The sequence below is a fragment of the Streptomyces sp. TRM68416 genome (genome assembly GCF_014596915.1).
In the GTDB taxonomy this organism is placed as follows: domain Bacteria; phylum Actinomycetota; class Actinomycetes; order Streptomycetales; family Streptomycetaceae; genus Streptomyces.
On record NZ_JACVWU010000014.1, the window covers coordinates 171,701 to 252,873 of the forward strand.

Annotated in this window: 77 protein-coding genes and 7 pseudogenes (1 of these 84 cut by a window edge); 44 read left to right on the forward strand and 40 right to left on the reverse strand. The window is 71.1% G+C overall.

Going from position 1 to position 81,173, the window contains the following annotated elements:
- The 4 genes in view from ICC28_RS22910 to ICC28_RS22925 are tightly spaced (each overlapping or abutting the next) and all read right to left on the reverse strand, a layout consistent with a single transcriptional unit that may run on beyond the window.
- Positions 1 to 533, reverse strand: partial view of a LacI family DNA-binding transcriptional regulator gene (locus tag ICC28_RS22910; protein WP_188290548.1) — the 5' portion only. It extends 499 nt beyond the left edge of the window; only the first 533 of its 1,032 coding nucleotides appear in the window; its start codon is at positions 531 to 533; the stop codon falls past the left edge of the window.
- Entirely contained in the window at positions 530 to 1,435 is a 906-nt protein-coding gene (locus tag ICC28_RS22915) for a carbohydrate ABC transporter permease (protein WP_188290549.1), read from the reverse strand. Before ICC28_RS22915 ends, ICC28_RS22910 begins: the two co-directional genes overlap by 4 nt.
- A complete protein-coding gene (locus ICC28_RS22920) occupies positions 1,432 to 2,358 on the reverse strand; it encodes a carbohydrate ABC transporter permease (RefSeq protein WP_188290550.1) in 927 nt (308 codons plus the stop codon). The genes ICC28_RS22915 and ICC28_RS22920 overlap by 4 nt, the downstream gene beginning before the upstream one ends.
- Positions 2,355 to 3,683 carry an ABC transporter substrate-binding protein gene (locus ICC28_RS22925; RefSeq protein WP_188290551.1) on the reverse strand — a complete coding sequence of 443 codons (1,329 nt, stop codon included), beginning with the start codon at positions 3,681 to 3,683 and terminating at the stop codon, positions 2,355 to 2,357. Before ICC28_RS22925 ends, ICC28_RS22920 begins: the two co-directional genes overlap by 4 nt.
- Positions 3,684 to 3,866: 183 nt before the next feature.
- Between ICC28_RS22925 and ICC28_RS22930 the strand changes: the two genes are divergently transcribed.
- The 7 genes from ICC28_RS22930 to crcB all read left to right on the forward strand — a co-directional run bounded on the left by ICC28_RS22930 (position 3,867) and on the right by crcB (position 10,404).
- A complete protein-coding gene (locus ICC28_RS22930; RefSeq protein WP_188290552.1) occupies positions 3,867 to 5,888 on the forward strand; it encodes a beta-galactosidase in 2,022 nt (673 codons plus the stop codon).
- A gap of 110 nt (positions 5,889 to 5,998) precedes the next feature.
- The gene (locus ICC28_RS22935; RefSeq protein WP_188290553.1) at positions 5,999 to 7,567 is read left to right on the forward strand and encodes an arabinogalactan endo-beta-1,4-galactanase; all 1,569 of its coding nucleotides are present in this window, start codon (positions 5,999 to 6,001) and stop codon (positions 7,565 to 7,567) included.
- Positions 7,568 to 7,739: 172 nt separating this feature from the next.
- Positions 7,740 to 8,027 carry an ArsR family transcriptional regulator gene (locus tag ICC28_RS22940; RefSeq protein WP_188290554.1) on the forward strand — a complete coding sequence of 96 codons (288 nt, stop codon included), beginning with the start codon at positions 7,740 to 7,742 and terminating at the stop codon, positions 8,025 to 8,027.
- A 6-nt stretch (positions 8,028 to 8,033) separates the two neighbouring features.
- On the forward strand, positions 8,034 to 8,993 hold the full coding sequence (locus tag ICC28_RS22945; RefSeq protein WP_188290622.1) for an SMP-30/gluconolactonase/LRE family protein: 960 nt from the start codon (positions 8,034 to 8,036) through the stop codon (positions 8,991 to 8,993).
- 222 nt (positions 8,994 to 9,215) lie between these two features.
- Positions 9,216 to 9,674, forward strand: coding sequence for a fluoride efflux transporter FluC (locus ICC28_RS22950; protein WP_188290555.1), 459 nt, complete (start codon positions 9,216 to 9,218; stop codon positions 9,672 to 9,674).
- Positions 9,671 to 10,033, forward strand: a complete 363-nt coding sequence (locus ICC28_RS22955) for a DUF190 domain-containing protein (protein ID WP_188290556.1) — start codon at positions 9,671 to 9,673, stop codon at positions 10,031 to 10,033. Before ICC28_RS22950 ends, ICC28_RS22955 begins: the two co-directional genes overlap by 4 nt.
- Positions 10,030 to 10,404 (forward strand): fluoride efflux transporter CrcB, encoded by a 375-nt coding sequence (gene crcB / locus ICC28_RS22960; protein WP_188290557.1) that lies wholly within the window; start codon positions 10,030 to 10,032, stop codon positions 10,402 to 10,404. Before ICC28_RS22955 ends, crcB begins: the two co-directional genes overlap by 4 nt.
- On the opposite strand, the gene ICC28_RS22965 is transcribed toward crcB, so the two are convergent.
- Complete coding sequence (locus tag ICC28_RS22965; protein ID WP_188290558.1) at positions 10,401 to 11,258, reverse strand: GNAT family N-acetyltransferase; 858 nt, start codon at positions 11,256 to 11,258, stop codon at positions 10,401 to 10,403. The two genes, crcB and ICC28_RS22965, sit on opposite strands and share 4 nt — an antisense overlap.
- A 195-nt stretch (positions 11,259 to 11,453) precedes the next feature.
- Between ICC28_RS22965 and ICC28_RS22970 the strand changes: the two genes are divergently transcribed.
- The 5 genes from ICC28_RS22970 (at position 11,454) to ICC28_RS22990 (ending at position 17,151) form a co-directional block, all read left to right on the forward strand.
- Complete coding sequence (locus tag ICC28_RS22970) at positions 11,454 to 12,143, forward strand: FadR/GntR family transcriptional regulator (RefSeq protein WP_188290623.1); 690 nt, start codon at positions 11,454 to 11,456, stop codon at positions 12,141 to 12,143.
- A complete protein-coding gene (locus ICC28_RS22975) occupies positions 12,140 to 13,603 on the forward strand; it encodes an amino acid permease (protein ID WP_188290559.1) in 1,464 nt (487 codons plus the stop codon). The genes ICC28_RS22970 and ICC28_RS22975 overlap by 4 nt, the downstream gene beginning before the upstream one ends.
- 44 nt (positions 13,604 to 13,647) lie before the next feature.
- On the forward strand, positions 13,648 to 14,658 hold the full coding sequence (locus ICC28_RS22980; RefSeq protein ID WP_188290624.1) for an asparaginase: 1,011 nt from the start codon (positions 13,648 to 13,650) through the stop codon (positions 14,656 to 14,658).
- Between the two features lie 111 nt (positions 14,659 to 14,769).
- The gene (aspA, locus tag ICC28_RS22985; protein ID WP_188290560.1) at positions 14,770 to 16,182 is read left to right on the forward strand and encodes an aspartate ammonia-lyase; all 1,413 of its coding nucleotides are present in this window, start codon (positions 14,770 to 14,772) and stop codon (positions 16,180 to 16,182) included.
- 36 nt (positions 16,183 to 16,218) lie between these two features.
- A complete protein-coding gene (locus tag ICC28_RS22990; RefSeq protein WP_188290561.1) occupies positions 16,219 to 17,151 on the forward strand; it encodes a glutaminase in 933 nt (310 codons plus the stop codon).
- A 6-nt stretch (positions 17,152 to 17,157) separates the two neighbouring features.
- Here the strand turns inward: ICC28_RS22990 and ICC28_RS22995 are convergent, their stop codons facing one another.
- The gene (locus ICC28_RS22995) at positions 17,158 to 17,526 is read right to left on the reverse strand and encodes a winged helix-turn-helix transcriptional regulator (RefSeq protein ID WP_188290562.1); all 369 of its coding nucleotides are present in this window, start codon (positions 17,524 to 17,526) and stop codon (positions 17,158 to 17,160) included.
- Between the two features lie 74 nt (positions 17,527 to 17,600).
- Between ICC28_RS22995 and ICC28_RS23000 the strand changes: the two genes are divergently transcribed.
- Complete coding sequence (locus tag ICC28_RS23000) at positions 17,601 to 18,257, forward strand: NADPH-dependent F420 reductase (protein ID WP_188290563.1); 657 nt, start codon at positions 17,601 to 17,603, stop codon at positions 18,255 to 18,257.
- Positions 18,258 to 18,401: 144 nt separating this feature from the next.
- On the opposite strand, the gene ICC28_RS41130 is transcribed toward ICC28_RS23000, so the two are convergent.
- Entirely contained in the window at positions 18,402 to 18,524 is a 123-nt protein-coding gene (locus ICC28_RS41130; RefSeq protein ID WP_262928488.1) for a hypothetical protein, read from the reverse strand.
- A 126-nt stretch (positions 18,525 to 18,650) separates the two neighbouring features.
- A complete protein-coding gene (locus ICC28_RS23010; protein ID WP_188290564.1) occupies positions 18,651 to 18,872 on the reverse strand; it encodes a hypothetical protein in 222 nt (73 codons plus the stop codon).
- A 128-nt stretch (positions 18,873 to 19,000) separates the two neighbouring features.
- On the opposite strand from ICC28_RS23010, the gene ICC28_RS23015 reads away from it, so the two are divergent.
- Positions 19,001 to 20,320, forward strand: a complete 1,320-nt coding sequence (locus ICC28_RS23015) for a tetratricopeptide repeat protein (RefSeq protein ID WP_188290565.1) — start codon at positions 19,001 to 19,003, stop codon at positions 20,318 to 20,320.
- A 68-nt stretch (positions 20,321 to 20,388) separates the two neighbouring features.
- Here ICC28_RS23015 and ICC28_RS23020 read toward each other — a convergent pair whose 3' ends face one another.
- From ICC28_RS23020 to ICC28_RS23030, 3 genes are all read right to left on the reverse strand, one after another.
- Entirely contained in the window at positions 20,389 to 21,558 is a 1,170-nt protein-coding gene (locus ICC28_RS23020) for a D-alanyl-D-alanine carboxypeptidase family protein (RefSeq protein ID WP_188290566.1), read from the reverse strand.
- Between the two features lie 147 nt (positions 21,559 to 21,705).
- On the reverse strand, positions 21,706 to 22,851 hold the full coding sequence (rho, locus tag ICC28_RS23025) for a transcription termination factor Rho (RefSeq protein WP_188290567.1): 1,146 nt from the start codon (positions 22,849 to 22,851) through the stop codon (positions 21,706 to 21,708).
- Positions 22,852 to 23,269: 418 nt separating this feature from the next.
- Positions 23,270 to 24,469, reverse strand: coding sequence for a cysteine desulfurase-like protein (locus ICC28_RS23030; RefSeq protein ID WP_188290626.1), 1,200 nt, complete (start codon positions 24,467 to 24,469; stop codon positions 23,270 to 23,272).
- A 161-nt stretch (positions 24,470 to 24,630) separates the two neighbouring features.
- Here ICC28_RS23030 and ICC28_RS23035 point away from each other — a divergent pair, with 161 nt between their 5' ends.
- Positions 24,631 to 25,554: a LysR family transcriptional regulator gene (locus tag ICC28_RS23035; RefSeq protein ID WP_188290568.1), complete on the forward strand. Its 924-nt coding sequence runs from the start codon at positions 24,631 to 24,633 to the stop codon at positions 25,552 to 25,554.
- 121 nt (positions 25,555 to 25,675) lie between these two features.
- Here ICC28_RS23035 and ICC28_RS23040 read toward each other — a convergent pair whose 3' ends face one another.
- On the reverse strand, positions 25,676 to 26,074 hold the full coding sequence (locus tag ICC28_RS23040) for a nuclear transport factor 2 family protein (RefSeq protein WP_188290569.1): 399 nt from the start codon (positions 26,072 to 26,074) through the stop codon (positions 25,676 to 25,678).
- A gap of 69 nt (positions 26,075 to 26,143) precedes the next feature.
- On the opposite strand from ICC28_RS23040, the gene ICC28_RS23045 reads away from it, so the two are divergent.
- The 4 genes from ICC28_RS23045 (at position 26,144) to ICC28_RS41275 (ending at position 28,743) form a co-directional block, all read left to right on the forward strand.
- Positions 26,144 to 26,707 carry a PadR family transcriptional regulator gene (locus tag ICC28_RS23045; protein WP_188290570.1) on the forward strand — a complete coding sequence of 188 codons (564 nt, stop codon included), beginning with the start codon at positions 26,144 to 26,146 and terminating at the stop codon, positions 26,705 to 26,707.
- A gap of 18 nt (positions 26,708 to 26,725) precedes the next feature.
- Positions 26,726 to 27,451, forward strand: coding sequence for a class I SAM-dependent methyltransferase (locus tag ICC28_RS23050; protein WP_188290571.1), 726 nt, complete (start codon positions 26,726 to 26,728; stop codon positions 27,449 to 27,451).
- A gap of 153 nt (positions 27,452 to 27,604) precedes the next feature.
- Positions 27,605 to 28,435: a transglutaminase-like domain-containing protein gene (locus ICC28_RS23055; RefSeq protein ID WP_317454068.1), complete on the forward strand. Its 831-nt coding sequence runs from the start codon at positions 27,605 to 27,607 to the stop codon at positions 28,433 to 28,435.
- 86 nt (positions 28,436 to 28,521) lie between these two features.
- Entirely contained in the window at positions 28,522 to 28,743 is a 222-nt protein-coding gene (locus ICC28_RS41275; protein WP_317454069.1) for a hypothetical protein, read from the forward strand.
- 92 nt (positions 28,744 to 28,835) lie between these two features.
- On the opposite strand, the gene ICC28_RS23065 is transcribed toward ICC28_RS41275, so the two are convergent.
- The gene (locus ICC28_RS23065) at positions 28,836 to 29,576 is read right to left on the reverse strand and encodes a GntR family transcriptional regulator (RefSeq protein ID WP_188290573.1); all 741 of its coding nucleotides are present in this window, start codon (positions 29,574 to 29,576) and stop codon (positions 28,836 to 28,838) included.
- 187 nt (positions 29,577 to 29,763) lie between these two features.
- Here ICC28_RS23065 and ICC28_RS23070 point away from each other — a divergent pair, with 187 nt between their 5' ends.
- Entirely contained in the window at positions 29,764 to 30,381 is a 618-nt protein-coding gene (locus ICC28_RS23070; protein ID WP_188290574.1) for a GNAT family N-acetyltransferase, read from the forward strand.
- A 64-nt stretch (positions 30,382 to 30,445) separates the two neighbouring features.
- Here the strand turns inward: ICC28_RS23070 and ICC28_RS23075 are convergent, their stop codons facing one another.
- The 4 genes from ICC28_RS23075 to ICC28_RS23090 all read right to left on the reverse strand — a co-directional run bounded on the left by ICC28_RS23075 (position 30,446) and on the right by ICC28_RS23090 (position 33,586).
- Positions 30,446 to 31,414, reverse strand: coding sequence for an acetylxylan esterase (locus tag ICC28_RS23075; protein ID WP_188290575.1), 969 nt, complete (start codon positions 31,412 to 31,414; stop codon positions 30,446 to 30,448).
- A gap of 372 nt (positions 31,415 to 31,786) precedes the next feature.
- A complete protein-coding gene (locus tag ICC28_RS23080; RefSeq protein WP_188290576.1) occupies positions 31,787 to 31,948 on the reverse strand; it encodes a hypothetical protein in 162 nt (53 codons plus the stop codon).
- 221 nt (positions 31,949 to 32,169) lie between these two features.
- Positions 32,170 to 32,925 (reverse strand): ferredoxin reductase, encoded by a 756-nt coding sequence (locus tag ICC28_RS23085; RefSeq protein ID WP_188290577.1) that lies wholly within the window; start codon positions 32,923 to 32,925, stop codon positions 32,170 to 32,172.
- A gap of 55 nt (positions 32,926 to 32,980) precedes the next feature.
- On the reverse strand, positions 32,981 to 33,586 hold the full coding sequence (locus tag ICC28_RS23090; protein ID WP_188290578.1) for a sulfite oxidase-like oxidoreductase: 606 nt from the start codon (positions 33,584 to 33,586) through the stop codon (positions 32,981 to 32,983).
- A 171-nt stretch (positions 33,587 to 33,757) separates the two neighbouring features.
- Between ICC28_RS23090 and ICC28_RS23095 the strand changes: the two genes are divergently transcribed.
- Positions 33,758 to 34,480, forward strand: a complete 723-nt coding sequence (locus tag ICC28_RS23095; protein ID WP_188290579.1) for a GNAT family N-acetyltransferase — start codon at positions 33,758 to 33,760, stop codon at positions 34,478 to 34,480.
- Between the two features lie 125 nt (positions 34,481 to 34,605).
- Positions 34,606 to 35,010, forward strand: a pseudogene (locus tag ICC28_RS40685) (haloacid dehalogenase); the annotation flags it as partial.
- 61 nt (positions 35,011 to 35,071) lie between these two features.
- On the opposite strand, the gene ICC28_RS23100 reads toward ICC28_RS40685, so the two are convergent.
- On the reverse strand, positions 35,072 to 35,410 hold the full coding sequence (locus ICC28_RS23100) for a hypothetical protein (RefSeq protein ID WP_223189277.1): 339 nt from the start codon (positions 35,408 to 35,410) through the stop codon (positions 35,072 to 35,074).
- Positions 35,411 to 35,627: 217 nt separating this feature from the next.
- Here ICC28_RS23100 and ICC28_RS41280 point away from each other — a divergent pair.
- Positions 35,628 to 35,723: pseudogene (locus ICC28_RS41280) on the forward strand (transposase); the annotation flags it as partial.
- Between the two features lie 8 nt (positions 35,724 to 35,731).
- Here the strand turns inward: ICC28_RS41280 and ICC28_RS23105 are convergent.
- The 3 pseudogenes from ICC28_RS23105 to ICC28_RS23115 all read right to left on the reverse strand — a co-directional run.
- Positions 35,732 to 35,851 (reverse strand): annotated as a pseudogene (locus ICC28_RS23105) (IS5/IS1182 family transposase); the annotation flags it as partial.
- Positions 35,818 to 36,166: pseudogene (locus ICC28_RS41285) on the reverse strand (MerR family transcriptional regulator); the annotation flags it as partial. The pseudogenes ICC28_RS41285 and ICC28_RS23105, both read right to left, overlap by 34 nt.
- Positions 36,167 to 36,285: 119 nt before the next feature.
- Positions 36,286 to 36,402: pseudogene (locus ICC28_RS23115) on the reverse strand (IS481 family transposase); the annotation flags it as partial.
- Between the two features lie 58 nt (positions 36,403 to 36,460).
- On the opposite strand from ICC28_RS23115, the pseudogene ICC28_RS23120 reads away from it, so the two are divergent.
- Positions 36,461 to 36,850 (forward strand): annotated as a pseudogene (locus ICC28_RS23120) (GNAT family N-acetyltransferase); the annotation flags it as partial.
- A 420-nt stretch (positions 36,851 to 37,270) separates the two neighbouring features.
- Here ICC28_RS23120 and ICC28_RS40695 read toward each other — a convergent pair.
- The 3 genes from ICC28_RS40695 to ICC28_RS23135 form a co-directional block, all read right to left on the reverse strand.
- Positions 37,271 to 37,552, reverse strand: a complete 282-nt coding sequence (locus ICC28_RS40695) for a hypothetical protein (RefSeq protein WP_411158618.1) — start codon at positions 37,550 to 37,552, stop codon at positions 37,271 to 37,273.
- A gap of 4 nt (positions 37,553 to 37,556) precedes the next feature.
- Positions 37,557 to 37,790, reverse strand: coding sequence for a helix-turn-helix domain-containing protein (locus tag ICC28_RS40700; RefSeq protein WP_223189278.1), 234 nt, complete (start codon positions 37,788 to 37,790; stop codon positions 37,557 to 37,559).
- Positions 37,791 to 37,916: 126 nt separating this feature from the next.
- Positions 37,917 to 38,606: a haloacid dehalogenase type II gene (locus tag ICC28_RS23135; RefSeq protein ID WP_188290581.1), complete on the reverse strand. Its 690-nt coding sequence runs from the start codon at positions 38,604 to 38,606 to the stop codon at positions 37,917 to 37,919.
- Positions 38,607 to 38,643: 37 nt separating this feature from the next.
- Here ICC28_RS23135 and ICC28_RS41135 point away from each other — a divergent pair, with 37 nt between their 5' ends.
- On the forward strand, positions 38,644 to 38,769 hold the full coding sequence (locus ICC28_RS41135; protein WP_262928489.1) for a hypothetical protein: 126 nt from the start codon (positions 38,644 to 38,646) through the stop codon (positions 38,767 to 38,769).
- Between the two features lie 136 nt (positions 38,770 to 38,905).
- Here the strand turns inward: ICC28_RS41135 and ICC28_RS23140 are convergent, their stop codons facing one another.
- A complete protein-coding gene (locus ICC28_RS23140; protein WP_188290582.1) occupies positions 38,906 to 40,306 on the reverse strand; it encodes an FAD-dependent oxidoreductase in 1,401 nt (466 codons plus the stop codon).
- 72 nt (positions 40,307 to 40,378) lie between these two features.
- On the opposite strand from ICC28_RS23140, the gene ICC28_RS23145 reads away from it, so the two are divergent.
- A complete protein-coding gene (locus tag ICC28_RS23145; protein ID WP_188290583.1) occupies positions 40,379 to 41,032 on the forward strand; it encodes a TetR/AcrR family transcriptional regulator in 654 nt (217 codons plus the stop codon).
- Positions 41,033 to 41,197: 165 nt separating this feature from the next.
- Here the strand turns inward: ICC28_RS23145 and ICC28_RS23150 are convergent, their stop codons facing one another.
- Positions 41,198 to 44,917 (reverse strand): helix-turn-helix domain-containing protein, encoded by a 3,720-nt coding sequence (locus tag ICC28_RS23150; RefSeq protein ID WP_188290584.1) that lies wholly within the window; start codon positions 44,915 to 44,917, stop codon positions 41,198 to 41,200.
- A 237-nt stretch (positions 44,918 to 45,154) separates the two neighbouring features.
- On the opposite strand from ICC28_RS23150, the gene ICC28_RS23155 reads away from it, so the two are divergent.
- Positions 45,155 to 46,072: a ribosome-inactivating family protein gene (locus tag ICC28_RS23155; RefSeq protein ID WP_188290585.1), complete on the forward strand. Its 918-nt coding sequence runs from the start codon at positions 45,155 to 45,157 to the stop codon at positions 46,070 to 46,072.
- Positions 46,073 to 46,439: 367 nt separating this feature from the next.
- Positions 46,440 to 47,267 carry a putative protein N(5)-glutamine methyltransferase gene (locus ICC28_RS23160; protein ID WP_188290586.1) on the forward strand — a complete coding sequence of 276 codons (828 nt, stop codon included), beginning with the start codon at positions 46,440 to 46,442 and terminating at the stop codon, positions 47,265 to 47,267.
- A 314-nt stretch (positions 47,268 to 47,581) separates the two neighbouring features.
- Here the strand turns inward: ICC28_RS23160 and ICC28_RS23165 are convergent, their stop codons facing one another.
- Positions 47,582 to 49,720 carry a SpoIIE family protein phosphatase gene (locus ICC28_RS23165; protein ID WP_188290587.1) on the reverse strand — a complete coding sequence of 713 codons (2,139 nt, stop codon included), beginning with the start codon at positions 49,718 to 49,720 and terminating at the stop codon, positions 47,582 to 47,584.
- A gap of 247 nt (positions 49,721 to 49,967) precedes the next feature.
- Here ICC28_RS23165 and ICC28_RS23170 point away from each other — a divergent pair, with 247 nt between their 5' ends.
- Complete coding sequence (locus ICC28_RS23170) at positions 49,968 to 50,843, forward strand: hypothetical protein (RefSeq protein ID WP_188290588.1); 876 nt, start codon at positions 49,968 to 49,970, stop codon at positions 50,841 to 50,843.
- A 119-nt stretch (positions 50,844 to 50,962) separates the two neighbouring features.
- Positions 50,963 to 51,331 carry a hypothetical protein gene (locus ICC28_RS23175; protein WP_188290589.1) on the forward strand — a complete coding sequence of 123 codons (369 nt, stop codon included), beginning with the start codon at positions 50,963 to 50,965 and terminating at the stop codon, positions 51,329 to 51,331.
- A gap of 846 nt (positions 51,332 to 52,177) precedes the next feature.
- On the opposite strand, the gene ICC28_RS23180 is transcribed toward ICC28_RS23175, so the two are convergent.
- Entirely contained in the window at positions 52,178 to 52,321 is a 144-nt protein-coding gene (locus ICC28_RS23180; protein ID WP_188290590.1) for a hypothetical protein, read from the reverse strand.
- A gap of 214 nt (positions 52,322 to 52,535) precedes the next feature.
- Here ICC28_RS23180 and ICC28_RS23185 point away from each other — a divergent pair, with 214 nt between their 5' ends.
- The 3 genes from ICC28_RS23185 (at position 52,536) to ICC28_RS23195 (ending at position 56,721) form a co-directional block, all read left to right on the forward strand.
- Entirely contained in the window at positions 52,536 to 54,551 is a 2,016-nt protein-coding gene (locus tag ICC28_RS23185) for an NADPH-dependent 2,4-dienoyl-CoA reductase (RefSeq protein WP_188290591.1), read from the forward strand.
- Between the two features lie 462 nt (positions 54,552 to 55,013).
- Positions 55,014 to 55,916 carry a TIGR03619 family F420-dependent LLM class oxidoreductase gene (locus ICC28_RS23190; RefSeq protein WP_188290592.1) on the forward strand — a complete coding sequence of 301 codons (903 nt, stop codon included), beginning with the start codon at positions 55,014 to 55,016 and terminating at the stop codon, positions 55,914 to 55,916.
- A 247-nt stretch (positions 55,917 to 56,163) separates the two neighbouring features.
- Positions 56,164 to 56,721: a PadR family transcriptional regulator gene (locus ICC28_RS23195; protein ID WP_188290593.1), complete on the forward strand. Its 558-nt coding sequence runs from the start codon at positions 56,164 to 56,166 to the stop codon at positions 56,719 to 56,721.
- Here ICC28_RS23195 and ICC28_RS23200 read toward each other — a convergent pair.
- Complete coding sequence (locus ICC28_RS23200; protein ID WP_188290594.1) at positions 56,709 to 57,254, reverse strand: hypothetical protein; 546 nt, start codon at positions 57,252 to 57,254, stop codon at positions 56,709 to 56,711. The two genes, ICC28_RS23195 and ICC28_RS23200, sit on opposite strands and share 13 nt — an antisense overlap.
- Positions 57,255 to 57,421: 167 nt before the next feature.
- Entirely contained in the window at positions 57,422 to 58,417 is a 996-nt protein-coding gene (locus ICC28_RS23205) for a fibronectin type III domain-containing protein (RefSeq protein WP_188290595.1), read from the reverse strand.
- A gap of 402 nt (positions 58,418 to 58,819) precedes the next feature.
- Here ICC28_RS23205 and ICC28_RS23210 point away from each other — a divergent pair, with 402 nt between their 5' ends.
- A complete protein-coding gene (locus ICC28_RS23210) occupies positions 58,820 to 59,509 on the forward strand; it encodes a glycoside hydrolase family 75 protein (protein ID WP_188290596.1) in 690 nt (229 codons plus the stop codon).
- 425 nt (positions 59,510 to 59,934) lie between these two features.
- On the opposite strand, the gene ICC28_RS23215 is transcribed toward ICC28_RS23210, so the two are convergent.
- From ICC28_RS23215 to dhaK, 4 genes are all read right to left on the reverse strand, one after another.
- On the reverse strand, positions 59,935 to 60,558 hold the full coding sequence (locus tag ICC28_RS23215; RefSeq protein WP_188290628.1) for a histidine phosphatase family protein: 624 nt from the start codon (positions 60,556 to 60,558) through the stop codon (positions 59,935 to 59,937).
- Between the two features lie 237 nt (positions 60,559 to 60,795).
- Positions 60,796 to 61,206, reverse strand: a complete 411-nt coding sequence (dhaM, locus tag ICC28_RS23220; RefSeq protein ID WP_188290597.1) for a dihydroxyacetone kinase phosphoryl donor subunit DhaM — start codon at positions 61,204 to 61,206, stop codon at positions 60,796 to 60,798.
- Positions 61,199 to 61,798 carry a dihydroxyacetone kinase subunit DhaL gene (gene dhaL / locus ICC28_RS23225; RefSeq protein WP_188290598.1) on the reverse strand — a complete coding sequence of 200 codons (600 nt, stop codon included), beginning with the start codon at positions 61,796 to 61,798 and terminating at the stop codon, positions 61,199 to 61,201. Before dhaL ends, dhaM begins: the two co-directional genes overlap by 8 nt.
- A gap of 47 nt (positions 61,799 to 61,845) precedes the next feature.
- A complete protein-coding gene (gene dhaK, locus ICC28_RS23230; RefSeq protein ID WP_188290599.1) occupies positions 61,846 to 62,838 on the reverse strand; it encodes a dihydroxyacetone kinase subunit DhaK in 993 nt (330 codons plus the stop codon).
- A 689-nt stretch (positions 62,839 to 63,527) separates the two neighbouring features.
- On the opposite strand from dhaK, the gene ICC28_RS41565 reads away from it, so the two are divergent.
- The 4 genes and pseudogenes from ICC28_RS41565 (at position 63,528) to ICC28_RS23240 (ending at position 67,863) form a co-directional block, all read left to right on the forward strand.
- Positions 63,528 to 64,052 (forward strand): IS110 family transposase, encoded by a 525-nt coding sequence (locus ICC28_RS41565; protein WP_411158620.1) that lies wholly within the window; start codon positions 63,528 to 63,530, stop codon positions 64,050 to 64,052.
- Positions 64,027 to 64,320 (forward strand): transposase, encoded by a 294-nt coding sequence (locus ICC28_RS41570; protein WP_411158619.1) that lies wholly within the window; start codon positions 64,027 to 64,029, stop codon positions 64,318 to 64,320. The genes ICC28_RS41565 and ICC28_RS41570 overlap by 26 nt, the downstream gene beginning before the upstream one ends.
- Positions 64,321 to 64,999: 679 nt before the next feature.
- A pseudogene (locus ICC28_RS40710) lies at positions 65,000 to 65,164 on the forward strand (pirin family protein); the annotation flags it as partial.
- 374 nt (positions 65,165 to 65,538) lie between these two features.
- Entirely contained in the window at positions 65,539 to 67,863 is a 2,325-nt protein-coding gene (locus ICC28_RS23240; protein WP_188290600.1) for a family 43 glycosylhydrolase, read from the forward strand.
- Between the two features lie 251 nt (positions 67,864 to 68,114).
- Here ICC28_RS23240 and ICC28_RS40720 read toward each other — a convergent pair whose 3' ends face one another.
- On the reverse strand, positions 68,115 to 68,459 hold the full coding sequence (locus tag ICC28_RS40720; protein ID WP_223189280.1) for a hypothetical protein: 345 nt from the start codon (positions 68,457 to 68,459) through the stop codon (positions 68,115 to 68,117).
- A gap of 140 nt (positions 68,460 to 68,599) precedes the next feature.
- Between ICC28_RS40720 and ICC28_RS23250 the strand changes: the two genes are divergently transcribed.
- Positions 68,600 to 68,848, forward strand: coding sequence for a hypothetical protein (locus tag ICC28_RS23250; RefSeq protein ID WP_223189281.1), 249 nt, complete (start codon positions 68,600 to 68,602; stop codon positions 68,846 to 68,848).
- A 59-nt stretch (positions 68,849 to 68,907) separates the two neighbouring features.
- Positions 68,908 to 69,606 carry a response regulator transcription factor gene (locus ICC28_RS23255; RefSeq protein ID WP_188290601.1) on the forward strand — a complete coding sequence of 233 codons (699 nt, stop codon included), beginning with the start codon at positions 68,908 to 68,910 and terminating at the stop codon, positions 69,604 to 69,606.
- A 241-nt stretch (positions 69,607 to 69,847) separates the two neighbouring features.
- Here the strand turns inward: ICC28_RS23255 and ICC28_RS23260 are convergent, their stop codons facing one another.
- The gene (locus ICC28_RS23260; protein WP_317454070.1) at positions 69,848 to 70,486 is read right to left on the reverse strand and encodes a ribosome-inactivating family protein; all 639 of its coding nucleotides are present in this window, start codon (positions 70,484 to 70,486) and stop codon (positions 69,848 to 69,850) included.
- A 117-nt stretch (positions 70,487 to 70,603) separates the two neighbouring features.
- Between ICC28_RS23260 and ICC28_RS41290 the strand changes: the two genes are divergently transcribed.
- Together ICC28_RS41290 and ICC28_RS41295 are read left to right on the forward strand one after the other, a co-directional pair.
- Entirely contained in the window at positions 70,604 to 71,491 is an 888-nt protein-coding gene (locus tag ICC28_RS41290) for a hypothetical protein (protein WP_317454071.1), read from the forward strand.
- 62 nt (positions 71,492 to 71,553) lie between these two features.
- Positions 71,554 to 72,255: a glycosyl hydrolase family 28 protein gene (locus ICC28_RS41295; RefSeq protein WP_317454072.1), complete on the forward strand. Its 702-nt coding sequence runs from the start codon at positions 71,554 to 71,556 to the stop codon at positions 72,253 to 72,255.
- A 779-nt stretch (positions 72,256 to 73,034) separates the two neighbouring features.
- Here ICC28_RS41295 and ICC28_RS23270 read toward each other — a convergent pair.
- From ICC28_RS23270 to ICC28_RS23285, 4 genes are all read right to left on the reverse strand, one after another.
- Complete coding sequence (locus ICC28_RS23270) at positions 73,035 to 73,823, reverse strand: ABC transporter permease (RefSeq protein ID WP_188290603.1); 789 nt, start codon at positions 73,821 to 73,823, stop codon at positions 73,035 to 73,037.
- A complete protein-coding gene (locus ICC28_RS23275; RefSeq protein WP_188290604.1) occupies positions 73,820 to 74,788 on the reverse strand; it encodes an ATP-binding cassette domain-containing protein in 969 nt (322 codons plus the stop codon). The genes ICC28_RS23270 and ICC28_RS23275 overlap by 4 nt, the downstream gene beginning before the upstream one ends.
- A 69-nt stretch (positions 74,789 to 74,857) precedes the next feature.
- Positions 74,858 to 75,235, reverse strand: coding sequence for a hypothetical protein (locus ICC28_RS23280; RefSeq protein ID WP_188290605.1), 378 nt, complete (start codon positions 75,233 to 75,235; stop codon positions 74,858 to 74,860).
- 285 nt (positions 75,236 to 75,520) lie between these two features.
- Positions 75,521 to 77,521, reverse strand: coding sequence for an RICIN domain-containing protein (locus ICC28_RS23285; RefSeq protein WP_188290606.1), 2,001 nt, complete (start codon positions 77,519 to 77,521; stop codon positions 75,521 to 75,523).
- 586 nt (positions 77,522 to 78,107) lie between these two features.
- Here ICC28_RS23285 and ICC28_RS23290 point away from each other — a divergent pair.
- A complete protein-coding gene (locus ICC28_RS23290; RefSeq protein ID WP_188290607.1) occupies positions 78,108 to 79,877 on the forward strand; it encodes a tannase/feruloyl esterase family alpha/beta hydrolase in 1,770 nt (589 codons plus the stop codon).
- 223 nt (positions 79,878 to 80,100) lie between these two features.
- The gene (locus ICC28_RS23295) at positions 80,101 to 81,117 is read left to right on the forward strand and encodes an alpha/beta hydrolase-fold protein (RefSeq protein WP_188290608.1); all 1,017 of its coding nucleotides are present in this window, start codon (positions 80,101 to 80,103) and stop codon (positions 81,115 to 81,117) included.
- Positions 81,118 to 81,173: the final 56 nt, after the last annotated feature.

The window sequence follows — 81,173 nt, forward strand, 5'->3', positions numbered from 1 at the left end:
TCCCGGTCGTCCGCCGCCACGTAACTCACCTTGGAACCCAGGCCGATCGGCTTGCCGCACGCGACCAGCGGCACGCCCGCCTCGCGCAGCTCCTCGGCCACCGGGTCTCCGGAGTGACTGGAGACCAGCAGCACCCCGTCGACATGGCCGGCGGTGATGTACCGCGTGATGCGCCGGCGTTCGGCCTCGGTGCCGGCCAGCATCAGCAGCAGGGGGATGTCGTGCGCGGCCAGCGCCTGCGTGCAACCGCGCAGCAGGACGTTGAAGTTGGGGTCCTCGAAGAACCTCTCCTGCGGCTCGGTCAGCAGAAAGCCGACCGAGTCCGACTTGCCGGTGATCAGCGAGCGGGCGTGCCGGTTCACCACGTAACCGGTCTTGCGGATGGCGGCGTTGACCGCCTCCTGGGCCGCCGGGCTGACGTAGTGCCCGCCGTTGAGCACCCGCGAGACGGTGCCCCGCGAGACACCGGCCTCCCGGGCCACGTCGTGGATCGTCGGCGGTCTGCGCCGGCCCCCCGTATTGCTCATGGTCATGACTTTACGGCCCCGGACAGCAGATCGAGGCTCCAGAACCGCTGGACGACCAGGAAGAGCGCGATGAGCGGGAAGATCGCCAGGAACGCGCCGGTGATCACCAGCGTGTACAACGCCGGAGCGTTGGCGCCCTGTTCGAGGAGTGTGTACAGACCGAGCGTGATCGGGAACTTCTCGTCGTCGCTGAGCATGATGTACGGCAGCAGGAAGTTGTTCCACACGGCCACGAACTGGAACAGGAACACCGTCACCAGACCGGGCACCATCATCGGCAGCGCGACCCGGGTGAAGATCCGCCACTCGCTCGCGCCGTCCATGCGTCCGGCCTCCACCACGTCGGCGGGCACGGCCGCGCTCGCGTAGATGCGCGCGAGGTAGACGCCGTAGGGCGACAGGATCTGTGGCAGCAGCACCGACAGGTAGGAGTCCGTCAGGTCCACCTCGGCCAGCAGCAGGTACTGCGGGACGGCGAGGATGACCGGCGGCATCAGGACACCCGCCAGCAGGACGTTGAAGAACGTCTCCCGGCCGCGGAAGCGGTAGACCGCCAGCGCGTAGCCGCTGCACGCCGAGACGATGGTGGACAGCAGGGCGCCGAGACCGGCGTACAGGGCGGAGTTGCCCATCCACTGCCAGTACACGCCGTCGCGGTAGGCGTTGAGGTCCGCGAGGTTCTCGGTGAGGCCCGTGCCCGGCAGGAAGGTGAAGGTGGAGAACAGCTCGCTGCCCGACTTGGTGGACGCGATCACCACCCAGGCCACGGGCAGCAGCGTGTACAGCGCGCCGATCAGCAGCGCGATCGTCGGCACCAGGGCGATCCGGCCGCGCAGCGGCGGGCCCTGGGCGGTGCCGGGCGTGGTGCCGGTTGCCGGGTCGGCCGTGCGGACGGCAAGAGAACTCATCGTGCTGCCTCCTGCTTCTGACGACGGTTCGCGGCCCGCAGGAAGCCGAAGGACAGCACCAGCGTGGCGACGGCGATGATCACGGCCTGGGCGGCGGCCGCGTGGATGTCACCGTTGCCGAAGGCGTCCTGGTACACCTTCATCAGCGGACTCCAGGTCGTGGAGACGGAGTTGGTGAGCGGCTTCAGCGTGGTCGGCTCGTTGAACACCTGGAGCGTGGCGATGATCGAGAAGAAGAAGGTCAGCACCAGCGAGGGCGCCACCATCGGGATCTTGATCTTCCATGCGATCTGGAGCGGGGTGGCGCCGTCCAGCTTCGCCGCCTCGTACACCTCGGCCGGGATGGCCTGGAGCGAGGTGTAGATGACGATCATGTTGAAGCCGGTGCCGCCCCAGACCGCGATGTTCGACAGGGCGAGATAGAGCGGGCCGCCGTCCAGCAGGTCCGGCTGCGGCAGGCCCAGCCTGTCGAGCACGAAGTAGAACGGGCTGACGTCCGGCAGGTACAGAAAGCCCCACAGCAGCGCCGCCACCACGCCGGGAATGGCGTAGGGGAGGAAGATCGCGAGCCGGGTGAAGGGGGCGAGGCGCACCTTGTCGGAGTCGAGCATCAGCGCGAACAGCAGGGCCAGGCCCAGCATCACCGGCACCACGATGCAGCCGTAGCCGAGCACCCGCAGCGCGCCGTCGACCAGCTCGCTGTCGGAGAGCGCGTCGGCATAGTTCTCGAAGCCGGCCCACACCTCCGAGCGGGCGCCGGAGCCCAGGCCGAGACCGGAGACCTTCACCTTGCGGAAGCTGAGCCAGACCGCGTACCCGATGGGCAGCGCGAAAAACAGGACGAACAGGATCGTCGCGGGGAGGAGGAAGGCGTACGGGGCCCCCTTGACCCCGTACGACCTCCGGCGTGCGGCGGTTTTCACTCCGCGACCTCGAAGCCCTGCTTCTTCATGTCGGCGACGGTGTCGTCCTGCATCTTCTTCAGGGCGGCGACGAAGTCCGACTTGTTCTTGGCGGCGGCGCCGAACGCGTCCTTGAAGGTCGTGTAGGCGACGTTCACGTTCGGGCCCCAGGCGGACGGGGCGGTGGTCTTCGCGATCTCGGCGGCCTGTGTGTAGAAGTCGGCCTGGTTCGAGAAGTACTCCGGCGGGGCGGCGAACGCGCCGGAGGTCTGGGCGTTGGTGGCGGCCGGGTAGATGCCGCTCTCCTTGGCCAGCGCCTGCAGGGCGGCGTCGTCGGTGTTCAGCCAGGCGGCGAACCTGGCGGCGGCGGCCTGGTGCCTGGAGTCCGTGGTGACGGCGGTGGAGGAGCCGCCCCAGCTGCCGGTGGCGTTCTCGCCCTCGGACCACTGGGGGAGCGGGGCCATGGCCCACTTGCCCTTGGTGTCGGGCGCGGCCGTGGTCAGGGTGCCCGGCGCCCACACGGCGGAGACCCAGGCGATCTGCTTGCCGGTGTTGAGCGCCTTGTTCCAGGCCGGGGTGTACATCGGCTGGTTGTCGATGGCGCCCTCCTTGACGAGGTCGCCCCAGAACGTGGCGACCTTCCGGGTGGCCGCGTCGTCGATGGCGACCTTCCAGCTGTCGCCCTCGGTGGTCCACCACCGGGCGCCGGCCTGCTGGGCCAGGCCCGCGAAGAGCCCGGAGTCGTTGGCGGAGAACGTCGTCAGGTCGGTGCCGGGGGCCGCCTTCTTCAGCTTCCGGGCGGTCTCGGCGAACTCGTCCCAGGTCTTGGGGACGTCCAGCTCGTACTTCTTGAACAGGTCCTCGCGGTAGTAGAACATCATCGGGCCGATGTCCTGGGGGATCGCGTAGACCGCGTCCGTGCCCAGCGTCGTCTGCTGCCACACACCGTCGGCGAACTTGCTCTTGGCGTCCACTGCGTCCCGGGAGATGTCCGCGAGCGCGTCATTGCTGACCAGGGTCGGCAGCGCCTGGTACTCGGCCTGGACCAGGTCGGGGGCCTTGCCGGCCTTGTGCGCGGTGAGGATCTTGGTGACCAGCGTGTCGCCGGACGCCTGCTTCTTCACCGTGACGGTGATCCGGTCCTTCTTGCCCGGACCCTCGTTCCACAGCTCGACGACCTTGTCCATGCCGGGCGTCCAGGTCCAGTACGTCAGCGAGACCGGACCGGATTCCGCCTCGGCGTCGTCGTCCGACGAACCGCAAGCGGCGAGGGCGGTGGCGCCGAGGGCCACGGCGACGGACGCGGCTGCCGCCTTGAAGAGCCGCCGACGCATCGTGTTGGGCATGGATTTCTCCCCTGACCTGGGGTTCCCGCCTGCTGCGAGAACCTGCCATGCTTCTGTGAGCGTTCACAGTAGAGAAACATCCCGGACACTTGTCAATGGTTGATGCTGTGCGGTTATGTTGGGCTCACACCGCCGCTGCTGTGTGTGCACGTTCCCAAATGATCGACTTCCCGGGAGAGATCCATGCCGGAGACCAGCCCCAAGGGCCTCACCAGGCTCGCCTTCGGTGGGGACTACAACCCCGAACAATGGCCGGAAAGCGTCTGGCAGGAGGACGTCCGGCTCATGCGGGAGGCCGGCGTCACCATGGTGAGCGTCGGGATCTTCTCCTGGGCGCTGCTGGAGCCCTCACGCGGGGCGTACGACTTCGGCTGGCTCGACCGCCTGCTCGACCTGCTGCACGACCACGGCATCCGTGTCGACCTCGGCACCCCCACCGTGGTCCCCCCGGTCTGGTTCTACCGGGAGCACCCCGAGGCCCTGCCGGTGACCGCGGACGGCGTGCGCCACGAGTTCGGCTCCCGCGGCGCCATCTGCCACAGCAACACCCACTACCGCGCCGCCGCCGCGAACATCACCACCCGGCTCGCCGAGCGCTACGGCGACCACCCCGCGCTGGCCCTGTGGCACGTGCACAACGAGTACGGCGTCCCCGTCTCCGCCTGCTACTGCGACTCCTGCGCCGCGCACTTCCGGCACTGGCTCGGCGCCACCTACGGCACCGTCGACGCCGTGAACGAGGCCTGGGGCACCGCCTTCTGGGGCCAGCGCTACACCGACTTCGAGCAGATCAACCCGCCGCGCACCACCCCGACCGTGGGCAACCCCGGCCAGGCGCTGGACTACAAGCGGTTCGCCGACGCCACCCTCCGCGAGAACTTCGTGACGGAACGGGACGTCCTGCACCGCCTCTCGCCCGGCGTCCCGGTGACGACCAACTTCATGACCGCCCTCAGCCAGTGCGACTCGATCGACTACTGGGCCTGGGGCCGCGAGGTCGACATCGTCACCAACGACCACTACCTGATCACCGACGGCCGCCGCACCCACGTCAACCTGGCGATGGCCGCCGACCTCACCCGCTCCGTCGCGGGCGGCGCCCCCTGGATCCTCCTGGAGCACTCCACCTCGGGCGTCAACTGGCAGGCCCGCAACCCCGCCAAGGCCCCCGGCCAGATGGCCCGCAACTCCCTGGCCCACGTGGCGCGCGGCTCCGAGGGCGCCATGTTCTTCCAGTGGCGCCAGTCCCGGCGCGGCGCCGAGAAGTTCCACTCGGCGATGCTGCCGCACGGCGGCACCGACACCCGGGTGTGGCGCGAGGTCGTCGAACTGGGCGCGGCCCTCGACTCGCTCGCCCCGATCCGCACCACCCGCACCCGGGCCGACGTCGCCGTCCTGTGGGACTGGCACTCCTGGTGGGCGCAGAACCTCGCCTGGCGCCCCAGCGAGGACCACGACGCGCGCGAGCGCGCCGACTCCTTCTACGAGGCCCTCTACGACCGTCACCTCACGGTCGACTTCGCCCACCCCGAAGCCGACCTGGCGGCCTACCCCCTCGTCGTGGTCCCCGCCCTGTACCTGATGACGGAGGCGGCCGGCCGCAACCTCAAGGCCTACGTCGACAACGGCGGCACCCTGGTGGTGTCCTACTTCTCCGGCATCGTCGACGAGCACGACGCCGTGCACGAGGGCGCCTACCCCGGCCCGCTGCGCGACGTCCTGGGCCTGACGATCGAGGAGTTCTCCCCGCTCCTCCAGGGCGACACCGTCCGCATCACCGGCCCCGACGGCTCCGAGCTCACCGGCGACGTGTGGACCGAGTTCGTGGTGCCGCGGGGCGCCGAGACGGTGTGGACGTACGCCGACGGCCTCACCGCCGGCCGCCCGGCCGTCACCCGGCACCGGCTCGGCGAGGGCACCGCCTGGTACGTGTCCACCCGGCTGGACGCGCACGGCCTGGACACCGTGCTCGGCTGGGCCGCCGAGGACGCGGCCGTCGCACCGCGCGCCGACCTGCCGCACGACGTCGAGGTGGTGCGCCGCACCGGCGAGACCGGCACCTACCTGTTCGCGATCAACCACAGCCCCTCGGACGCCAAGGTGCCGCTGGAGGCACACGGCACCGAACTGCTGACGGGCGAACGCGCCGCGGGCCGCATCGAGGTGCCCGCGGGAGCCGTCCGGGTCGTACGACTCGACGGCTGAACCGACTCCCCTCCGCCCGCGCGAGCCGTTCGAGCCGCGGGCGGAGGGGTGCTCCCGGCCGCCCCGGCCAGGAGCCCCACCCCCATACGTCGAAGGGACGACGGACGAAGATGTTCCATCCCAGACGCACCCTCAGAGCCCTGCTGCCGCCGCTCGCGGCCGGGCTCGCCCTCACCGCCCTCACCGCCCTGCCCGCGCAGCCCGCAACCGCCGCCAGTACCCTCACCAACGGCGGTTTCGAGTCCGACGGCACGGGCGCGGCCACCCCGGCCGGCTGGTCCGAGTACGGCACCACCGCCGCCTCGTTCAGCGAGGCCGGCGGTCGCAGCGGCGGACACCGCCTGAGCCACTGGTCGTCCTCCGCCTACAAGGTGGAGACCTACCAGTACCTCTCCGGGCTGACCAACGGCGCCTACAAGCTCACCGCGTGGGTCCGTTCCGGCGGCGGCCAGAAGGCGGCCTACATAGCGCTGAAGAACTGCGGCGGCGCCGAGCAGCGCACCGACCTCCCGGTCTCCGCGAGCGGCTGGATCCGCATCGTCGTGCCCGTCAACGTCACCAACAACCAGTGCACCGTCAGCATCAACAGTGACGCCAACGCGGGCAACTGGATCAACGTTGACGACCTGACCTTCGCACCGGGCACCGGCGGCACCGCCATCAAGGGCTCCGACGTCTCCTCGCTCCCCAAGAGCGAGGCCCTCGGCGGCACCTACCGGAACAGCTCCGGCACCACCGGCGACCCCCTCGCCATCCTGAAGTCCGCCGGACAGAACTACGCGCGCGTCAAGGTCTGGGTCAACGCCGCCGACGGCTACCACGGCAAGACGCAGCTCCTGGCGCTGGCCAAGCGCATCAAGGCGCAGGGCATGAAGCTGCTGGTCGACTTCCACTACTCGGACACCTGGGCCGACCCCGGCGCCCAGAGCAAGCCCGCCGCATGGGCCGGCCACAGCTACACCCAGCTGAAGACGGACGTGTACACCCACACGTACGACGTCCTCAACGCGCTCAAGGCGCAGGGCACCACCGCCGACATGGTCCAGGTCGGCAACGAGATCAACGGCGGCATGCTGTGGAACGAGGGCTCCACCAACAACTGGCCGCAGCTGGCCGGACTGCTCAACTCCGGCTACGACGCGGTCAAGGCGGTCAACCCCGCCACCCAGGTGGCGCTGCACCTCGCCAAGGGCGGTGACCTGTCCGGCACGCGCTGGTGGTTCGACAGCGCGGTCGCGAACGGCGTCAGGTTCGACACCATCGGCCTGTCGTACTACGGCTACTGGCACGGAACGCTCCACGACTTCCAGACGACCCTGGACGACGCGGCCACCCGCTACGGCAAGCCGGTCTTCGTCGCCGAGACGGCCTACCCCTTCCGTCTCGACAGCAAGGACGCGCACGAGAACATCATCGACCTGCCCGGCGAACTCGTCCCCGGCTACCCGGCCACCACGGCGGGCCAGACGCGCTGGATGAACGACATCGCCAGCATCGTCGAGGCCGTACCGGGCGGCCGCGGCCTCGGCGTCTTCTACTGGGAGTCCACCTGGACCGCGGTCACCGGCAACGGCTGGGACCCGACGGACCCATCCTCCGGCAACGGGTGGGAGAACCAGGCCCTGTTCGGCTACGACTCCAGGGCGCTGCCCGCGATGGCGTGGTTCGGCCACCGCTGACCGTCACGAGGTGACGGGGCCCGGCCCCGACACCTCGCAGTCGGGGCCGAACGGCCTTGTGAGGCAAGGCCGTTCGGTCCCGGCCAAGAGCCCGGGAGTCCCGGACACGGCGGCATCGGCTGCGGGACAGTGGGAACACGCGCCTTGAGGAGGACCGGACGGAGGGGACGCGATGCTGAGGACTCCCGCGAGCGAGCGGCGCCTGGACATCCTGGAGTGGCTGAAGGATCCGGCCGCGCACTTCCCGCAGTGGCGGTACGGCGACCTCGTCTCCACCGGCGTCACCAGCGAGGCCGTCGCCGAGAAGCTCGGCGTGCCCCGCGCGGTCGCCGAGACCCATCTGAGCCTGCTCGCCGCGATCGGCGTGCTGCGCGCCACCACGGTCCGCCGGCGCACCTACTACCGGCGGGACGAGATGCGGATCGCCGAGGTCGCGCGCATGTTCGACAAGGGCTGGTAGAGGAGTATCAGGGTGGCCGACCTCGTTGTGCGCCGTTACCTCGCGATCGGCGGCCGTGGGCCCGAGGACGTCGTCGCCGACGCCCGCGGCCGGGTGCTCACCGGCGTCGAGGACGGCCGTATCCTGCGGCTCGACGGCCTGGCCGACCCCGACACCGCTCGCGTCGAACGGCTGGCCGACACCGGCGGCCGGCCTCTCGGCCTCGAACTCCTCCCGGACGATGCGCTGTTGGTGTGCGACGCCGAACGGGGACTGCTGCGCGTCGACCTCACGGACGGCCGGGTCGACGTCCTCGCCGACTCGGTGGCGGGGGAGCCGCTGCGGTTCTGCAGCAACGTCGTCGCCCTGCCCGACGGCAGCGTCTGCTTCACCGTCTCCAGCCGCCGCTACCCGCTCCACCAGTGGATCGGCGACCTGGTCGAGCACACCGGCACCGGCCGGCTGCTGCGCCTGGCCCCCGGCAGCCGTACCCCCGAAGTCCTCCTGGAAGGCCTTGAGTTCGCCAACGGCCTGGCCCCCAGCGCCGACGCGTCCTTCCTGGTCGTCGCCGAGACCGGCGCCTGCCGGCTCACCCGCTACTGGCTCACCGGCCCCAGGGCCGGGCAGGCCGACCCCTTCGCCGAGCACCTCCCGGGCATGCCCGACAACCTCTGGCGCGCCGCCCCCGACGGCCCCCTCTGGGTCGCCCTCGCCGGCCCCCGCGTCCCGCCCCTGGAGCTGCTCCACCGCAGCGCCCCCGCCGTCCGCCGCACCGCCGCCCGCCTGGCCGTGCGCACCCCCTTCCGCCCCACCGGCACCATCGGCGCCCTCGCCCTCGACGACACCGGCGCCGTCCTTCACCACCACACCCGCCGCCACTCGCGCTTCCGCATGGTCACCAGCGTCTGCGAGGCCTCCGGCCACCTGGTCCTGGGCAGCCTGTGGGAGCGGGGCGTGGCCCTGTGCGAGCCGCCCGCCCCGAAGTGACCGGGCCGCGCCCCCGACGCTGAGGTGATCGGGCCGCACCCGTGGCGCTGAAGTGACCGGGCCGCGTCCCCGGCGTTACCCTGGTTCCCGGCCGCGATCACCCACGCGGCGCGGCGGTGGGGCCCGCCGTACCCGAACCGCGGCACCGGTGCCGCCAACGGTCCCTACTTGCACTGGCGCGTGCCCGCAGGCCGGGCCCCGGCGAGTAGGAGACGCACGACCATGACCACCCCCGACGCCGAGAGCCTCGCCCGTCCGCGCCCCGCGCGGCCACCGGTGCTGCGCGGCCAGGCACCCGTCGTCGCGGCCGTCGCGCTCGGCGGGGGAGTGGGCGGCGCCGCCCGGTACGCGGCCGCCGTGCAGTGGCCCGCCGCGGCGGGCGGATTCCCCTGGGCGACCTTCTGGACCAACGTCGTCGGCTGCGCCGTGATCGGCGTGTTCATGGTGATCATCAGTGATGTGTGGGCCGCCCACCGCCTGGTGCGGCCCTTCTTCGGCACCGGTGTCCTCGGCGGCTTCACCACTTTCTCCACGTACGCCGTCGACATCCAGCGACTCGTCGACACCGGCCGCCCGGGAACCGGGGCGGCCTACCTCGCCGCCACCGTGCTCGCGGCGCTCACCGCGGTGTGGCTCGCGGCCATCGCGACCCGCCGCGTCCTGAAGGGGAGGCAGCCATGACGAGGCTGACCGGCAGGGCCCTGCGTGTGACCGTCTTCGTGGGGGAGTCCGACACCTGGCGGCACAAGCCGCTCTACAGCGAGATCGTGCACCGCGCCCACGCGGCCGGCCTCGCCGGCGCCAGCGTCTTCCGCGGCATCGAGGGCTTCGGCGCCTCCTCCCTGATCCACACCACACGGCTGCTGTCCCTGAGCGAGGACCTGCCGGTAGCCGTCGTGATCGTCGACACCGAGGCGCGCGTACGGGCCTTCCTGCCGCAGCTCGACGAACTCGTCACCGAAGGCCTGGTGATCCTCGACGACTGCGAAGTCATCCGGTACGCGGGCCGCACCGAACCGGAAGGCGGGACCCCGTCGTGAACTGGCTGCTGGTCGTCGCGGGCGCCATGGTCGGCGCCCCGCTGCGCTATCTCACCGACCGCGCGGTGCAGTCCCGGCACGACTCCGTGTTCCCCTGGGGCACCTTCACGGTCAACGTCACCGGCTGCCTGGTCCTCGGCCTGCTGGCCGGTGCCGCGACCGCGGGCGCGGCCGGATCCCACCTCCAGCTCCTGCTCGGCACCGGCCTGTGCGGGGCCCTGACGACCTACTCGACCTTCAGCTACGAGACCCTGCGCCTGACCGAGTCGGGCGCCGGCCTGTTCGCCGCCGCCAACGTCCTCGGCAGCGTCGCGGCAGGCCTGGGCGCGGCGTTCGCGGGGGTGTGGCTCGCCGGGGCGCTGTGGGGTTAGGCGGTCCGAGCGAAGTCGTACACGGCCCACTCGGTGACCCGTACGTACCCGAGGCGCTGGTAGAGGGCGTTGCTGGTGGGGTTGGCCGGGTCCGCGTAGAGCACGACGTCCGTCGCGCCCGCCGTCAGCGCCGCCCGGCTCACCGCGGCCGTCACGGCGCCCGCGTAGCCCCGGCCCCGCAGGTGGGCCGGGGTGTAGACGGGGTCGACCCGGACCATGCCGGCGGTCATCGTGGTGACGGCGGCCAGGGAGACGGGGGTGCCGTCCGGGGTCTCCCAGAAGGTGAAGTGCCGGTCGGCGAAGCGCGAGCCGGCCCAGGTGGCGGCGTCGACGGCGGGGACCTCCCCGACGGTGTCGACGAACTCGCCCACCCAGCGCACGAGTTGCTCGTGGTCCTGGGCGCCCGCCGCGCGGCTTCGGCCCTCCGGGTGCGGCTGCGGCGGGGTGAGCGCGCCGAGGCGGTACAGGCGGATCCGGGTGCGCAGGGTGGCCGCCGCGCCGGTGTGCCGCTGCCAGGCCTCGGCGAAGGCGGTGGCGGTGGCCTCGTCCGCGGAGACGTACGGCACACGGTGCCCGCGGGCGGCCAGGTGCGCGGCGAGGGAGTCGGCCCGCTCGGGGGTCAGCGGAGTGACGGCCAGGCCGCGGGCGGGGAGACGGTAGAAGGCGGCGTGGATCCCGCCCGCCCCCACCAGCCGCCCGAAGAGGGCGCCGGCCGCCTCCGGGGCGCCCGCACGCAGCTTCTCGGTGACCGTCAGCTGCATGTTGTGCAGGGTGGGGCGCGAGCGCAGGAAGTCGCCGGTCAGGTGCAGGAAGTCGTCGATGTCGTCGGTGAGGTGCCAGGCGTCCGGGTGCATGGTGGGAGATTCTTCATCCGGCGCGGCCCGGGGCGGCGAGATCACGCCAGGCGCGTCCTCCGCTTTCAGTGCCCGTGCCCGCTGAAGTTTTCCTTTCGGTGCGCTTGACACCACCCACCGCTCACCCGGAACATCTCTCCCGTGAACCTGTCAGACAGCCGGACAGCCGGACAGCCTCCGCGGCGCGTCAGCGCGATGGAAGCGGTGCTCGCTCATCTGCGTTCCGCCATCGAGCGCGGTGAGTACGCCGTCGGCGACAAGCTCCCCTCCGAGGCGGAGCTGTGCCGCACCCTGGAGATCAGCCGACCCGTGCTGCGCGAGGCTCTCCGGGCCCTGCAGACCATGGGTCTGACCGTCTCCAAGACCGGCAAGGGCACCTTCGTCGTCGCCAACACCGTCGAGGACCCCACCTTCGGCGACTACGCGGCCAGCGACCTGCTGGAGGTCCGCCGGCACGTCGAGATCCCGGTCGCCGGGTACGCGGCCGCGCGCCGCACCCCGGAGAACCTCGACCACCTGGCGCACCTGCTGGACCGCATGGAGCGGGAGACGGACACCACCGCGTGGGTCGCGATGGACACCCTCTTCCACCTCGCCGTCGCCGAGGCCGCGCAGAACCCGGTCTTCCGCCGGGTGATCGAGGAGATCCGGGACGCACTGGCGCGTCAGTCGGCCTTCCTCAACGAACTCGGCGGCCGCCGCGAGCAGTCCAACCGCGAGCACCGGGCGATCGTCGAGGCGCTGATCGACGGTTCCGAACACGACGCGGTGGAGGCCATGTCCCACCACCTCGACCGCGTCGAGACCACCCTCACCGACATCGTGCGCCCCCCGCGCACCGAAACCCCCACGGCAACCCCCATGGAAGGCGGACCCGAGGCGTGAGCGAGCAGTCCCTGCACAACGAGGTGCAGACCACGCATGATGGCGTGCAGAAACGTTCCGGCCATGTCGACGCCGGAGACGAGGGATACAGCAAGTCGCTGAAGTCCCGGCACGTCAACATGATCGCCATCGGCGGCGCCATCGGCACCGGACTCTTCCTCGGGGCCGGCGGCCGCCTGGCCGACGCCGGCCCCTCCCTCTTCATCGCCTACGCGGTCTGCGGACTCTTCGCCTTCCTCGTGGTGCGCGCCCTCGGCGAACTCGTCCTGTACCGGCCCTCCTCCGGCGCCTTCGTGTCCTACGCCCGCGAGTTCATGGGCGAGAAGGGCGCGTACGTCGCGGGCTGGATGTACTTCCTGAACTGGGCCACCACCGGCATCGCCGACATCACCGCCGTAGCCCTCTACACCCACTACTGGGGCATGTTCTCCGACATACCGCAGTGGGTGCTCGCGCTCATCGCCCTCGCCGTGGTCCTCACGGTGAACCTCATCTCCGTGAAGATGTTCGGCGAGCTGGAGTTCTGGTTCGCGATCATCAAGGTGGCCGCGCTCGTGGCGTTCATGCTGATCGGCATCTACCTGCTGGCCACCCAGCACCCCATCGACGGCCACGAACCCGGCCCGTCCCTGATCACCGGCAACGGCGGCGTCTTCCCCAACGGCCTGCTGCCCATGCTGCTGATCATCCAGGGCGTCGTCTTCGCCTACGCCTCCGTCGAACTGGTCGGCGTCGCCGCCGGCGAGACCGAGAACCCCGAGAAGATCATGCCGAAGGCGATCAACTCGATCATGTGGCGCGTCGGCCTGTTCTACGTCGGCTCGGTCCTCCTGCTGTCGATGCTGCTGCCCTGGAACAAGTACACGGCCGGGGAGAGCCCCTTCGTCACCGTGCTGTCCAACATCGGCATCCCGGCGGCGGGCGGCGTGATGAACCTCGTCGTCCTCACCGCCGCCATGTCCTCGCTCAACTCCGGCCTGTACTCCACCGGCCGCATCCTGCGCTCCATGGCGATGTCCGGCTCCGCCCCGAAGTTCACCGGCGTGATGAGCCGCAGCCAGGTCCCCTACGGCGGCATCCTGCTCACCAGCGGCGTCTGCGTCCTGGGCGTCGGCCTGAACTTCGTCGTCCCGGCCGATGCCTTCGAGATCGTCCTCAACTTCGCGGCGATCGGCATCCTCGCCACCTGGGGCATGATCATGATCTGTCACCTGCTGTTCTGGCAGAAGACCCAGAACGGCGAACTCACCCGCCCCGGCTACCGACTGCCGGGCTCCCCCTGGACCGAACTCGTGACGCTGGCCTTCCTCGCCTCCGTCCTGGTCCTCATGTACGCCGACGGAGGCGCCGGTCGCACCACCGTGCTGTGCCTGCCGCTGATCGTCGCCGGCCTCGTCGCCGGCTGGTACGGCGTCCGCAGCCGTATCACGCGCACGGAACCCACCGACGCCGACGCGTGAACCGCGCGCCGGCCGCCACCCACGACCCCATGAATCAGGCAGCGATGCACAGCAGCTCCCTCGCAGACGCACCCCTTGTCCGCGAACCCCTCCACGCCCCCGTCGCCCACCTCATCCGCGGCGGAGTCGTCGAAGGGATCCACTACGGTTCCGTCGTCGTCCTCGGCGCCGACGGCGAGGTGCAGTTCCAGCTCGGTGACATCGAGGCCGCGTTCTACCCGCGCTCGGCACTCAAGCCCGTCCAGGCCGTCGCCATGGTCCGGGCCGGGCTGCCGCTCGACGGCGACCTCCTGTCGCTCGCCGCGGCCAGCCACTCCGGCGAGGAACGCCACCTCGACGGAACCCGCCGCATCCTGGAGCTCGCGGACGCCGCCGAGAGCGACCTCGGCAACGTCCCCGACCTGCCGTTCGACCCGGTCGTCCGGGACGCGTGGATCCGCATGGGACGCCTGCCCTCGCAGCTCGCCCAGAACTGCTCCGGCAAGCACGCGGCCATGCTCTACACCTGCCGGCTCAACGACTGGCCCCTGGAGGGCTATCTCGACCCGGGGCACCCGCTGCAGCAGGCGATCGCCGAGCTCGTCGAGGACCTCACGGGCCAGCGCATCGCACAGGTGACGGTGGACGGCTGCGGCGCCCCGCTGTTCTCCGTCTCCCTGCACGGCCTGGCGCGGGCCGCGGCGCGCATCACCACCGCCGCGCCGGGCACGCCCGAGGCACGCGTCGCCGACGCCATGCGCGAGCACGCCGAGATGGCCTCCGGCTCCGGGCGGGACGTCGCCGCCCTGATGCGGGCCGTGCCCGGACTGCTGGCCAAGGACGGCTTCGAAGGGGTGCAGGTCGCCGCGCTGCCGGACGGACGGGCCATCGCCGTCAAGATCGCCGACGGGGCGAACCGGGCACGGGTGCCGGTCGCCGCGGCGGCGCTGGCCCGGGTCGGCGTGGACCCCGCGGTGCTCGGCGAGTTCGCGGGCGAGCCGCTGCTCGGGGGAGGCCGGCCCGTCGGTGCGGTGCGGCCGGTGCGGGCGCTGGACCCGGTGACCGTGGCCGCGTGATCTGATTCCGGTTTCGAATTCGGCCGCGGGCCGTCCCTGGTCGCTCGCGCAGTTCCCCGCGCCCCTGACGGGGCGCTCACCCTCACCTCCTTGGAAAGAGAACGCCATCCCATGACCGCCGCAGCCACCCGTAGCGAGCACGACCTGCTCGGTGACCGTGACGTCCCCGCCGACGCCTACTGGGGCGTGCACACCCTGCGCGCCACGGAGAACTTCCCCATCACCGGCACCCCGATCTCCGCCTACCCGCACCTGATCGACGCCCTCGCCGCCGTCAAGGAGGCCGCCGCCCTCGCCAACGAGGAACTCGGCCTGCTGGAGCCGAGGAAGGCCGCCGCGATCGTCGAGGCCTGCCGCGAGATCCGCGAGGGCAAGCTGCACGACCAGTTCGTGGTCGACGTCGTCCAGGGCGGCGCCGGCACCTCCACCAACATGAACGCCAACGAGGTCGTCGCCAACCGGGCGCTGGAGCTGCTCGGTTTCGCCAAGGGGCAGTACCAGCACCTGCACCCCAACGAGGACGTCAACCTCAGCCAGTCGACCAATGACGTCTACCCGACCGCCGTCAAGATCGCGACGGTGTTCGCGGTCCGTGGACTGCTCAAGGCGATGGCTGTACTGCAGGACTCCTTCGCCCGCAAGGCCGTCGAGTTCCGTGACGTGCTCAAGATGGGCCGTACACAGTTGCAGGACGCGGTCCCCATGACGCTCGGTCAAGAATTTTCCGCCTACGCCGTCATGATTGACGAGGACCGGTCCCGTCTTGACGAGGCCGTCGAGCTGATCCATGAGATCAACCTCGGCGCCACGGCCATCGGCACCGGCCTCAACGCCCCCGCCGGCTACGCCGAGTCCGCCCGCCGCCACCTCGCCGAGATCACCGGCCTGCCCCTGGTGACCGCCGCCAACCTGGTCGAGGCCACCCAGGACTGCGGCGCGTTCGTCCAGATGTCCGGCGTCCTCAAGCGGATCGCGGTCAAGCTCTCCAAGAGCTGCAACGACCTGCGCCTGCTCTCCTCCGGCCCGCGCGCCGGCCTCGGCGAGATCAACCTCCCGCCCGTGCAGGCCGGTTCGTCGATCATGCCCGGCAAGGTCAACCCGGTCATCCCCGAGGTCGTCAACCAGGTCGCCTTCGAGGTGATCGGCAACGACGTCACCATCACCATGGCCGCCGAGGCCGGACAGCTCCAGCTCAACGCCTTCGAACCGGTCATCCTGCACTCCCTGTCGGAGTCGATCACCCACCTGCGGGCCGCCTGCCTCACCCTCGCCGAGCGCTGCGTGGACGGCATCACCGCCAACACCGAGGAGCTGCGCCGGACCGTGGAGAACTCCATCGGCCTGGTCACCGCCCTCAACCCGCACATCGGGTACACGGCTGCCACCGACATCGCCAAGGAGGCCCTCGTCACCGGCCGCGGGGTGGCCGAACTGGTCCTGGAGAAGGGCCTGCTGCCCGCCGAGGCCCTTGCCGACCTGCTCCGCCCGGAAGTCGTCGCGGGCAGCGGCCAGGCCCTGGCCTGACCTGCGGATGCGCACCAGGACCGACCCGGAGGCACAATGGTGATCATGAGTTCGTCGCAGACCTTCGAGCCGGTCCTGGAGCGCATCGCCGAGGAGATCGAGCGCACCCCCGGCCGCGGCCGGGCCGCCGACTACATCCCTGCGCTCGCCGCCTGCGACCCGCGCAGCTTCGGCATGGCCGTCGCCGAGCCGGACGGCACGGTGTACGGCGTGGGGGACTGGCGCGAGCCGTTCTCCACGCAGTCCATCACCAAGGTCTTCACCCTCGCCCTGGACCTGGCCCGCGAGGGCGACGAACTCTGGGAGCACGTGGGCCGCGAACCCTCCGGCAACCCCTTCAACTCCCTGGTCCAGCTGGAGTACGAGAACGGCATCCCGCGCAACCCGTTCATCAACGCCGGCGCCCTCGTCGTCACCGACCGCCTCCAGACCCGTACCGGAGACGCGGCGGGCGAACTGCTGGCCTTCCTGCGGGCCGAGAGTGGCAACCCGGACCTGGACTTCGACAAGGAGGTCGCCGCCTCCGAATCCACCCACGGCGACCGCAATGCCGCCCTGAGCCATTTCATGGCCTCCTACGGCAACATCGACAATCCGGTGCCGGTCCTGCTCGACCAGTACTTCCGGCAGTGCTCGATCAGGGCGTCCTGCGCCGACCTCGCCCTGGCCACCTCCTTCCTGGCCCGCCACGGCGTGCGCGCCGACGGCTCCCGCCTCCTCACCCGCAGCCAGGCCAAGCAGGTCAACGCGGTCATGCTGACCTGCGGCACCTACGACGCGGCGGGCGAGTTCGCCTACCGCGTCGGCCTGCCCGGCAAGAGCGGGGTGGGTGGCGGCATCATCGCCGTCGTACCGGGCCGGTGCACGCTGTGCGTGTGGAGCCCGGGCCTCGACGAACGCGGCAACTCGGTCGCGGGCGTGGCCGCGCTCGACCGCTTCACGACACTGACGGGACTGTCGGTGTTCTGACCGGGCTCACACCGGGTGGCCGCCGCCCGATTCCGCCGCTTCCTGGGCCGCCATCACCTCGTCGCCGTACTCGAAGCCCCAGGCGCCGACGGCGTTGATGGGCCCCAGCAGGGTCCGGCCCAGCGGGGTGAGCCCGTACTCCACCCGTGCGGGTGCGCCGGGCGGCTCGTGCCGGTCGACCAGTCCGTTGAACTGCAGTCGCCGCAGCGTCTCGGTGAGGACCTTCGAGCTGATCCCCCCGATCCGCTCCCGCAGTTCGACCGGGCGTCTGGGGCCGTCGCGCAGCGCCCAGAGCACCACGGAGTTCCAGGTGTGGGAGAGCAGGTCGAAGGCGAGGCGGGCGCGGCAGTCGGCGAGGAAGGTGTCGGTCGTCACGTACCAAATGGTGCCCGAACCGTTCCCTAGCGTCGGTGTGAACGCTCGAAGCAGGCACGGAGAGGAAACGCGTGATGAGAATCGGCGTACTGGGAACGGGCAACATGGCCGACGCGCTCGCCACCCACTGGGCGCGGGCCGGGCACGAGGTGACCGTCGGGGGACGGAACACGGACAAGGCGGAGCGGCTCGCGACGCGCATCGGGGGCGGCGCGAAGGCCGGCAGTCTGCGCGAGGCGGCCGAGGCCGGTCAGCACGTGGTGCTGGCCGCGCTGCCCTTCGGGGCGGGAGCGGACGTGGTACGGGACCTGAGCGCGGCCCTGGACGGCACGGTCCTGCTGGACTGCTCCAACCCCATCGGGCCGGGCTTCCGGCTGCTGACGCAAGGCGGCCCCTCGGCCGCTCAGCACCTGGCCGCGGCGGCACCCGGAGCCCACGTGGTCAAGGCCTTCAACCTCTGCCACGAGGACGTGTGGCGCATGCGGCCGCCCGTCTTCGACGGACGGCCCCTGGCCGTGCCGGTCTGCGGGGACGACGAGACGGCCCTCGCGCGCGTGCGCGAGCTGGTGCGGGACACGGGCTGCGAACCCGTGGCCGGCGGCGGCCTGGAACGGGCGGCACTCCTGGAGGCGACCGCCGCGCTGTTCATCGCCCTGTGGATCGCCGAGGGAGCGGACGCCCAGGCCGTCGTGCCCCCGCTGGCGTATGCGACCGGGCCGACCCGCCCGTAGCCGGACGCCGTCCGCCGCGCGGCGCCCCAAAGGGGCGCGGGGCGGTGTCGACATGCAGCTCCGCTGCGGGGCGCGACCAGCCACGACGAGCCCGCGGGCGAACGACGGCACATCACGGCACTCCGGCGGAGCGCTCAGCGGTTCTCAGGCCGCCTTGGACCGCGCCGCCCGCCCGCGCGGGGCGGGCGGCTGCGGGAGTTCGCTCACCGAGGCCTCGTCGTTCCCGAAGTCCGGGGCCTGGAAGGGGTTCGTCGCCGGTGCCGGCACGGGCGCGACGGAACGGTGGTACTGCTCCTCCGGAGCGGAGAACAGTGAGGTCGAGTCGATGAGAGTACTGCCTTTCGATACAGGTCCCCGACGGATCCTGGTGTGCCCGCGACCGGGCACAGGGGCCTAGAGCTTGGTCATCTTGCTGTACGGGCTCAGGATCCGCCGCTGCTCCGGGCCGAAGTCCACGAGCGCCGCGATGCCGGCCTCGATGCCGACGACCCGGCCGAGCCCGTACATGTCATGGGTGACCTGGTCACCGACGGCGAAGTGCTTGGGGGCCGGTGCGACCGGGGCCTTGAAGGGACTGGTGGGCAAATGGCGCTTCGGTGCAGAAGGCTTTGTCATCCCCCTCAGTATGCTCCCCCGTCGGTCCCGCGCGTACCACCGTGTGGCGTACGTCTCGTTTGAAGCCCCGCGCCTCATGGCCGTTATGCGGTTGAGGGGCGCCTCGGCGATGAGCGAAGATCGCCCCCATGTTCTCTCGCAAGCCCCGCCGTCCGACGTCCCCCGAACTCCTCAAGGCCTGGGAATCCCTGGACCTGGGGGACGTTCCCGGCGCCCTGAGCCTGCTGCGCTCCGGCACGGACAGCCTGCCGTTGGCCGAGGTCGCCCTGGTGGTCGCCCGCGCGGCCGACTCCGCCGGCTTCAAGGACCTCCGGCGGGCCGCCGAGGCCCTGTCCGCCCGCCCCGACCACCCGCAGAAGCTCTACGACTTCGGCTACGCGTGCGTCGAACGCGGCGTCTCCTACCTGGCGGTACCCGCCCTGCGCGAGGCCCTGCGCCAGGTACCGGACTCCACGCCCGCGCTGCGGGAGCTGGTCTCCGCCTACGAGCGCGAGGGACGGCACCGCGAGGCCGTCGAACTGCTCACCGCCCACGAGAGCAGCCTCGCCCCCTGGCCGGACCGCTACCTGCTGGTCTTCAACGCCCTCATGGCCGGCGACCTCGCGCTGGCCCGCAGCGCGCACACCCTGCTGCCGGACCCCGAGGACCCGCAGTGGCAGCCCACGCGCGAGCGCCAGAACCGCATGCTCCGGCGCGCCGAGAGCGCGGCGCCGGTGACCCCGCTGGACCTCACCGACCTGCGCGGCTGGCAGTACGTCCTGGGCGGCACCGTGCTCGGCACGCTGTCCCCGTACGGCTACGGCGCGGGCATGACCGGCCGGTTCGCCTGGCTCCAGGACACCTACGACCAGTGCCTGCGCGGCCTGCTGCGCCTGAAGGTCCTCCTGGAGGCCGCGGAGGCGCACCCGGCCTCCGTCTCCCTGCTGCCCGACCGCAGCAGCCGCATCCTGGGCCTGGCCGCGGCCGAGGTGCTCGGCCTGCCCGCCCTCCCCTTCGACCCCGCACGCTCGGACACCGTCGTCGTCGCCTACGACCTCAACGAACTCGCCGAGACCGAGCAGGGCCCCGAGATCATTGAGCAGCTCTTCGACCGCACCCCCGGCCAGATCCTGCACGAGCACGCCGGCTGCTGGACCGACCCCCCGGCCGTCACCCCCGACAGCGTCACCTTGCTCCACCAGTCGGCCAAGGCCCCGTGGGACGGCGGCCTGACGGTCGGCGAGGACGGCGAAGTGGAACAGACGGGACCCGACGCCCGGCCGGAGGCGGAAATCGCCGCGGAGATCGTGGGAGCCGATCCGACCCCGGACGAGGGCGACGGCGAAACCCCGGCCGACCCCGACGACCGGCTCGCCGCCTTCGGCACGGCGATTCGCTCCACCTGGCTCCGGGGGGACCGCGCCGGCCTGTCCTCCTCGGGGCCGGTACCGAGCTCCCGCTTCGAGTAACGAGGGGCGCGGGCGGGGCCGGTCGGCAGCCGCGCCCCGCACCTGACGGGGCCGTGGCTGCCGTTCGGTCAGCTCCGCGGTCGGCGGCTTCGGGCGCGCAGGGCCAGGGCGACGGAACCGCCGCCCAGCCCCGCGGCAGCCATGATCGCCCACGTCTCCGCCCAGCCGGGCCCCTTCGTGACGGGCGCCGCCGCCGCGGCTGCGGGTACCGCCTCGGGGCCCGGTCTCGGCCTGGTCCGCAGCGCGTCCAGGGAGCCCACGGGCTCCACCCGCCCGGCCGCCGCGAACCCCCAGTCCAGCAGCGCGCGCGTCTCCTCGTAGACGGCGAGCCCGCCGCCCGCCCGGGGGTTCATCACCGTGACGACGAGGGTTCGCCCGCCCTTGCGGGCCGCGGCCACGAGGGTGTGGCCCGCCTTGCTCGTGTAGCCGTTCTTCACCCCGATCAGGCCGGGGTAGCGTGCCACCCCGTCGGCGCCCGTCAGCAGCCGGTTGGTGTTGCGGATGGGGTACGACCAGCGGCCCCCGCCGGGGAACCGGGCCTCGACCGTGGCGCAGTACCGCGCGAAGTCGGGACTGCGCAGCCCCGCCCGTCCGAACACCGCCAGGTCGTACGCCGACGACACCTGCCCCGGTGTGTCGTAGCCGTCCGGCGAGAGCACCTTCGTGTCGAGGGCGCCGAGCGAGCGCGCCTTGGCCTGCATGCGCGCGGCCGTGGTGCGCCAGCCGCCGCTCAGCTCGGCCAGCACGCGCACGGCGTCGTTGCCGGAGTTGAGGAACACCCCGTGCCACAGGTCGGCGACCCGGTACGTACGCCCCTCGGCGACCCCGACCCGGCTGCTGCCCGCCCCCATCCCCGCCAGCTCCCCGGCGTCGACCTTGTGCCGGACGCCACCCGGGAGCAGGGGCAGTACCGTGAGCGCGAACAGCGTCTTGAGCGTGCTGGCGGGCGGCAGTTTGCGGTGCGCGTCGTGGGCGGCGAGCACCGCACCGCTGTCGGCGTCGGCGACCACCCACGCCAGCGCGGAGACGGACGGCACACGGGGCGCCCCGGCCCGCCGCTGGACCTGCGTACCGGCACGGTGCAGCACCGACGGGTCCGCGGCCGCCGCCCGTTGCCGCTCCGGCCCGCCGGCATCCGCCCCGTCGGCGGCGGCCACCGCGGGCGTGAGCCCCAGCAGCCCCGCCACACAGAGCGCACACGTCGAGACGGCCACCCGGGAAGAGAATCCGATCTTCATATGATCAACGTAGGAACAGGTTCCCGGCGCACCGCGCTGCCCTGACGGAGCGTCGCCCGCGAGCACCCGGATGCCGCACGCGGGCCGTCCTCGGCCGCTTCCGTAGGCGACGACGACTGAAGGCCGCGAGCCGGGACGCCCCATGGATCAGGTGCGTCCCGGACCGTCCTCCTGCGGCAGCGTCGGCTGGATCTGCCGCAGGAACGTCGCGTTGTCCGGCGTCCGGCGCATCCGCTCCAGCAGGGTCTCCAGGGCGTCCTTGTGCTGCAGGGCCCGCCGCAGCCCTCGTACGGCGGTCAACTCGGGTCCGGAGAGGAGCAGTTCCTCGCGGCGGGTGCCGGAGGCGTTGATGTCGACGGCCGGGAAGACGCGGCGGGCGGCGAGTTCGCGGCTCAGGCGCAGCTCCATGTTGCCGGTGCTCTTCAGCTCCTCGAAGAAGTAGTCGTCGGCGCGGGATCCGGTCTCCACCAGGGCGGTGGCGAGGACGGTGAGCGAGCCGCCCTCCTCGGCGCGGCGGGCGGCGCCGAAGAAGCGCTTGGGGCCGAGCAGCGCGGCGGCGTCGACACCGCCGCTCAGGGTACGGCCGCCGGAGGCGGCGGCGTTGTTGTGCGCCCGGCACAGCCGGGTCAGCGAGTCGAGCAGGACGACGACGTCCTCACCGGCCTCGACCAGCCGTTTGGCCCGCTCGACGACCAGCTCGGCGAGCGCGATGTGGTGCTTCGCGGACTGGTCGAAGGTCGAGGCGTACACCTCGCCGCGCACCGAGCGGCGCATGTCGGTGACTTCCTCGGGGCGCTCGTCGAGCAGCACCACCATCAGGCGGCACTCGGGGTGGTTGCCGGCGACGGCGGCCGCGATCTGCTGGAGCAGCACGGTCTTGCCGGTCTTGGGCGGGGCCACGAGCAGCCCGCGCTGGCCCTTGCCGACGGGTGCGATCAGGTCGGCGACCCGGCCGGTCAGCGCCGCCGCCGGGTGTTCGAGGCGGAGCCGCTCGCCGGGGTGCAGCGGGGTGAGGTCGGCGAAGCGGCGGCGGCCCCGCAGCTCCTCGGGCGTACGGCCGTTGACGTGGACGATCCCGGTGAGCGTGCGCCGCTCGCCGTACAGGCCGTCGACGAGGTCGCCCTTGCGCAGGCCGTGACGGCGGATCAGCGCGGGGGAGACCTGGGGGTCGGCGGGGGAGGGCAGACAGCTGAGCGCCCGCAGATGCCCCTTTCCGCCCGCGTCGATGTCGAGGACACCGGTGACGGCCTGGGGCGTGGACTTCTGTACGGGGGGTTCGAGTGTGGTGGTCATCGCGGTGGGTCCTTTCACGGACACGAGGCATGAGACATGCGGAGGGAAGGGGGGAGAGGCCGCGAGAGGAAGGCGGGCAAGGCGCCTTAAGGGCGGCGGGAAACAGCACCTCGTACGCAGGAGCCTGCGAGGTGGTGAGAAGAAGCCGATGCGCCGGCCGGAGAACGGCGGGCAGATCGGCGATCCGAAGGTGAACTGGCACCGGCACCCTTAACAGGGCGTACACAAGTGCTTGTTGCACCGTACCACACGGTGCGACCTGGGTGGGCGCAGCGAACGGCCGTAAGCCACGGGTCCCGCTGTTCCGCGGGCAGCTCCTTGAACTGCCCGGCCCTTGAGTCGCGGACGCTCTCGGCCAACAAGACCGCCGGCCTCTCGTCAGAGAGGCCGGCGGGGCATGGAGTCGATGGGACAAGCTTCAGAGGAAGGAGGAAAGACCGTCGAGGAGCCTGTCCACCTCGTCGGCGGTGTTGTACGGCGCCAGACCGACCCGCAGGGCGGGGTCCTCCAGCTTCAGGGCGGCGAAGGGCTCGTACGCGTAGAACGACCCGGCGGGGGCCAGGACGCCGCGTGCGGCCAGATGCACCTGGGCCTCGCGGGCGTCGCGGCCTTCGAGGGTCATCAGGAGGGTCGGGGTGCGGTCGGCCGCCATCGAGTGCACGGTGACGGCGTCGCCCAGAGCGCGCAGGCCCTCTTCCAGCCTCGTGCGCAGCGCCTGCTCGTGTTCGTGGAGCGAGCCCAGCGAATGCGCGAGCCGCTCCCTGCGCGTGGCCCGCGTGCCCGGGTCGAGCGCGGCGAGGAAGTCCACGGCGGCGGTGGCGCCCGCCAGGATCTCGTAGGGCAGTGTGCCGAACTCGAAGCGCTCCGGCACGGTGTCGGGGGAGGGCAGGAGCTTGTCCGGGCGGAGGGTTTCGAGGAGAGCGGGCGCTCCCGCGAGCACACCGCAGTGCGGTCCGAGGAACTTGTACGGGGAACAGACGAACAGGTCCGCGCCCAGGGCGGGCACGTCCACCCGATGGTGGGCGGCGTAGTGCACCCCGTCCACGTACACCAGGGCACCGACCTCGTGCGCCAGGTCGGCGATCCGGCGGACGGGCGGCTTGGTGCCCAGCACGTTCGAGGCCGCCGTGACCGCGACCAGCCGCGTCCGGGGCGACAGCGCCCGCTCGAACGAATCGAGGTCGAGCTCCGCGGTCTCGCTGTCGATCTCTATCCAGCGGACCGTCACGCCGGCGCGCTCGGCCGCCTGGATCCAGGGGCGGACGTTGCAGTCGTGATCCAGGCGGCTGAGGACGATCTCGTCGCCGGCCTTCCAGCTCTTGGCCAGGTGACGGGAGAAGTCGTACGTCAGCTGGGTGGCGCTGCGACCGTGGACGACACCGTCGGCGGGCACATTGAGCAGGTCGGCATAGGCGGCGCGGAACTCCGCGACGGCGCGCTCGGCGTTGAGCTCGGACGGGCTGACCGTCCCCCGGTTGGAGAGGGGGCCCGTCAGCGTCGCGGTGATGGCGTCGGCGACGGGGCGGGGGGTCTGGGTCCCGCCCGGGCCGTCGAAGAAGGCGAGGCCGTGGTCGAGGGAGGGGAAGTGGGCCCGGAGGGCGGTCAGGTCGATGGCCATGGCCTCGGCTTTCGGCAGAAGGGCGGCGGTCATGCGGACGGCCGGGTGGGCGGTGGGCGACAGCGCAGGTGAGGCGCGTGCTTCCGGCAGGTTGCCTAGACTCTGGCACCCGGCGGCAGAACACGTAAAGCGATGGATCGAGAAGAGAAAGTTCACAGCCCATGAAGTCGCAGCCCGACCTGAAGCTCCTGTCCACCTTCATGGCCGTGGTGAACTGTGGCTCCATGGCCGAGGCCGCGGCTGTCCTCGGCTACGTGCCCTCCGCGGTGTCCCAGCACATCGCCGTGCTGGAGCGCGACATGGGCATCGAGCTGCTCGTCCGCCGCCCTGGCAGCCGACTGATCCTGACCGCGGCCGGCCGCTCCCTCGCGCAAGCGACCGAGACGCTCTTCGAGGCGACTGCCCGATTCCAGGACGCTGCCCACGGCATCTCGAACCGTGACATCGCCGAATTGCGCGTCGGTGCCTACCCCAGCGCGATGAGCCACCTGTTTCCCGGGGTTCTGTCTGCTCTCAAGTCCCGTGGCCGCGGTGCCCGCATCCGCCTCGTCATCGTGGAGACACACGAAGGGTTGCCCAAGGTCAAATCGGGGGACCTGGACCTGCTCATCGCCTACCGATACCTGCCCGAGGACCCACCGGCCACTTCTGGTGAGTGGACCGTCACCTCTGTGGGGCACGAGCCGCTGGTCCTCGTCGCGGGCCCACGGTCGGGCCGCCGCCCGTTGGAACTGGCCGAGTGCCTTGAGATGGAATGGACTTCAGGCCACGCGCACAGTCCCGATCGGCGTCTGCTGCATCGGTGGGCCGGAGAACTGGGGATCTCTCTCGACGTCACGCTGGAAACCGAGGACCTGCACAGCATGCTGGCCATGATCAGAGCCGGATTGGCGGTGGGTCTGATCCCGGCCACTCTCATCAGCGCAGAGAGCGACCGGCCCGGAGTCGAACGGGTTGTCCTTCCGCCCGAGGTCGCACCGCTCCACCGTGAGGTCCTGGCCGTGAGCAGACCCGGCATCCGCCCCCCGATCATCAACGAGTTGGTCACACTGCTGGTCGAGGCTTTGGAGAGCGTCCAGTCGTAGTACCGGCGAGGAACACGGAGCCGATACCCCCGGCGACCACACACCGTCACCACCTTCCTGGAACCCGCCGAGAACTGGCGGCCGTTGAACAGGCGTCCCTACGGCCGCGGTACGGGGCCGCTCAGACGGAACGCGCCCGCGCCTCCTCGGCGATCTGCTCGAACTGCGCGCCCATCGCGGCCGCCAGCGCCTGCGCGCCGGACAGCGGGCGGACCATGACCGTGAACTCGTCGATCAGGCCGTCCTCGTCCAGGTGGATGAAGTCGCAGCCCTCGATCTCGCGGTCGCCCACCCGGGCGGCGAAGACCAGCGCGTGGTCGCGGCCGTTCACGTCGTGGATCTCCCGCACGTAGCGGAAGTCCTCGAAGACCCGCGTCACCCCGCGCAGGATCGCCGCCGTGATCGCCTTGCCGGGGTACGGCTTGAACACCACCGGGCTGGTGAAGACGACGTTCTCGGCCAGCAGCGCCTCGGCGGCGTCGAGGTCGTTGGCCTCGACCGCCTCGCGGAACGCCTGCATCGCAGCCTCCATAGTCAATTAGTTGAGTAGGTGCAGAGGAGATTAATCACTTCCTGCTAGCGTGTCCATATGTCTCTCAAGCACGCCGTGCTCGCCGCCCTCCTGGAGGGCGAGGCCTCCGGGTACGAGCTGTCCAAGGTCTTCGACGTGTCGTTCGCGAACTTCTGGGCCTCGACCCCGCAGCAGCTCTACCGGGAGCTGGAGCGACTCACCCAGGAGGGGCTGATCGCGGCCCGGGTGGTGCAGCAGGAGCGCCGGCCCAACAAGCGGATGTTCACGCTGACCGAGGAGGGGCGGCGGGAGCTGCGCTCCTTCGCCGCGGAGCCCGTGCGGCGGCCGGCCGCGATGCGCGACGAGCTGATGATCAAGATCCAGGCCATGGACGACACCGACCCCGCGCCGACCCGCGCACTGGCCGAGGAGCGCCTGTCCTGGGCGCGGGGCAAACTCGCCCGCTACGAGCGGGTGCGCGAGCGGCTGCTGGCCGGACGGTCCGAGGAGCAGTACCTGCGCGAGGCCGAGCGCGTCGGCCCCTACCTCACCCTGCTCGCCGGCATCGCCTACGAGCGCGACAACGTGCGCTGGTGCGAGCGCGTTCTCGCGGTCCTGCGGGAGCGGGCTCCGCTGAGCTGATTCCCCTAAGCTGACGCGATGTTCAGCCCCGAAGGCCCCAGCCTGCGCGAACTCGCCGTCCAGGCCCTGTCGTCCGTCGAGCGCGGCTACGACCTGCTCGCCCCGAAGTTCGACCACACCCCCTTCCGTACGCCCGACTCGGTGCTCGACGCCGTGGGCGCGGCGCTGGAGCGACGCGGCCCCTTCGGCGCCGGACTCGACCTGTGCTGCGGCACGGGCGCCGGCATCGACGTGCTCACGCGCGTGTGCCGACGCGGCGTCACGGGTGTCGACTTCAGCGCGGGGATGCTCGCCGTCGCTCGCGAGCACACGCCCCCGGCCGAGGTGCCGGTGACCTACGTCCGCGCCGACGCCCGCGCCCTCCCCTTCGCCCCGGCCTTCGACCTCGTGGTCAGCTTCGGGGCGTTCGGGCACTTCCTGCCCGCCGAGGTGCCCGGCCTGTTCGCCCAGGTCCACTCCGTGCTCCGACCGGGCGGCTGCTTCGCCTTCCCCGTCGTAGCCCCGCCCCGCCCCGGCTCCCGCGCCTCCTGGATGCTGCTGGGCTTCGACGCGGTGATGCGGGTGCGCAACGCCGTGCGGCGGCCGCCGTTCGTCATGTACTACCGGGCGCTGCGCTTCGGTGACATCTGCCGGGAGCTGGAGCGCGCCGGATTCGACGTCGAACTGGAGGCACTGCCGGAGTTCGGACGCCGACCGGACGGCAGCCCGCGGGTCCGGATGGTGCTCGCGCGACGGCCCGCCTAGTCGGTTGGACTTCCAGACGGAGCAGCCTTGAGCGGGTTCGTTTTACCAACTCACGAGGGGGCCTGGGCCGGAAACGTGCCGGAGCGCCTCATGGCCGTGGGCCCGGGGTCGGCTGGACCGGTGTGTCAGACCCAGCCCTTACGATGCTCAGCTGTGACCGACGACCGGCTCAACTACTCGCATCCCGGCCCCTTTACGACTTTGGACGCGGCGCAGCTCCCGCTCGTCGAGGGACTGCCGGACGACCCCGTCGGCATCTGCGCCGCCGTTCAGGGACTGGTCGTCCAGCCCGCAGACGCCGCGGCGTTGGGGATTCCCGAGGACCGGATGGCAGAGAAGAACATCCGGCCGGTCAACGAACTGGTCGCCGCTCTGACTGCCCTGGATACGGCTCCACTGCGCCAGCCTCGAACTCCCGAAAAGCGGGTGATCGGCACCTGCCGGCACTTCGCCACGATCGCCTGTGCGATCCTGCGGGCGCGAGGTGTCACCTCCCGCGCCCGGTGCGGTTTCGGCGCCTACTTCCAGGAAGGGCGCGGCTTCGACCACTGGATCACCGAGTATTGGGACGATGGCCGGCGCCGATGGGTGCGGGTCGACACCGAACACCTCGGCAAGGACTTCGTCACTCGCCCCGACGACCTCGCTCCGGGCGAGTTCCTCACGGGCGGCGAGGCATGGGCCCAGTACCGAAGCGGCATGATCGATCCGTACGCATTCGGGGTGGCCGGCACCGATCACGCCTGGGGTCCGCACGAGATCAGCGGCAACGTCGTCCGCGACCTCGCCGCACTCTGCAAGCAGGAGACACTGAACTGGGACGAGTGGGGCCGCATGACCGCGGCCTACGAGGGCAAGACCGGACCGGACTACGACCGGCTGATCGACGTGGTCGCCGACGCCTGCTCCCAGGACGATCCGTCAGCCTTGATCCGTCTGTCCGCCAACCCGGACCTGGCCGTTCCCCGGCGCATCATAGGTTGAGCGAAGTCGGTAACCAACGGGGGCGGTTCAGTCGACGCCGGGCACCGCAGGGTCCAGCTGCGGCGCAGCCACAGGAAACTGCCACCTTGAGTGCGAACCCTCAAACGGCCGCTCCTCGACACGACGGCGGCCGCCACCTCACCGACGCCCCGTCGCCCGCCCTGTACGCCCGCTGGCGCACCCCGCACCCGGTGCCGACGGCGGAGCCGACCGTGCGTCTCCCCGGCGCCCTGGACGCCGACGCGTCGCACGGCTGGGCTGGTGCGCATCCGCACCGGCCGTGCGGGCGTCGGCTGGGCCGTCGATGACAGGGCGGTCTGGTCGGCGGGCGGACGCCTGCTGGCGCCCGGCGGCAGTCCCGCGTCCTCCGGGGGCGGCCGGCGGTCGCGGTTCTCCGGGGTCAGCCGGCCGCCGGCAGGGTGAACTCGTAGACGAGGGCGTCCCGTCGGGCGTCCACGACGAGGTCGGTGATCTCCAGCGGGCGGTCGTACTGGTCGTGCACGCGCCGGGTGACCCGGACCGAGGACGCGCCCGCGAGAGGGGTGATGCAGTCGCGGTGGTGCAAGGCAAGCCCTGCCTTGCGCATCCAGTCGTAGGCGCGCCGCAGTTGGGCCGACGGGGAGCCACCGGGGCGGTCCCGGTAGCGGGCCAGCTCCTCGACCTCGGCCAGCGCCACGGCCGAGAACGACGTCACGGCCGTGCGCCGGCCGTGACCGTCCGCGGCGGCGGACTCGTAACGGTGCACGAGCGTCGGACGGTCGGGGGCCAGGCCCAGTGCCTCCGCGTGGCCCGGCGGGGGAGTCTCCCAGGTGACCGTCGCCCGGTCCACGGCGTTCGGATCCACTGCCCGGGCGCCGACCGGGAAGGTGAGCGCCGAGGGGTTCTCCACCGGCAGACCGGCCAGCGTGGCGTGGCTGCCGCGCCGGTCGGTGGCGACCAGGCCCTCGTGGCGCAGCACCTCCAGCGCCTGCCGTACGGTCTCCCTGCTGACCTCGAAGTGCCGCGCCAACTGCCGTTCGCCCGGCAGCCGTTCGCCGGGCGGAATGGTCCCGTCGCGCAACTCGCCGAGCAGTTGCGTCGCGATGGTCCAGTAGAGGGGCTGTCCCTCGGTGAACGGGTCGTGCGGGGTGGTGCGGGCCATGCCGCGCCCTCCTGTTGGTGACGTGCCGTAGCCGTGCGGGCTCATTGCGCCACCAGATCTAGCATTGGTCTAAACCAGTAGGGAAGGGTGTCGGGACGGTTCGGCTGAAACCGGTCCGCGCGCGGGTGCACTGGCGGGGGCGGAAAAGGACAGGACACCGGCCGAGGTGGCCGGACAGAATGCGGTCATGGCTGATCATGTCCGAACCGTTCCGCGCCCCGACTTCCTCGACAAGCCCACCCTGGAAGGGGAGCAGGTACTGCTGCGGGGCCTCACGGTGGACGATGTGCCCGCGCTGCTGCCGATGTTCCGGGACGCGGAGGCATCACGGCTGACTGGCCACCACGGCGGGGACGAACTCGACGAGGCTCGGCTGCGCACCTGGTACGCCACCCGCCGGGACCAGGACGACCGCCTTGACCTCGCCGTGGTCGAGCGGGCGACGGGGAACGTCGTCGGCGAGGTGGTCCTGAACGAGTGGGACCCGGGCAACGAGAGTTGCAGCTTCCGTATCTGCCTCGTCCCCGGCACCTACGGACACGGCCTGGGTACGGAGGCCACCCGGCTGATCGTCGGCCACGGCTTCGAAACGCTGGGCCTGCACCGCATCTCCCTGGAGGTCTACGCCTTCAACCCCCGCGCCCGCCGCGCCTACGAGAAGGTCGGATTCGTCGCCGAGGGCGTCCTGCGCGACGCGCTGCTCTGGGACGGCGAGCGGGTGGACGCGACCGTGATGTCGATCCTGGCCCCGGAGTGGTCCCGGCACCGGGGACGGCCCGAAACGGCCGGCACCGCGTCGGACTGACCCAGGCGCGGCGGTGCGCCCCCCCGTCCGCCGCCGGGCGGGGACGCACCGCCGGGCCGCCGGCTCAGGCGTACGACCGCAGCCAGCGCAGCTTGGCCGCCTCCTGGTACGGGCCGCCGCCCTCGTGGTCGTTGAAGTCGTAGACCTCGATCCTCTTGTCGTCGTGCGCCCAGGAGTTGAAGGCCGCGTAGATGGTCGAGGGCGGGCAGGTCTGGTCCTCAAGGGCCGCCGAGAACAGGGCCGGGGCCCGGCCGCGGGCCGCGAAGTGCACGCCGTCGAAGTAGGACAGGGTGCGCAGTGCGTCCTCGGCGCGGCCGCGGTGCGTCTTGAGGTACAGGCTGATCTCCCGGTACGGGTGACGGTCCGTCATCGTCACCGCGCGCGGGTAGTCGCACAGGAACGGCACGTCCGGCGCGACCGCCACCAGGTCCGGCACCAGTCCGCCCACCACAAGCGTGATGCCGCCGCCCTGGCTGGCGCCCGTCGCGACCGTCCGCGAGGCGTCGGTGAGCGGATGCGAACGGGCCGCCTCCACCGCCCGCACCGCGTCCGTGAACACCCGCCGGTAGTAGTAGTTCTCGGGGGCGTCGATGCCTCGCGTCATGAAACCGGGGTACGCGGGAGCGCCGCCCACCGGGTCCGCGGTGTCGCCGCCACCGCCCCAGGTGCTGCCCTGGCCGCGGGTGTCCATCACGAAGTGCGCCCGGCCCGTGGAGGCCCACAGCAGGTGCTCGTGCGGCAGTCCGCGCCCACCGCCGTAGCCGACGAACTCCACCACCAGCGGCACCGGCTCCTCGGCCGCCGCGGGCAGCGTCAGCCAGCCCTTGACCGGGTGACCGCCGAACCCGGCGAACGTCACGTCGTACACCGTCACCGTGGAAAGACCCGTGTCGACCGGTTCGAACCGGGCATCCAGATCGTGCTCGCGGGCTTCCTGGAGCGTCTTGGTCCAGAACGCGTCGAAGTCCTCGGGCTCCACGGAATCACTGCGGTACTCGCGCAGTTCGTCGAGCGAGAGGTCGAACCAGGCCATGGGGAACCACCTTTGTGAAGGACGTGCCGGTGATCACACCGTACGTGGGTGATCGGACCTTTCGCCAGAGTGCTGTCCGGTCGCACTCCGACGTCGGCGTCATGACACGAGTCGTTTGCGCGACGAAGGCACTGTTCACGGGGGTTCAATTGGTTGACGCGGGATGGCGGCGAAGACTCCGGTCGGCCGCGGGCTGGGCGCAGATGATCGGGTCACCGCCGCGGGAACCTGCTCTTGGCGGCGGCTCCACTCCGGCCCGGTGCGCGCCCGCTGCCGGTGGCGTGCGGCGAGCCGGTGGGCGATGGGCGGTGGGCGGTGGGCGGCGCGGCGTACCGTGAAGTGCCCGAGCAGGATCAGGGCCGCCCTGTGCTGTCAGACCTCCGCCTCTCCCGGCGCAGGGGCCACGCTCCGGCCGCGGGGGCCGAGCCGGACGTCGACCGTCTCCCCGAGCCGGGTGCCGGCGGGGACGCGCGCCATGGTCGTACGCGAACGACTCTGCGCGTCCGTCCAGCGCACGGTCACGGGCTCGGTCACGTGCTCGGCCGGACGGCACCGCGGTGGGACGCGCCGAGAGGACGCGCCGTTGCCCGGGCCTCGCCGTGCTCCCCGCAATCCCCGCACGGGCGGCGCGCCCACCGGCGGCAGCACAGCCGCCGCCGACACCGCCCAGGCCTCGACGATGTCCGACCGGCGCCGCAGCCGCCGGCCACCTGCCCGTCTCCTCACAAGGGCCCGGGCATTCCGGGCACGGAGGGTCAGCCGAAGCGTTCGATCCGGATACGGTCCACCGGCTGGCCTGCCTGGACGAGCAGGCGCGAGGCGTGCTCGGCGAACCCGTTCGAGCCGCACACGTAGGCCTCCCACCCACCGGGCGGACGCTCGGCCAGGAGCGCCGCCACATGCGCGGCCGACACACGTCCCACCGGCACACCGTGCGGGGCGCTGCGCGTGAACACGGGCGTCGTCTCCGCGCCGTACTCCCGCGCGTAGATCAGCTCCTCGGGGCTGCGCGCCGAGACCAGCAGCCGCAGCGGCACGTCCAGGGCGCGCGCCCGGTGGTGCCGCACCATCGACATCAGCGGTACGACCCCGGATCCGGCGCCGAGCAGCAGCGCGGGCCGGTCCCCGGGCCAGGCGAAGAAGCCGCTCAGCGGGCCGCGCACCTGCACCTGGTCGCCGGGCCGGGCCACCGTGTGGAACCAGCCCGAGACCTCGCCGCCCTCGACATGGTCCAGGGTCAGCTCGATGTGCCCGGAGTCGTCGGGAGCGGAGGCGAGGGAGTAGTGGCGCTGGGCGGTGTAGCCGTCCTCGGCGGTCAGCCGCAGCATCAGGTGCTGGCCGGGCAGATGGCCAGCCCAGCCGGGCACCGCGAAGCGGAAGGTCGCGGCGTGCGGGGTCTCGCGCCGGATCTCGGTGAGGGTGGCGGTCTGCCACTGCGTCGCCGTCCCCTGGTGCACGGCGATGCGTCCGGGCACGGCGAACCGGGTGGGGGGAGCGAAGGTGCCGGCCACCGGAAGGTCTGCCTCAGCTCCCGGAAGTTCTGCCTCCGCCACACGAAAATCTGCCTCAGTCACCGGAGTACCTCTGCTCTTCCCAGGGGTTGCCGCGGGCGTGGTAGCCGTTCTGCTCCCAGAAGCCCGGCTCGTCGTGGTCGAGGAGCCGCAGTCCGGCGATCCACTTGGCGCTCTTCCAGAAGTACAGGTGCGGCACCAGCAGCCGTGCCGGACCGCCGTGCTCGGGGGCGAGCGGCTGCCCGTCGTACTCCCAGGCGATCCAGGCGCGCCCGCCGGTGAGGTCCGCCAGCGGCAGGTTCGTGGTGTACCCGGTGTGGGAGTAGGCCACGGCATGGGTGGCCGCCGCCTGGGGCCGGACCACATCCAGGAAGGCGTCCAGCGAGACACCGCCGAACCGCACCCCGAACTTCGACCAGCTCGTCACACAGTGGATGTCGCCCTCGTACGCCGACGCCGGCAGCGCGTGCGCCTCGGCCCAGTCCCAGGTGTGCTCCCGCTCGACCAGTCCGTCGATACGGAAGGTCCACTCCTCGGGCGTGAGGTCGGGCGTGACCTCGGCGGACAGGACGGGCCAGTCGTCGCCCGCGTCGTACTGGCCGGGCGGCAGCCCGGGGTTGTCGACGCGTGGGCGCCCGGTGAAGCCTCGGGTGACGTTCATACGAGTGGTGCCTCCAGGCCGGCGCGCGGCGGCCCGCGGGTCGGGCGTGATCAGTACGTTGTTCATTCAACCGTACGTGCCCCGGCGTGCGGGAATAGCCATCGGCCGATCTTGCTTGGCGTCTGTGGCGGTGAACCCCGCCCGCGGGGCAGTGAAGGAGTGTGGGAGCAGATGTCCACGGCGCACGAGGCGGTCCTCGACAACCCGGCCCTGGCCTCCCTGACCGGCCCGCACGCCCGGTTCGCCGAGCGGCGCGGCCGGGTGCTGCGCTACCCCGCCGACGTGTCGCCCTGGGTCGCCCTGCCCGACGACCCGGCGGACGGCGACTGGGCCGACGTGGCGGAGCTCGCCGGCCCCGGGGCGCAGGCCCTGCTCATCGGATTCCGCGGCACGGTCCCCGAGGGCTGGGAGGTCACCTTCCGCGCCGAAGGGGTGCAACTGGTGGACGACGGCGTGGCCGCCGTACCGGACCCGGAGGCGGTCCGCCTCGGCCCTGCCGACGTACCCGAGATGCTCGACCTGGTCGCGCGCACCCGACCCGGCCCCTTCCTGCCCCGCACCCTGGAACTCGGCACCTACCTGGGCATCCGGCGCGACGGCGCCCTGGTCGCCATGGCGGGGGAGCGGCTGCACCCGCCGGGCTGGACGGAGATCAGCGCGGTCTGCACCGACCCGGCCGCCCGCGGCCAAGGGCTGGCCGGGCGCCTGGTACTCGCCGTCGCCCACGGCATCAAGAAGCGCGGCGAGACCCCGTTCCTCCAGGCGGCGGCCGACAACACGGGCGCCGTCCGCCTGTACCAGGCCCTGGGCTTCCGGCTGCGCGGCACCACGGTGTTCATGGGCACGCGCGTCCCCGAACACCGCACCCACGAACGGCTGGTGGCGGCAGGGTAGGCGGTCCACCACCTTCGGTCGTGCGCAGTGCTCCGCCGTCAGCAGCACGGCACCCCGCCACAGCTTCCGGCGCAGCAGGAGCACCATGCTTGAGGGCGTGCATCGGAAGTGGTCGCCCGGCTGCGCTGGGAGGGGGCACTCTCGTCCCAGGTACGAGTTCGTCGGTCGTTCTGGCCGGCTTCCTTGGCCTTCGGGACGAGTTGGCCAAGGCCGAGGACGCCTACGCCGCGGGTGTCCTGGCCAATCGGCAGGTCTCCGAGCTGGATGCCGCGGGCTGGGCGGGGGTTCCCGAAGATCAGGTCTCTGGCCGGCTCGACGGGCTTCCCTTGGGTTCGGGCATCACGGAGACGGTGGCGTGGTGTTGGCACAACGGGTTGGTGCCCGTACTGGCAACCCTGGCCTGGTCGCCAGTCGGCAGCTACCTGACTGACCGCTTCGGCTTCCACGCGTTCTGCGGACCTCGGCCGGAGACCACCGGCGGCCGGTTCACAGGCCGGGTCGCCCGTCACTTCGACGAGTACGGCAGCCGACGGCGCGGGGATGTTGTGATCCTGGGGCTGCTGGTTGCGCTGCGATGTGCGGACGCCGTGGTCAGATCCCAGGTCCGTAACCGGGGTTTGGCTGCCGGCGGGGGGTCCACCACTCGGTGAGCCCCCACACCGCGAGCGCGAGCGCGGCCAAGGCTACGAGTGCCGCGACCCAGGGGCGGTGCACCCATCTGGTGGCCAACGCCCAGGCGAAGAGCGGAACCAGTGCGCCGCCGAGCACGATGAGCGGCAGATCGATGACGAGTACGCTCAGATCGCGGGCATGGCCCTCGAATCCTCCGTCGATATTGACCGCGGCCCGCGGTGCCCAGGCAAGCGGCGCGACTGTCGCACCGAGGCCGGCGAGTAGGCATCCGGCGCCGCCCTCAGTCTTCGGGTTCATACCCGTGGCCCGTTGCGCGGTTCTCTCGCCCATGCCCGTGATGGACGCGGCGGCGTGGTGCACGGTTCCGACAGAGCGGCCGCGTGGTGTAACAGCGAACGGTTGGCCTGTTGTGATGTGACGCGCGGTCCGGGTGCTGTACCGAGGGCCAGGGGGCGGCCACTCCGTGCTGATGGCAATAGGCGTACAGGTCCGAGAGATCGACGATGCCGAGGGTCCGACCGTGCGGATCGCGATCGTGTGCGACAACTTCTCCCCGCACCTGACCACGAAGAAGTGCCATTGGGTGGGCGCCTGGGTGGCGGCAAACAATGAGGTTCTTCAGCGGTGCCGCTCCAGAGTGAGTACGGCTTTGGCAATTGGCGTTATGCGGTTCGGGCTGCAGCGGGCGTGCCGGAAGATCCGCCAGGACTTAGGGACACCCTGGTCTTCTGGACCTCTATCGCCCGTTCCGCCACCTCGGCCAGCCGCTGCAGCCTTGCGATCTCCTCACTCAACTGCCGCTGCCGGGCCCGGAGCCGCTCCGAGGGGTTCGCCTGCGGATCCTTGAAGATCGCGGTGATCTCGTCGATGAGGGAAGCCGAGTTCACGGTAGAAGAGGATCTGCTGGAGACGGACCAGGTCAGCCTCACTGTAGAGCCGGTATCCGGCCTGGCTGCGGTCACTGGGCGAGAGCAGCCCTGCCTTGTCGTAGTGAGGCAGTGTCCGCACCGTCACCCCGGCGAAGGCCGAGACTTGCCCCACGGAGTAGCTCATCCACCTGCCCTTTCGTCGGTACACAGCCTCAAGCCTGACGTAAGGGGAGAGTCAACTCGCGCTCGCTGAGCCTCGGAGGCGAAGACGGACAGGGCAGCATGATCCGCCGCTACAACATCTGGCTGACCCTTGAGCGCGGTGTGTCCGCGGTGGCGATTGTAGGTGTGCAGCCGGCCGGGGAAGGCGTCGCGTCGTTCCTGTTCAGAGCGGTAGGGGCGGGCGTAGGCCCATTCGTCCGGCGCCCCCGTGAACCACCAGCCGTGATCATTTGAAGGCGCTGCCTGGGCTCGCGCCATGAAGATCACGTACGAGTGGCGGGGCGACATCGACGACGCCGCGCTCGACGCGCTGCACACGAAGGGTATTGGCCACCCGGCCCCGAGCGCCGGCTGGGCGGCCCGGCTCCGGCGCCACAGCCTCGGCTGGGGCTGCGCACGCGCAGGCGGCGGACTCGTCGGCTTCGTCAACGTCGCGTGGGGCGGTGGCAGTCACGCGTTCGTCCTCGACACCGTGGTCGCGGACGACCACCGCCGCTCCGGCGTCGGGGCCGCACTCGTCGCGGAGGCCACCCGGCGGGCCCGCGAGGCGGGCTGCGCGTGGCTCCACGTCGACTTCGAGGAGGACCTGCGGCCGTTCTCCCTCGACGCCTGCGGATTCACGCCGACCACGGCCGGCCTCCTCGCCCCCTGGCTCCTCGGCCGACCCGTCCCCGGCCGTACCATACGGTCCTACCTACAGGGAGGTGTCGTGAAGCGGCGATGGAAATGGATGCTGGTCTGCAGCGTTCCCGCGCTCGGGTTCTCGGGGCTCGCCGTCGCGGCGCTCGTGGCGTTCGTCGCCGACGGCCCGACGGCCGAGTTCTGGTTCCCCACCAAGGACTCGGACAGCATGATGAGCGCCCGGGGCGCGTCCCTCTCCTATGCCCTCATGGCGGCCCTCAGCTTCGAGTTGGCGCGGGTCATGTCGAAGGGCGCCGACCGGACCGGACCGGCGGATGGCGAGGACCCGCCCACCGGCGCCCGCTGACACCGCCGACGAACGAACACAGGGTCCCCGCCCGCGGAGAAACTGCAGGCAGGGGCCCTGTTCAGGAGTGTGGGCTACTCATATCACTCGCCCGTCGGTCGGCGGGATGTCGTACAGGGCCAGGACCTGGTGCATCTTGGTGATGAAGTCCAGGTCGGTGGACGCCTTCCAGGTGGTCGTGGCCTGCCAGGAGACCTTGCCGTCGCGCAGGATGCGGCGCAGGCTCTCCCGGCTGATCGTCGCAACCACGTGCCGTTCGACCAGGTGGGCTGCGAGTTTGGCAAGGCTCCAGGTGGAGAAGGCGGCGATGTTCCAGTCGGCGGGGGACGTCCGGGCGATCAGGCGGATGTGCTCGCGCACCCGCTCACTGATCGTCTGGGGGCGTCCCCCGCTCCATTTTGGGGTCCAGCGCGTCGAACCCCCGCTCGTTGAAGGCGTGGATGACGTCGCGGACGTAGTCCTCGCTGACCTGCATCAGCGAGGTGATGTCCTTGACCGTCTGGCCCTGGGCGGACATCAGCACCACGATCGCCCGCCGCAGCCGGACCGGGTCCTTCGCGGTCCGGCTGATCCGCTGCAGCCGACGTCCCTCGTCCATGCTGACCGGCCGGAGGAAATCACTCGGTCGACGTCCCACGACCACCTCCAAGATCAAGTCTTGGAGACAGTCTGCTGACCACCGGGCAGCACGTCGGTTACCCGGTCAACGATGCGAGCCGAGCCACTAGACATGCTCGAGTTGGTCAGCCAGGCCGGCCAGATCGTCGGCGTGCAGGTCGAACCCGTCCGAGGAGGTAGGCCGGTCGCCGACGGGGCGGGCGACGTAGGCAGTGCGCAGGCCGAGGCGCCGTGCTCCGCGCAGGTCCCAGGTGTGGGCGGCGACCATCAGAAGCCGCTCCGGCGGTCGTTCCGAGACGGTGACGGCCAGCTGGTAGACCGCTGGGTCCGGCTTGTAGGTGCGGGCGTCTTCGGCGGACAGGGCCTGGTGCCAGCGCAGTCCAGCGTGGGCGTTGATTCCCAGCAGCGCCGTCCGGCTCGCATTGGAGAGTCCGATGAGTGGGAACCGTTCGGCGAGTCGGGCGAGCCCTGCCACGGTGTCGGGCCACGGTGGGAGCCTGCGACCTGACAGGGCCAGTGCCGCTACGGCGGTCGGGTCGTCGACTCCGGCGGCGTCGGCGACGAGCCGGGCGGCTTCCAGGTCGAGGACGTCGCTGGTGACGTAGGGCCGGGCGCCGTCGAGGATGCGGCGTTGCTCGCGGTCGATGTGCTGCTGCCACAGCGACAAGAGCTGCTCGACCCTGGAATCGTCGAGAGAGGGGGCGAGTTCACGAATGCCGGCGCGGATACCAGCGGGTTCGTCGACGAGCGTGCCGAGCACGTCGAACACGACGGCATCGATCTCCGGCTCTGACATGAGAGAGGTTCTCCTGGACGAAAGTAGGGGCGCAAGAGTGGCTGTTGGCCGAACGCGGCTGGACGCCACCCGGATTCCCGAACCGCACGACCTGTACGTCAACGTCGCCAACCACCGCGCCCACCAAGCCGCAACGCTCGACCGGCGCGCCACCCCGGAGTAGGCCCCCCGAGCGAGCGACCGGCAGTTCGGAGACGCACCGCAGCTCTGGCAGGCTTCCTGCACACCTACAACTACCATCGCTGCCACACCGCACTCGACGGTCGGCCACCCGTCAGCCGTGTAAACAACGCTGCGGCTCAATACACCCAGAGCCCGAATCGGCCCAGGTAGTCCCGGAGTCCGTCCCCGGTGTTCCCGGCCCAGCCGACGTAACCGTCCGGACGTACCAGGAACAGTCCGCGGCCGTACGACTCCTGCGCCTGTCCGCACACCACCGGCACCGGCGCCTCGGGTACCGCCACGCCCACCGCCACCAGAGTCCAGTGCGGCCCCCGGAACGCGTCGAAGAGCCGTACGCCGTCCAGCGTGCCGTCGGGGGCGCGGTCGCCGGCCCGCAGGGGGCCCGTGGCCGGGCGGGTCTCCCGCGTGAGGGAGGAGGTCCGGTAGCCCAGGCCGAGCTGGCGCGTGGCCGCGCCGCGCCGTGTCTCGCCCCGGTGCACGCTCGTCGACAGGCGGAGCATGTCCGCCGCGACGGGCCGCCGCTCCTCCTCATAGGTGTCCAGCAGCGCCTCGTCCGCTCCGTCCCGCAGCACCGCCGCCAGCTTCCAGCCGAGGTTGTAGGCGTCCTGGACGCTGGTGTTCAGGCCCTGCCCGCCCGCGGGGGAGTGCAGGTGTGCGGCGTCGCCCGCGAGGAACACCCGCCCGTCCCGGAACCGGTCCGCCAGCGCCGTGCGCGGCCGGAAGTCCGAGGCCCAGCGCACCTCCTTGACGTCCTCGGGGGCGAGATGGGAGCGGGCGGCCACCGTCTTGCGTACGCCCTCGGGGGAGACGTCCACCGGGGCGTCCGCCGGGAACCGGGCGACGACCTGGAAGTCCTCGGTGCCGGGCAGCGGGCAGACGGCCAGGAAGACCTCGCTGTCCGGGCCCGGCGGGAAGATGTGCCAGTTGTCCCGGTCCAGGCCGGTGATCCTGACGTCCGCCACCAGCATCGGCTGCGGGTCCACCGGTTCCCCGGTCATGCCGATGCCGAGCGCGCGCCGCACGGCCGAGCGGCCGCCGTCGGCGGCGACGACGTAGCGGGCGCGGACCGGCTTCCCGGCGGCGAAGCCGACCGTCACCCCGGCCCCGTCCTGCTGCAGCCGCACCGCCTCGCGTCCGAAGGCGACCGCCCCGCCCAGTTCCTCCAGCCGGGCCCGCAGGATCTCCTGCGTCCGCCACTGCGGCACCATCCACGGTTCGTTGTACGGCGAGTCCTCGGTCGCCTCGGCGGGGTCGAACATCCGGTGTTCGCCCTTGCGCTCGCCGTTCTGCCAGATCATGCCGACGGGGTGGTGCCCGCCCGCCGCGCGGATCGCGTCGAGCACGCCCAGGTCGTCGAAGACCTCCATCGTGCGGGGCTGGAGCCCCTTGCCGCGCGAGCCCGGGAAGAGTTCCGCGCCCCGCTCCACGACCGTCGTCTCGACCCCGCGCCGGGCGAGGTCGACGCCGAGGGCGAGTCCGGTCGGGCCCGCGCCCACGATCAGCACATCGGTGTCCATGCCATCCTTCCTTAACGTTGTTAAGTGCGGCTTGGGTGCGAGCATGGACTTAACGCCGTTAAGCTGTCAAGTGTGAACACGGACCGCCGAGCGCCCCTGGACCGCACCCGGGTCGCCGACACCGCCCTGAAGCTCCTGAACGAGACCGGCCTCGACGGCCTGACCCTGCGCGCCATCGCCCGGGAACTGGACGTCAAGGCGCCGGCCCTCTACTGGCACTTCAAGGACAAACAGGCCCTGCTCGACGAGATGGCCACGGAGATGTACCGCCGGATGGTGGCCGGCGCCTCCTTCCACCCCGCCGACACCTGGCGCGAACGCCTGCTGAAGGCCAACCGCGGACTGCGCACCGCACTGCTCGGCTACCGCGACGGCGCCAAGGTCTTCAGCGGCTCACGCTTCACCGGCATCGAGCACGCCGCACAGATGGAGGACACCCTCCGCCTGCTCGCGTCGGCCGGCTTCACCCTCGCCCAGGCCGTACGCGCCACGACGACGTCCTACGCGTACACCCTCGGCTTCGTCACCGAGGAACAGGGCGTCCACCCCCTCCCGGACGAGCGCCGCGAGGGCTACGACCTCGCCGAACGCGCCCGCCTGCTGGCCGACTTCCCCCTCGCGGCGGCCGCGGGCGCGGAGATCTTCGAGGACTACGACACCCACTTCGAGGAGGGCCTGGCGCTGGTGATCGACGGCATCGCGGCCCGATACGGCGTCGAGGAGTGATCCGAAGCCCTCTGTGGTGTCGTGGGGCCTGGATCGTGTGGTCCGGTGCCGGACCCGTGCCCGCAATGGGGCCCCACCGGCACAGCCGGTGAGGGCCGATGCATGCGAGACGGTCGCCGCGCCGCGCGCCGTTTTCTGTGGGTCACTGCCGATTTCAGGTCGCTCTCACTCGGTTCCGCACACCTGCCGGTACGGGGCGTCCGGGACGTAGGTCTCCCACTGGGACCGGCTCGGGCCGGGGCCGCCCGCGCGGGCGCACGCCCGTGCCAGGGCGTGGGCGGGGTCGAGGTCGTACCGCTGCAACGGGACGTGGGCGCTGCCCGCGTACAACGTCGTGCCGTCCGGGCCGAACGCGAGGGTGTACACGGCCTCCCCGGGCGTTGTGAGCGAACCGCCGATCGGCCGCCCGGTGGGCATGTCCCACAGTTGCAGGTCACCGGCGTCCCCGCCGACCGCCAGGGTGCGCCCGTCGGGGCTGAACGCGAGCGCCGTCACCGCCTCCGGCTCGGGTCGGGCCGCGACCGGCGGCGGGAAGGTGTTGGGCAGCACGGCCGCACGGTGGCGCGCCTCGCCGTCCCACAGGGTGACGCGGCCGGTCTGGTCCCCGGCCGCCAGCCGTGAGCCGTCGGCGGCGAAGGCCAGGGCCATGGTGGGACCGCCCTCGACGAGGTCCCGCCCGGTCGTCCGCCAGGAGGGGGGCCGGGCCACGATGCCGTCGCCGACGAGCAGCCGTCCGTCACCGCGGAACACCGGGGTGTCCCCGGCCGGTCCGCCCGGCAGCGCGGTGCGCCGCCGGGTAGCGGTGTCCCAGACCTCGTCGAAGGCGCGGTCGACGTCCTCGCCCATGCGGACGAGGTGCAGGGTGCGGCCCCCCGGGCCCAGGGCGGCCGCGAGCACGGACGCGCCCGGCAGGTCGAGCGTGCTCACGGCCCGCCGGTGCCGCACGTCCCACACGGAGAAGCGCTGGGCGGCCAGCTCGTGACCCGTCGCCGAGACGCCGTACCCGAACCGGGTGCCGTCCGTGCTGAACACGAGCAGCGGCAGGACGTCGAGCGGGGTGACGGGCTCGTCCGGGTTGACCGAGGCCGGGATCGGCACCGGGGGGAACGTGTGCAGCACGCGGTCGTCGGCCGTGGCGCGCAGGCGGACGAGGTAGTGGTCGCCGGTCCGCTCGGCGGTGGCGTAGGTCCGGCCGTCCGGGCTGAGCCGCACGTCGTCCTGGGCGACCGGGCGCCAGTCATGGGTGACGGCGGCGGCGAGGCCGAGGGTGTGGACGGTGCCGCCCTCCAGATAGCGCAGCGTACGGCCGCCCCGGGTGAAGAACGGGCCGGCGTCGACGGGCTGGTTGTTCAACGAGTACCGGAAGACGGGTGTGTCCGGCGCGGTGAGCCGCCACACCCGCAACTCGGCGAGGTCGGCCCCGGCGACGAAGGCGCCGTCCGCGCTGAAGGCGAGGTCGTGCACGCCGGGATCGGCGAGGTCGACGAGGTGGCGGCCGGTGCGTACGTCCCAGATCCGGACCTTGCCCTCGGTGACGGCGGCCATCCGGCCGGCGCCGAGCGTGAACTGCACGGCCCCCGGGCGGCACATCCGTGCCCGCTCCCAGGCGCCGCTCACCGTGCGGCCCGTCGTGGTGTCCCACAGGCGCGGCGCCTGCCCGACGGGGCAGGCCGCCGCGTACCGGCCGTCCGCGCTGAGGGCCGTGGCCGTCGTGTCCGGCGCCCGCGCCTCGAACAGCACCCGGCCGTCCGCGACCGAGCCCAGCCGCAGCCGGTTCGCGTCGGCGGTCAGATAGGACCGGCCGTCGTCGGTGAAGCGCACGTCGAACAGCGAGGGGAGCACCGCCGAGCCGGCGGTCCAGCGGCCGCGCGCGGTGTCCCACAGCCGGGTTCCGTCCGGGCCGATGACCGCGAGCACGCGCGCGTGCGGGCCGACGGCGGTCACCTGCCCCTGGGGGAACCGTCCCGAGCCGGTGCGCCGGTGGGTGGTCGCGTCCCAGCTCCGCCACGTGCCGTCGCCGACGCTGACCAGGGTGCGCCCGGCGTCCGTGAGCAGCCGCTGGGGCGTGTCACCGGGCGTCGGGTCCGTGAAGGCGGCCGACTCCGGCTGGGTGAGGGAGCCGAGCAGGGCCCGGCGGGTCTCGGGCAGTTCGGCGATCCGCCAGGAGGCCGCGCCCAGCAGCAGCGCGGCGCGGGGGTCGGTCGTCCGCAGGGCGTCGGCGACCCCGGCGACGCGGCGGGCTGCGTCCTGGGTGCGCCGGCGCACGTTGTCGTCGTGCTCCCGCCACACGGCGAACGCCGTGAGCAGGGCGATCGCCAGCGCGGCGGACAGCGCCCCGGTGAGGATCCGGTGCCTGCGGCTGATCCGGGCCGCGGCCCGGACCTCCGCCCGGCGCGCCTCCAGCGAGGCGCCGAGGAAGTCCCGCTCCGGTGCGGTCAGCGCCGGATGGGCGGCGGGGTCCGGGAAGAGTTCCTCGGCGCGGGCCAGCTGGGCGCCCCGGTACAGGGCGCCGGGACACCCGCCGTCCTCCCGCCAGGCACGGGCCGCCTCCGAGAGAGCTCGGTGGTGGCGCAGCCGCTCACGGTCCTCCTCGATCCAGCCGTGCAGCCGGGGCCAGCAGCTGATCAGCGCCTCGTGCGCCAGGTGCACCCCGTCCTGGTCGGCGGTCAGCAGCCGGGCGCGGGTCAGCCGTTCCGCCACCTCCTGCCCGGCCGGGCACTGCGACAGTTCCTCGTGGGGGAGCGGGCGCCGGGTGTCGGGCGTGCCCTGACCCGGTACGACCATCCGCAGCAGCAGGTGACGCGCCGCCCGCGCCTGGCCGGGCGACAGCTCCCCGTACACCTCCTCGGCGGTCGCCGCGATCGCGCCGCGCAACCCGCCGGCCGCCTCGTACCCGGCGACGGTGAGCATGCGGCCCTTGCGGCGGCGCCAGGTCTCCAGCAGGACGTGCCCCAGCATCGGCAGTCCGCCCGGCTCGGCCTGGACCTCCTCCACCAGGCGTGCCGTCAGCGGCCGTTCCACCAGGCAGCCGGCGGACTGCGCCGGTTTGACCACCGCCTCCCGCAGCTCCTCGGCGGTCATCGGGCACAGCAGCAGTCCGGCCTCGTTCAGCGCCCGCGCCAGGTCGGGGTGGTCGGCGCAGCGCGCGTAGAAGTCGGCGCGCACGGCGACGAGCACCCGCAGTCCGCTCTCCGGGGCGCGGGCGGCGAGCAGCAGCTCGATGAAGTGGGAGCGCTCCCATGAGTCGGAACAGAGGGTGAAGACCTCCTCGAACTGGTCCACGATGACCCAGCTCTCCGGCCCGTCCGGCGCGGGGCTCAGCAGGTGCCCGTACGTCGTGGCGGGCTTCGCCCCCGGGGTGAGGATCCGCAGCACGGCCGGGGAGGGGCGTCGGGCGAGTTCCTCCCGCAGCCGGGGCACCAGGCCGGCGCGCAGCAGCGAGGACTTGCCGCTGCCCGAGGGGCCGAACAGCACCGCGAACCGGTGCTCGCACACCAGTTCTCCCAGTTGGTCCAGCGTCCGGTCCCGGCCGAAGAACAGATGCCGGTCGTCCGGTTCGAACCGGACGAGACCGCGGTAGGGCGCCGAAGCCGGCTCGAGGGGTTCGGGCACGGCCCGGTTCACCTCGTGCTCGGCCTCCTTCCAGCGCTGCCGCCACTCCGCCGGGTCGCCCCCGCAGGCCCGGACGTACGCCTCGACGACGCCGAGCGCGGGCAGCCGCTCCCCGGCGGCCGCCTGTGACAGCGTTGTCGCGCCGCAGCCGGTCTCCTTGGCCATCGCCCGGTAGGAGGGGCTGCCCGCGGCACCGCGCAGTTGCCTCAGCTCGTGCGCGAACCGTGCGACGGGCCCGGCCGAGGGGTCCAGTGGTCTTTCGGGGCGCCCCATGGGCTCGTACCTCCACACAGCCGGTGAAAGGGACATCGAGTGATACCGGCAGCCATGACTTTAGAAGGCCTGACATGAAGGACTCGTTAATCACAGGTGAAGGCGGGTGGTCCTGAACAATCACGGAATGTTGATCCGGCCGGTGGAGGGGCCTTCGGATCAACTTTTTCCTTGCCAGTGTCGAGGTCAGCGGGGCTGGCACACGGCCCGCACCGACCACGCAATGGAGAGCACACGATGTCCCGTGCACACCTCATCCGCAGGATCAGCGCCTCGGCCGTACTCCCGGCCGCGCTCGCCGGAGCCGTCCTCGTCGCCGGGATGGGCGGCAACCTCACCGCGGGGGCACAGCACCAGTCGCTCGGCGGGAACGTCCAGCTGGCGAACGCCTCGGTGCCGACCGACGGCTTCAGCTACGACCTGACCAACCTCGGCGGCAGCGCCGCCGCGAGCAGGTACAACGCCATCATCAACGACATCCGCGGCCGGCTGCGCGGCACCCGCCTGTACAACAGCATCATCCTGACCCCGGGGAGCACCGACTACTTCGACGTGACGCTGGCGGTGGGCAACGGCAGCATCACCCTCGTCTTCGACGCGCGGAACCTGTACGTGACCGGCTGGCGCAACAACCGGAACGGCGTGTACTACCGGATGGGTGCGGGACCCCGCGAGCTCCCGGGGCAGAACGGTGCCACGCAGAACAGGGGCTGGCTCAACTACAGCGACATGGAGCGCGCCGCCCAGATCGGCCGTGGCTCCCTGGGCATCACCATGGGGACCATCCAGGGCGCGGTCAGCGACCTGGCCAACGCGCAGGGCAACGACCGGGACCGGGCGCGGGCCCTGCTCATCCTCGTCCAGGCCTTCGCCGAGGGCGCCCGCTTCGACTTCATCTCCTACCGGGTCGGCCAGGCGATGCGCAACAGCGGCGTCTTCCACGCGGGGGACTCGTCCACCGTCAGCGGCAACGGCTCGGGCCAGGACGAGTTCCACGTGTCGGCCCTGCAGCTGGAGAACAACTGGGAGAACCTGTCCACCACCGCCAGGAACTCCACGCAGAACCACACCAACCCGAACTTCGCGATCGGCGACGGGCGGTTCACCACCATGGCGGCGATCGACGCGCAGCTGGCCGTGGCGCTGCGGAAGTAGGGCGGAGCACGGGCTCGTGGCCGGACCCCACCCGGCCACGAGCCCGCCTCGTGCCCGGCCTCGCGTGCCGGGCCGCCCCCTTGCCCGGGCCGCGCCGATGAGCGGCCCGGGCAAGGGGGCCGCTCCCCGCCGCCGGCAGCTCCGGCAGGGGTGCCCCCGGCGGGATGCGGCCGGACCCTCTCGGCTCGGCGTGATCGTTGGGATAGGGTGGGCGGGTCGTCCGCGGGCTGTCCCGGGCGCGAGGAACGAGGAGGTGAGACCCATTACCGCTGTGTCAGGTCGGGTGCTCTTTCCTCGATACGGCGCGGTGCACCGTCCGTAGGTGACCGCGGGAGCGCCCTTCGGCAACGAAAGGCTCTCGGCTTCCATGCCCTCCCCCTCAGACTTGTCCTCCTCCTACGATTCCTGCGCCTCCCACCACTCCTGCGACTCCTACGCCACCGCCGTGGCCGCGCTGCGCGCCGCGGGCTGCGTCTTCGCCGAGGACGAGGCGCGTCTGATCCTCGACGCCGCCCGCACGCCGGACGAACTGGCGGCGATGGTGGACCGCCGCGCCACCGGCGCCCCCCTCGAACTCGTCGTCGGCTGGGCCGAGTTCGCCGGTCTGCACATCACCGTGGCGCCCGGCGTCTTCGTACCCCGACGCCGCACCGAGTTCCTGGTCGAACAGGCCCTCACCCACGTCCCGGACGCCTCCGTGGTGGTGGACCTGTGCTGTGGCTCGGGCGCGGTGGGCGCGGCCCTGGCCGCCGCGCTCGGCCCGGTCGAACTGCACGCCGCCGACATCGACCCGGCCGCGGTGCGCTGCGCCCGCCGCAACCTCGCCGCCTACGGCGGTCAGGTCCACGCGGGCGACCTCTTCGCCGCGCTGCCCGCCCGCCTCCACGGCCGCGTCGGCATCCTCGCCGCCAACGTCCCCTACGTCCCCACCGGCGAGGTCGGCCTCCTGCCCGCCGAAGCACGCGACCACGAACCCCTGGTCGCACTGGACGGCGGCGCGGACGGCCTCGACGTACTGCGCCGAGTGACCGCCGAGGCACCCCGGTGGCTGGCTCCGGGCGGCTGCCTACTGGTCGAGACGAGCGAACGCCAGTCGGCGGCGGCCGTCGGGGCGTTCACGCGCGCCGGGCTGCGGGCGCGCCTCGCCGTCTGCGAGGAGCGCTACGCCCACGTCGTCGTGGGGGTGATGGCTTGAGGCCGTGGCCCGCGTGAACGCTCCGACGGCCGCCGTGTCCTCGGACCTCTTTGATCATTCGGCGCGGTGTGGTGGAAAACGCGTCCCGGAGCGCGGGAATCGGCCGGGCGGCGACAGCCGTCGGACGTGCGTGGTGCCGCGGGCACATCGGGGCGGGCGCGTGGCCGTCTGTCTCGCTCCCGGTCAGGAGGCCGACCACGGCAGCGCGGCCGACGACCGGGGCAACTCCCGCACCTGGGCGAGGAGCGGCCACTTCCCGTTCCGGAAGCGCGTGTGGAGGTCCGCCAGAACGGGCTCCCGGCACGCCGCGAAGGTCAATCCGGCGTCTGTACGCGGGCGATGAGCAGCGCGACGTCGTCGCTGTTGTCGGGCTGGTGCAGGGTGCGCAGAAGCAGGTCGCAGACCTCCTCCAAGGGGCGGTCGGGGCCGTCGAGGAGGTCCAGCAGCGCGTCGAGCCGTTCGTCGAGGGGGTGCTGCCGGGTCTCGACCAGCCCGTCGGTGTAGAACACCAGCCGGTCGCCGGGCTCCAGGGCCACCGTGGTCGTGCAGAAGTCCACCCCGCCCACGCCCAGCGGCGCCCCGGTGGGCAGTTCGAGCAGCTCCGGGGGCTGCCCGTCGCGCAGTCGGACCGGCGGCAGGTGGCCGGCGTTGGCGATCCGGCACTGGCGCAGACGCGGGTCGTGGACGGCGTAGACACAGGTGGCGATGGAGTGGTCCAGGCCCTCGGTGGTCCGGTCCAGGTGCTCCAGCAGCCGGGCCGGATCGAGGTCGAGGGAGGCCAGCGCGTTGGTCGCGGTGCGCAGTCGGCCCATGGTCGCCGCCGCGTTGACCCCGCTGCCCATCACGTCGCCGACGACCAGCGCGGTCTTGCCGTCGTCCAGCGGGATCACGTCGAACCAGTCGCCGCCGACCTCGGCGGTGGCACCGGCGGGCTGGTAGCGGGAGGCGACCTCCAGACCGCCGGTCACCGGGGGATGGCTGGGCAGCAGGCTGCGCTGGAGGGTCAGGGCGGTGTCACGGGCGTTCTGGTACCAGCGGGCGTTGTCGATCTGCACGGCGGCGCGGGCCGCGAGTTCGCGGGCCAGCAGCAGGTCGTCCTCGCCGAACGGCAGCGAAGGGGCGGTGCGCTTGAGGTCGAGGGCGCCGAGCACCTCGCCGCGCGCGATGAGCGGCACGGCCAGATAGGAGTGCACCCCCGCGGCGGCCAGCTGCTCGGCGGCCTCGGGGGAGCGGGCGATCCGGGGCAGGTCCGCGGCCCGCACCTCGGACACCATGACCGGGCTGCCGGTGCGCACGCACTCGGTGACCAGCCGGTCGGGCCCGTACCGGGCGATCCGGCCGGGCGGATCGGCCGCCGCGAGCGCCTCGGTGGGACGCGCCGCCCGCACCGCCAGCGCGCGGATCACCGCCGGCTCGGCCGGGCCCAGGCTGCTGCGTCTGCCCGCCACCACCGCGTCCAGCAGGTCCACGGCGGCGACGTCGGCCAGCTCCGGCACGGCGACGTCGGCGAGCTCGCAGGCGGTGCGGTCCAGGTCCAGCGTGGTGCCGATCCGCGCGGAGGCGTCGGCGATCACGGCGAGCCTGCGCCGGGCCGCCTCGGCCTCGACGCCGGCCCGGTGCTGCTCGGTGACGTCGACGACCGAGCAGGCGACACCCAGTACGGTGCCCAGGGCGTCCTCCAGCCGGTACAGCGAGACCGACCAGACGTGGTCCTCGTCGGGGTCGGCCGGGGTCCGGCCGACGGTCGTCCGGTCCACCAGCGGCACCCCGCTGTCGAGCACCTGCCGGGCCGCGGCCTCCAGCGCGTCGGCGTCCACCTGCGGCAGCACCTCGCGGACGGTGCGGCCGAGGTGCTCCTCGGCGGGTCTGCCGTTGAGGCGCTCCATGGCCGGGTTGACGGAGACGTACCGCAGCTCGGTGTCGAGGACGGCGAGACCGATCGGGGACTGCGCGACCATGCGCGTCGACAGTGCCACGTCCCGCTCCAGCCGGCGGACGGTCGACTGGTCGGCGGCCAGACCCAGCGCGTAGACGTCCCCGCGGTCGTCCAGCAGCCGCATGTTGCGGAACTCCACCAGGCGGGTGCTGCCGTCCTTGCGCCGGACGGGGAAGGCCCCCGCCCAGTCCTCGCCGGTCTCCAGCACGTCGGCGAACAGCTTGACCACGAGGTCGGCGTGCTGCTCGTGGATCATCAGCCGGACCGCGAACTCGCCCAGCGCCTCCTGGGCGGTGTAGCCGAAGAGCTCCTCGGCCTGCGGGCTCCACAGCACGATCCGGCCCTCGGTGTCCAGCACTACGGAGGCCACGCCCAGGACGTCCAGCAGCCCGCTCGGCCGCACGGGACCCCGCACCGGTTCGTCCGGCCGTCCGGGACCCCGCACCGGTTCGTCCGGCCGCGCGGGTTCGCGCAGCGGCTCGTCGCCCCGGGTCACCGGAGATCCGGCTGCAGTCATCCCACGCACCGCCTTCGCCCTTTTTCCGCGGCACGCCGTCCCCCGTGCCGACTCCCCATGTTCTACCGCGCTCAACCGTCTCCGTTACCACTGCGTCGCTCACTTCCACCATCCCTCAACACGGAGACGGCCGTCGGGGCAGCCCGGGGCAGCTCAAGGGGCCAACACCCACCTTGGTCTGTACATGACCATCCGGGCGCGTAACACTGTCGGCCGAGCACACCCCGCCCCCGACAAGGAGACCTTCATGCCCCTGCGTGCCCGGCAACGTTGTCGCGCCGCCCTGGCCTGCCTCGTCGCCCTCGCCGGCGCCGCCGTACTCGCCGCCGCCCCGCCCGCCCACGCCGCCGACACCTGGACCGAGGTCGGCTCCGACCGCGCCGACCCGCTGACCGAGAGCCAGGGGCTGACCTCCGTCGAGGTCCCGGCCGGCAGCCCCAACCGCTACACCGGCATCGGCACCATCCCCTGGGGGGTGAGCAGCCGCGGCTGGAACCATGTCGGCGACCCCGACGCCTCCTACGACGGCCACTACATCGAGCCCTACCAGCGTGACTCCGGCACCGCGAAGATGTTCCGCGTGCAGGCGCCCGGCGGTGCCTGGTCGGAATACGTCCACACGCTCAGCCCCGGCGAGGCGCTGAACAACTCCTGGGTCGCCGTCACGCCCGGCGGCCAGTGGATGCTCGCGGGGGAGTGGGGCACCATGAACCGCCTGCTGGTCTTCCCCACCCCCGGCGTCAACCCGAGCACCTCGCCCTCGGCGAACCTCCCGCAGGCCTCCACCGTCCGCCTCGACCGCCCCGTACGGGACGTGCAGGGCTGCGACTTCTCCGGCCCGACGACGCTGCTGTGCTCCTCCGACGACCCCGCCGGCACGCTCTTCGGCATCACCAAGCCGCTGCTCCGGATCGACCTGTCCGCCGAACCGAACGGCACCTCCGACGTCACCGGTCGTGTCACCGCCCTGCGCCAGCTTCCGCTGCGCAGCGGCTGCTCGGGCGGCTTCGAGACGGAGGGCGTCGACTACGACCGCCGTACCGGCACCCTGCGGGTGATCGTCCTGTCGCCGGGCTTCTGCATCCTGACCGACAGCAAGACCTACCGCTTCACCCGCGGCTGACACCGCGCCCCTCTCGGGGCTGTACATCCCGGAATGTAGTGGTTTTCTGGGAGTGCGGCACGGTCTCGCGGGGGAACCCGCTGCCGTACCGCCGCTCGGCCCTGAGAGGAGCGATCACGATGGACAGTGAACGACCGCACCCGGAATCCGTCTCCGTGGAGATCAGCGGATGCAGCAAGGAGGACGCGCGGATCGTGTTCGACGCGCTGTGTACGTGCTTCGAGTCCGACCGGGGCGCCGACGACGTACCGCAGCAGCTGCACGAGACACGCCCGATGGTGTGGCTCGGCACGTTCGAGGTCACGGAGGCGCACACCTGTCCGCCGCCCGCCCCGCTGTCGTCCTCCGTCGAGGCCGACGCGCAGGGCGGCTACTGGGCGATCGAGCGGCTGCGGTCGACGCTCGACTCCCTCTTCACGGTCCGCGACCTCGCCTCCGCCTCCGGCGACCAGGAGAAGGAGTTGCACGTCCTGCTCGAAAGCCGCTGACCGCCGGCTCCGGGAGGGCGGCAGCCCGGCGGCGCGCGTCCGCCGGGCCGCCGCCCGCCTCCGGTACGGCCGCGCCCGTGACGGACGGCGGCGCCCCGCGGGCGAGTGGACGCCTCGTCGCGAGCCGAACGGCTGTTGATGGTCTCCAGTGCTGTGACCGCCTGGGTTCACCGGGTTGGAGCCTTGCTTCACTTGCGTCGAGAGGGCGATCGGACGCTCAGGAAGCTCGGGCGAGGAACCGTCGCGGGAGCGTTGAGGAGTCACGGCTGGTCGGATGAGACCTGTCGTCGAGAGAGAACCAGCCTGCTGCGCTCCCGGTCGATCTCAGTGCGGACTCTCGCCGGCCGAGGAACCCTCCGTACGCCGGAGACCTGCGCTCTGCCAGCCGTTCTCGTGGTGCATCTTGACCTTCGTACCGGCGACAGCGGCGGTGCTGCCGTCGGCCCGGACGACCCTTTCGCTGTGCGGGTCGACCCATTCGGCGTCGAGGCCGTCGACGGGCGCGGATGATGCACGCGGACGCCCCGTCCACCGGGGAATCGGCCAGGACGGCTCTCAAGCGAGCCGCGACACGACTGGCAACGCCGATGTCATGACCCTCGACGGACGCGCATGGGCCAGTGCCCGGCGTCCGGCCTCAAGGGGCTGCTCGCACGGCAACGCGAGTGTGGTGTGTGCGGTCCCCCCGGGCCTGCCGGCCGGGGGTCGGTGGCGTGGTGAACCGGTACCGGCACGGGGATCGTTCCGCCCCCGGGCGTACGGGGCAGAGCGCGTGTCCCGTCGGTGTGAGGCGCAACCTGGCGTCCACGCAGGGCTGTTCGGCGGGCTGGGCAGTCGGCCCTGTGATCACACGCGCCATCGCAGCCGCTGCGGGGTCAGCAAGGCCGCGGTCAACTGGGTCATCAACGGCGGACGCGGCGTCGCGTCCGACACGCTCGCCCCCATGCCCTCCAGGCTGCGGCCGCGCGCCACGAACCTGTTCGGCATCATCACTCCCGACTTGGACAACCCGATCTTTCCCCCGACGGCCCGAGTGGTCGGACAGGCTCTGACCTGCCTCGGGCGTACGCCGGTGCCGGCGGAGCGGAGGCCTGGTGGGTCGACGTGTGACCGAGGTCAAGCCACAGGCTTTGTGCAACTAGTTGCATAAACGTGTGCGGTGCCTCTACAACTACAGGGACGACACCGCGCACGGAGGGCCTCGATGAGCCGTTACCCGCACCTGCTGAACCCCCTCGACCTGGGCTTCACCACCCTGCCCAACCGCGTCCTGATGGGCTCGATGCACGTGGGCCTCGAGGAGGCCGAGCGCGGCTTCGAGCGGATGGCCGCCTTCTACGCGGAGCGGGCGCGCGGCGGCGTGGGCCTCATCGTCACCGGCGGCATCGCGCCCAACGACGAGGGACGGCCCGGCGAGGGCGGCGCCAAGCTCACCACCGAGGAGGAGGCGGCCGCGCACACGGCCGTCACCGAGGCGGTCCACCGCGAGGGCGGCCGGATCGCGCTGCAGATCCTGCACTTCGGCCGGTACGCCTACCACCAGGACCTCGTCGCCCCGAGCCCGCTCCAGGCGCCCATCAGCCCGTTCCCGCCGCGCGAGCTCACCGACGCCGACATCGAGCGGACCATCGACGACTACGCCCGCACCGCCCGCCTCGCGCGGCAGGCCGGCTACGACGGCGTCGAGATCATGGGCTCCGAGGGCTACCTCATCAACGAATTCATCGCACGGCAGACCAACCACCGCACCGACCGCTGGGGCGGCTCGTACGAGAACCGCATGCGCTTCCCGGTGGAGATCGTCCGCCGGGTGCGCGAGGCCGTCGGCGAGGACTTCATCATCATCTACCGGCTGTCCATGCTGGACCTGGTCCCGGGCGGCTCCACGCTCGACGAGGTGATCACCCTCGCCAAGGCCGTGGAGGCCGCCGGAGCGACGATCATCAACACCGGCATCGGCTGGCACGAGGCCCGCATCCCCACCATCGCCACCTCCGTGCCGCGCGCCGCCTACACCTGGGTCACCAAGCGGCTCATGGGCGAGGTGTCCGTCCCGCTGGTGACCACCAACCGCATCAACACCCCCGAAGTCGCCGAGGAACTGCTCGCCGGGGGGTACGCGGACATGGTCTCCATGGCCCGCCCGATGCTCGCCGACCCGGACTTCGTGAACAAGGCGGCCGAGGGCCGTCCCGAGGCCATCAACACCTGCATCGGCTGCAACCAGGCCTGCCTCGACCACACCTTCAGCGGGAAGATCACTTCCTGCCTGGTCAACCCGCGCGCCTGCCACGAGACCGAGCTGGTCCTCGCCCCGACCCGGACCAGGAAGAGGGTCGCGGTCGTCGGCGCGGGCCCGGCGGGCCTCGCCTGCGCGGTGAGCGCCGCCGAACGCGGCCACGACGTCACCCTCCTGGACGCCGCGGGCGAGATCGGCGGCCAGCTCAACGTCGCCCGCCGGATCCCCGGCAAGCAGGAGTTCGACGAGACCCTGCGCTACTTCCGCCACCAGCTCGACGCCCACAACGTGGACGTACGCCTGAACACCTGGGTGGCCGCCGAGGACCTGGCCGGCTACGACGAGGTCGTCGTCGCCACCGGCGTCACCCCGCGCACCCCGGACATCCCCGGCGTGGACCACCCGAGCGTCGTCGGCTACCTCGACGTCCTGCGGGACAAGGCGCCCGTCGGCGACCGGGTCGCCATCCTCGGCGCGGGCGGCATCGGCTTCGACGTCGCCGAGTACCTCACCGACGGCGGCGACAAGGCGCACGAGGACCCCGCGACGTACTTCCGCCACTGGGGCGTCGACCCGGACTACACCGCGCCCGGCGGCCTCGCCGCCCCCGACCGGCCCACCCCGCCGCGCACCGTCCACCTGCTCCAGCGCAAGCCCAGCAAGGTCGGCGCCGGCCTCGGCAAGACCACCGGCTGGATCCACCGCACCGAGCTCAAGCACCGCGGGGTCACCATGGTCCCGGGCGTGCGCTACGACCGTATCGACGACGCCGGACTGCACGTCACCGTCGGCGAGGAGAGCACGGTCCTGGAGGTCGACACCATCGTGCTGTGCACGGGCCAGGAGCCGCGCCGCGACCTCTACGAGGAGCTGGCCGCCACCGGCCGCAGCGTCCATCTGATCGGCGGCGCCGACGTGGCGGCGGAGCTGGACGCCAAGCGTGCGATTCTGCAGGGCACGGAAGTGGCGGCGGCTCTCTAGCACTTCAGTCCGGTGTCGCGATCCGTCCGGCAGGTGGTCGGCGGCGTCCCAGCGTGCGCAGCGCGGCAGGCGCCGCATCGGCCCGGGCCGGCCGTGATCGGCCCCTTCGGCCAGCCCCCGGCAGTTCCTCCGCTCGGCCCTGGGCAGCAGCCCGAGCAGGTGGGCGCGGGTAGCTGCCCGGGGCTCAACTCGGCTGAATCGTCCCGCGATTCGGGCCATGGCACGGTCGAACGTCTCCCGTCGGCGGGCAGGGTCTACGTTATGGCCTGCGGCCACTGTGCGATCTTCGGGAGTCCACACAACCCCCGATGACCACGCGGTGGCCGTACCCGTTCCCGGTCGGACCCCGACGCAAGATCGCGACATCGGACTGGAGTACTAGGCTCAGAGCCGTCCGAAGAGAATCACCTCGGAGCGGAGCCGAAGTACGCTGCCCGGCCACGACGCACGTGTAAGGACACCATGAAGATAGGTTTCGCACTCCCTCAATTCCACCGTCAGGCTCACGGCGTCGCTCAGACCGCCGCGTTCGCCTCCGCGATCGAGGAGGCCGGGGGCGCCAGCCTCTGGGTGGGGGACCGCAATCTGGCCGCGGTTCGCCCTGTCGTGGGCTACGGCGGGCGGGGGAACACCATTCCGGAGGAACTGAACCCCGCCGCTGACCCGTTCGTCCTGCTCGGTGTTGCCGCTGCCGCGACCAGTCGTGTGCTGCTGGGCTCGCACGTTCTGGTCGCTCCGCTGTACCCGCCCGTCCAGCTGGCCCGGTCGTTGACGACGATCGACCTGATCAGCGGCGGGCGGCTGCTCCCCGGCTTCGGAGTCGGCTGGTCTCCCGAGGAGTACCAGGCGGCCGGTCTGGACTTCACCGTCCGCGGCGCCCGCATGGAGGAATTGCTCGACGCCCTCCACGCCATCTGGACCACCGACCCGGCACAGTACGAGGGTGACCAGATCTCCGTACCCGAGCACCACTCGCCCCTGAAGCCGGCGCGACAGCCCCGGCCACCCTTCTACCTGGGCGCGCTGTCCGAGCGCGCCCTGCGCCGGGTCGCCCGCCGCGGCGACGGCTGGCTGCCGTTGATCGCCGTCCCGAGCTATGTCGACGTGGACGGCCTCGTCGCGCAGCGCTCGCTGCTGGACGAGCTCGCCCGGCAGAACGGCCGCGACCCCCACGCCATCGACACGGTGCTGCGGGTGAACATCGACGCGGGCACGAGCACAGAGAAGGTCGCCGAAACCGTCAAGGAAGTCCACGAACGGACCGGGATCGACCACTTCATGATCGACTCGATGTATGACGTGGACACCGTCGAGGGCTCCCTGGAGCACGCCCGGCAGATCCTCGAACTCGTCGGGAAGGGCTGAGGAGGGTCGGGGACCGGCGCGGTGACTTCCGCTCCGTTCCCGCCCCGCCGCCCTCAATCCGCACGTGCGGTTCCGCCGCATACGGCACCCGACACAGACGCCACCGGACAACCGCCCGACGCAGCCACTGCCAACGGCGGTCCGCCGACGAACCTGACGGACAGATCACGAGTCGCGACACCAGACTGAAGTACTGGGCGCTCCGGACCCCTCTGGGGCCCGGCCCGGCCGTCCCTAGGATGATCCCATGTCACTCCCGCACGCGATCCTCACCGCCCTGCTCGAAAAGCCGTCGTCGGGGCTGGAGCTGACCCGCCGGTTCGACCGGTCGATCGGGTACTTCTGGTCGGCGACGCACCAGCAGATCTATCGCGAGCTGGGAAAACTGGAGGCCGACGGGTTCATCCGCGCGCTGCCGTCCCAGCAGCCGGCCCGCGGGCAGAAGAAGAGCTACGAGGTCCTGCCCGCGGGCCACGCCGAACTGGCCCGCTGGACCGCCGCCTCCCAGGACCCCAAGCCGCACCGGGACACCCTCCTGCTGCGGATGCGGGCCGCCGCCGTCGTCGGCACCCGGGGCATCCGGGCCGACCTGGAGCGCCATCTCGACCTGCACCGACGGCAGTTGGCGGAGTACGAGGAGATCGAGAAGCGCGACTTCCCGGCGGACCGGGACAGCCCCCGGGACCGGTTGCAGCACCTGGTCCTGCGGGCCGGCATCGACCTGGAGACCTTCTGGACGCAGTGGCTCACCCGTGCCCTTGAGGAGTTCGCCGAGCTGCCGCAGGACGAGGGTCAGAGCCGGTAGGGCTTCGCGCGGCGGCGCAGGAACCAGGCCGTGGCCACGGCACCCACCGCCACCAGACCTCCGCCCGCCGCGAGCGTCAGCGTGCCGTAGTCCTTGGTGGCACCGCCCAGCCCGCCCATCACGCCGCGGGACGGGGAGGCCGTCGCGGAGATGGTGGGCGGGGAGCCGGCGGAGACGATGACGGACTGGGTGCCCGCGGGCTGGTCGCTGTTGGCGCACATGACGATGACGGTGTACGTGCCCGGGCTGACGTTCGACCAGGCGGCGGACTGCTGGCTGGTCGTTCCGGACAGGGCCACCTGACGGCCCTGGGCGAAGTTCGCCTGGCTGCTGGTGAGCAGCGAGGCGTTGCCCCAGCTGCCGGTGGAGTTGGTCTGGTTGCACGCGCTGGTCGTGACCGAGACCGTCGAGCCGCTGGTGCTGACCGAGATCCCGGACTGGGCGGCGGCAGCCCCGGCACTCAGGGCGAGCGGAAGCGCGGCGGCGGCCGCCACGGTCAGGCCGGAGCGGAGGAGTGGCGATGAGTTGCGCATGTGGACTGCCCTCCGGCGGCACGGTTGGCGGTACATCCCTTGCGCCGCCGAGGTCGGGAACGCCCGTGCTGCCTTCAGGGGAAGCCAACGTGCCCCCGGCCGGACCCGCATGCGGACCGCCCCCGGGCAGGTGACGGATTCCATCGTCCGGCCCAGGGGCGGGGCCGTCAGGGTCCCTCGTCGCCCGTGGTCACCGTGCGCTCCGCCGAGAAGCCGCCCCACGTCCCGTCGGGCAGCCGCGCCCGGATCCGCACCCGATGGCTCACCCCCGCCTCCCGTCCCGCGTAGAAGCTGTACGCCGCCTTCTCGCGCGGCGCCCGCCCGCCGAACACCACCGAGGTGGCCGTACGGCCGTCGAGGCGCACCTCATACTCCGTGATCACGCCGTCCGCGCGCGGCGGAACCCAGCTCAGGTCGATGTAGTACGCCCCGTCGGCGCGGTCACGGTGGGTCGTGGCGCGGAAGCCGGCGGGTGCGGTGCCGCGGCCGTCGTCGGTGCCGGCCGGGGTGGTCAGGCGGACGGCTCCGTGCGCGGGGGAGAGGTTGTCCGCCGCGTCGCGGGCGCGGACCGTGAAGGAGTAGCGGGTGCCCGGCCGCAGCCCCGTGACCACGGCCGCGGTCTGGTTCCCGCCCACACTGTGGATCTTCGTCCCGCCCTGGTGGATGTCGTACGACACCACCTCGCGGTCGTCCTTCGAGGCCGACCAGGACAGCTGGACGGCGCGGCCGCCGATCGCACGGCCGTGCACCGCACCCGGCGCGGTGGGGGCCGAGTCGTCCGCCGCGGCGGACGCGGGAGTGGTGGCCCTGACCTCCCGGCTGGGCGGCCCCAGGCGTCCGTCGGTGTCGCGGGCGCGCACGGTGAAGACGTACGCCGTGGCCGGCCGGAGCCGGACGACGTCCACCATGTGTGCGTCACCCGGCACCTCCCTGACCTTGGTGGTGCCGCGATACACCTCGTAGCGGTCGATGTCCCGGCCGCCGGCCACCGCGTTCCACATCACGTGCACGCTGGTCGCGCTGCCCGCCTCGGCCGTGACGCCCGTGGGAGCGCCCGGCGGCGGGCCGGCGCCGTCCGGGCCCTGCCGGCCGCAGGAGGTGACCAGGGCGAGCGCGGAGCAGAGCACGGCGAGACGCAGCAGGGGAACGGGAACGTGGCGCACGGCTCTGCCTCCCCGGGGACGGCGTGCCGCGCCACCTCGCGCGGCAATGGTCCGGACCAATATGCGCCTGTGGCGCGATCACATCAAGAGGGCGGGGGCGTTGGTGACCGTTCGCACGAGTTACGTATGCTGGCCCCCTCGCGGCTGAACTCCCTTGGGCCGCTCGGGAGTTCATGCCGGTGGCGCGGGCCGCTGTCGTCGCTGATCCCGCGCCGGGCGTGGGCGGCCGGGGGCAGGAGCCGACACGGGCTCAGGCCCCCGGCCCCTGCCGCGAGTTCGGACGGATGCCGCCATTGGACGGGATCGTGCACCGTCCGGCCCTCCAGAGGTGGCCGCCCCGTCGACGCGGCAGCAGGGTGGGCTGAGTGTCCGTCAGTGTCCCCCAGGAGAGGGTCCCTTATCGTGCGTGTCCAGTCGCTGACAGTGGCCGCCGCAGGCGCCGCGCTGCTCGCCCCGACCATGCTGCCCGCCGAGCCCATGGCCCACGAGCGGCCGGTGGTGCGCGAGGGCGACGTCCAGGCCGCCGACCTGCTGGCCCGGGTGCGTGACTGCGACCGCATCTCCCGCGGGCGCTACCGCAGCGACCACGGCACGCCCGCCACGATCCCCGTCTGCGGCACCGCGGACGCCGTCTTCTGGACGGCCGACATGGACATCGACTGCGACGGCCGGCCCGGCCGCCGCTGCAACCGCCGCACCGACCCCTTCTTCTCCGACACGACCGCCTTCCAGCAGTCCGACGGCCGCCAGCTGAATGCCGAACGCCTCCCGTACGTCGTCGTGCCCGCCCCGAGCCGCACCTGGGACTACCGCAAGCACGGCGTGCGCGGCGGGTCCGTCGTGGCCGTCGTGCACGAGGACCGGGTGCAGTACGCGGTCGTCGGCGACGTCGGCCCGCGCGACATCATCGGCGAGGCCTCCTACGCCACCGCGAAGGCCCTCGGCATCGACCCCGACCCGCGCGCCGGCGGCACGGACTCCGACGTCACCTACATCGTCTTCAAGGACACCCGGGTACGGCCGATCGAGGACCACGAGGCCGCCGTGACGGCCGGCGAGCGGCTGGCGCGGCGGTTCGTGGACGGCAAGTGAGCAGAGCGGGCGCCGTCCTCGGCCCGCCGTCCACCCGTCGTCGACGGCCGGGGCCGCGCCGTTGGTGTTGCTCGTCGCGTCCGGGGCGAGCAACACGAGGGCGGCGGCCTGCTCCCCGGGCTGCGCCGGACGGCCGACGCCGACGACGTGCGGGCCGAGCGACGTCGGCCGTGGGCACCCCGCTCGGCGCCGACCACGATGCCGGTCTGCGTGCCGCCCGGGGTGGTGGCGCTGGCGTGCACTCCTTGCTTGGCCGCACGCCACGGTCAGCCGTCCGTCAACCACCGCGGCCCTCATCAGGATCCCGCCCGCGGCATCAGGTCGACCAGCAACGCGAAGGCGTCGTCGCCTTCGCCTTCGTACCCGGTTCGGCGACCGGCGTGCGTGTCCGGTCTCGGACAGGTCCGGGCAACCGGCCTTCTCGGTCAGACGTGGAGTTCCGGCGGGAAGCCGGTCCAGCGCAGCTCCGCAGGCAGATGTCGCATGTCGTTGTAGAACAGCACGGAGGGCGGCCGGCCGGGTGCGTATCGGATGACCGACAGTGCTGCGTTGCCGTGGTTGAGGCCCATCCAGCGCCACTCGGGTGCGTCGAGGGCAGCCCGGACGAGCCAGCCGATGAGGAAGTTGTGCGTGACGACGAGTTCATGGCGGGGGCAATCGCCCTCGACCGAACCCGTGAACCGTTCGAGTGCTTCCCGGGCCAGTGCGGGACCGCGGTCGCGCTCTTCGTCCGAGACCTGTGCGAGGAAGGCGAGCATGGCGTCGGCCGAATCCGGCGGCAGCTCGTCCTTCGTCGGAAGGTACGGGACGTAGTCGCCTGCCACCTCTGACTGGTGGAGTGGGGTGCCGCCAAGTTGTGCGCGGATCAGCTGGGCCGTCTGCTGCGCCCGAGGCAGCGGACCGTGATGGACCGCCGAAAGCGGGGTGCTCCTGAGCCGTTCACCGAGCAGAACAGCTTGGCGCCGACCCCTCTCCGTCAGGGACGTCTCATCCTCCGTCGCTTCACCGTGCCGAGCGAGGTAGAGGTATCTGGTGGCGGCGCCTGTCATGTCCTGGGTCTCCGTGACCATCCGTGATCTTGTATGTCGGGATGGACGCTGAGTCTGTTGCGCGTGGTTCCGTCGCGGCTGCACCGGCTCAAGACCTGTGGGACGACCGGCCGGTATGCACCTCAACGTCCGCCTGGAGGAGGCCACAGCCCGTGTCCCCGGACCAGTGAGCGGGTCGCGGGCCAGGGCGGGGGCGTTCTCGCCGCCCCCGCCCGGTACACCGCGCGCCCGCCCCCCTCACACCTTCCGGTAGGCGTACGCCTCCGCGGCCGCTGCCTCCACCGCCGCCAGGTCGGCGCCGGTGGCTGCCGTGACGGCGGCGGCGACCGCGCCCTCGACGAACGGGGCGTCCACCAGGCGGGTGTTGGCGGGGAGTTCGTCGCCCTCCGCGAGGAGCGCCTTTACGGTGAGGACCGCGCTGCCGAGGTCGGTGAGGACGGCGACTCCGGCGCCCCGGTCCACGGAGGCGGCGGCCGCGGCGATCAGTTCGGAGCTGGTGCCGAGGCCGCCGTCCTCGGTGCCGCCCGCGGGGGCCACGGGTACGGACGTACCGGCGCCCGCCAGCCCTTTCGCCAGGTCGGCCACCGACGCGGCCACCGCGGCACTGTGCGACACCAGCACGATCCCGACGAGCTTGCCGTCACTCACCGTTGGCCTCCGCGAGAGCCGCGACCAGCAGGGCCGACGAGGTCGCGCCGGGATCCTGGTGCCCGATGCTGCGCTCGCCGAGATAGCTCGCCCGGCCCTTGCGCGCCTGCAACGGTGTCGTCGCCAGCGCCCCCTCCTCGGCCGCGGCCCGCGCCGCGGCGAAGCCGTCGCCGAGCGCGTCCACGGCCGGCACCAGCGCGTCGATCATGGTCTTGTCGCCCGGCGCCGCCCCGCCCAGCGTCATCACCGCGTCCACCCCCGTCCGGAAGGCCTGCGCGAAGTCGTCCTCACCGACCTCGGCGGCATCCCCGAGCGCCTTGCCGGTACGGCGCAGCAGCGTCCCGTACAGCGGGCCGGACGCCCCGCCCACCGTCGAGATCAACTGGCGTCCGGCCAGGGTGAGGATCGCGCCGGGCGTGTCCGGGGACTCCTTCTCCAGCGTCGCGGTCACGGCGCGGAAGCCCCGCAGCAGATTGCTGCCGTGGTCGGCGTCGCCGATGGGGGAGTCGAGGGCGGTGAGCCGTTCCGCCTCGCGGTCGACGGACGCGGCGGTCGCGGCCATCCAACGGCGGAAGAAGTCGGCGTCGAGCACGGAATCTCCTTGCGTGGTAGGTACGTTGACAGCCCGGTGCCGCCCGCTCACATGCCCCAGCGCAGCCCCGCCGTCTTCACCGGCGCGTCCCACAGCCGCAGCAGCTCCTCGTCGATCTGGCAGAGGGTGACCGAGGCGCCGGCCATGTCGAGGGAGGTGACGTAGTTGCCGACGAGCGTGCGGGCGACGGCGACACCGCGCTCGGTGAGCACCCGCTGGACCTCGGCGTTGAAGCCGTACAGCTCCAGCAGCGGGGTCGCGCCCATGCCGTTGACCAGGACCAGGACCGGATTGCTCGGGCTCATGTCCTCCAGGATCGCGTGCACGGCGAAGTCGGCGATCTCGCCCGACGTCATCATCGGCCGCCGCTCCCGGCCGGGCTCCCCGTGAATGCCGATGCCCAGCTCCAGCTCCCCGGACGGCAGCTCGAAGGTCGGGCTGCCCTTGGCGGGCGTGGTGCACGCGCTCAGCGCGACGCCGAAGCTGCGGGAGTTCTCGTTCACCTGCCGCGCGATCGCAGCCACCCGGTCCAGCGGCATGCCCTCGTCCGCCGCGGCACCCGCGATCTTCTCCACGAACAGCGTCGCGCCGGTGCCGCGCCGGCCCGCCGTGTAGAGGCTGTCGGTGACGGCCACGTCGTCGTCGACCAGCACCTTCGCCACCTGAATGCCCTCGTCCTCGGCGAGTTCGGCAGCCATGTCGAAGTTCAGCACGTCGCCGGTGTAGTTCTTCACGACGAACAGCACGCCCTCGCCGCTGTCCACGGCCGCCGCGGCACGCACCATCTGATCGGGCACGGGCGAGGTGAACACCTCACCCGGGCAGGCCGCGGACAGCATCCCGGGCCCCACGAACCCACCGTGCAGCGGCTCGTGCCCCGACCCGCCGCCGGAGACCAGCGCGACCTTCCCGGCCACGGGAGCGTCCCGCCGTACGATCACACGGTTCTCGACGTCCACGGTCAACTCGGGGTGCGCGGCGGCCATACCGCGCAGGGCGTCGGTGACAACGGTCTCGGGGACATTGATGAGCATCCTCATGGGTACCTCCTGGTGAGACTAGCAGATGAGCCCGTGACCTCTGTTTTTGCAGGTCAGTGTGGGTTTGGCCGATTGTTGATCTTGGCGGTCCGTGGCGGTCGGAAGCGGGGTCTGGCGGTACTGATGCTGACTTAATGCTGACTTTGATGACGGGGCGTCAGGTCTGTGGCGTGGTCGGATGCAAGAGGGCGGAGAGCGCTGCTTTCGGCAGTATCGGCCTTGCGGCAGCGAAGGTCACGCCGGATGGCGGCGCGATGCCATCCGGTCTGTGTCGGAGGTGCCTCCATGAGTGTGGGACCACTTCGCCTGCTGGGTTGCGTGAGCTGTTCCGGTAGGGCAGCTCGTTCACGCCGGTGACTGCCTGGGCCTGACCTGCACACCTGCTGACCTGGGCAATCGCGCTGGGCACTGCGGAGTACTTCCCTCCACTGCCCGGGATTCCCCAGGAATTCCCGGCCGAGTGTGCACTAGACCGTACGGAGAACCGGCGCCTCGCTCGCAAGTTGGCGCGGGTTGCCGCCACTCTGAGTGGTGGTAGAGCCGCAATTGCGGGAGGTGCCGGTCGTGTTCGAGCGTACGTTTGCCGGGCTGGATGTTCACGCCCGTTCGGTCGTCGGGGCCGCGATCGATGGGGTTTCCGGGGAGATCCGGTAGGTGAGGCTGGCGCGGAGACGGACGCGGTGGTGGCGGTGTATGAGGCTGGGCCGACCGGGTTCGGGCTGGCCAGGGCGTTGACGGTGGCGGGGGTGCGGTGTGTGGTGGTCGCGCCGTCGAAGGTCGAACGGCCGCCGGGCGACCGGGGCGAAACAGACCGGCGGGACGCCGAGCGGTTGGCGCGGCTGCTGCGGATCGGGGAACTCCCGGCCGTGCGGGTGCCCACCGAGGCGGAGGAGGCCGCGCGGGATCTGGTGCGGGCCCGCGAGGACGTGCACGGAGATCTGAAGCGCGCGCGGCACCGGCTCTCCAAGCTACTGCTGCGCCAGGGGCTGGTGTGTCGGGCTCGGCCTGGACGCAGGAGCACGAGAGCTGGCTGCGCTCGCTCTCCTTCGAACGTCTCGGTGTCCAGCCGGCCTTCGACGAAGCCTTGGACACCGTGCTCAGCACCTGTGCTTGCCGCGGACGGCTGGAGGGGGCCATCGAGCAGATGGTCGCCGCCTCACCGTTCGCGCCGGCGGTGGGGCGGCTGGGGTGCCTGCGCGGGGTCAGCACGCTGACTGTCTTCGGGCTGGCCGTCGAGGTCGTGACTGGCGTCGCTTCATCGGCGCCACCATCGGCTCCTATCTGGGGCTGGTGCCGTCAGAGGCCTCCAGCGGAGAGCGCCGGGTGCAGGGTCCGATAACCAAGACCGGCAACAGCCACGCCCGCCGGCTGCTGGTGGAGGCGTCCTGGCACCACCGCAAGCCGTGCCGTCTGGGCCGCGAGCTGCTGCGCCGCCAGGCCGGATGGTGCTGGAGCCTCGCCGTGATGGACGAGCCGTCCTGACATGGGCCGGCCCACACGTCGCCGGCGGGAGATCGGTGATGGACGGGGCAGCGCGAGGAGGACCCGCGGCGCAACTATGAGCAGCCCCGCCGGCCACCGGCGCGGCAACGCTCGACGCTAGACCCACGGAACGTTCCCCAGTACCACCGGTCATGCAGTAACGGACCCGCGCATATGAGTCGGACCGCGCGTCGAGCCGAGACGCCTCACCCCACGCCCTCTCCTACCGGCCCACCAGCACGAAGACCAGGCCCGGCATCTGAGTGTCGAGCCGGACGCCGCAGGTCCCTTGACACCCAGGCCCTCCATATTGGTTGTGTACTCGGCAGGGGAGCGCGGCTGGCCTCGCGGGTGGACCAACGGGACTTCGCGATGCCAGGGCGGAGCCGACGGGCGCGGGTGTGTCGAGTCGCTGCGCTTGCCGCGCGAGATGGAGTCTGCTGCCGTCGAGGGCGATGAGGTGCCTCGTGGCGAGCACACGCGAAAGCCGCTGCAGCGTTCATTGTGCGGGGCCCATCGTGGAGATGATCTCGAATCAGGCTGATGGTCCGGTGAGGTCTGGACTCCCGAAGAGCCGAGGAGTCCTCGTGACCTCGCTGCCCGAAAGTGCGTGCTGGTGGAGGTAGTGATTGTCCCGTGGCGCATCAGGATGTTGAAGTGATGGCTGCAGTTGGCTCAGTTGTTCGGGAACTGGATCGGACGGTCGTAGGAGGAGATCGTGCAGGCGCGTCAGGACTGGATGGAAGGGGCGCGGTTTGGGGAGGTGAAGGGGTGCGGCGGGGCTCCGCTGCCCCCATCGGAACTGCCGCCGGTGCCGTTGAATCCGCGAGGCAGGGTGTGCTGACCGGGCCCAGTGACCAGGCCGTCTTTCATGGCTCATCGACGCGAAACCTCCTACGAGGATGCGGGCCACCACATCGGCTTCGCCGCGCCTGGAGCGCCGCGTCTGCCGGTGTGGTGGCGGCGAAAGCATTCACAGGGTGAAGACCTCTCGCTCTGTCCGGGCGGTCGGACGTATCAAAGAGCTTGCGGGGGCTGCGAGTTGCCGAGCCCGAAGGAGAATGTTCGACCTGTCGAACATTGTTCGGAAACTATTGACGTTGATCGCGTCCCAATTCACACTCACCAACGCGACGTCAGCGGGCTGAGATCCCCAGTACCTCGGCCGAGGCCTCGCGCACCCTGCCTCTGGCATGTCTTCTTCAGGGATGTGAACCCATGGACAGTGTGAGACTTCAGGGCCGCCGAAGACTCCGGGCGGGCGCTCTGGCCGCCGTAGCCATCGCCTCGCTCTTCATGGGTGTGGTCAGCCCGGCAGCCCCCGCTCAGGCGGCGGACATCACCGACGGCCTGGCTCTCTGGTACAAACTCGACGCGACCTCGGGCACCGTGGCCGCCGACGCCTCGGGCAACGGCAGGAACGGCACCGTCAATGGCACCGCGACCTGGTCGGGTGCCGGGGAAGGGCTCACATTCGACGGGTCCAGCACCTACGTCAAGGTGCCGGACAACATCATGAGCGGCATGAACTCGATCACCGTCTCGATGGACGTGCAGATCGACGCCGCCCAGGCCACGCCGTACTTCCTCTACGGCTTCGGGAACACCGCAGGCGGCGCCGGCAACGGGTACCTGTTCACCACCGGCGACTCGTTCCGGACCGCCATCACCTCCGGGAGCTGGTCCAGCGAGCAGAACACCCGGCTCTCCACCGCGCTGCAGCGCTCGGTCTGGAAGCACGTCACCTACACCCAGACCGGCACCACGGGCGTGCTCTACGAGGACGGCAGGGAGGTGGCCCGCAACACGTCGGTCACCGTCACTCCCGGTTCCATCGGGTCCGGCACCACCACGGCCAACTACATCGGCAAGTCGCTCTTCTCCGCCGACAAGCTCTTCAAGGGCAAGATGCGCGACTTCCGGGTCTACAACCGAGCGCTGGCGTCCGGCGAGGTCCTCGAACTCAGCGGCAACACCGCAGGCGTTGCGAAGGTCACCCATCCCGCCCTGAAGATCGACGCCATGGTCGACGACGCCAACAGCAAAATCACCCTCCCGCTGACCGAGGGCACCGACCTCACCACGCTCGCCCCGCAGTTCACCCTCGCCCAGGGCGCGACCATCAGTCCGGCCTCCGGCGCCCCGCGCGACTTCAGCGAGCCCGTGACGTACGACGTGACCGGCTCCGACGGCAAGAAGCGCACCTGGACGGTCGCGGCGCTGGTCATGAGGAGTCCGGTCCTGCCGGGGCTCACCGCCGACCCGAACATCGTCCGGTTCGGCGACACCTTCTACATGTACCCGACCACCGACGGCTTCGAGGGTTGGAGCGGCACGCAGTTCAAGGCGTACTCGTCCAAGGACCTCGTCCACTGGACGGACCACGGCGTCATCCTGGACCTCGGACCCGACGTCAGCTGGGCCGACACCCGGGCCTGGGCCCCGACGATGGCCGAGAAGAACGGGAAGTACTACTTCTACTACTCCGCCGACACGAACATCGGCGTCGCGGTCTCCGACTCGCCCACCGGCCCGTTCAAGGACCCCCTGGGCAAGCCGCTGATCGCCCGCGGTGCCTTCAGCGGACAGATGATCGACCCGGCGGTGTTCACCGACGACGACGGCCAGTCGTACCTCTACTGGGGCAACGGCTGGGCGTATGCCGTCCCGCTGAACGACGACATGGTCTCCTTCGACGCCTCGAAGGTCACCGACATGACTCCCAGCGGCTACAGAGAGGGCGCCTTCGTCATCAAGCGCAAGGGCGTCTACTACTTCATGTGGTCGGAGAACGACACCCGGGACGAGAACTACCGTGTCGCCTACGCAACCGGGTCCTCGCCCACGGGTCCCTGGACCAAGCGCGGCGTCATCCTTGAGAAGGACCTCGCCCTCGGCATCAAGGGTCCCGGCCACCACTCCGTGGTGCAGGTGCCGGGCACCGACGACTGGTACATCGCCTACCACCGTTTCGCCATCCCCGGCGGTGACGGCACCCACCGGGAAACCACCATCGACAGGTTGGAGTTCGACTCCGCCGGCCTGATCAAGAAGGTCGTCCCCACCCTGAGCAGCATCGACCCGGTCTCCGTCGGCGCCACCCTGCCGACGCACACCACCCGCTCGCTCCAGTCGGTCAACTTCCCCGGCCGCTACGCCGCCGTCCACTCCGACAGCCTCGGCTACCTCGACCCGGTGACCTCCTCCAGCACGGCGGCGGTCAAGCAGAACGCCACCTTCACCATCGTCCCCGGCCTGGCCGACTCCACCTGCTACTCGTTCCGTGACTCGTCCGGCCGCTACCTGCGCCACATGGACTTCCGGGTCCGCTTCGACGCGAGCGACGGCACGGCGCTCTTCAACAACGACGCCACCTACTGCGCACGGCCGGGTTCGGCCACCGGCTCGGTCAGCCTGGAGTCGTACAACTACCCCGGCCGCTACCTCCGCCACTACTACTACGAGCTGCGCATCGACCCCTACCAGGACAACGCCACCTTCCGCGCCGACAGTTCCTTCACGGCGGCCAGCCCCTGGGCCTGATCACATTCCCTCACGAGCAGGTGGCCCGCACGGTTCTGCCGCGCGGGCCAGCCGACTGCCAGGCGGCGCCTACGGACGCGGGGTCGAGGGAGACAGCTGTGCCGCACGACCTGGACGGCTCCATCGAACCGAAGATCGTGGCATCGACGTGCAGGCGTCGCTCGTGGGCCGGGACGCCCGCATCGGCCCCACCGAGAGGAGGGAGGAAGGGGCCGATGCCGACGGAGACAACTCGAGCGCCCTCAACGCCCTCAGGGCAGCGCCGGGGCACGGTATTCGGTCATTGCGTCGATGAGCCGGCGGGCCAGGTAGTCGGCGAACGAGGAGCGTGGGAACAGCCGGTACGTCGGCACATCGCCGGTATGGCCGACCTGCCAGAGCAGTACGGGGACGGGGCCCACCGTGGTCGACACCGCCCGGCCGGGACCGAAGGCGCGGGGATGCAGGCAGAGGGTCTTTGCTCCTGCTTGCTGCAGCGCTTGGTCGTACTGATAGAGCGTCCACAACTCGTTTTGGGTTCGGGTCAGCTGGGCCGGGTTGTCCGTCGCGCTGGCAACGGCCAGTGCGCTGAGCAGGTCCTTGATGTGGCGGTCCACGGAGCGCCGTCTCACTGCCACCAGCACGCTTCCTGCGTAGCTTTCGTCGACGGTTCTGGACGTGATGGCCTCGGTGCAGAGTTCGTTAACAAGAGCGCGGGCTGTTTGGTCTCGGGCTGCTGGCCGGTACCCCACTGGAGGTGCTGGACCGGGCCCGGATCCGCGAGACCGTCATCCGGCTGGCCTGCCTGGCAGGCGGCACCCCCGCGATGGGCGCCTTCGGCGCCATGCAACTCAACAAGGCGGCCGGCACCACCATCAACACCCCCGGTGCGGTGCAACTGGTGATCTGCGTGGTGGTCGGCGCGTTGACCATGCTCACCGCGATCGCCGACAGCAAGCCGCTCCTGCGGAAGGTGACGGCGGGCCCGGTGCAGACGGCGGACTGACATCGTCCCGACGGGGCCCCGCACCCAAGGTCCCCCTTCCACTGAGGGATGATCGAGCCATGACCACCCCAGCTCCGTCCGGGGCGCCCATCCGCGTCCTCATCGCCGACGACCAGGAGATGGTCCGCACCGGCTTCCGCTTCTTCCTCGACGCCCAGCCCGACATCACCGTGGTCGCCGAGGCCGCCGACGGCGAGGAGGCGGTGGCACTGGCCCGGCGGGAGCGGCCCGACGTCTGCCTGCTGGACATCCGCATGCCGAAGCTGGACGGGCTGGAGGCCACCCGGCTGCTGGCGGGACCCGACGTGGCCAACCCGATGCGAGTCGTCGTGGTGACCACCTTCGACCTCGACGAGTACGTGTACGGGGCACTGCGCGGTGGCGCCTGTGGATTCCTGCTCAAGGACTCCGGACCCATCCTCCTCGCGGAGGCGGTCCGCGCCGCCGCGGCCGGCGACTCGCTGGTTTCGCCGTCGATCACGGTCCGCCTGCTCAAGCAGGTCACCGCACCGCAGGCCGCCGCCGCTGCCCCGGGGAAGCCGGCGCCGCCCGCGGAGCCCCTCACCGACCGCGAACTGGACGTCGTCCGCTTGGTCGCCCTCGGCCGAACGAACGCCGAGATCGCCGCCGAGCTGTACGTCTCCCTGTCTACAGTCAAGACGCACCTGTCCAGTGTCCAGCTCAAACTCGCGGCCCGGAACCGCGTCGAGATTGCGGCCTGGGCCTGGCAGCACGGGCACGCACAGCCCGGTGCGTGAGACCCCGGCACGCGGTGGGGGTGGCTCCCTCAGGCTGTTCGAAGGCTGTCGTGCAGGTGGGTGAGGAGGCCTGGGCCAGGTCGGCCAGCTGGGTCAGGCGGCTTGCATGGGGAGAGGGTGCAGGTGCTGGCGGTCGACGCCCGGCACGGAGGCGGCGACGTGCGGAGAACGGAAAGGCCCGGCCAGTGCCCCATTGGGCTCGTTCGCCCCGTCACGGCGCCAGCGCTCGCTGGGCTCCCGGTTATCGTCGGCCGGGGTAGTCCACGGCGAGCCGGTTGGCCGCTGCCTGCATGGTCCGCAGGGCGAGGGTGCTGCCGACCACGAAGTTGAAGGTGCGACTGTCATTGATGCGGTCCCGGACATAGCGGGACAGCGACGGTGAAGGTCGTTCCGGCCAAAGCATTGGAACCGATGCTCGCGGAGATGAAGTCGAACCGGCGCCCTCAGCGAACATCCGGATCATCGCTGTGATGGCGGACGCCTGCTCGGCCGCCTGGGTAGCGTGAACTGACCCGAGAGGCCTGGCGGCGCGCAGCACGCTCATCGCCGAGAAGAAGGTACCTGTCCCGAGACGCCGGTCGGAGCGGTCGAAACCGCCGACGCGTTCCAGGTAGCCGTCGCCCTGACGCAGGAAGTCGTTCCTGACGTGGGCCGCGTTGACGGGGTTGGCAGGGCCGGCACCCATGTGGCCGTAGGTGTTGGTCGCGTGGGTGAAGTAGCCGACGACATACAGGTTGGCGGTGTTGGACACGAGACTGACCTGCGGGGTGCCCACACCGGCCGGGCCGCTGGCGCATGAGGTCGTGGGAGTCGGGGGCTGTGTCCGGGTCGGCCAGGCAGACCGCGTCGGCAAGAGCGGCAGGGACCGCCAGCGACACACCGAGCCGACGGAGAACGTGATTGCTCATAGTGGGTTCCGTCCTTCACGGATGGGGTGTGAGACAGGAGCCGGCCCGCTGCAGAGCGTCGCGAGCACGGCTGCCGCCTCTTCGTATTGGTGAGGGCCGCGGAGACGAGCGACGTCTGGTACCTGGCCGGCACCAACCTCGACGAGAGTGGGGCCGTACCCGAGACCGCCTTCGCCTACTGGCGCGTCACGCCCTACTCGGACCGCCCCGGCGCCCCGCCCGTCCACGTCACCCTGGACGACTACGTGAGCGCCGTGCGGCAGAAGTTCGGCACGATGACCGACGAGTTTCTGCTGCTCTACCCGGCCACCACTGACGACGAGGCCGCCCTCGCCGGCAACGACGCGATCCGCGACGACTCCCGTGTCTCGACGTATCTCTGGGCGACGGAGTGGACCAAGGGCGCGCACCGTCCGGTCCACACGTACTTGGCCGCTGGTGTCGTAGCTGCCAGCGGTCTGGTCACCGGCGTCGGAGGCACTGCGAGTGCTGCCACTGAAGAAATCGGTTCCCAAGGTGACATCGTTGTCCTCCACCTGGCACTCCCACGGGTGCCCGTCAACAACTCGTTCACCGTCAAGGTCCGCCCGGTCGGCGGCACCTGGCAGAGACTCGGCGTCTATCTGGCCAAGCTCGCGCTGATCGACGCGGTCACCGGCAGTAATCCGGGCAAGCTCTCCTCCTGGGCTGCCTTCGGCTTCTCCGGCACCGTCGAGGTCGAGGTCACCTACAACCCTGGCGGAGCCCAGCAGTTCCGTGTTCGTCCGGACTCGTACGGCATCAGGCCCGAGGTGCTCGGCGACACCGCGCGCTTCACCCTGGACCGGCCCCGCAACATCGTCGTCCAGGTCGATGACAAGATCTTCGACTGCCTGCACCTGTTCGCGAACCCGGTCGAGGAGAACCCGCCCGCCGAGGGCGACAAGAAGGTCATGTACTTCGGGCCCGGTTTCTACACCCCCTCAACGGGGAGCTGACGGTACCCACCGGCACCACCGTCTACCTGGCCCCCGGTTCGGTCCTCAACGCACGCGTGATCATGGAGGGAGTGGAGAACTCCCGGATCATCGGCCGTGGGGTGATGTACAACTCCAAGGGGGGTGCCCTGTACATCCACAAGTGCGAGAACGTCACGATCCTCAACCCCCGGTACGAGAACATCCGGGTCGCCGAGTGCCGGAACCTCACGATCAAGAACCTGCGGGCCTTCAGTCACCAGGGCTGGGGCGACGGCGTCCAGCTCTACTGCTCCGAGAACGTCATCATCGACGGCTGCTTCCTGCGCACGTCCGACGACAGCATCGCTCTCTACACCCACCGCTGGGACTTCTACGGCGACACCCGCAACATCACCGTCAGGAACTGCTCCCTGTGGGCAGACGTCGCCCACCCGATCAACCTGGACATCCACGGCAACCCCGACCCCGACAACTACGAGGTGCTGGAGAACATCGACATCCTCGACCACCGTGAGCCGCAGGTGCTCGCCCAGGGCTGCATCGCCATCAACCCCGGCGACGGCATCCGCGTCGAGGATTTCCGGTGGGGTCAGCTCGTCCAGATGCGGGTTCCCTACATCCCGACCTGGAACACCGCATCCGGCCGCGGCATTGAGAACGTCTACATCAAGGACCTCAGCTACAACGGCCGGCACGCCGCCATGTCGATCATGGTCGGTTACGACAAGGACCACGTCATCAAGGACGTCACCTTGAGAACCTCCGTGTCAACGGCAGGGTGATCGCCGACAGATGGGGCAAGCCGCGCTGGTACCTGGCCTCGGACGGCGTACCCATGTTCGTCAACGAGCACGTGCAGAACCTCCGCTTCCTTACCTCCGAGGAGGCGCGGGCCTGAGCGGCGGACCGGACCGAACGGCTCATCGAACGTCGCCGCCGCCGGCGCTGCGGAAGATGCGCCAGGGCTTCGGACGGGCCGCACCACGCTCGACCGGCCGCATGCGCCGGGGGAAGGTGGAAGCGGGTATCCGCTCAGACGCTGGACGAGATCGTCCGGAGAGCGCCGCTGTGCCTCGGACAGGGCCCGCAGGGACCCCGGCTCTCTGGTGAATCCGCGCTGTCGCGACTGCTGAACCAGCATTGAGCCAGGCCGCGGCAGACCACCGCCGAGGTCGGCGGAAGCCCGCGTCGTCGCTGGGCGCATCCGGCCGACTCCCGTACCTGGTCGACCACTTCGGTGGCTCCGAGGGCACACCGGACGGGACATCGGTACGACGACCGGGGCGGCAGCGTTGGCGGACCGAGTACCCGACGGGACTCCCGTGCCGGCAGACGGATCTTGGTCGATCCGCTGTCAGGCCGGGAGTCCCGTTCCTGTGGCAGAGACCATCAGTGTCGCGCCTGCGCCGATGCGTCAGATCACCGCACCTGCCCTGACCTTCGGGTGAGGGCAGGTCACGATTCGTCTCCGCATGTCCGCGTTCAGGGCGGAGGCACCGTGGCCTCCCGGGCCCGGGTGGTGTCGGCGGGGCAGTATGTCCCGTCGCCCAGGCCGTCCGGATCAGGCGTCCCGCTTGACGAACAGGGTGCCCCACAGGGCGAGCAGGGCGGCGCCGTAGGCCGTGAAGACCAGACCGCCCGTGAGGGGGCGCAGCGGCAACGGACCGCCGTCGAGGGGTGTCTCGGTGCTCACGGCCATCATCCGCTCGCCGGCCGTGAAGGGCAGGTAGGCGGACAGCGACCGGGCCGACCCGAAGGCTTCCATCCCGAGGATCACCGCGACTAGGCCTTCGATGATCACCGGCACGGTGATGAGCAGGGCGACGGCCGCCGGGACGTTGCGGGCGATGCCGGCGAGCGCGAGCCCGAACAGCGCGCAGATCACGAGGTACACCACGTATCCGGCGGCCACCCGGCCCATCGGGGACGCGGTGAACACCACCTCGGCGCTCGGTCCGCCCACCAGCAGGCCGATCCCCAGGCTCTCGGCGGTCAGGAGTACCCCGACAACGGCCGCCACCGTGGCGACGACCAGGGCCTTTGCGGCCCACAGGTCGGTACGGCGCGGAAACGCCGTCAGCGAGGCGCGGATCGTCCCGTACCGGTACTCGTGCCCCGTGGAGAAGACGCCTATCAGTCCCATGAAGACGAAGACGAGCGGGACCATGCCGGTGCCGCCGCTGAGCGCCAGCGCGCCCGCGTCCGCGGCGAACGACCCGTCGTGGCTCTTGCCGCTCAGGGTGAACACGAGCGCCAGCATTCCTTGGGCGATCACGGATATCCCGATCAGCCACCATGTGGATCGCACGGTGGTGAGCCGAACCCATTCGTAGCGCAGCGCGCTGGTCATCGCGTTCCCTCCGGGGTGTCGGGGTTGCTCGCGGCGGCGGTCGCCCTCGTCGGTCGGGGCGCCGCGGGGGTGGCGACGAACTGCTCGGCGTCGGCGGTCGCCTCCAGGAACGCCTCTTCCAGCGTCGCCGCCCGGTCCGTGAGTCCGTGCAGCAGGATCTGGTTGGCGTACGCGAGTTCGCCGATGCTCGCCCGGTCCGCGCCGCTGACCGCGATCGCGGTGCTGTCCACACGTTCGACTCCGGCACCCTCGGACAGGAGCAGTTCGGCCAGCTTGTCGATGTGGGGGCTCTGGACCACGACGAAACTGCGAGAACTCTTCCTCACGAAGTCGGCGGCCGATTCGTTCGCTATCGTCCGGCCCTTGCCGATCACCACCAAGTGGTCGGCCATCAGGGCCATCTCGGCGAGCAGGTGACTGCTGACGAAGACGGACCGGCCGGACGCGGCGAAGTCCTTGAGGAAGCCGCGGAGCCAGTTGATGCCCTGCGGGTCGAGTCCGTTTGCCGGTTCGTCGAGGATCAGTGTGTGGGGGTCGCCGAGCAGCGCGGCCGCCAGCCCCAGCCGTTGGCCCATGCCGAGGGAGAAACCCCCCGGCTGTTTCTTCGCCACCGACTCCAGCCCGACCATGTCGAGTACCTCGTCGACCCGCGTGTACGGCACGCCCGCGGCCGCGGCGAGCATCCGCAGGTGACTGCGCGCCTTGCGGGTCGGGTGGAACGCTTTCGCGTCCAGCAGGGTGCCCACCTCGCGCATCGGGTGGCGAAGCTCCCGATACGGCTTGCCGCTGAACAACGTCCGCCCGCCCCCGGCGTCCAGCCCGAGCATGAGCCGGATCGTGGTCGACTTGCCGGCTCCGTTCGGTCCGAGGAAGCCCGTCACCCGGCCCGGGCGGACCTCGAACGAGAGGTCGTGGACGGCTACCGTGGAGCCGTAGCGCTTGGACAGGCCCGTGGCCTCGATCATGGTCGCTCTCCCGCTGTCGTGCTGTCGTCGGGCAGGGCCGTGTCGGCCCCGGTCACAGGCGCGTGCACGTCAACGCTCGAACTTCCAGGTGACGCGCGGAGCCACGGCTCCGACGACTTCGACCACGCTTACCGGCACGGAGACCTGGGTGCCGCCGGACTTCGCCGTACAGGTGATCTTCGTGTTGCGCACCGCCGCGAGGTCCGGACACGAGATGTCGTCGATGGTCTTTCCGACCCACGGCAGGGGGTGGTACCAGGTCTCGATGTGCGTCGCCAGGAGATCGCCGCTGAGGCCTGGGTGGTCCTGCACCTTCGCGTACCCGCCACTGCCGGGCTCGGCGGTGTTCTTCTGCACGTTCATGCCCGCGGCAGCGGATGTGGTCGCCGCGACGGCGCCGACGAGGGCCACCGGTACGGCGATTGCGACGATTACCTTGGTTTTCACACTGACCTCCAGGCCGATACGGGAACGGACACCACTCTCGCCGCCCGCACCGTCCGACCGCCTCGGCCGAAGGGCCAAGGTCTCCGCGGGCACCGCCGTCCGGGATCGTCCTTTCGGCCGACCGGCTGAGGCGCCGGCACGGGCGGGCCTCCGGAAAGGGGCCACGCGGTCGTACGACGACCGGCGAGGGCGCTGTCGATGCCCTCGCCGGTCGTGTGTCAGGTTCCCGCTACCGCGTCCGATCGCCGTGCACCGGGCTTCGGCCCGGTGGTGAGGCGGCGGCCGTCAGTTGAGCGTCCACTTCTGGTTGTTCTGGCCGTTGCAGGTCCACAGGAGCAGTTTCGTGCCGTTGGCGGTCGCCGCCCCCGACGCGTCCAGGCACAGGCCGGAGAGGTTGTTGCTGATGGTTCCGTCGGAGTTGACGTTCCACTTCTGGTTGGTGGCGCCTGTGCAGTCCCAGATGATGACCTTGGTGCCGTTGGTGGTTCCGTTGTTGTCGGCGTCCAGGCACTTGTTGCCGTAGACGACCAGCTCACCGCGCGATGTCCGGGTGAACGTCTGGTTGCGTCCGCCGGAGCAGTCCCATATCTGGGCCTGGGTGAGGTTGGTGATGGTGTTCTTGTCGATGTCGACGCAGCGGTTCGAGCCGGAGCCGACGAGGGCCACGCCGTCGGTGCCTTCGATGCCCTGGACCCGGATGGCGTCGACGTCGGGGACGGCGCTGCCGGAGACGGGCGCGAAGCGCACGGTGTTGCTGCCCTTGCCCAGGTGGGCGAGCACGGACACGGTCCGGTAGGTGGTCGCCGAGCCGGTCGGCGGGAACGAAACGACGTACTTGTACTGTCCGTTGACCTGGACGGTGGCCTTGCGTGCGGTACCGGCGCCGTTGGCGTACGTGATGTCGACCAGCTTGGTGCCCGCGGCGGCGGTGGTGACGCCGGTGAAGGCCGGTGTGGTGGCGGTGGTGATGTCCTCGTACGTCGAGCCGGACGCCTCGGTGCCGGAGACCGTCAGCAGCACGGCGTCGTTCGCCGGGACGGTGGTGGTGTAACCAGTGGCGAAGGAACCGGCGGCCGTGCCCGTCCACGTGTTGCGCACGGACGCGGAGGCGGCGGTCAGGCCCAGGTCAGCCCAGCGGACCGTCATGGATGCTGAGGAGCCCGTGCGGTTGAGCAGGAGCACCGCGCGCTTGCCGGTGCCGGAGAGCACCTTGCCGTACACCTGGAGGTTGCGGGTGTCCTCGGCGACCTTGACGCCCTGAAGGCCGCGGGGGTCCTGGTTGACGGCGACGACCTCGGGGTTGGTGAGGATGTCGCGGGTGGTCGTGCTCATCGTGGCCAGGTTGTTGCCGGCCAGCAACGGGGCACCGGAGATCGCCCACAGGCTCATGTGCAGCCGGTTCTGCGCGGCGTTGAGGCCGTTCATACCGACCATCATCATGTCGGGGTCGTTGTAGTAGCCGGTGTGCTGGGCGGCCGGGTGCAGGCCCTTGTCGAAGTTGGCGAGCATCTTGCCGGTGTTGGCGGTCTGGCCCCAGAAGATGATGTCGGTGCTCGTACGCCACAGGTCGCCGTAACCGGTGGCCCAGTTCCACGGAAGTCCGGTGCCCCACTCGCAGAAGGAGAGGACGAGTCTGCGGCCGGTGACCGCGGTGGCGGCCTCGTTGGCGGCGGCGATCTGCTTGTAGGTGGCCTCCGGATCGAGGCCCTCCTCCTTGCCGCCGCACCAGTCGATCTTGACGTAGTCGAAGCCCCAGCGCTGGAAGGTCTCCAGGTCCTGCTGGTAGTGGCCCTCCATACCGGTGTTGGGTGCCGCGGGGCGGGTGGTGGGGAAGTAGTAGCCGCAGCCCTGCTTGCCCGCGTCGGTGTAGATGCCGGCCTTCAGCCCCTTGCTGTGGAGGTAGTCGGCGACGGCCTTCATCCCCCCGGGCCACAGGTTCTCGTCGACGACGATGTTGCCGTCTCCGTCGCGCGCCCCCTGCCACCAGCCGTCGTCCAGGTTCACGTACCGGTATCCGGCGGCGGCCATGCCGGAGGAGACCAGCGCGTCGGCCTGCTGCTTGATGACGTCGAAGTCGATGCTGCTGGCGAAGCTGTTCCAGGACGCCCAGCCCATCGGCGGCGGGGGCACATTGATCTGGTTGGTGCTGACGGCGGCCGGCTCGGCGGACAGGGGTACGGACCGCTCGGGGGTGTCGAGGGCGGCCAGTCCGGTCAACGCGATTGCCAGGGCGAGGAGTTGGAGGCCGACTCTACGGGACCATCTTCGTGCGAAGGTGTGCGACATATGACTCCCTGGGCAGCGGAAAGAAACACTTTCCAACGAAAGGGATCACATGACAGCGTTCCTGGGCGGGGCAAGTCAATGACTCGCGCAGGGAGATGGTTCCTGAGAGTCGACTTCTGGCCTCGCTCCGGGGCGCGTTCGTCAAGGCGCATCGGGTCGGTCGGCGATCTGCACCCCGTTTTCGGGGCAGTCATGAGGGCGAACGGCCGCCGGGTGCCGTCCAGTTGGGCGTCACCGCCGCGCGGGATCGGCCGGCCGTTCCTCCGGCCCGACGTGCCGCCGCCGGTCAGGGCGGGGGAGTTGTCAGGGGGAGGGGCCTGCCGTCGCCGTACCCGCAGCTTCCGTGTCATCGCGGCGAAGTGCGAGACCGAGGCCCCTGCGCGTCGATCGATCCTGTCGGAATATCGTCAACAATTTGGTCAACAGTCTTGTGGTGGATGAGGCTCGGGACTACGTTCCATGGCTGTAACGGCCCCTGCAAAAGTTGGAGCTGCGGGAGGAAGGTCGCGGCCTGCCCGCAGATGGCCGTATCGCCATCCCGGTCCAGCCTCCCGGCTCGCACTCGACGATCGAACGGAGACAGAGCATGCCCATGCTCTTGAGATGGTGTCGGTGGAAATCGGCCCCGTTCCTCGCGGTCCTCGCCGCCGTCCTCGCGCTCGTGACCGGTGCGACCGTAACCCTTGCCAATGCCGCGACCGACAGCGCGCGGGCAGCCACGTCCGCCTCCGTCGCCGCCGCGAGCAGCGCGTCCTCCGGCATCGCGCCGGTCATGCCCTGTTCCGGGATCAGTTCGCTGGATCTGGCCGCCACGGTGCCCGGCGTGCCGTTCCAGATCACCTCGGCCACGGAGGTGACCGCCGCCGCGAACACGCTCGGTAACTGGGCCTACTGCGATGTGCGAGGCGTGATCGCGCCGCAGATCCACTTCCAGATCCGGCTGCCGCAGTCGACCTGGCAGGCGAGCTATCTCCAGCTCGGCTGCGGCGGCCTGTGCGGCAATGTAAGCACGGATCGCGTCTCCGCCTCCAGCGGCTGTGTGCCGCTGACCGACGGCGCCTTCGCCGTCGCCTCCAGTGACGAGGGCCACTACCAGGGCAACGGTCTGTTCTCCACCGACCCGACCCTGCGCGCCGACTTCGGCTACAAGTCCGACCACTCGCTCGCGCTGGCGGCCAAGGCCCTGATCAAGAAGTACTTCGGTCAGGCCCCGGACCACTCGTACTTCGACGGCTGCTCGCAGGGCGGTCACCAGGCCCTGACCGAGGCTCAGCGCTACCCGGACGACTTCGACGGCATCATCGCCGGCGCCCCGGCCAACAACTTCACCGCCCTGAACACCTTCTCGCACGCCTGGACCGCGCAGTCCGTCTTCCTGAACGGCGGCCCGGCGACCATCACCACGGCCGACCTCGCGCCGATCCACGCGGCCGTGCTCAAGGGCTGCGGCGCCCTCGCCGACGGGATCATCGTCGACCCGCTGGCCTGCGACTGGGACCCGGCGAGCATCCAGTGCAAGACCGGGCAGACCTCCACGGCCGACGCCTACTGCCTCACCGCCGACCAGGTCACCACGCTGCGCCGCATCTACGCCGGCCCGACCGACGAGCACGGCCAGCTGCTCTACCCGGGCTACCAGCTGCGCGGCTCCGAGCTGAACTGGGCGAACGTCATCGTGCCGACCACGGCCACCGGCACCAGCGGCGACATGAACTTCGTCCGCGAGACCATCCGCTACCAGATCTTCGACAGCCCGCAGCCGACCCTGACGTACAAGGACATCAAGTTCACCAAGGCCTACTACAACAAGGTCATGGGGCTGGGTGAGGGCATGTACGACGCCACCGACCCCGACCTGAAGGCGTTCAAGAAGGCCGGCGGCAAGCTGATCCTCTGGCACGGCCTCGGCGACCAGCACATCCCGGCGGTCGGCACCATGGCGTACTACAAGGCCGTGCAGAAGGTGATGGGCGGGGAGAAGGCGACCAACGACTTCGCCCGGCTGTTCCTGCTCCCGGGCGTCGCCCACTGCGGCGGCGGCCAGGGCCCGAACACCCTCGACGCGCTGACCGCCATCGTCGACTGGGTCACCACGGGCGAGGCCCCCGACAGCCTGCTGACCAAGTCGGTCGACAGCAGCGGGAAGGTCACCTCCGCCCGCCCGGCCTACCCCTTCCCGTACGTCGCCAAGAACACGACGGGCGGATCGGCCGACGACCCGTCCAGCTACACCCCCGTCAAGTCCAAGGCCGAGGCCGGTCTGACCCTGAACTGGCTCGGCTCGTTCCGCTCCGGCTACGAGACCGTCGGGAACTGGGTGGGCGGCAAGTGGGTGGTGACCAAGGGCAAGGTGTGACCGCCTGAGCCGAGCAGGAAGAGCAACCTCTGGTGCTCTGGTGCGTAACGTCGTGGCCCCGCTCTCCTGGGCCACGACGTCGTGCCATGACCGCTCGAGTCCGCGGTCTCGGGCTTCGCCCGCGCGTGGTGCGGAAGGGATCGAGCGGAGTCGGCGCCCGGCTTGGGGAAAATCCCATGCTGGTCCCATAGAACGGCGAGGTAGCACCCATAGCGTCACGGGTATGCACAACGACCCTCTTGCGCGCCGCGGGTTCCTGGCTGGAACTCTCGGTCTTGCTCTGTTCGGTGCCACCGCCTGTGGCAGTTCGTCGGAGTCGTCGAGTACCTCGACGAGTTCCGCCGGTAGCGCGTCCGCTTCCGCCTCTGCTTCCGCTTCCGCCGCGAGTGGCGGCGGGGAAACTCCCAGTCTGGAGAGCCTGACGGCGGAGGTTCCGGACAAGTTCAAGCAGTACACGTACAAGGACTCGCAGATCGGCAAGTCGGTGCCCTACAACCTGTACGTCCCCGCGGACTACGACAAGTCCAAGACGTACCCCCTGGTGCTCTACATCGCCGACTCCAGTCTCGCCGGCAAGGAGGTGACGGCGCCGCTGTCGCAGTACGGCGCGCTGATCTGGGCCAGTGAGAGCGAGCAGGCCAAGCACGAGAGCATCGTGCTGGTTCCCACGTACCCGGAAGTGATCATCGACGATCACGACAGCTTTACCACGACCGACTACGTCGAGTTGACCACTCGCCTCCTGGACTCGGTCACCAAGAAGTACAGCGTGGACCCCAAGCGGATCTACGGCACCGGCCAGTCGATGGGGTGCATGACGGTGATGTACCTCGCGGCCAAGCACCCCGGCCTATTCGCGGCGGAGCTGTTCGTCTCCGGGCAGTGGGACATCAGCGAGCTGGAGAACTTGGCGAAGGAGAAGTTCTTCTACATCGCCGCCGGCGGTGACGAGAAGGCGTCGGGCGGTCAGGCCGAGGTCAAGAAGATGCTGAAGAGCGCGGGTGTCTCGTATCAGGAGGCGACGTGGGACGCGACCTGGTCCGAGGCGCAGTACGCGAGCGCCGCGAAGAAGCTGTTCGCCGCCGGCGACAGCATCAACTTCGCCACGTTCAAGACGGGAACCGTGCTGGAGACGTCCGGGGCGTCGTCCGCTCCGATGGGCGGGGAGCACATGGCCTCCTTCGAGCCGGCGTACAAGATCACCGCACTGCGCGACTGGCTGTTCGAGCAGAGTGCCTGACATCCCTGGCACGGCCACGGCCGAGGGCCTCGGTCCTCGGCTCGATGGAGAACCCG

Excerpts from the sequence above, each read along its gene's own strand:
- ICC28_RS22915 (WP_188290549.1), bottom strand. The coding sequence starts at position 1,435 with ATGAGTTCTCTTGCCGTCCGCACGGCCGACCCGGCAACCGGCACCACG.
- ICC28_RS22925 (WP_188290551.1), bottom strand. The coding sequence starts at position 3,683 with ATGCCCAACACGATGCGTCGGCGGCTCTTCAAGGCGGCAGCCGCGTCC.
- ICC28_RS22930 (WP_188290552.1), top strand. The coding sequence starts at position 3,867 with ATGCCGGAGACCAGCCCCAAGGGCCTCACCAGGCTCGCCTTCGGTGGG.
- ICC28_RS22935 (WP_188290553.1), top strand. The coding sequence starts at position 5,999 with ATGTTCCATCCCAGACGCACCCTCAGAGCCCTGCTGCCGCCGCTCGCG.
- ICC28_RS22940 (WP_188290554.1), top strand. The coding sequence starts at position 7,740 with ATGCTGAGGACTCCCGCGAGCGAGCGGCGCCTGGACATCCTGGAGTGG.
- ICC28_RS22950 (WP_188290555.1), top strand. The coding sequence starts at position 9,216 with ATGACCACCCCCGACGCCGAGAGCCTCGCCCGTCCGCGCCCCGCGCGG.
- ICC28_RS22955 (WP_188290556.1), top strand. The coding sequence starts at position 9,671 with ATGACGAGGCTGACCGGCAGGGCCCTGCGTGTGACCGTCTTCGTGGGG.
- ICC28_RS22965 (WP_188290558.1), bottom strand. The coding sequence starts at position 11,258 with ATGCACCCGGACGCCTGGCACCTCACCGACGACATCGACGACTTCCTG.
- ICC28_RS22970 (WP_188290623.1), top strand. The coding sequence starts at position 11,454 with ATGGAAGCGGTGCTCGCTCATCTGCGTTCCGCCATCGAGCGCGGTGAG.
- ICC28_RS22980 (WP_188290624.1), top strand. The coding sequence starts at position 13,648 with ATGCACAGCAGCTCCCTCGCAGACGCACCCCTTGTCCGCGAACCCCTC.
- aspA (WP_188290560.1), top strand. The coding sequence starts at position 14,770 with ATGACCGCCGCAGCCACCCGTAGCGAGCACGACCTGCTCGGTGACCGT.
- ICC28_RS22990 (WP_188290561.1), top strand. The coding sequence starts at position 16,219 with ATGGTGATCATGAGTTCGTCGCAGACCTTCGAGCCGGTCCTGGAGCGC.
- ICC28_RS23000 (WP_188290563.1), top strand. The coding sequence starts at position 17,601 with ATGAGAATCGGCGTACTGGGAACGGGCAACATGGCCGACGCGCTCGCC.
- ICC28_RS23010 (WP_188290564.1), bottom strand. The coding sequence starts at position 18,872 with ATGACAAAGCCTTCTGCACCGAAGCGCCATTTGCCCACCAGTCCCTTC.
- ICC28_RS23015 (WP_188290565.1), top strand. The coding sequence starts at position 19,001 with ATGTTCTCTCGCAAGCCCCGCCGTCCGACGTCCCCCGAACTCCTCAAG.
- ICC28_RS23020 (WP_188290566.1), bottom strand. The coding sequence starts at position 21,558 with ATGAAGATCGGATTCTCTTCCCGGGTGGCCGTCTCGACGTGTGCGCTC.
- rho (WP_188290567.1), bottom strand. The coding sequence starts at position 22,851 with ATGACCACCACACTCGAACCCCCCGTACAGAAGTCCACGCCCCAGGCC.
- ICC28_RS23030 (WP_188290626.1), bottom strand. The coding sequence starts at position 24,469 with ATGGCCATCGACCTGACCGCCCTCCGGGCCCACTTCCCCTCCCTCGAC.
- ICC28_RS23035 (WP_188290568.1), top strand. The coding sequence starts at position 24,631 with ATGAAGTCGCAGCCCGACCTGAAGCTCCTGTCCACCTTCATGGCCGTG.
- ICC28_RS23040 (WP_188290569.1), bottom strand. The coding sequence starts at position 26,074 with ATGCAGGCGTTCCGCGAGGCGGTCGAGGCCAACGACCTCGACGCCGCC.
- ICC28_RS23045 (WP_188290570.1), top strand. The coding sequence starts at position 26,144 with ATGTCTCTCAAGCACGCCGTGCTCGCCGCCCTCCTGGAGGGCGAGGCC.
- ICC28_RS23050 (WP_188290571.1), top strand. The coding sequence starts at position 26,726 with ATGTTCAGCCCCGAAGGCCCCAGCCTGCGCGAACTCGCCGTCCAGGCC.
- ICC28_RS23065 (WP_188290573.1), bottom strand. The coding sequence starts at position 29,576 with ATGGCCCGCACCACCCCGCACGACCCGTTCACCGAGGGACAGCCCCTC.
- ICC28_RS23070 (WP_188290574.1), top strand. The coding sequence starts at position 29,764 with ATGGCTGATCATGTCCGAACCGTTCCGCGCCCCGACTTCCTCGACAAG.
- ICC28_RS23075 (WP_188290575.1), bottom strand. The coding sequence starts at position 31,414 with ATGGCCTGGTTCGACCTCTCGCTCGACGAACTGCGCGAGTACCGCAGT.
- ICC28_RS23090 (WP_188290578.1), bottom strand. The coding sequence starts at position 33,586 with ATGAACGTCACCCGAGGCTTCACCGGGCGCCCACGCGTCGACAACCCC.
- ICC28_RS23095 (WP_188290579.1), top strand. The coding sequence starts at position 33,758 with ATGTCCACGGCGCACGAGGCGGTCCTCGACAACCCGGCCCTGGCCTCC.
- ICC28_RS23100 (WP_223189277.1), bottom strand. The coding sequence starts at position 35,410 with ATGAACCCGAAGACTGAGGGCGGCGCCGGATGCCTACTCGCCGGCCTC.
- ICC28_RS40700 (WP_223189278.1), bottom strand. The coding sequence starts at position 37,790 with ATGGACGAGGGACGTCGGCTGCAGCGGATCAGCCGGACCGCGAAGGAC.
- ICC28_RS23135 (WP_188290581.1), bottom strand. The coding sequence starts at position 38,606 with ATGTCAGAGCCGGAGATCGATGCCGTCGTGTTCGACGTGCTCGGCACG.
- ICC28_RS23140 (WP_188290582.1), bottom strand. The coding sequence starts at position 40,306 with ATGGACACCGATGTGCTGATCGTGGGCGCGGGCCCGACCGGACTCGCC.
- ICC28_RS23150 (WP_188290584.1), bottom strand. The coding sequence starts at position 44,917 with ATGGGGCGCCCCGAAAGACCACTGGACCCCTCGGCCGGGCCCGTCGCA.
- ICC28_RS23155 (WP_188290585.1), top strand. The coding sequence starts at position 45,155 with ATGTCCCGTGCACACCTCATCCGCAGGATCAGCGCCTCGGCCGTACTC.
- ICC28_RS23160 (WP_188290586.1), top strand. The coding sequence starts at position 46,440 with ATGCCCTCCCCCTCAGACTTGTCCTCCTCCTACGATTCCTGCGCCTCC.
- ICC28_RS23165 (WP_188290587.1), bottom strand. The coding sequence starts at position 49,720 with ATGACTGCAGCCGGATCTCCGGTGACCCGGGGCGACGAGCCGCTGCGC.
- ICC28_RS23170 (WP_188290588.1), top strand. The coding sequence starts at position 49,968 with ATGCCCCTGCGTGCCCGGCAACGTTGTCGCGCCGCCCTGGCCTGCCTC.
- ICC28_RS23175 (WP_188290589.1), top strand. The coding sequence starts at position 50,963 with ATGGACAGTGAACGACCGCACCCGGAATCCGTCTCCGTGGAGATCAGC.
- ICC28_RS23180 (WP_188290590.1), bottom strand. The coding sequence starts at position 52,321 with ATGATGCCGAACAGGTTCGTGGCGCGCGGCCGCAGCCTGGAGGGCATG.
- ICC28_RS23185 (WP_188290591.1), top strand. The coding sequence starts at position 52,536 with ATGAGCCGTTACCCGCACCTGCTGAACCCCCTCGACCTGGGCTTCACC.
- ICC28_RS23190 (WP_188290592.1), top strand. The coding sequence starts at position 55,014 with ATGAAGATAGGTTTCGCACTCCCTCAATTCCACCGTCAGGCTCACGGC.
- ICC28_RS23195 (WP_188290593.1), top strand. The coding sequence starts at position 56,164 with ATGTCACTCCCGCACGCGATCCTCACCGCCCTGCTCGAAAAGCCGTCG.
- ICC28_RS23200 (WP_188290594.1), bottom strand. The coding sequence starts at position 57,254 with ATGCGCAACTCATCGCCACTCCTCCGCTCCGGCCTGACCGTGGCGGCC.
- ICC28_RS23215 (WP_188290628.1), bottom strand. The coding sequence starts at position 60,558 with ATGACAGGCGCCGCCACCAGATACCTCTACCTCGCTCGGCACGGTGAA.
- dhaK (WP_188290599.1), bottom strand. The coding sequence starts at position 62,838 with ATGAGGATGCTCATCAATGTCCCCGAGACCGTTGTCACCGACGCCCTG.
- ICC28_RS23240 (WP_188290600.1), top strand. The coding sequence starts at position 65,539 with ATGGACAGTGTGAGACTTCAGGGCCGCCGAAGACTCCGGGCGGGCGCT.
- ICC28_RS23255 (WP_188290601.1), top strand. The coding sequence starts at position 68,908 with ATGACCACCCCAGCTCCGTCCGGGGCGCCCATCCGCGTCCTCATCGCC.
- ICC28_RS41295 (WP_317454072.1), top strand. The coding sequence starts at position 71,554 with ATGGAGGGAGTGGAGAACTCCCGGATCATCGGCCGTGGGGTGATGTAC.
- ICC28_RS23270 (WP_188290603.1), bottom strand. The coding sequence starts at position 73,823 with ATGACCAGCGCGCTGCGCTACGAATGGGTTCGGCTCACCACCGTGCGA.
- ICC28_RS23275 (WP_188290604.1), bottom strand. The coding sequence starts at position 74,788 with ATGATCGAGGCCACGGGCCTGTCCAAGCGCTACGGCTCCACGGTAGCC.
- ICC28_RS23285 (WP_188290606.1), bottom strand. The coding sequence starts at position 77,521 with ATGTCGCACACCTTCGCACGAAGATGGTCCCGTAGAGTCGGCCTCCAA.
- ICC28_RS23290 (WP_188290607.1), top strand. The coding sequence starts at position 78,108 with ATGCCCATGCTCTTGAGATGGTGTCGGTGGAAATCGGCCCCGTTCCTC.
- ICC28_RS23295 (WP_188290608.1), top strand. The coding sequence starts at position 80,101 with ATGCACAACGACCCTCTTGCGCGCCGCGGGTTCCTGGCTGGAACTCTC.